At 71.0% G+C, this 115,009-nt stretch carries 99 protein-coding genes, 1 tRNA gene, 1 other RNA gene and 1 pseudogene; 46 read left to right on the top strand and 56 right to left on the bottom strand.

Features of this window, described 5'->3' with window-relative positions; all coding sequences use genetic code 11:
• Positions 1-179: 179 nt before the first annotated feature.
• The 3 genes from dcd to RUR49_RS05850 form a co-directional block, all read right to left on the bottom strand.
• On the bottom strand, positions 180-731 hold the full coding sequence (gene dcd, locus RUR49_RS05860) for a dCTP deaminase (RefSeq protein ID WP_409145436.1): 552 nt from the start codon (positions 729-731) through the stop codon (positions 180-182).
• Positions 732-873: 142 nt separating this feature from the next.
• A complete protein-coding gene (locus RUR49_RS05855) occupies positions 874-1,731 on the bottom strand; it encodes a Hint domain-containing protein (RefSeq protein ID WP_409145435.1) in 858 nt (285 codons plus the stop codon).
• 153 nt (positions 1,732-1,884) lie between these two features.
• Positions 1,885-2,142, bottom strand: a complete 258-nt coding sequence (locus tag RUR49_RS05850; protein ID WP_409145434.1) for a hypothetical protein — start codon at positions 2,140-2,142, stop codon at positions 1,885-1,887.
• Between the two features lie 132 nt (positions 2,143-2,274).
• On the opposite strand from RUR49_RS05850, the gene phnD reads away from it, so the two are divergent.
• The 4 genes from phnD to phnE (RUR49_RS05830) all read left to right on the top strand — a co-directional run bounded on the left by phnD (position 2,275) and on the right by phnE (RUR49_RS05830) (position 5,750).
• A complete protein-coding gene (gene phnD / locus RUR49_RS05845; RefSeq protein WP_409145433.1) occupies positions 2,275-3,228 on the top strand; it encodes a phosphate/phosphite/phosphonate ABC transporter substrate-binding protein in 954 nt (317 codons plus the stop codon).
• 64 nt (positions 3,229-3,292) lie between these two features.
• Positions 3,293-4,129: a phosphonate ABC transporter ATP-binding protein gene (gene phnC, locus RUR49_RS05840; protein WP_409145432.1), complete on the top strand. Its 837-nt coding sequence runs from the start codon at positions 3,293-3,295 to the stop codon at positions 4,127-4,129.
• On the top strand, positions 4,126-4,935 hold the full coding sequence (gene phnE / locus RUR49_RS05835; RefSeq protein ID WP_409145431.1) for a phosphonate ABC transporter, permease protein PhnE: 810 nt from the start codon (positions 4,126-4,128) through the stop codon (positions 4,933-4,935). The genes phnC and phnE (RUR49_RS05835) overlap by 4 nt, the downstream gene beginning before the upstream one ends.
• The gene (phnE, locus tag RUR49_RS05830) at positions 4,935-5,750 is read left to right on the top strand and encodes a phosphonate ABC transporter, permease protein PhnE (protein WP_409145430.1); all 816 of its coding nucleotides are present in this window, start codon (positions 4,935-4,937) and stop codon (positions 5,748-5,750) included. Before phnE (RUR49_RS05835) ends, phnE (RUR49_RS05830) begins: the two co-directional genes overlap by 1 nt.
• A 284-nt stretch (positions 5,751-6,034) precedes the next feature.
• Here phnE (RUR49_RS05830) and ppdK read toward each other — a convergent pair whose 3' ends face one another.
• The 6 genes from ppdK to RUR49_RS05800 all read right to left on the bottom strand — a co-directional run bounded on the left by ppdK (position 6,035) and on the right by RUR49_RS05800 (position 13,978).
• Positions 6,035-8,701: a pyruvate, phosphate dikinase gene (ppdK, locus tag RUR49_RS05825; protein WP_409145429.1), complete on the bottom strand. Its 2,667-nt coding sequence runs from the start codon at positions 8,699-8,701 to the stop codon at positions 6,035-6,037.
• A gap of 208 nt (positions 8,702-8,909) precedes the next feature.
• Complete coding sequence (locus tag RUR49_RS05820) at positions 8,910-10,154, bottom strand: diguanylate cyclase domain-containing protein (RefSeq protein WP_409145428.1); 1,245 nt, start codon at positions 10,152-10,154, stop codon at positions 8,910-8,912.
• Between the two features lie 135 nt (positions 10,155-10,289).
• The gene (locus tag RUR49_RS05815) at positions 10,290-11,117 is read right to left on the bottom strand and encodes an SH3 domain-containing protein (RefSeq protein ID WP_409145427.1); all 828 of its coding nucleotides are present in this window, start codon (positions 11,115-11,117) and stop codon (positions 10,290-10,292) included.
• 88 nt (positions 11,118-11,205) lie between these two features.
• Positions 11,206-11,862 (bottom strand): peptide chain release factor H, encoded by a 657-nt coding sequence (prfH, locus tag RUR49_RS05810; RefSeq protein ID WP_409145426.1) that lies wholly within the window; start codon positions 11,860-11,862, stop codon positions 11,206-11,208.
• Between the two features lie 11 nt (positions 11,863-11,873).
• Complete coding sequence (locus tag RUR49_RS05805; protein WP_409145425.1) at positions 11,874-12,980, bottom strand: RNA ligase RtcB family protein; 1,107 nt, start codon at positions 12,978-12,980, stop codon at positions 11,874-11,876.
• A gap of 257 nt (positions 12,981-13,237) precedes the next feature.
• On the bottom strand, positions 13,238-13,978 hold the full coding sequence (locus RUR49_RS05800; RefSeq protein WP_409145424.1) for an SDR family NAD(P)-dependent oxidoreductase: 741 nt from the start codon (positions 13,976-13,978) through the stop codon (positions 13,238-13,240).
• Positions 13,979-14,075: 97 nt separating this feature from the next.
• On the opposite strand from RUR49_RS05800, the gene RUR49_RS05795 reads away from it, so the two are divergent.
• Positions 14,076-14,708, top strand: coding sequence for a TetR/AcrR family transcriptional regulator (locus RUR49_RS05795; RefSeq protein WP_409145423.1), 633 nt, complete (start codon positions 14,076-14,078; stop codon positions 14,706-14,708).
• Here RUR49_RS05795 and scpB read toward each other — a convergent pair.
• Both scpB and RUR49_RS05785 read right to left on the bottom strand, forming a co-directional pair.
• A complete protein-coding gene (scpB, locus tag RUR49_RS05790; protein WP_409145422.1) occupies positions 14,695-15,519 on the bottom strand; it encodes a methylmalonyl-CoA decarboxylase in 825 nt (274 codons plus the stop codon). The two genes, RUR49_RS05795 and scpB, sit on opposite strands and share 14 nt — an antisense overlap.
• Positions 15,519-16,688: a CaiB/BaiF CoA transferase family protein gene (locus RUR49_RS05785; RefSeq protein WP_409145421.1), complete on the bottom strand. Its 1,170-nt coding sequence runs from the start codon at positions 16,686-16,688 to the stop codon at positions 15,519-15,521. The genes scpB and RUR49_RS05785 overlap by 1 nt, the downstream gene beginning before the upstream one ends.
• Before the next feature lie 171 nt (positions 16,689-16,859).
• On the opposite strand from RUR49_RS05785, the gene RUR49_RS05780 reads away from it, so the two are divergent.
• A complete protein-coding gene (locus RUR49_RS05780; protein ID WP_409145420.1) occupies positions 16,860-17,912 on the top strand; it encodes a YihY/virulence factor BrkB family protein in 1,053 nt (350 codons plus the stop codon).
• A 366-nt stretch (positions 17,913-18,278) separates the two neighbouring features.
• Positions 18,279-19,682, top strand: a complete 1,404-nt coding sequence (locus tag RUR49_RS05775; RefSeq protein ID WP_409145419.1) for a calcium-binding protein — start codon at positions 18,279-18,281, stop codon at positions 19,680-19,682.
• Positions 19,683-19,792: 110 nt separating this feature from the next.
• On the opposite strand, the gene RUR49_RS05770 is transcribed toward RUR49_RS05775, so the two are convergent.
• A complete protein-coding gene (locus tag RUR49_RS05770; RefSeq protein WP_409145418.1) occupies positions 19,793-20,113 on the bottom strand; it encodes a hypothetical protein in 321 nt (106 codons plus the stop codon).
• Positions 20,114-20,245: 132 nt separating this feature from the next.
• Complete coding sequence (locus RUR49_RS05765) at positions 20,246-21,082, bottom strand: helix-turn-helix transcriptional regulator (protein WP_409145417.1); 837 nt, start codon at positions 21,080-21,082, stop codon at positions 20,246-20,248.
• 78 nt (positions 21,083-21,160) lie between these two features.
• Here RUR49_RS05765 and RUR49_RS05760 point away from each other — a divergent pair, with 78 nt between their 5' ends.
• From RUR49_RS05760 to RUR49_RS05740, 5 genes are all read left to right on the top strand, one after another.
• Positions 21,161-22,069 (top strand): SDR family oxidoreductase, encoded by a 909-nt coding sequence (locus RUR49_RS05760; protein WP_409145416.1) that lies wholly within the window; start codon positions 21,161-21,163, stop codon positions 22,067-22,069.
• 274 nt (positions 22,070-22,343) lie between these two features.
• Positions 22,344-25,769 (top strand): acyl-[ACP]--phospholipid O-acyltransferase, encoded by a 3,426-nt coding sequence (locus RUR49_RS05755; RefSeq protein ID WP_409145415.1) that lies wholly within the window; start codon positions 22,344-22,346, stop codon positions 25,767-25,769.
• Entirely contained in the window at positions 25,766-26,425 is a 660-nt protein-coding gene (locus RUR49_RS05750; RefSeq protein ID WP_409145414.1) for a TetR/AcrR family transcriptional regulator, read from the top strand. Before RUR49_RS05755 ends, RUR49_RS05750 begins: the two co-directional genes overlap by 4 nt.
• Before the next feature lie 145 nt (positions 26,426-26,570).
• Positions 26,571-27,068, top strand: coding sequence for a hypothetical protein (locus RUR49_RS05745; protein WP_409145413.1), 498 nt, complete (start codon positions 26,571-26,573; stop codon positions 27,066-27,068).
• Positions 27,069-27,265: 197 nt separating this feature from the next.
• A complete protein-coding gene (locus RUR49_RS05740; RefSeq protein ID WP_409145412.1) occupies positions 27,266-27,697 on the top strand; it encodes a VOC family protein in 432 nt (143 codons plus the stop codon).
• A gap of 22 nt (positions 27,698-27,719) precedes the next feature.
• On the opposite strand, the gene RUR49_RS05735 is transcribed toward RUR49_RS05740, so the two are convergent.
• A complete protein-coding gene (locus tag RUR49_RS05735) occupies positions 27,720-28,964 on the bottom strand; it encodes a GGDEF domain-containing protein (protein WP_409145411.1) in 1,245 nt (414 codons plus the stop codon).
• 151 nt (positions 28,965-29,115) lie between these two features.
• Here RUR49_RS05735 and ade point away from each other — a divergent pair, with 151 nt between their 5' ends.
• A complete protein-coding gene (gene ade, locus RUR49_RS05730) occupies positions 29,116-30,846 on the top strand; it encodes an adenine deaminase (RefSeq protein ID WP_409145410.1) in 1,731 nt (576 codons plus the stop codon).
• Positions 30,847-30,978: 132 nt separating this feature from the next.
• Positions 30,979-31,365 (top strand): hypothetical protein, encoded by a 387-nt coding sequence (locus tag RUR49_RS05725; protein ID WP_409145409.1) that lies wholly within the window; start codon positions 30,979-30,981, stop codon positions 31,363-31,365.
• Between the two features lie 206 nt (positions 31,366-31,571).
• Here the strand turns inward: RUR49_RS05725 and RUR49_RS05720 are convergent, their stop codons facing one another.
• Positions 31,572-33,455: an ABC-F family ATP-binding cassette domain-containing protein gene (locus RUR49_RS05720; RefSeq protein ID WP_409145408.1), complete on the bottom strand. Its 1,884-nt coding sequence runs from the start codon at positions 33,453-33,455 to the stop codon at positions 31,572-31,574.
• Between the two features lie 276 nt (positions 33,456-33,731).
• Between RUR49_RS05720 and RUR49_RS05715 the strand changes: the two genes are divergently transcribed.
• The gene (locus tag RUR49_RS05715) at positions 33,732-34,274 is read left to right on the top strand and encodes a cysteine hydrolase family protein (protein WP_409145407.1); all 543 of its coding nucleotides are present in this window, start codon (positions 33,732-33,734) and stop codon (positions 34,272-34,274) included.
• 78 nt (positions 34,275-34,352) lie between these two features.
• On the opposite strand, the gene RUR49_RS05710 is transcribed toward RUR49_RS05715, so the two are convergent.
• The 5 genes from RUR49_RS05710 to nthA form a co-directional block, all read right to left on the bottom strand.
• Positions 34,353-35,135 carry a nucleoside deaminase gene (locus RUR49_RS05710; protein WP_409145406.1) on the bottom strand — a complete coding sequence of 261 codons (783 nt, stop codon included), beginning with the start codon at positions 35,133-35,135 and terminating at the stop codon, positions 34,353-34,355.
• Between the two features lie 91 nt (positions 35,136-35,226).
• The gene (locus RUR49_RS05705) at positions 35,227-36,552 is read right to left on the bottom strand and encodes a hypothetical protein (RefSeq protein ID WP_409145405.1); all 1,326 of its coding nucleotides are present in this window, start codon (positions 36,550-36,552) and stop codon (positions 35,227-35,229) included.
• Positions 36,553-36,758: 206 nt separating this feature from the next.
• Positions 36,759-38,393, bottom strand: coding sequence for a nitrile hydratase accessory protein (locus tag RUR49_RS05700; protein ID WP_409146337.1), 1,635 nt, complete (start codon positions 38,391-38,393; stop codon positions 36,759-36,761).
• Positions 38,332-38,991 carry a nitrile hydratase subunit beta gene (gene nthB / locus RUR49_RS05695; RefSeq protein WP_409145404.1) on the bottom strand — a complete coding sequence of 220 codons (660 nt, stop codon included), beginning with the start codon at positions 38,989-38,991 and terminating at the stop codon, positions 38,332-38,334. Before nthB ends, RUR49_RS05700 begins: the two co-directional genes overlap by 62 nt.
• The gene (gene nthA / locus RUR49_RS05690; protein WP_409146336.1) at positions 38,988-39,677 is read right to left on the bottom strand and encodes a nitrile hydratase subunit alpha; all 690 of its coding nucleotides are present in this window, start codon (positions 39,675-39,677) and stop codon (positions 38,988-38,990) included. Before nthA ends, nthB begins: the two co-directional genes overlap by 4 nt.
• A 265-nt stretch (positions 39,678-39,942) precedes the next feature.
• Between nthA and RUR49_RS05685 the strand changes: the two genes are divergently transcribed.
• Positions 39,943-40,587, top strand: coding sequence for an FkbM family methyltransferase (locus tag RUR49_RS05685; RefSeq protein WP_409145403.1), 645 nt, complete (start codon positions 39,943-39,945; stop codon positions 40,585-40,587).
• A gap of 47 nt (positions 40,588-40,634) precedes the next feature.
• Here RUR49_RS05685 and RUR49_RS05680 read toward each other — a convergent pair whose 3' ends face one another.
• Positions 40,635-41,237: a hypothetical protein gene (locus RUR49_RS05680; protein WP_409145402.1), complete on the bottom strand. Its 603-nt coding sequence runs from the start codon at positions 41,235-41,237 to the stop codon at positions 40,635-40,637.
• Positions 41,238-41,293: 56 nt separating this feature from the next.
• Positions 41,294-41,368, bottom strand: a tRNA-Gln gene (locus RUR49_RS05675).
• Positions 41,369-41,850: 482 nt separating this feature from the next.
• Between RUR49_RS05675 and RUR49_RS05670 the strand changes: the two genes are divergently transcribed.
• From RUR49_RS05670 to RUR49_RS05640, 7 genes are all read left to right on the top strand, one after another.
• A complete protein-coding gene (locus tag RUR49_RS05670) occupies positions 41,851-41,970 on the top strand; it encodes an aa3-type cytochrome c oxidase subunit IV (RefSeq protein WP_409145401.1) in 120 nt (39 codons plus the stop codon).
• 125 nt (positions 41,971-42,095) lie between these two features.
• Positions 42,096-43,226, top strand: coding sequence for a Re/Si-specific NAD(P)(+) transhydrogenase subunit alpha (locus RUR49_RS05665; RefSeq protein ID WP_409145400.1), 1,131 nt, complete (start codon positions 42,096-42,098; stop codon positions 43,224-43,226).
• Between the two features lie 10 nt (positions 43,227-43,236).
• Entirely contained in the window at positions 43,237-43,710 is a 474-nt protein-coding gene (locus RUR49_RS05660; protein WP_409145399.1) for an NAD(P) transhydrogenase subunit alpha, read from the top strand.
• Between the two features lie 4 nt (positions 43,711-43,714).
• Positions 43,715-45,109 (top strand): NAD(P)(+) transhydrogenase (Re/Si-specific) subunit beta, encoded by a 1,395-nt coding sequence (locus RUR49_RS05655; RefSeq protein WP_409145398.1) that lies wholly within the window; start codon positions 43,715-43,717, stop codon positions 45,107-45,109.
• Between the two features lie 114 nt (positions 45,110-45,223).
• A complete protein-coding gene (locus tag RUR49_RS05650) occupies positions 45,224-45,520 on the top strand; it encodes a HigA family addiction module antitoxin (RefSeq protein ID WP_409145397.1) in 297 nt (98 codons plus the stop codon).
• 148 nt (positions 45,521-45,668) lie between these two features.
• The gene (locus RUR49_RS05645) at positions 45,669-45,899 is read left to right on the top strand and encodes an AbrB/MazE/SpoVT family DNA-binding domain-containing protein (protein ID WP_409145396.1); all 231 of its coding nucleotides are present in this window, start codon (positions 45,669-45,671) and stop codon (positions 45,897-45,899) included.
• Complete coding sequence (locus RUR49_RS05640; protein WP_409145395.1) at positions 45,889-46,290, top strand: PIN domain-containing protein; 402 nt, start codon at positions 45,889-45,891, stop codon at positions 46,288-46,290. The genes RUR49_RS05645 and RUR49_RS05640 overlap by 11 nt, the downstream gene beginning before the upstream one ends.
• 18 nt (positions 46,291-46,308) lie before the next feature.
• On the opposite strand, the gene RUR49_RS05635 is transcribed toward RUR49_RS05640, so the two are convergent.
• Positions 46,309-46,935, bottom strand: coding sequence for a glutathione S-transferase family protein (locus tag RUR49_RS05635; protein ID WP_409146335.1), 627 nt, complete (start codon positions 46,933-46,935; stop codon positions 46,309-46,311).
• A 359-nt stretch (positions 46,936-47,294) separates the two neighbouring features.
• Here RUR49_RS05635 and RUR49_RS05630 point away from each other — a divergent pair, with 359 nt between their 5' ends.
• From RUR49_RS05630 to RUR49_RS05585, 10 genes are all read left to right on the top strand, one after another.
• Positions 47,295-47,552, top strand: coding sequence for a hypothetical protein (locus tag RUR49_RS05630; RefSeq protein ID WP_409145394.1), 258 nt, complete (start codon positions 47,295-47,297; stop codon positions 47,550-47,552).
• A gap of 19 nt (positions 47,553-47,571) precedes the next feature.
• Positions 47,572-48,993, top strand: coding sequence for a mannose-1-phosphate guanylyltransferase/mannose-6-phosphate isomerase (locus RUR49_RS05625; protein WP_409145393.1), 1,422 nt, complete (start codon positions 47,572-47,574; stop codon positions 48,991-48,993).
• Positions 48,994-49,026: 33 nt separating this feature from the next.
• Entirely contained in the window at positions 49,027-49,953 is a 927-nt protein-coding gene (locus RUR49_RS05620) for a histone deacetylase family protein (protein WP_409145392.1), read from the top strand.
• A gap of 150 nt (positions 49,954-50,103) precedes the next feature.
• Positions 50,104-50,364, top strand: coding sequence for an exodeoxyribonuclease VII small subunit (locus RUR49_RS05615; RefSeq protein ID WP_409145391.1), 261 nt, complete (start codon positions 50,104-50,106; stop codon positions 50,362-50,364).
• Positions 50,365-50,472: 108 nt separating this feature from the next.
• Positions 50,473-51,408: a pirin family protein gene (locus tag RUR49_RS05610; RefSeq protein ID WP_409145390.1), complete on the top strand. Its 936-nt coding sequence runs from the start codon at positions 50,473-50,475 to the stop codon at positions 51,406-51,408.
• A gap of 88 nt (positions 51,409-51,496) precedes the next feature.
• On the top strand, positions 51,497-53,434 hold the full coding sequence (gene dxs, locus RUR49_RS05605) for a 1-deoxy-D-xylulose-5-phosphate synthase (RefSeq protein ID WP_409145389.1): 1,938 nt from the start codon (positions 51,497-51,499) through the stop codon (positions 53,432-53,434).
• Positions 53,435-53,692: 258 nt separating this feature from the next.
• A complete protein-coding gene (locus RUR49_RS05600; RefSeq protein WP_409145388.1) occupies positions 53,693-54,979 on the top strand; it encodes an MFS transporter in 1,287 nt (428 codons plus the stop codon).
• A gap of 79 nt (positions 54,980-55,058) precedes the next feature.
• Positions 55,059-55,661 carry an SCO family protein gene (locus RUR49_RS05595; RefSeq protein ID WP_409145387.1) on the top strand — a complete coding sequence of 201 codons (603 nt, stop codon included), beginning with the start codon at positions 55,059-55,061 and terminating at the stop codon, positions 55,659-55,661.
• 253 nt (positions 55,662-55,914) lie between these two features.
• Positions 55,915-56,313: a hypothetical protein gene (locus RUR49_RS05590; protein ID WP_409145386.1), complete on the top strand. Its 399-nt coding sequence runs from the start codon at positions 55,915-55,917 to the stop codon at positions 56,311-56,313.
• Between the two features lie 57 nt (positions 56,314-56,370).
• Positions 56,371-56,775 carry a hypothetical protein gene (locus tag RUR49_RS05585; protein WP_409145385.1) on the top strand — a complete coding sequence of 135 codons (405 nt, stop codon included), beginning with the start codon at positions 56,371-56,373 and terminating at the stop codon, positions 56,773-56,775.
• Positions 56,776-56,823: 48 nt separating this feature from the next.
• Here RUR49_RS05585 and aroC read toward each other — a convergent pair whose 3' ends face one another.
• Complete coding sequence (gene aroC, locus RUR49_RS05580; RefSeq protein ID WP_409145384.1) at positions 56,824-57,936, bottom strand: chorismate synthase; 1,113 nt, start codon at positions 57,934-57,936, stop codon at positions 56,824-56,826.
• Between the two features lie 196 nt (positions 57,937-58,132).
• Here aroC and RUR49_RS05575 point away from each other — a divergent pair, with 196 nt between their 5' ends.
• The 3 genes from RUR49_RS05575 (at position 58,133) to RUR49_RS05565 (ending at position 61,247) form a co-directional block, all read left to right on the top strand.
• Entirely contained in the window at positions 58,133-58,960 is an 828-nt protein-coding gene (locus RUR49_RS05575) for a dienelactone hydrolase family protein (RefSeq protein ID WP_409145383.1), read from the top strand.
• Positions 58,961-59,053: 93 nt separating this feature from the next.
• The gene (locus tag RUR49_RS05570; protein ID WP_409145382.1) at positions 59,054-59,281 is read left to right on the top strand and encodes a hypothetical protein; all 228 of its coding nucleotides are present in this window, start codon (positions 59,054-59,056) and stop codon (positions 59,279-59,281) included.
• Positions 59,282-59,564: 283 nt separating this feature from the next.
• Positions 59,565-61,247 carry a methyl-accepting chemotaxis protein gene (locus tag RUR49_RS05565; protein WP_409145381.1) on the top strand — a complete coding sequence of 561 codons (1,683 nt, stop codon included), beginning with the start codon at positions 59,565-59,567 and terminating at the stop codon, positions 61,245-61,247.
• Between the two features lie 37 nt (positions 61,248-61,284).
• Here the strand turns inward: RUR49_RS05565 and RUR49_RS05560 are convergent, their stop codons facing one another.
• From RUR49_RS05560 to RUR49_RS05550, 3 genes are all read right to left on the bottom strand, one after another.
• Positions 61,285-62,037: an alpha/beta fold hydrolase gene (locus RUR49_RS05560; protein WP_409145380.1), complete on the bottom strand. Its 753-nt coding sequence runs from the start codon at positions 62,035-62,037 to the stop codon at positions 61,285-61,287.
• 125 nt (positions 62,038-62,162) lie between these two features.
• Positions 62,163-63,068, bottom strand: coding sequence for a Hint domain-containing protein (locus RUR49_RS05555; RefSeq protein WP_409145379.1), 906 nt, complete (start codon positions 63,066-63,068; stop codon positions 62,163-62,165).
• 100 nt (positions 63,069-63,168) lie between these two features.
• Positions 63,169-64,041 (bottom strand): Hint domain-containing protein, encoded by an 873-nt coding sequence (locus tag RUR49_RS05550; protein WP_409145378.1) that lies wholly within the window; start codon positions 64,039-64,041, stop codon positions 63,169-63,171.
• Between the two features lie 295 nt (positions 64,042-64,336).
• Here RUR49_RS05550 and RUR49_RS05545 point away from each other — a divergent pair, with 295 nt between their 5' ends.
• The 8 genes from RUR49_RS05545 (at position 64,337) to RUR49_RS05510 (ending at position 77,356) form a co-directional block, all read left to right on the top strand.
• Positions 64,337-64,582 (top strand): zinc-finger domain-containing protein, encoded by a 246-nt coding sequence (locus tag RUR49_RS05545; protein ID WP_409145377.1) that lies wholly within the window; start codon positions 64,337-64,339, stop codon positions 64,580-64,582.
• A 25-nt stretch (positions 64,583-64,607) separates the two neighbouring features.
• On the top strand, positions 64,608-65,834 hold the full coding sequence (locus tag RUR49_RS05540) for an FAD-dependent monooxygenase (protein WP_409145376.1): 1,227 nt from the start codon (positions 64,608-64,610) through the stop codon (positions 65,832-65,834).
• A gap of 121 nt (positions 65,835-65,955) precedes the next feature.
• A complete protein-coding gene (locus RUR49_RS05535; RefSeq protein ID WP_409145375.1) occupies positions 65,956-71,454 on the top strand; it encodes an alpha-2-macroglobulin family protein in 5,499 nt (1,832 codons plus the stop codon).
• A 22-nt stretch (positions 71,455-71,476) separates the two neighbouring features.
• Positions 71,477-73,642: a penicillin-binding protein 1C gene (pbpC, locus tag RUR49_RS05530; RefSeq protein WP_409145374.1), complete on the top strand. Its 2,166-nt coding sequence runs from the start codon at positions 71,477-71,479 to the stop codon at positions 73,640-73,642.
• Positions 73,643-73,780: 138 nt separating this feature from the next.
• Positions 73,781-74,554 carry an SDR family NAD(P)-dependent oxidoreductase gene (locus RUR49_RS05525; protein WP_409145373.1) on the top strand — a complete coding sequence of 258 codons (774 nt, stop codon included), beginning with the start codon at positions 73,781-73,783 and terminating at the stop codon, positions 74,552-74,554.
• Between the two features lie 257 nt (positions 74,555-74,811).
• Positions 74,812-75,834, top strand: a complete 1,023-nt coding sequence (locus RUR49_RS05520; RefSeq protein ID WP_409145372.1) for an asparaginase — start codon at positions 74,812-74,814, stop codon at positions 75,832-75,834.
• A gap of 97 nt (positions 75,835-75,931) precedes the next feature.
• On the top strand, positions 75,932-76,345 hold the full coding sequence (locus RUR49_RS05515; protein ID WP_409145371.1) for a hypothetical protein: 414 nt from the start codon (positions 75,932-75,934) through the stop codon (positions 76,343-76,345).
• A gap of 540 nt (positions 76,346-76,885) precedes the next feature.
• Positions 76,886-77,356 (top strand): cupin domain-containing protein, encoded by a 471-nt coding sequence (locus tag RUR49_RS05510; RefSeq protein ID WP_409145370.1) that lies wholly within the window; start codon positions 76,886-76,888, stop codon positions 77,354-77,356.
• 245 nt (positions 77,357-77,601) lie between these two features.
• On the opposite strand, the gene recN is transcribed toward RUR49_RS05510, so the two are convergent.
• The 23 genes from recN to RUR49_RS05395 all read right to left on the bottom strand — a co-directional run bounded on the left by recN (position 77,602) and on the right by RUR49_RS05395 (position 104,879).
• Entirely contained in the window at positions 77,602-79,269 is a 1,668-nt protein-coding gene (gene recN, locus RUR49_RS05505; RefSeq protein WP_409145369.1) for a DNA repair protein RecN, read from the bottom strand.
• Between the two features lie 37 nt (positions 79,270-79,306).
• Complete coding sequence (locus RUR49_RS05500; protein ID WP_409145368.1) at positions 79,307-80,194, bottom strand: outer membrane protein assembly factor BamD; 888 nt, start codon at positions 80,192-80,194, stop codon at positions 79,307-79,309.
• A 239-nt stretch (positions 80,195-80,433) separates the two neighbouring features.
• Positions 80,434-81,396 (bottom strand): UDP-3-O-acyl-N-acetylglucosamine deacetylase, encoded by a 963-nt coding sequence (lpxC, locus tag RUR49_RS05495; RefSeq protein WP_409145367.1) that lies wholly within the window; start codon positions 81,394-81,396, stop codon positions 80,434-80,436.
• Positions 81,397-81,692: 296 nt separating this feature from the next.
• Complete coding sequence (gene ftsZ / locus RUR49_RS05490) at positions 81,693-83,369, bottom strand: cell division protein FtsZ (RefSeq protein ID WP_409145366.1); 1,677 nt, start codon at positions 83,367-83,369, stop codon at positions 81,693-81,695.
• Between the two features lie 106 nt (positions 83,370-83,475).
• Positions 83,476-84,798: a cell division protein FtsA gene (gene ftsA, locus RUR49_RS05485; RefSeq protein WP_409145365.1), complete on the bottom strand. Its 1,323-nt coding sequence runs from the start codon at positions 84,796-84,798 to the stop codon at positions 83,476-83,478.
• The gene (locus tag RUR49_RS05480) at positions 84,798-85,700 is read right to left on the bottom strand and encodes a cell division protein FtsQ/DivIB (protein WP_409145364.1); all 903 of its coding nucleotides are present in this window, start codon (positions 85,698-85,700) and stop codon (positions 84,798-84,800) included. Before RUR49_RS05480 ends, ftsA begins: the two co-directional genes overlap by 1 nt.
• Positions 85,688-86,608, bottom strand: a complete 921-nt coding sequence (locus RUR49_RS05475; protein ID WP_409145363.1) for a D-alanine--D-alanine ligase — start codon at positions 86,606-86,608, stop codon at positions 85,688-85,690. Before RUR49_RS05475 ends, RUR49_RS05480 begins: the two co-directional genes overlap by 13 nt.
• The gene (gene murB, locus RUR49_RS05470) at positions 86,608-87,561 is read right to left on the bottom strand and encodes a UDP-N-acetylmuramate dehydrogenase (RefSeq protein WP_409145362.1); all 954 of its coding nucleotides are present in this window, start codon (positions 87,559-87,561) and stop codon (positions 86,608-86,610) included. Before murB ends, RUR49_RS05475 begins: the two co-directional genes overlap by 1 nt.
• A gap of 202 nt (positions 87,562-87,763) precedes the next feature.
• The gene (gene murC / locus RUR49_RS05465; protein ID WP_409145361.1) at positions 87,764-89,179 is read right to left on the bottom strand and encodes a UDP-N-acetylmuramate--L-alanine ligase; all 1,416 of its coding nucleotides are present in this window, start codon (positions 89,177-89,179) and stop codon (positions 87,764-87,766) included.
• Between the two features lie 4 nt (positions 89,180-89,183).
• Entirely contained in the window at positions 89,184-90,308 is a 1,125-nt protein-coding gene (gene murG, locus RUR49_RS05460; RefSeq protein WP_409145360.1) for an undecaprenyldiphospho-muramoylpentapeptide beta-N-acetylglucosaminyltransferase, read from the bottom strand.
• Positions 90,305-91,459 carry an FtsW/RodA/SpoVE family cell cycle protein gene (locus tag RUR49_RS05455; RefSeq protein ID WP_409145359.1) on the bottom strand — a complete coding sequence of 385 codons (1,155 nt, stop codon included), beginning with the start codon at positions 91,457-91,459 and terminating at the stop codon, positions 90,305-90,307. The genes murG and RUR49_RS05455 overlap by 4 nt, the downstream gene beginning before the upstream one ends.
• Positions 91,459-92,874 (bottom strand): UDP-N-acetylmuramoyl-L-alanine--D-glutamate ligase, encoded by a 1,416-nt coding sequence (murD, locus tag RUR49_RS05450; protein ID WP_409145358.1) that lies wholly within the window; start codon positions 92,872-92,874, stop codon positions 91,459-91,461. The genes RUR49_RS05455 and murD overlap by 1 nt, the downstream gene beginning before the upstream one ends.
• A 7-nt stretch (positions 92,875-92,881) precedes the next feature.
• Positions 92,882-93,967: a phospho-N-acetylmuramoyl-pentapeptide-transferase gene (gene mraY / locus RUR49_RS05445; protein WP_409145357.1), complete on the bottom strand. Its 1,086-nt coding sequence runs from the start codon at positions 93,965-93,967 to the stop codon at positions 92,882-92,884.
• Between the two features lie 7 nt (positions 93,968-93,974).
• Complete coding sequence (locus RUR49_RS05440; protein WP_409145356.1) at positions 93,975-95,408, bottom strand: UDP-N-acetylmuramoylalanyl-D-glutamyl-2,6-diaminopimelate--D-alanyl-D-alanine ligase; 1,434 nt, start codon at positions 95,406-95,408, stop codon at positions 93,975-93,977.
• Complete coding sequence (locus tag RUR49_RS05435) at positions 95,405-96,853, bottom strand: UDP-N-acetylmuramoyl-L-alanyl-D-glutamate--2,6-diaminopimelate ligase (protein ID WP_409145355.1); 1,449 nt, start codon at positions 96,851-96,853, stop codon at positions 95,405-95,407. The genes RUR49_RS05440 and RUR49_RS05435 overlap by 4 nt, the downstream gene beginning before the upstream one ends.
• Before the next feature lie 79 nt (positions 96,854-96,932).
• Positions 96,933-98,624 carry a peptidoglycan D,D-transpeptidase FtsI family protein gene (locus tag RUR49_RS05430; RefSeq protein WP_409145354.1) on the bottom strand — a complete coding sequence of 564 codons (1,692 nt, stop codon included), beginning with the start codon at positions 98,622-98,624 and terminating at the stop codon, positions 96,933-96,935.
• On the bottom strand, positions 98,621-99,166 hold the full coding sequence (locus tag RUR49_RS05425) for a hypothetical protein (RefSeq protein WP_409145353.1): 546 nt from the start codon (positions 99,164-99,166) through the stop codon (positions 98,621-98,623). The genes RUR49_RS05430 and RUR49_RS05425 overlap by 4 nt, the downstream gene beginning before the upstream one ends.
• Before the next feature lie 4 nt (positions 99,167-99,170).
• Positions 99,171-100,205, bottom strand: a complete 1,035-nt coding sequence (gene rsmH / locus RUR49_RS05420; protein ID WP_409145352.1) for a 16S rRNA (cytosine(1402)-N(4))-methyltransferase RsmH — start codon at positions 100,203-100,205, stop codon at positions 99,171-99,173.
• Complete coding sequence (locus tag RUR49_RS05415; RefSeq protein WP_409145351.1) at positions 100,202-100,669, bottom strand: division/cell wall cluster transcriptional repressor MraZ; 468 nt, start codon at positions 100,667-100,669, stop codon at positions 100,202-100,204. The genes rsmH and RUR49_RS05415 overlap by 4 nt, the downstream gene beginning before the upstream one ends.
• Before the next feature lie 421 nt (positions 100,670-101,090).
• Positions 101,091-101,486, bottom strand: an RNA gene (gene rnpB / locus RUR49_RS05410) — RNase P RNA component class A.
• Positions 101,487-101,568: 82 nt separating this feature from the next.
• Positions 101,569-102,018, bottom strand: a complete 450-nt coding sequence (gene mscL, locus RUR49_RS05405; RefSeq protein WP_409145350.1) for a large conductance mechanosensitive channel protein MscL — start codon at positions 102,016-102,018, stop codon at positions 101,569-101,571.
• A 61-nt stretch (positions 102,019-102,079) separates the two neighbouring features.
• Positions 102,080-104,206: a DUF294 nucleotidyltransferase-like domain-containing protein gene (locus RUR49_RS05400; protein WP_409145349.1), complete on the bottom strand. Its 2,127-nt coding sequence runs from the start codon at positions 104,204-104,206 to the stop codon at positions 102,080-102,082.
• A gap of 13 nt (positions 104,207-104,219) precedes the next feature.
• Entirely contained in the window at positions 104,220-104,879 is a 660-nt protein-coding gene (locus RUR49_RS05395; RefSeq protein ID WP_409145348.1) for a hypothetical protein, read from the bottom strand.
• A gap of 171 nt (positions 104,880-105,050) precedes the next feature.
• Here RUR49_RS05395 and RUR49_RS05390 point away from each other — a divergent pair, with 171 nt between their 5' ends.
• Positions 105,051-108,533: a NahK/ErcS family hybrid sensor histidine kinase/response regulator gene (locus RUR49_RS05390; protein WP_409145347.1), complete on the top strand. Its 3,483-nt coding sequence runs from the start codon at positions 105,051-105,053 to the stop codon at positions 108,531-108,533.
• Between the two features lie 34 nt (positions 108,534-108,567).
• Here the strand turns inward: RUR49_RS05390 and RUR49_RS05385 are convergent, their stop codons facing one another.
• The 5 genes from RUR49_RS05385 to petA all read right to left on the bottom strand — a co-directional run bounded on the left by RUR49_RS05385 (position 108,568) and on the right by petA (position 113,185).
• The gene (locus tag RUR49_RS05385; protein WP_409145346.1) at positions 108,568-109,227 is read right to left on the bottom strand and encodes a response regulator transcription factor; all 660 of its coding nucleotides are present in this window, start codon (positions 109,225-109,227) and stop codon (positions 108,568-108,570) included.
• Between the two features lie 169 nt (positions 109,228-109,396).
• Positions 109,397-110,317, bottom strand: coding sequence for a methyltransferase (locus RUR49_RS05380; protein ID WP_409145345.1), 921 nt, complete (start codon positions 110,315-110,317; stop codon positions 109,397-109,399).
• 106 nt (positions 110,318-110,423) lie between these two features.
• Positions 110,424-111,296 (bottom strand): cytochrome c1, encoded by an 873-nt coding sequence (locus tag RUR49_RS05375; protein WP_409145344.1) that lies wholly within the window; start codon positions 111,294-111,296, stop codon positions 110,424-110,426.
• 37 nt (positions 111,297-111,333) lie between these two features.
• The gene (locus RUR49_RS05370; protein ID WP_409145343.1) at positions 111,334-112,608 is read right to left on the bottom strand and encodes a cytochrome b; all 1,275 of its coding nucleotides are present in this window, start codon (positions 112,606-112,608) and stop codon (positions 111,334-111,336) included.
• A 25-nt stretch (positions 112,609-112,633) separates the two neighbouring features.
• On the bottom strand, positions 112,634-113,185 hold the full coding sequence (gene petA / locus RUR49_RS05365) for a ubiquinol-cytochrome c reductase iron-sulfur subunit (RefSeq protein ID WP_409145342.1): 552 nt from the start codon (positions 113,183-113,185) through the stop codon (positions 112,634-112,636).
• 276 nt (positions 113,186-113,461) lie between these two features.
• Between petA and RUR49_RS05360 the strand changes: the two are divergent.
• Positions 113,462-113,881: pseudogene (locus RUR49_RS05360) on the top strand (tRNA (cytidine(34)-2'-O)-methyltransferase); the annotation flags it as partial.
• Between the two features lie 26 nt (positions 113,882-113,907).
• Here the strand turns inward: RUR49_RS05360 and gcvA are convergent.
• The gene (gcvA, locus tag RUR49_RS05355) at positions 113,908-114,954 is read right to left on the bottom strand and encodes a transcriptional regulator GcvA (protein ID WP_409145341.1); all 1,047 of its coding nucleotides are present in this window, start codon (positions 114,952-114,954) and stop codon (positions 113,908-113,910) included.
• Positions 114,955-115,009 lie beyond the last annotated feature (55 nt).

The raw sequence follows: 115,009 nt of genomic DNA, 5'->3' as shown, positions 1-115,009 counted from the left end.
CTCGGGGTGCGGGCTTGGCCGAGGCGGGCAGGATACGACAAAAGCGGCGGGGCGGCCAAACGGCGGTTGCCAAGGACAGACGGGCAATCGGCGCCGGGCGGCAGTGGCAGGCGATGCCGGCCGACGGCGCCGCCGGTCGGCGCCCGCCGGTGACGTCACACCGACTGCGCTCCCTCCCCTCACGCCCGCTGGCCGCGGAATTGCCCCCCGTAGCCCTTCTCGGGGACGCCCAGCGTCTGCTCGAACATGATCTGGCAGACGCGCATGCCGGCGCGCATCAGGATCGGCCGCGGGCCGTGATTGACGATCTCGAGCTGGATCTGGCCGGAGGAGCCGGCGTGGATGGTCGGCGCGGTGACGTGCACGGCCATCCCGAGGCGGGCCAGCGCGCTCTTGCCCTCGAGGCGGCCGACGACGCGGCCGCTCGGCAGGATCAGCACGCGCTCGCGCGTCCAGGCGAGCACCAGTTGCTGCGGCGCCAGCACGAAGCCCTGGTCGCCGATCTCGACGTCCTCCGCGATCTTCTCGACCACTTCGGCAAAGACGTAGCCGGGGCCGGCGGGGTCGAGAGGCGCATCGTCGTCGGGGGCGGCGGGGCGGAACACCTTGAGGCGGCCGTGCAGCGTCAGGTCCACCGTCGTCGGCGCGAAGGCCTCGTCACCCGGCATCGGCGAGATCGAGATCGAGCCGGTGTCGATCGAGTGGCGGATCTCGCGGTCGGTGAGGATCATGCAGGGGCTCGCGGTGGCTGGACCAACCGCAACAGGGGCACGGCGGACGGCGGCACCGCAAGCCCCGTCGCGCGCGGCGCCGCGGGACGGGTCGACGCGGCCGGCCGTTCCGAAGCGCCGTCGCGGGCGTCGCGTGCTCCCGTCACGCGGCCTCACCCGCCACCGCGTGCCGAAGGCGGGCGCGGAGCGACCGTGGCAACTGCCGGGCGGACTTGATGCGCGGCAGCGCCATCTCCTCGATGACCACGCGGCTGTCCCCGCAGAGCGCAATGGCCTCGGCATGGTTGTCGAAGCGCTGGCGCGCGACATTGTCGACGAAGGTCTCGGCGGCCACTCCCTCGGCGAGGATCAGCTCATGGGCGGCCGTCTCGACGTGGAAGACCTCGAAGCGGGGGCCGAGCTCGCCCGCGCTCATGCGGCGGACGGCGGCGCCATTCACCAGCGCACCGGCCTGCACGAGGAGGCCGTCGAGGAAGAGGGCGTGGTCGGGCGTCAGGCGGAGATCGCGGGTGGGCAGGCCGTCGCCGAGGGCGCCGGCGGCGATGCACACCGGGCGCCGGGGCTCCGGGACGAACGGCGTCGCGAGGGCCCGTCGGCCGATCCAGCGCACCGGCACGGATCGCCCGTCGGCGGTGAGCACGAGGTCGCCCGGCCGCAGGGTCTCCACCGCCACTTCGCCGCCCGGGACGGCGATGCGGGTGCCGGCGAGGAAACAGGGGACGTAGGTCGTCTGATTGAAGCCGTCCGGGTAGTCGCCGACCTGGTAGACGGTGTTCGACAGGAGAAAGAGCGGTGCGTTCTCAAGGGTGTCCGTCAGGTAAGGCTCGCCGAGGTTGCTCTGGCCGGCATAGATCCAGGGGTTGTCGACGAAGAGCACCGGGTCGCCGACGGCGAGATCAGAGCTGTCGAAGTCTAGGACGCCACTACCGCGAACTTCCGTGATCTGGCCGCTGCCGGTGTAGTCGATGACGTAGTGATACGCGAAGGCTACCGTCGTCATTGCGCTGGAACTCCCCCGATCCGCGCCCCCGTGCGCCGAAGCGGGTCCGTCCGGCAGACCAGCAGCGGCGCACCGGCAGTCTGGCATGGGACCAGGGTGCGGAACAGCACCGGAATTCCGCCTATCGCAGTGGCGCCGAGGGTGGGCGGCCGCCTACCGCCGCGTGAGCAGGCGCACGATCGCGATCGCCACCAGCGCGTAGCGGGCGTTGGAGCCGGCGACGTGGATCAGCGCGGCGGCCGCCAGCGTGCCGGCGAGCATCACGCCAGCGAGCAGCAGCGCGAGGCGCGGCTCCGCTCCCTGCACGGCTGCCAGCCCATAGGCGAGCGCGAAGGCGAACGGCGAAACGAACAGCAACGTTCGCACGGCGCGGCGCCTCACTTCCGGTGTATCGAGCGGTGATGGCGCCATGCGCAGCGATCCCGAAAGATTTTCCTGTTGGCGGCCGAGCATGACAGTAAAATGTCGTCTTGGCGCGTGTCACACGACTGTGATCTGGGCCGACTAGGCAGGCCTTCACGCTCTCAACCGACGAGGTGGCCGATGAAGACGCTCGTGGCAGCTTTGCTGATGTCCAGCCTGATCGCCGGACCGGCGTTCGCCGAATTCGCACTCGACAGCCGCTACCAGGACGCCGACGGCGACCTGATCGCCGACGTGCCGACCGATCCGTCGCAGCTTGTCGATCCCGACACGCTGATCTTCGCCTACACCCCCGTCGAGGACCCGGCGGTCTATGCCGACGTGTGGGCGGGCTTCCTCGATCACCTGAAGACGGTGACCGGCAAGGAGGTGCAGTTCTTCCCGGTGCAGTCGAATGCCGCGCAGATCGAGGCGATGCGGGCCGGCCGCCTGCACATCGCCGGCTTCAACACCGGCTCGAACCCGCTCGCGGTCGCCTGCGCCGGCTTCCGGCCGTTCGCCATGATGGCCTCGAAGGACGGCCTCTACGGCTACGAGATGGAGATCATCACCTACCCGGGCTCCGGCATCGAGAAGGTCGAGGACATCAAGGGCAAGCAGCTCGCCTTCACCTCCGAGACGTCCAATTCCGGCTTCAAGGCGCCGTCGGCGATCCTGAAGGCGGAGTTCCAGATGGAAGCCGGCAAGGACTTCGAGCCGGTGTTCTCCGGCAAGCACGACAACTCCATCCTCGGCGTCGCCAACAAGGACTATCCGGCCGCCTCGATCGCCAACTCGGTGAAGGCGCGGATGATCGCCCGCGACGTCGTCAAGGACGACCAGCTTGTGGTGATCTACAAGTCCGAGACCTTCCCCACCACCGGCTACGGCCTCGCCTACAACCTGACGCCCGAGCTGCAGGAGAAGATCAAGGAGGCGTTCTTCTCGTTCGATTGGGAAGGCTCGAAGCTTCTCGCCGAGTTCGAGACCTCCGAGCCGCCGCAGGAGAAGTTCATCCCGATCACCTTCAAGGACAACTGGGCGGTGATCCGGCAGATCGACGCGGCCACCGGCGTTTCCTACAACTGCCAGTGAGCTCTGTCTGACCGACGAGCGGCTCCGCCTCGCGGCGGGGCCGCGTTCGATTTTGTGAGGGCCGATGCTGCGGGTCGAAGCACTCGACAAACGCTACAAGACCGGCGACCACGCGCTGAAGGGGGTGTCCTTCACGGTCGACGCCGGCCAGGTGGTCGGGCTGATCGGCCCGTCGGGGGCCGGCAAGTCGACGCTGATCCGGTGCGTCAACCGGCTGGTCGAGCCGACCGGCGGCAAGGTCTACCTCAACGACACCGAGATCGGCGCCGGTGCCGGTGACCTCCGGCGTGTCCGCCGGCGCATCGGCATGATCTTCCAGGAGTATGCGCTCGTCGAGCGGCTGACGGTAATGGAGAACGTGCTGTCCGGGCGGCTCGGCTACGTGCCGTTCTGGCGCTCGTTCCTGCGCCGCTTCCCGCAAGCCGACGTCGACCAGGCCTTCGCGCTGCTCGACCGCGTCGGGCTCAGCGAGCACGCCGACAAGCGCGCCGACGCGCTCTCCGGCGGCCAGCGCCAGCGCGTCGGCATCGCCCGGGCGCTGGAGCAGAACCCCGAACTGCTGCTGATCGACGAGCCGACCGCCTCGCTCGACCCGAAGACGTCGCGCCAGATCATGCGGCTCATCGTCGAGATCTGCCGCGAGCGCGACCTGCCAGCCGTCATCAACATCCACGACGTGGCGCTGGCGCAGCTGTTCGTCGACCGCATCATCGGCCTGCGTGCCGGCGTCGTGGTCTTCGACGCGCCACCCGACAGGCTCGACCACGCGGCGCTGACGTCGATCTACGGCGAGGAGGACTGGGCGGCGATGCACCGGGCCGCCGAGGACGACGCGGCCGAGGAGGACGAGGCGGAGCAGGCCCTGCAGGCGCGCCGCGAGCGGCTGGCGGGGCTCGCGTGAGCACCGCTGCCCCGGCGCCGCGCCGCTGGCGCCGACCGCCGCTGTTCATTGCCAGCGCCGGGCTGCGGTGGGCGGTCTATGGCGGCATCCTCGTCTATCTCGTGCTGGCGATCTCCACCGTCGAGGTGAACTGGACACGCATTGCGGAGGGCCTCGAGCGCGGGCTGCGCTTCGTCCAGGGCTTCCTCGTGCCCGACTTCACCACCCGCGGCCGCGATATCCAGCAGGGGATGATCGAGAGCCTGACGATGACGGTGACCTCGACGGTGGCCGGCGTGCTGATCTCGGTGCCGATCGGCATCGGCGCCGCCCGCAACATCGCGCCGCTGCCGATCTATGCCGTCTGCCGGGCGATCATCGCGGTGTCGCGCTCGTTCCAGGAGATCATCATCGCCATCCTGTTCGTGGCGATGTTCGGCTTCGGTCCGCTGGCGGGCTTCCTGACGCTCTCGTTCGCCACCATCGGCTTCCTGTCGAAGCTGCTCGCGGAGGACATCGAGGAGATCGACGCCGCCCAGGTGGAGGCGATCCGCTCCACCGGCGCCGGCTGGTGGCAGGTGTTCAACTACGCCGTCCAGCCGCAGGTGATGCCGCGGCTGCTCGGGCTGTCGCTCTACCGGCTCGACATCAACTTCCGCGAGAGCGCCGTCATCGGCATCGTCGGCGCTGGCGGCATCGGCGCGACGCTGAACACCGCGATGGACCGCTACGACTACGACACGGCGGGCGCCATCCTGATCATGATCATCCTGATCGTCATGCTGGCCGAGTACGCCTCGAGCCAGCTGCGCAAGAGGCTGCAGTGATGCCGGTGGCGATGGCCGACGGACGGCGCGTCTGGCAGCGGCGCACTCAAGGCCAGCAGTGGGCGGTGTTCGCCGGCTGGTTCGCGCTCGTGGCGATCACCGTCTTCTGCTGGCAGGTGATGAACCGCGGCACGATCTGGGCCTTCGTCGAGGACGCGCCCAGGCAGGCCGGCGACCTGTTGTCCCGCGCGTGGCCGCCCGCCTGGGGCTATCTCGACCGGCTGTGGTGGCCGCTGTGGGACACGCTCAACATCGCCACGCTGGGGACGCTGCTCGGCGTCGTCATGGCGGTGCCGGTGGCGTTTCTGGCGGCCTCCAACACGACGCCGAGCCGGGCGGTGCTGCGGCCGCTGGCGCTCTTCATCATCGTCGCCTCGCGCTCGATCAACTCGCTGATCTGGGCGCTCCTGCTCGTCGCCATCATCGGGCCGGGGCTGCTCGCCGGCATCCTCGCCATCGCGCTGCGCTCGATCGGCTTCATCGGCAAGCTGCTCTACGAGGCGATCGAGGAGATCGACGAGAGCCAGGTGGAAGCGGTCAGCGCCACCGGCGCCTCGCGGATGCAGGTGATGGACTACGCCATCGTCCCGCAGGTGCTGCCGGCGTTTGCGGGCATCACGGTGTTCCGCTGGGATATCAACATCCGCGAGTCGACCATTCTCGGCCTCGTCGGCGCCGGCGGCATCGGCGTGCAGCTCGAATCCTCGCTCGCCCGCCTCGCCTGGGCGGAGGTGACGGTGATCTTCGCGGTGATCCTCGCGACCGTCGTGCTGTCGGAGTGGGTGTCGGCGAAGGTGCGCGGCGCGGTGCTGTGAGGCCGGCGGCCGCGTGACCCCTCCCCCCCCCTCGCGGGGGAGGTCGTCGCGCCGCAGGCGCGACGGGAGGGGGGGCGCCGCGGCAGCGGCGCGAAAGAACACTCAATGTGCGGCACGGGACGGGCTTGGCCACTGGCCCGGGTCACAAGTCCCCGTCGAGACCGCGGCTCCCCCCCTCCCTGCCCTCCCCCGCGAGGGGGGAGGGTTCGCGTCGAGGATGGAGCTGCCATCTGCCCGCTGTCGGCGCCGGCTCGGCGACCGCGAGGGGGAGGGTTCGCGTGGGGCTAGCCCTTCGCCTTCAGCGCGGCCTGGGCGGCCGAGAGGCGGGCGATGGGGACGCGGAAGGGCGAGCAGGAGACGTAGTCGAGGCCGACGGTCTCGCAGAAGGTGATCGAGGCCGGGTCGCCGCCGTGCTCGCCGCAGATGCCGAGCTTGATGTCGGGGCGCGTCGTGCGGCCGCGCTCGGCGGCGATCTTGACGAGCTCGCCGACGCCGTCGACGTCCAGCGTCACGAACGGGTCGCGCTCGATGATGCCTTTCGTCTGGTAGGCGCCGAGGAAGCTCGCCGCGTCGTCGCGGGAGATGCCGAAGGTGGTCTGCGTCAGGTCGTTGGTGCCGAAGGAGAAGAACTCCGCCGCCTCGGCGATCTCGGCGGCACGGAGGGCCGCGCGCGGAAGCTCGACCATCGTGCCGACGCTGTAGACCAGCGTCTTGCCGGTCTCCTTCTCGACGGCCTTGGCGGTGGCGTCGATCGTCGCCTTGACGAGGTCGAGCTCGGCCTTCAGGCCGACGAGCGGCACCATCACCTCGGGCTCGACCGGGGCGCCGGTCTTCTCGGCCGCCTCGATCGCCGCCTCGAAGATGGCGCGCGCCTGCATCTCGGCGATCTCCGGATAGGAGATCGCGAGCCGGCAGCCGCGGTGGCCGAGCATCGGGTTGAACTCGTGCAGCGCCTCGGCGCGCTCCTTCATGCGGTCGGCCGGCACGCCCATCGCCGCGGCGACCTCGGCGATCTCCTCGTCGCCGTGCGGGATGAACTCGTGCAGCGGCGGATCGAGCAGGCGGATCGTCACCGGCAGGCCGGCCATGATCTCGAACAGCGCGACGAAGTCGGAGCGCTGCATCGGCAGGAGCTTGGCCAGCGCGGCGCGGCGGCCCTGCTCGTTGTCGGCGAGGATCATCTCGCGCACGGCGACGATGCGGCCCTCGTCGAAGAACATGTGCTCGGTGCGGCAGAGGCCGATGCCCTCGGCGCCGAATTCGCGGGCGACGCGGGCGTCGGCCGGCGTCTCGGCGTTGGCGCGGACCTTCATGCGGCGGACGTCGTCGGCCCAGGCGATGAGGTTGGAGAAGTCGCCCGACAGGTCCGGCTTCACCATCGGGAGGGCGCCGAGGAAGACCTGGCCGGAGGCGCCGTCGATGGTGATCTGGTCGCCGGCCTTCAGCGTGCGGCCGGCCGCCGTCAGCGTCGCCTTGGCGTAGTCGACGCGGATGCCGCCGGCGCCCGAGACGCAGGGCTTGCCCATGCCGCGGGCGACCACCGCCGCGTGGCTGGTCATGCCGCCGCGGGTGGTGAGGATGCCCTCGGCGGCGTGCATGCCGTGGATGTCTTCCGGGCTCGTCTCGACGCGGACGAGGACGACCTTCTTGCCGAGGCCCTTCAGCCGCTCTGCCTCGTCGGAGGAGAAGACGATCTCGCCCGTCGCCGCGCCCGGCGAGGCCGGCAGGCCGGAGGCGAGCACGGTGCGCTCGGCCGAGGGGTCGATGGTCGGGTGGAGGAGCTGGTCGAGGGAGGCCGGGTCGATGCGGGCGATCGCCTGCTCGCGGGTGATCAGGCCCTCGTTCGCCATGTCGACGGCAGACCGCAGCGCCGCCTTGGCGGTGCGCTTGCCCGAGCGCGTCTGCAGCATCCACAGCTTGCCGCGCTCGATGGTGAACTCGACGTCCTGCATGTCCTTGTAGTGGCGCTCGAGCACGTCGCAGATCGCCACGAACTCGGTGAACGCCGCCGGCATGACGGTTTCCATCGACGGCTTGTCGGAGCCGCCCTCGATGCGGGCCTTCTCGGTGATCGACTGCGGCGTGCGGATGCCGGCGACGACATCCTCGCCCTGGGCGTTGACCAGGAACTCGCCGTAGAGGGCGTTCTCGCCGGTCGACGGGTTGCGGGTGAAGGCGACGCCGGTGGCCGACGTGTCGCCCATGTTGCCGAACACCATCGCCTGCACGTTGACCGCCGTCCCCCAGGTCTCGGGGATGGTGTGCAGGCGGCGATAGGTGATGGCGCGCTGGTTCATCCACGAGCCGAAGACGGCGCCGACGGCGCCCCACAGCTGCGCGTGCGGGTCCTGCGGGAAGGGCTTGCCGATCGAGGCCTCGACGACGGCCTTGTAGCGCTCGATGATCCCCTGCCAGTCGGCGGCGGTGAGATCGGTGTCGAGGACGTAGCCCTTCGTCTCCTTCTCGTGCTCGAGGATCTCCTCGAAGGCGTGGTGCTCCACGCCCAGCACGACGTCGCCGTACATCTGGATGAAGCGGCGGTAGCTGTCATAGGCGAAGCGGGCATCGCCGGAGGACTTCGCCAGCGCCTGCACGGTCGCATCGTTGAGGCCGAGATTGAGGACGGTGTCCATCATCCCCGGCATCGAGACGCGGGCGCCGGAGCGCACGGAGACGAGCAGCGGGTTCTCCTGGTCGCCGAAGCGGCGGCCGGTCAGCGCCGAGATGCGGTCGAGCGCCGTCTCGACCTGCGCGGTCAGGCCGTCGGGATAGGTGTCGCCGTTCTGGGTGTAGTAGGTGCAGACCTCGGTGGTGATGGTGAAGCCGGGCGGGACCGGCAGCCCGAGGCTCGACATCTCGGCGAGGTTGGACCCCTTGCCGCCGAGCAGGTTGCGCATGCCGGAGGTTCCCTCGGCCGTGCCGTCGCCGAAGGCGTACACCCACTTCGTCATTCAGACCGCCCTTTCCTGCCCTCGCCCGCGCCCGCGTACCGGGGAGACCCTGAACCAAGACCCGTGGCTGAGCGCAAATGCAACGTCGCACGCGCAAAGGCAAGCCCGCGCATGAGGCGATGGCCTCAAAGCAGCGGCACCGGCGCGACGAAGGAGGAGCGGCTGCGGAACGCGCCGCCGCCGACACGAAGCCCATGCGGCGACGGCGTCACGGCCGCAGCTTCAGCTTGCCGAAATGCGGGGCGGCGGCCGGCTCGCTGTCGTCCGGCGCCGGCCGGTCCGCCCCCTCCGGCCGCGCCATGGTGGTGACGCGGTCGCGGCCGGCCTGCTTCGACAGATAGAGCGCACCGTCGGCGCGGGCGGCGAGCTCGGAGGCGTCGCGGCCGATGTCGGGCGTCCACTCCGCTGCGCCGGCGCTGCAGGTGATGGCGAGGGCCGTGTTCCGCCAGGTGATCGGCGCGGTCCGTACCGCCGCCAGGATGTCCTCGGCGATCCGGTGCGCCTCCTCGGCGGTGGTGTCGGGCAGGAGGATGGCGAACTCGTCGCCGCCGAGGCGCGCCAGCACGTCCGGCTCGCGCAGGCGGGCGGCCGCGAGCGCCGCGAAGCGCTGCAGGCAGTGGTCGCCGGCGGCATGGCCGTGGCCGTCGTTGATCGGTTTGAAATCGTCGACGTCGAGGCAGATCAGAGCCAGGGGCGCGCCCGAGCGCATCGACCGGGCGCATTCCTGGCGGGCCCGCTCGAAGAACTGGCGGCGATTGGCGATGCCGGTGAGGTCGTCGCGCACCGCGAGGTCGGCGACCTCGGCGCGCAGCCGGTCGATCGCCATCATCAGGAAGCCGGCGTTCCAGATCTGTGCCCCGAAGACCGTGAAGAGCAGGAGCAGCGCCTGGACGTTGTTGAAGGTGGCGAAGTCGATGGCGCCGCCGATCTCGAACACAGTCGCGATGATGCGCAGCGCGTGGGCGGCGCCATAGGCGAGGGTCGCCACCGCCGTCAGCCGCGTGCCGGGCGTGGGCGCGCCGTAGCGGCGGTCGAGGAGCTCGACGCCGGCGGGGCCGACGATGGCGATGCTCGCCACCGAGAAGACGACGACGCGGACGGTAATGCTGTCGTGGACGACGAGGAAGACGGCGAGCAGCGCCATCGCCAACCCGACGATCGCCGCAATGGCGACCCACGGCGCCGGCCTCCCCTGGAAGCGGCGGATGCCCGCCCAGCAGAGTCCGACCGCAAACAGCATCATGCCGTTGGCGAGCACCACGGGGATGAGCGGATCGACCTGGCCGCGCAGGACGCCGATGGCGGTGCCGATGGCGCCGATGATCATCGCCGCGCCCCAGTAGCGGGCCGAGACGAGGCTGCGGTAGGCGAAGGCGGCGACGAGCCACGCGATGCCGGTCGCCAGCAGCGACACGCCCACGAACAGGAACAGCGTCGGCACCGTGAACAGCATCGGGTCGCGTCCGCTTCGGCAGGGCGGCGGCAGAAACCGCGGGTCGCATCGGTGAAGGTCGAGGCGCAGCGGTTCTACGACGTGTGTTGGCGGAGCGGAAGCGGGAATGGTGGGGGAACGGACCTCATTGAAGCACTAGCAAGCGATCCACCGTCGCACTTTCCAGGAAACCCAACCCACCACTCCGTCCGGCAGACGGACACGGTGCCACTCGTGGCTCTGTTCCCCCAGCATTTCAAATGATTGCCCTGGCAAGAGCCGCCGGAGCTGGCGACCCTTTCGCTCGCTTGGTTCGGAGCGTAGAGCCAGGAATGCATCCGGCGGCCGTACGTCCGCCACTTGGCAGTTTTCCTTTGCGGCCGCCCTTGATGGCTGTTGATCCACCGCGGTTGGCGCTGCCAGTATTTTCAGCTGAATCCCAAATTTCTCAGCATCATCTATTGCCAGCCATTGCATTTCCGCGGGAGACGATCGAGTTATATAATAAACCGCCTCGCTGCTCATCCCTAATTGATTGAGATAAGCACCCACAAGGGCATTCCCGGAGCCAGTCTCAATTGCCAGACCATTGTCGTCGATAAAGTATGCAGCGTGAAATCCGACTTGCGCCGAAGGGTCCAGCAATCGTCTTGATCCGCCCAACCAAGCCAGCCCGCAAGCAGAGGCACAAGTTTGCCCGGCTTCGACAACGGTGGTCACACCCTGAAGGCGTAGAGCACGCCCCATACTCAGGCCGACCATGAGGCTCCCGCCAGCGCTGTTGAGCGACACAACCGCATCTTCAGTTTCCAGAAGCGCTCGTATCAGCCTTTTGTCATCTCCAGCCTCAAACCGCCCATTGACATAGAGGATGCTTCCAGCAGGCGTGCGGCGAAGCTCGATATCAGCGCCCATAGCTGAAACGGGGGAGAAAGTGATAATAGTTCCGACTACAGCCACTGCTATGAAACTGCGACCGAACATGCAATGCCCCGTTGATCTTCGATGACATTATAGCCGCATGACCGCGAAGGAGCGACGCTAGAAGCGGCCCATTTTGGTGCCGCAACCCTTATCTCTCCCGGAACGTGCGCTTCGGGTTGCCCCGCTCGACGGCGATGCGGTCGAGCCAGGCGGCGCGCTCGGCGCGGGCGGCGTCCTGATCGGCGACCGCGGCGTGGAGCGCGGCGAGCCGGTCGAGCGCCAGCTTGCGGTTCTGGTGCTGGGAGCGTCCGTCGCGGGCGGTGGCGGCGAGCCCGGTCGGGACGTGGACGGCGCGCACGGCGCTGTCGGTGGTGTTCTGGTGCTGGCCCCCCGGCCCGCCCGCCCGCATCGTCTCGAAGCGGATATGGGCGGGGTCGAGGGCGACGGGTGGGGACCGTGACGGGTCGAGCCGGTGCACCGCGACGTACCAGTTGCGCCGGCCCTTGCCCGAGCGCAGCGCCCCGTCGATCCACAGCACCGTGCCGGTCCAGCCGGCGGCGAAGGTGGCGACGCCCGCGCCGCCGAGGGAGACGAGCACCGACGGCGCCGCGGTGCGGCCCTCGGGGAGGTCGAGCCCGACGGACAGCCCCGCGGCGCCGGCCTCCTCGGCGAGGCGGCGGGCGACGCGCGCGACGACGACATGGCACTCGGCCGGGCCGCGGCCGGCCGTCACCATCAGCGTGATGGTCTCCTCCGCGGTGGTGTTGCCGCCCGCGCCGTCGCCGGCGCGTTCAGCCCTGTTCACGCTGCCCATCCTCATGCCCTCGCCGTCTTGAAGGTGACGACCGGCTTCAGCACCGCGACGGTGTGGGCGAGGCCGTGGGCCTCGAGGTCGGCGACGACGTCGGCGATCGGCTTGTAGGCCTCCGGCGCCTCCTCCTCGGCGAGCCGGCGGTCCGCGCAGATGACGCGGTTGCCGACCGGGTTCGGCCGCTCGCGCTTCTCGTCGCGGCGGCCCCGCATCGAGGCGCGGTCGCGCTTGCGCCCCGCCCCGTGGGCGAGCGAGGCGAGCGCGCCGGCGATCGTCGGGTCCGGCCGCACGAGGTAGGTCATCGCCCCGCGCGAGCCTGGCACCGGCACGAGGCCGAGATCGGCTTGGGCGGCGCCCTTGCGGTGCAGGATGCGATCGCCGTCCATCGTGACGTGATTGTGCGGCACGTCCAGCCACGGTGCGCCGTCGAGGCCGAGCAGCGCCGCCGCCCGCTCGGCCAGCACGGCGCGGTTGAGGGACGCGAAGGCCACCGCCGCGTCGTGATCGGCGAGGTAGGCGCGGCCGCCGGCATCGAGGGCGAGCCCCTCGCCGTGGGCGTAGGGGTGGCGGGCCAGCACCTCGGGCCCGAGGCCGCGCGAGCCGGAGTGGACGAGCAGCGTCAGGTCGCCGACGGCCAGCCCCGCCGCCGCGCGGGCCGCCTCGTCGACGAGACTGTGCACCGCTTGCAGCTCGACGAAGTGGTTGCCGCCACCGACGGTGCCGAGCGCGTCGGCGTGGGCGGCCGCCGCTGCCGGCGTGATGCCCCGCGCAACGGCCTCGTCGGGATCGAGCCCGCCGCGGTCGCCGAGTCTCGCGAGCGCCCGCTCGGCCTTGTCGAGGCGGAGCCGGCGGAGTTCGCCGCCGAGCCGCCACGCCGTCATGCCGCAGCCGATGTCGGTGCCGACGATGTCGGGATGGACGATGCCCTCTGTCAGCACCGCGCAGCCGACGGGGCCCTTGTGGCCGGGGTGGAGGTCCGGCATGCCGGCGACGGCGATCACGCCGCGCCGCGCCAGCAGTTGCTCGAGCTGGCGCACGGCGGCGCCCTCGATCCACGAGGACGCGGAGGCGAACACGCGCAGGCGCGCGTCGCCGCTCATCGAATTGAACATGGGGAAATAGTCTCGAACTCGCGCCGCCCTCGGGCGGGCGCGCGTCACAAGGTCATCGGGCCGAAGAGGCCGATGGGCTTAAGAGCTCTGGCCCTTGCGGGCGAAACGAGCGGACATGGCCGTCTCCTTCTGCCTCGAGGCTCCGGGAATGGAGCAGACGGCGGGGAATTGCCCCAGGTGGCGCGGCGCGTCTAGTGCAGGCGGGCCACAGTGATGGTTGCAACCGGCGGACGCGCCTTTCCCGGGGACGCCCCGCCTCAGGCCGTGGCCCCGCCGTCGACGGCGATGACGGCGCCGTTGACGTAGCTTGCGGCGGGACTGGCGAGGAAGGCGACGACTTCGGCGATCTCCGCGGGGCGGGCGTAGCGGCCGAGCGGGATGAGGGCGCGCTCGGCGTCGGCCTGCGGGCCGTCGGCCGGGTTCATGGCGGTGTCGACGGAACCGGGGTTGACGAGATTGACCGTGATGCCGCGCGGGCCGAGTTCGCGGGCGAGCGACTTCGTCAGCCCGACGAGTGCCGCCTTGCTCGTCGCATAGAGGCTGACGCCCGGCGCCGGCGTGGCGACGGCGAGCGACGAGCCGATCGAGACGATGCGGCCGCCCTCCGGGAGCGCCGGCAGGGCGGCGCGGATCGTCCGGTAGGGTGCGGCGGCGTGGAGCGCGAGGGTCCGCTCGATGTCCACGTCGGCCATCTCCCCGATCGGGCCGTAGGGGAAGACGCCGGCGTTGTTGACGAGGATGTCGAGGCGGCCGAAGCGGGCGAGCGACGCTGCGACGGCGGCCTCGGCGCTCTGCGGGTCGGCGTGGTCGGCCTGGATCGCCACCGCGTTCACCCCCTGCCCCCGCAGGTCGGCGACCACCGCGTCGGCCGCGGCCTCATCGGATCGGTAGGTGATCGCCACCAACGCCCCGCGCGCCGCGAGCGTGCACGCCACCGCGGCGCCGATGCCGCGGCTGCCGCCCGTCACCAGCGCCGCACTGCCCTCGAGATCCCGCATCGCATCCTCCGTTCTGTACCGAATGGTAAGAAACTGAGGCCATTGCGGGCGCGGGTCAATCGGTTATTTATCGATCGGTACAGAAGAGGAGAGGCCCGTGCCCGCCCCCGGCCGTCCGCGCGGCTTCGACCGCGACGCCGCGCTTGCCGCGGCGCTGCGCGTGTTCTGGACGCACGGCTACGAGGGCGCGTCGCTCGCCGACCTGACGGCCGCGATGCACATCAACCGCCCGAGCCTCTATGCCGCCTTCGGCAACAAGGAAGCGCTGTTTGCCGAGGCGCTCGCCCTCTACGAGCGGCAGGAGGGGGCGCCGCTCGACAGGCTGCTCGAAGAGGCGCCGACGGCGCGCGAGGCGATCGCCGCCACGCTGCGCCACAACGCCCGCGTCTACGCCCGAGAGGGTTTTCCGCGCGGGTGCCTGATCGTGCTGTCGCAGGTGGTGGGCACGCCCGAGAGCGCGGCGGTGCGCACGGTGCTGGCCGAGCGCCGCCGCGCCGGCACCGACGCCCTCGCCGCCCGCATCGCCCGCGGCCAGCGCGAGGGCGATGTGGCCCCCGACGTCGACCCCGCCCGCCTCGCCGCCTTCTACACGGCCGTGCTGCAGGGGATGTCGGTGCACGCCCGCGACGGCGCGAGCGAGGCGGAGCTCATGGCCATCGCGGAGACCGCGATGGCGGGCTGGCCGGCGCGCCCGGCCGGAGGTGAATGCGGAGGGACTACTCCCCCTTGAACACCGGCTTGCGCTTCGCGAAGAAGGCGTTGATGCCCTCTTCGTAGTCTTTGCTCTCGTAGACGACGCGGCGCATGTCCTGGATGCGCTCGAAGGTCTGGGCGGCGATCGGGCGGTCGTCGGAGATGATGCGCAGCTGTTCCTTGATCACCGCCAGCGCCAGCGGCGCCTTCTTGGTGATGCCGTCTGCGAGCGCCAGCGTGAACGTCTCGAGGTCGGCGGAGGGCACGAGGTGGTTGACGATGCCCCAGCGCGCCGCGTCCTCGGCCTTCACCGGCGCGGCGGTGAAGAACATCTCGCGGACGAGGTTCATCGGCAGCCGGTCGACGAAGTGCAGGAGGCCGGTGGTGTTGTAGGGCAGGCCGAGGTTCACCGGCGTGATGGCGAAGCCCGAGGTCTCGTCGGCGATGATCATGTCGCAGGAGGCGACGAGATCGAAGGCGCCGCCCCACACCGTGCCGTGCACCATGGCGATGACGGCGCCGGGATAGTGGCGGATGGCGCGCAGCACCCGCTCGAGCGGGTCGGAATAGCCGAGCGGGTCGGCGTCGCCGCGCGGCAGCTCCTTGATGTCGTGGCCGGCCGACCAGACAGACATACCGGGGGCGGCGCGCAGCACCACCGCCATCAGCTTCTGCTTCTCGAAGCCGGCGATGGCGTCGATCAGGCCGTTCACCAGCGCCGCGCTCAGCGCGTTGCGGTGGGCGACGTGGTTGAGCGTGACGATGCCGACGCGGCCGCGCACCTCGGAGGTGACGATCGGCGGAGCGGGAGCGGCCGCGGCGGCGGGGGTGGCGGGGGCGTCGGTCATTACTTCACCGCCGCGAAGGCGAGGATTTCCGCCCGGTCGCCATCGAGCTCGGGCGGCGGGCGGAACGTCGGTGCGTCGGCGTGGCCGACGACCTTGATCGGGTTGCCGGCGACCTTGATCTCGCCCGCCACAGGATCGGCGACGGTGACGATCATGTTGCGTGCCGCCACCTGCGGCTCGGCCATCATGTGCGGCACGTCGTTGATCGGCGCGCACGGGACGCCCTTGCCGTTCAGTGCGTCGAGCCAGGTCGTCACCGGGCCGGTCTTCAGGGTCTTCTCGATCTCGGCCTGCAGCGCGTCGACGTTCTCGTGGCGGAGCTCGTTCGAGGCGAAGCGGGCGTCGGTGGCGAGGTCGGGCCGGGCGAGCGCCTGCGCCATCAGGCCGAACAGGTGGTCGTTGCCGGCGGCGATGATGACGTGGCCGTCCTTCGCCTCGAAGGCCTGGAAGGGCGCGATCGAGGGATGGCGGGTGCCGAGCGGCCCGGGGATCTCGCCGGTCTTGGCGTAGACGGTGACGGAATCCTCCAGGATCGCCACCTGGCAGTCGAGCATGGCGATGTCGATCTTGTCGCCGACGCCGGTGACGGAGCGGCGATAGAGGGCGGCGTTGAGCCCGATCGTCAGGTAGAGGCCGGCGGTGATGTCGCCGATCGAGATGCCGACGCGGGCGGCCGGCTGGCCGGGATAGCCGGTCATGCTCATGATGCCGCCCATGCCCTGGACGACCATGTCGTAGGCGGCGCGCTTGGAGATCGGGCCGCTGTCGCCGAAGCCGGAAGCCGCACCGTAGATCAGGTGCGGGAAGCGGGCGTGCAGCGTCTCCCAGCCGTAGCCGAGCTTCTCCATCGTGCCGGGCCGATAGTTCTCGACCAGCACGTCGGCCTTGGCGAGCAGCTGCTCGAAGATCGCCCGGTCCTCGGGTGCCTTCAGGTTGAGCGCGATGCTCTCCTTGTTGCAGTTGATCGAGGAGAAATAGAGCGACTTGCCATTGGCGAACGGCCCGAAGGCGCGGCTGTCGTCGCCCGTTCCCGGGATCTCGACCTTGATGACGCGGGCGCCGAGATTGGCGAGCGTCATGGTGCAGAACGGCCCGGCGAGCACGCGCGAAAGATCGACGACCGTCACGCCGGACAAGAGCCCGGCGCCGGCTGCAGCAGCATCCGACATTGTGAAATTCCCCATAATCACCCCGGCGACACTCAAGCCGTTGCACCGGGGCGCGTCAATGCGCAATCACCGGCAGCGGCACGGCGAGACGGGAACGAACCGGCGGGACGGCCGTTGACGCACGATCGCGGATGAACGGAAGTGGGGCCGAGCGTGCGGCGGGGAGCGACGATGGCCGAGGGGGAGAAGCACGCCGGGACGGCCGCGTCCATCCAGGCGCCGCCGCCGTGCATCGAGGGCAAGGACACCGCGCCCCTGTCGGCGGCCGACGAGCCGGCGCGCGGTCGCGGCGCCGCCACGCCCCATCACATTCCCTTTCGCGGCTGGCTCGACGTGGCATGGCGCACCGTCGAGGCGGTGATCAACGACCGGCTGCTGTCGGTGGCCGCCGGCGTCGCCTTCTTCACGCTGCTCGCGACCTTCCCGGCGATTGCCGCGCTGGTGTCGCTCTACGGACTGTTCGCCGACACCGCGACGATCTCGCAGCACCTTGAGACGCTCTCCTTCTTCCTGCCGCCGGCCGGCGTCGAGATCGTCGGCGACCAGGCGGCCCGCGTCGCCGCCAAGAGCGGCTCGACCCTCGGGCTCACCTTCATCGTCAGCCTTCTGGTGGCGCTGTGGAGCGCCAACGCCGCGATGAAGGCGATGTTCGAGGCGCTGGGCGTCGTCTATGGCGAACGCGAGAAGCGCTCGATCGTCGCCTTCAACCTGCAGACGCTGATGTTCACGCTCGGCGCCATCGTCCTGACGGCGCTGGCGGTCGGCTCGCTCGTCGTGCTGCCGCTGGTGCTCGGCACGTTCGGTGTCGCCACCACCGCCGAGCGGACGCTGCAGATCGTCCGCTGGCCGGTGCTGCTCGTCATCCTGCTCGCGGCGCTGAGCCTGCTCTATCGCTACGGACCGAGCCGCCGCGAGGCGCGCTGGCGCTGGATCACCATCGGCAGTGTCGTGGCGGCGCTGGGATGGGTGGCGACCTCGGCGGCGTTCTCCTGGTATCTGTCGTCGCTCGCCAACTTCACCGAGACCTATGGCTCGCTCGCCACCGTCATCGCCTTCATGATCTGGCTGTGGCTGTCGGTGTTCGTCGTGCTCTTCGGCGGCGAGGTCAACGCCGAGGCGGAGCGGCAGACGGCCCGCGACACCACCACCGGTCCGGAGAAGCCGCTCGGCCGCCGTGGCGCCGTCGTTGCCGACACGATCGGTCCGGCGAAGTTCGGGCGGTAGCGGCCCCCTTCTGCCGCGTCCGCGTCCGGTCGCGCCGGCCCTTGCATCCTGGTCCCCCCGTCTGGTCCATCCGCGTCGTCCCCGTCCGGTCGAACCGGCCGGACGACGCGCGCAGCCTGTCTGCGCCTCCGAAATTATTCCGCCAATTCGTCGCAGACGTGGTTCGTGTCTTGTAATTACCGTCGCACCGACGGTAGTCGATTTTCATGTTATTCATGTATTTATGGAACAAAAACTAGCGTCGATATGTTAGTATGTCGGGTGCCGATCCGCGAACACTAAAGCGTGCGGAAATCCCGGCAAATGCACCTTCGCCGGTCATCTGACCTCCGAGCATAAAAATTACAAGAACGACTGGAGCCTGTTATGGCCGTACGCACTGTCGGACCGAATTCCGACTTCCCCTCGATCGCCGCTGCCATGCAGTCGGCCGGACCCGGTGACACGATCGAACTGGAGGCCGGCTACAGCAACGAGACGGCGACCGTCTCGTTCAGCGGCATGACGATCACCGGCGGCGCCGGCTCGACCGGCATCGTCCTCAATCTCGGCATCGGCATCGCCACCGTGACGCTTTCGGGCACGGCACCGATCGACGTGCTGGACGCCAGCGACGGCAACGGCATCGTCGGCAACGACGGCGACAACCGCATCACCGTCACCGATGGCATCGACGCCGTCGATGGTGGTGCCGGCGAGGACCGCCTGATCGTCGACTACCGCGGCGCCACCAACGCCGTCACCGGTGACAGCACCTCCAACTTCACGGAGGCCGGCGGCGCCGGACGGTCGGTGACGATCACCGACGGCACCTTCGAGAGCTTCAAGATCATGACCGGCGACGGTGCCGACACCATCACCACCGGTGACGGCGACGACATCATCAAGACCGGCTCCGGCGCTTCCACCGTGACGGCGGGCCAGGGCGCCAACAAGATCATCGGCGGCGCCAATGCCGATACGATCACCGCGCTCGATGGCGGCAACATCGTCAAGGCGGGCGACGGCACCAACACGGTGACGACCGGCGGCGGCGTCGACTTCATCCATGCCGGCGTGGGGGCCGACACGATCGTCTCCGGCGGCGGCGCGGATCGCATCTTTCTCTCTGGCGGGGCCGACACCGTCGATGCGGGCGAAGGCAACGACCGCCTGGTCGTCGACTATTCGGCGATGACGACCGCCGTGACCGGCGGTGTCACCGGCGGCAACGGCACGACGGGTTATGTCGGAAACATCGCTGATCTGGTCGGCAGTTCCGTCGGGTTCGAGGGCGTGGAAGAGTTCCGCATCACCACCGGCAGCGGCGACGATACGGTGAAGACCGGCACCGGCGACGATCATCTGCGCGGCGGCGTCGGCGACGACAAGCTCGTCGGCGGTGGTGGTGAGGACCGCCTGTTCGGCGGTGACGGCGATGACGTCCTCCGCGGCGCCCGGGGTCCGGACGTTCTCACGGGCGGAGAAGGAAACGACCTGTTCGTGTTCCGCAACATCGCGGAGGCCAGCACCAGCGCCGGCTACGACCTGATCCGCGACTTCGAGACAGGGATCGACGAAATCGACCTCAGCAGGATCGATGCGAACATCAACACCGTCGACAACGACGCCTTCGACTTCATCGGCTCGGCGAAGTTCTCCTCGGAAGCCGGCGAGCTTCGCTATTTCGAGGGTCTGGTCCGCGGCGATGTCGACGGCGACGGCAAGGCGGATTTTGTCATCGAGATCGGCAACGACGCCGACCTGACGCGGCTCGACTTCATGCTCTGAGGCCATCGGGGCCGCCAGCCGGCTTCGTCACGGATGCGTCCACGAGCGCCGATCCACGCTGCGCAGGCAGCCTGGGTCGGCGTTTCTGCGTTCGGTGGCTCAGACGGCTGCTAGCGGAAGTGCCGGATGCCGGATGCACCTGCCGCCTCGACGACCCGGCCGTAGACGGTGCGCGTCCAGCCGTTCTCGTGGCCGCGGTTGTTGGCGATGAGATAGCGCCCGTCCGCTCCGACCTTGACGATCTTGTGAGCGTCGATGAAGCGGCCGTTCACCTTGCAGAAGACGATGTCGCCGACGGCATAGGCGTCCTGACGCTCATAGGTGCAGGTCGACGGATTTTCCAGAATGGGCAGCATCGAGCTGCCGTGACACTTCATCGTCCCTGCACCGGTCGTCGCGAGGTCTTCGATCAGTCTGAGGTGTCTCTCCATTGCCGCGATGCTGTCGCGGACGCGCCGGCGCCCGTCAAGAGCGCATGGCTATCCGGTCGGCCGGTTTTGCAGGCGGATCGGCGCCGCGGACAAGGCAGCAATCCTCCGGCCGGCCCTGTCGCGGGGACGCTGTCAGGAGCCGCCACACAGCCGGCGCATCTTCTCCGCGTCCACCGCCTCGGCGGGATTGTAGACCATCAGCTTGAGGTCCGGCCGGCCGTCGATGGCGAAGGAGGAGAACTCGAAGGTGATCTCGCCGACCTTGGCGTGCCGGATCGTCTTCGCCCCCTCCCCCGTCGTGCGGACGTCGTTGTCCGTCCACAGGCGGGCGAACTCGGCGCTCCTCGCGTTGAGTTCGGCGAGGAGCGCCGCCGACCGCTCGGTCTCGCCCGCGCGCGCCGTTTCCGCCCGGAAGGTCGCGACCAGGAAGCGGGCGACGCTCTCCCAGTCGCTCTGCGCCGCACGTGTCGCCGGGTCGAGGAACATCCGACGGAGGATGTTCCGCTCGCCGGGCGGCAGCGCCTCGTAGTCGGTGAGCGTGAGCGTCGCCGCGCGGTTCCAGGCGACGATGTCCCAGGCGGACGTCGCCACCGTCGCCGGGATCATCGTCATGGCGTCGAGTAGCCGCTGCAACCGCGGCGAGATGCCCTCGCGCCCCGGTGCATGGGCCTTCGGCGGGCGCCCGATGGCGACCAGGAACAGATGCTCCCGCTCCGCCTCGGTCATCATCAGCGCTTCGGCGAGGCTGTCGAGCACGCGCGGCGACGGGGCGCCGCCGCGGCCCTGCTCGAGCCAAGTGTACCAGGTCGTGCTGATGTGGGCGCGCTGCGCGACTTCCTCGCGCCGAAGACCCGGAGTCCGCCGGCGGCCGCCAAATCCGAGGGCGGCCGCATCCAGCCGCTGACGGCGGTCGCGCAGGAACGCGCCGAAGCGGTTGCCGTCGTCGAGAGGGTCCGGCCTGTCAGTCATTATACCAGGATAAACTCACTAATTTAACTGGATAGAGCTTCGCCGATATCCTCCTTCCGAGCAAGAAGGAGACTGGTCATGAAGGTGTTTGTCACGGGTGCCACCGGCTTTGTCGGCACGGCCGTCGTCGCAGAACTGCTGGCGCACGGGCACGAGGTGCTGGGGTTGGCCCGGTCCGACGGAAGCGCGGCGACGCTCGCAAAGGCGGGTGCAGCCGTCCTCCGGGGCGACCTCGAGGCACCCGAGACCCTCCGTGACGGCGCGGAGACGTCAGATGCGATCATTCACGCCGGGTTCGTGCATGATTTCTCGCGCTTTCCCGCAGCCTGCGCGATCGACCGCGCCGCCATCGAGACGCTCGGCGCGGCGATCGAGGGGACGCGCAAGCCGCTGATCGTCACCGCGGGCGTCGCCTTCCTGGATGCGCAGGGCACGGTCGCCGTCGAAGCCGATCGCGGCTTCCCGCCCTCGGACGCCTATCCCCGGGCGTCCGAGGCGGCCGCGGAAGCGCTGTCCGGCCGCGGTATCCCGACCAGCGTCATGCGGCTGCCGCCCTCGGTACACGGGTCCGGCGACCACGGCTTCGTGCCCATGCTCATCGACATCGCCCGGCGGACGGGCCGTTCGGCCTATATCGGCGAGGGCGGCAACGCCTGGCCGGCGGTGGCCGTGCGAGATGCCGCACGCGCCTTCCGGCTCGCCATCGAGCGCGGCCCGGGCAGCGGCACCTATCACGCCGTCGCCGAACAGGGCGTGCCGTTCCGGCGGATCGCCGAGGCGATCGCGGGCGGCATCGCGGTGCCGTGCGTGTCGCTGTCGGACGAGGAAGCGCGCGATCACTTCGGCTGGTTCCATGGCTTCGCGTCCATCGACCAGCCGACGTCCAGTGACCGTACCCGGTCCGAACTCGGCTGGAGCCCCACCGGCCCGGACCTGCTGACCGACATCCGGGACGCCGGCTACTTCTCCGAGCCTCGGGCCGCCTGACGAGGTCGCAGCCCGAAGCGCTTCGATCGGGCCGACGGGCGAGCGATCCCCCGTCCGCCGGCGCGTACCAGAGGAGCAGCGGTGTCGCCTCGGTCGGCGCAGAGGGCGGGCGCAGGGGAGTCGCCCGTCCGCCCCGCCCCCCACGGCCTGACTCTTCCCTGCACACATTCACGCCGCTCCCCTCCCCAATCTCCGTTGACGCCGTCCCCTCGCTCATTTATGTGAGTGAACGTTCACGCCAACACTCGTGCTGGGCGTGCGGGAGGAGAGACGGATGTTCGGCCGGCTGATGACGACGCGGCGGTTCGTGCCGCTGTTCTGGTGCCAGTTCTTCAGTGCGTTCAACGACAATTTCGTCAAGAACGCGCTCGCCCTGCTGATCCTCTACACGCTGGCGCTGGAGAACGGCCCGGTGCTGGTGACGCTCGCCGGCGGCCTGTTCATGCTGCCGTTCTTCCTGCTCTCGAGCCTCGGCGGCGAGATGGCCGACCGCTTCGACAAGGGGGTGGTGGCGCGGCGGCTGAAGTTCGCCGAGATCTTCGTGGTGGCGATCGCCGGCGTCGGCTTCCTGCTGCACGACGTCAACATCCTGCTCGCCGCGCTGACGGGCATGGGCGTCCTCGGCGCGCTGTTCGGGCCGATCAAGTACGGCATCCTGCCCGACCACCTCTCCCGCGACGAGCTCGTCGCCGGCAACGCCCTGGTCGAGACCGCCACCTTCCTCGCCATCCTCGGCGGCACCGTCGGCGGTGGCCTCGCCATCCACCATCTGAACCACGAACTGATCGCCGTCATCACGATCGGGTTCGGGGTGATCAGCTGGATCTCGGCGGCCTTCATCCCGCACACCGGCAGCCGCGCGCCTGACCTCAAGATCGACCCCAACATCGCCCGCAGCACCTTGCGGGTCCTGAAGCAGCTCTACGCGCAGCCGAAGCTCTTCCGCGGCGCGCTGGTGGTCAGCTGGTTCTGGGCCGTCGGCATCATCGTCCTGTCGCTGCTGCCGACGCTGGTGAAGGAGAACGTCGGCGGCGACGAGAGCGTCACGACGCTGTTCCTCGCCTGCTTCGTCGTCGGCATCGCCTTCGGCTCGCTGCTCGCCGCCCGCGTCTCGCGCGGCCGCATCATCCTGTCGCTGGCACCGATCGGCTCGGTCCTGATGGGCGTCTTCGGGCTCGATCTCGGGCTGATGCTGTTGGGTGCCGCTCCGCCCCCGAACAGCGTCACCTGGGACACCTTCTTCCAGGCCCCGGGCGGCCTGCGCGCCGCCTTCGACCTCGTCGGCCTCGCCACCGCCGGCGGCCTCCTGATCGTGCCGGTGTTCGCCTGGATCCAGGCGACCTCAGGCGAGGACGAGCGCGCCCGCGTCATCGCCGGCAACAACGTGCTGAACGCCGCCTTCATGGTCGCCGCGACGGTGATCATCGTCGCTCTGCAGGCCGCCGGCCTCGGCGCCGCGACGCTGTTCGTGCTCACCGGCGCCGCCTGCCTCGTCGCCACCGTCGTGATCGCGAAGATCCTGCCGGGCAGCTTCCTGCGCGACATCGTGCTTTTGATCTTCCGCTTCGCCTTCCGCCTCGAGGTGCACGGCGAGGAGCACCTGCGCAACGCCGGTCCGAACGCCGTCGTCGCCGTCAACCACGTGAGCTTCCTCGACGCGCCGCTCGTCATGGCGCTGCTCGACACCGACCCGGTCTTCGCCATCGACAAGACGATCGCCACCCGCTGGTGGGTGAAGCCGTTCCTGAAGCTCGCCCGCACCTACGCCCTCGATCCGACCAAGCCGATGGCGACGCGCGCCCTCATCAACCAAGTGAAGGCCGGCGACAGCCTGGTGATCTTCCCGGAAGGCCGCATCACGGTCACCGGCTCCCTGATGAAGATCTACGACGGTGCCGCCCTCATCGCCGACAAGGCAGAGGCGCCGGTGGTGCCGGTGCGCATCGACGGGCTGGAGCGCACGCCGTTCTCCCACCTCAGCACCAAGCAGGCGAACAAGGCCTGGTTCCCGAAGGTGACGGTGACCATCCTCCCCTCCCGCCGGCTCGAGGTCGACCAGACGCTGATCGGCCGCCGTCGCCGTCACGCCGCCGGCTCGGCGCTGACCGACGAGATGGCGGACGCGATCTTCCGCACCACCCCGATCGACCGCACCCTGCCGGAGGCGGTCGCCGCCGCCGCGACCAAGTACGGCACGGGCCGCATCGCCGTGCAGGACCCGATGGGGGCCGAGCTTTCCTATTCGAAGCTCCTGCTCGGCACCTCGGTGCTCGCCCAGAAGTTCGCCACGGAGACGGTGGCCGGCGAAAAGGTCGGCGTCCTCCTGCCGAATTCGGCCGGCGTCGCCGTGGTGCTGCTCGCGCTGCAGCGCATCGGCCGCGTGCCGGCGATGCTGAACTTCACCGCCGGGCCGGCGAACCTCGTCGCCGCCTGCAAGGCGGCGGAGGTGCGCACCGTCTACTCGTCGCGCGCCTTCGTCGAGAAGGCGCGGCTCGAGAAGGAGATCGCCGCCCTCGGCCAGGCGGTGCGGGTCGTCATGCTGGAGGACCTGCGCGCCGGGATCGGCACCATGCAGAAGCTGCGCGGCTTCCTGGGCGCCCGGTCGATCCCGCGCGGCGACCCGGATGCGCCGGCCGTGGTGCTGTTCACCTCCGGCTCGGAGGGCACGCCGAAGGGCGTCGTGCTCTCCCACCGCAACATCCTGGCGAACTGCGCACAGGTCGCCGCCCGCATCGACTTCGGCCCGGCCGACATCATCTTCAACGTTTTGCCGGTGTTCCACTCGTTCGGGCTGACCGGCGGGCTGATGCTGCCGCTCGTCTCGGGCGTGAAGACCTATCTCTACCCCTCGCCGCTGCACTACCGGATCATCCCGGAGCTCGTCTACGCGACCAACGCCACGGCGCTGTTCGGGACGGACACCTTCCTCACCGGCTATGCCCGCTCGGCCAACGCCTACGACTTCCGCTCGCTGCGCTTCGTCGTCGCCGGTGCCGAGCCGGTGAAGCCGGAGACGCGCAAGGTGTGGTCGGAGCGCTTCGGGCTGCGCATCCTCGAGGGCTACGGCATCACCGAGGCCTCGCCGGTGGTGGCGGTGAACACGCCGATGTTCAACAAGGCCGGCACCGTCGGGCGGCTCTTGCCGGCGCTCGAGCATCGTCTCGACGCGGTCGACGGCGTCGATGTCGGCGGCCGGCTGATGCTGCGCGGGCCGAACGTCATGCTGGGCTACCTGCGCGTCGAGTCGCCGGGCGTCCTCGAGGCGCCGCCGGAGGGCTGGCACGACACCGGCGACATCGTCGCGATCGACGAGGAGGGCTTCGTCGCCATCAAGGGCCGGCTGAAGCGCTTCGCCAAGGTGGCGGGCGAGATGGTGTCGCTTTCGGCGGTGGAGCGCTTCGTGCAGGCGGCCTTCCCGGAGCACAAGCACGCCGCCGTGGCGCTGCCCGACCCGCGCAAGGGCGAGCGCATCGTGCTGGTGACGACCGAGCCCGGCCTCACCCGCGCGGCGGTGCTGGAGGCGGGCCGCGCCGCCCACGCCGCCGAACTGATGTTCCCGGCCGAGGTGATCGTCGTCGAGCACCTGCCGCTGCTCGGCTCCGGCAAGACCGACTATGTGTCGATCACCCGGCTCGCCGCAGAGCGGCAGGAGCAGGCGGCGGGCGCGGGCGCGACGGCGGCGGCGGGGGCGGCCGAATGACGCCGAACTACTACCTGCCGCCGAAGCGCGGCCGCGACGGGCGGCCGACGCGCGAGCGCATCTCCTCGGCGGCGCTGCAGCTGTTCGCCGAGAAGGGCTTCGACGGCACCTCGGTGCGCGACATCGCGCGCGCCGCCGGCATCGCCGAGGGGGCGCTCTACCGCCACTTCCCCTCGAAGGAGGCGCTCGCCCGCAGCCTCTTCCTCGACGGCTACGCGCGGCTCGCCGCCGACATCGGAACCCTCTGCGCCACGATCCCGGACTTTCCCGGCCGCGTCTCAGCCCTCGTCGGCCACTTCTGCCGGCTGTTCGACGAGGAGCCGACGCTGTTCGGCTTCCTGCTGCTCAACCAGCACGACCACCTGCGCTTCGTCGACCGCCAGGACGACGCCGGCAACGTCGTGTCGGCGCTGGAGCGGGTGTTCGTCGATGCGGTCGCGTCCGGCGAGATCCCGCCGCAGGACCCCGTGCTCGCCACCGCGCTGGCGCTGGGCACCGTCGCGCAGCCGGCCGTCTTCCACCTCTACGGCCGGCTGGAGGGAAGGCTTGCGGAGCGGACCGGGACGATCACGGCGGCCGTGCTGCGGGTGGTCGGCGCGGGCGGCGCGGGTGCATCCGCGAGCCTGGAGGCGGCTCCGGCCCGCGCCGCCGGCTGAGACGTTATCGACCGGCTGCGATCACACCCCCCGCACCAATACTTGATCGATGTTGAATTGACATCACCCCTTCCCCGCATTCGTCTTGCATCGCAACGTCACGCATCGACGAATAGCTCGCATGCACAGCCGGGGAAAACTATCAATGACCCAGTTTCTTGCTACGACTCTCATCTCCATGACGCTCGCGGCCAGCGCTCCCATGGTCGCATCGGCTGCTGAAACCGGATTTCCTTTCAGAAGCGGTGAGATGACGACGCCGGCGGCTTTGCCGAAAGGCACCTCCTTCCTGTCGATCGCGGAAGACATGGATTGCAGCGAACTGACCAACTGCGTCGGCACGGTCAGAGGCAAGAGGAACCGCCAGGTGGTCCTCACCCACATGAGCTGCCTGGTGGAGGCGGACGGCACGGCAACCGCCTTCGGCGCCATCCTGGACCAGAGCCAGGATGACGAAACCGCCCTCGCGATCCTGCCGGTGCTGTCGCGGACTGCTGTCGGCGGGGGCGAGTTCGCTGTCGTCGGCGGGCCCGTTCAGGTGGTCGTGAGGGAAGGCGAGCTTCTCGTCCTGTTCCTCCGCTTCGCCGAGGCTGGAGACGTCGAGGCTGTCTGCACGCTGACGGGGACGGTGGAGAAACTGTAGTCGCCACGCCCCCGTTACGGCACGCGTCGCGAGCAGAGGCCGCAGACACAACCCTTGCCGTCGGCCGCAGATTCGAGTGCACTGACGGGTTCCGGGTCCCTGTCGCAGAGGCCACGGCATCCGGCTCGAGCGACCGGGGCTCGCGAAAGCGGCCCCGACGCATCCCCGCGCGAAAAAAATGGCCCCGGGAGTGCTGTATGAGTTCCGATCTCGCCCCTGCCCCGCCCTTCGCGCTCACCGGGCTCGACCATGTCGTCTTCCGCGTCGTCGACGTCGAGCGGATGCTCGGCTTCTGGTGCGGCGTGCTCGGCTGTCCTGTGGAGCGCGAGCAGCCGGAACTCGGCCTCGTGCAGATCCGCGCCGGCACCGCGCTGATCGACCTCGTCACCGTCGACGGCGTGCTCGGCCGACGCGGCGGACCGGCGCCGGGGCCGGACGGGCACAATGTCGAGCATGTCTGCGTCGGCGTGCGGCCCTACGACGAGGCGGCGCTGACCGCCCACCTCGCCCGCCACGGCGTCGCGGTGGTGGAATCCGGCCCGCGCTACGGGGCGGAGGGCGAGGGTCCCTCGCTCTATGTCCGCGATCCGGAGGGCAACGTCATCGAGCTGAAGGGGCCGCCGGACTGACGCTCCGCCGGACGCGGCGGGGTCAGACCTCGGCGACGCGGACGCGGCCGCGGCCGTCCTGCTTGGCCTCGTAGAGGGCGCGGTCGGCATGCTCCATCATGCCGTCGAGCGTATGCTCGCGCGGATCGCCGACGAAGACGCCGATGCTCGCCGTCACCGCCACCGCGAGGGGGCCGACGCCGATCGCCTCGCCGGTCACCGCGGTGAGGAGGGCACCGGCCACCTCGATGCCACAGCGCCCGTCGGACGGCGCCAGCAGCAGCACGAACTCGTCGCCCCCGAGCCGCGCGACGAGCCCCCCCTCGCCCACCACCGCCCGGCAGCGCGTCACCACTTCCCGCAGCACGGTGTCGCCACCGCCGTGACCGTGCCGGTCGTTCACCGACTTGAAGTGATCGACGTCGAGGACGAGCAGCGTCACCGGGACCCCGTCGGCGCGGGCCTCGGCCAGCAGCTTCTCCGCCTCGGCGCGGAAGTGGACGCGGGTGGAGGCGCCGGTCAGCTCGTCGAAGAAGGCGAGGCGGATGAGGTCGGCGTCGGCGCGGTAGCGCTCCGTCATGTCGAGGGTGATCTGCAGGCTGTAGCGGCCGAAGGGCTGCAGGATAAAGCGCAGGCGGCGCGTCTGGCCGTCCTCACAGCGCACCCACCACTCGCCCTGGTCGACCAAAGGCTCGCCGGCGCGGACGGCCGCGACGGCGGCGTTCCAGGTCGCCTCCGCCTCGGCGCGGTAGAGGGGATCGGGATAGGCGTAGGCGAACCAGTCGTTGAAGTCGGAGGCGGTGTTGGCCGCCCAGTAGCCGAGCGTCTTCAGGACGTAGTCGTTGCAGAAGACGGCGCGGAAATCGCGGTCGAAGAGGTCGATGCCGAGCGGGATGGCGTCGACGACGCGGCGGAAGACGCCGTCCTCGATCTCGACGCCGGTCGCGCGGTCGTGGGCCTCGAGGGTGGCGAGCCAGAGCGAGCCGAGCGGCCGGCAGGCAACGGCGATGGGCGTGGGCGGCCCGCCGACCGTGCGCAGGAGCGGCAGGAACTGGCCGTGCGCTTCGGCCGGGCCGGCGACATGGGCGGCGACGGCGGCGGCCGCCTCCGGGCCCAGCACGCGGGCGAGCGGCGCCGGCGGCGACGTCCGGCAGGGGGCATCGGGTCCGCCGAGCAGGACGCCGGCCGCGGCGTTGCAGGCGAGCACGGTGGCACCGTCGGGCGACAGGAGCAGCAGCGCCGCCGCCACCGCATCGAACCAGACGTCCGGGGGAAGGTCTTCAACCACGTCGTCCAGCCACCCGCTCGCTCCCTTCAGGACCTCCCCCCGCTCATTAGCGGGTGGCGCGGGGTGCGCCGCAAGTCCCTTGACGGGGCACCGTCTGCGGCCGCTGGACGTCGCCGCCGCCACGGGGCACCCTCGCCCGACGGAGGACCCCATGACGACCCGAGCCGCGACGACCCGCACCGACATCCCCTTCCTGGAGGCCTGCATCGACCAGGCCCTCGGGCGCGAGCCGGCCGACCTCGTCGTCAAGGGCGTGCGGCTCCTCAACGTCGTCACCGGCGAGATCACCGAGACCGACATCGCCATCACCGGCGACCGCATCGTCGGCACCTACGCGACCTACGAGGGCCGGCAGGTGGTGGACGGGCGCGGGCTTTTCGCCGTGCCGGGCTTCATCGACACCCACGTCCACGTCGAATCGACGCTCGTCACGCCCTTCGAGTTCGACCGCTGCGTCCTGCCGGCTGGCACCACGACGGCGGTCTGCGACCCGCACGAAATCGCCAACGTCCTCGGCCGCGAGGGGCTCGACTATGTCATCGCCTCAGCCGAGCGGACGGTGATGGACCTGCGCGTGCAGCTCTCCTCCTGCGTGCCCTCCACAGCACTCGAGACCTCCGGGGCGCGTCTCGAGGCGGAGGACCTCGTTCCCTACCGCGATCACCCGAAGGTGATCGGCCTCGCCGAGTTCATGAACGTGCCGGGGGTGCTCAACAAGGACCCCGGCTGCCTCGCCAAGCTCGCCGCCTTCCAGGACCGCCACATCGACGGCCACGCCCCCCTCGTCACCGGCCGCGACCTCAACGCCTATCTTTCGACCGGCGTGCGCACCTGCCACGAGACGACGCGGCTCGACGAGGCGCGCGAGAAGCTGTCGAAGGGCATGCAGCTCCTCATCCGCGACGGCACCGCCTCCAAGGACGCCGCCCGCCTCGCGCCCGCGATCACGGTCGAGAGCTCGTGCCTGTGCAGCCTCTGCACCGACGACCGCAACCCCCTCGACATCCACGAGGAGGGCCACATCGACCACGTCATCCGCACGGTGATCGCGAACGGCGCGCCGATGCTGCACGCCTACCGCGCCGCCACCTGGTCGGCGGCGCAGGCGTTCGGCCTGCGCGACCGCGGCCTGATCGCGCCGGGGCGGCGGGCGGACATCGTGCTGGTCGAGAACCTCGAAGAGTGCCGCGTGCGGCAGGTGATCTCGGCCGGGCGGATCGTGACGCCGGAGCTGTTCGCGGCGCGCGGCGCAGCCCCGGCGCCGGTCGGGCTGTCGTCGATGAAGCTGAAGCCCGTGACGGCCGAGGCCTTCCGGGTGCCGGCGTCCGGTGGCGGCGGACCGGTGATCGGCGTGCGGCCGGGCTCGATCATCACCGACCACCTGTCGATGGACCTGCCCTTCCATCATAGCGAGCGCCATCCGGCGCCGGACGAGGATGTGCTGAAGGTGGCGGTGCTCGCCCGCCACGGCATCAACGACAACATCGGCCGCGGCTTCGTCCGCGGCTTCGGCTTCAAGCGCGGCGCGCTCGCCTCCTCCGTCGGCCACGATAGCCACAATGTCTGCGTCGTCGGCGCGTCGGACGCCGACATGGCGGCGGCGGTGAACCGCATCATCGACCTCCACGGCGGCTTCGTCGCGGTGGTGGACGGGAAGGTGGTCGGCGAACTGGCGCTGCCGATGGCGGGGCTGGTGTCGCTCGAGGACTACGAGACGGTGCGCGAGCGGCTCGAAGCCCTGCGCACGGCGGTGCGCGCCATGGGCTGCCCGCTCGCCGAACCGTTCCTGGCGCTCGCCTTCCTGCCGCTGCCGGTGATCCCGCATCTGAAGATCACCGACATGGGGGTGGTGGATGTGGATCGGTTCGAGTTGATCGGCTGAGGCGCGGCGGACGTACCAGCCTGGCAGCAGGCCGCCGTGGGCGCCGTTCGCCGCGTATGAGCAACACGAAGCGGCGAGCGTGATCCGGATCCGCCGCCACCCCGCAGTGACATCAACCGCCTGGAGTATGCGTTGCGCGATCCCTTCGCCCCGAGAGACCGTTTCGACCCGATGGCCGAGGGGCCGCCGCTGCGCGCCATCCTGATCACGCTGGCGACGGCAGTCGTCGCCTTCCTCGTCTACATGTGGTTCTGGCCGACGATGGTGTTCGTCATCTCGCAGCCGACGCCGGGCGGGGTGGTGAAGGTCGGCAGCGGCAACGTGATCGAGGTGCCGGCGAGCTTCGGCTTCCGGGCGCTGTCGGCGAATGTCGGCGGTGCCGCGGAGATCGTCTTCGAGTGCGCCGACGGCTCGCCGCCGGTGAAGGTGGGCACGATCGACGGCACGGGGCGGGAGATCGTGTTCATCGGGATCGCCGGGTGCGGGGTGAGCAACTACCGGAATTTCAGGCTGTTTTGAGCGGGGCGGTGGCGGATGCGGCGCGTCCCTCCCCTGCCAGGGGGAGGGACAGGCCGCGAAGCGGCCAGGGTGGGGCGCGTCAATCCGGAATGAGACAGCCGGCGTCGCGCACCTGATTGACAGGCCCCCACCTGCCGGCTTCGCCGGCTGTCCTCCCCCCTGGCAGGGGGAGGACGCGTCGCGCCCGTGGGGGCCATTCTTGCCCCCTACCCCGCCAGCTCTTCCTTCAGCATCTCAAGCGCCAGCCACTGGTCTTCCGCCTCGGCGAGCGCCGTCTCGGCGGTGGTTAGGGCGGCGGTCACCTTGTCGAAGCGGGCGCGGTCGCGGGTGTAGAGGTTGGCGTCCTCCAGCACCTTGCGATGGGCGGCGATCTCCTTCTCGAGCTTGGCGATCGTCTGCGGCAGCGTCTTCAGGGCGTGCTGCTCGTTGAAGGTGAGGCGGCGCTTGGCCGATCTGGCGCCCCCCGCCGCCCCGGAGGCTGCGGACGCGGCGGCGCCGGGGTCCGATGCCGCGGCAGCTGAGGTGCCGTCGCCGAGGTCGGTGCCGCCGTCGCGCCCACCGCCCCGCCCCGCCTTGCCAACCTTCCGCCGCGTCAGGTCGCCGCCACGCTGGGCGAGCATGTCGGAATAGCCGCCAGCGTATTCGGTCCAGCGGCCGTCGCCCTCCGGCGCGATCACCGAGCCGACGACGCGGTCGAGGAAGTCGCGGTCGTGGCTGACGAGGAACACCGTGCCCGCATAGCCGCCGAGGATGTCCTCCAGCACATCGAGCGTCTCGAGGTCGAGGTCATTGGTCGGCTCGTCCAGCACCAAGAGGTTGGAGGGTCGCGCCAGGGCCCGCGCGAGCGTCAGGCGGCCGCGCTCGCCGCCGGACAGCGCCGAGACGGGCGTGCGCGCCTGCTCGGGGGCGAACAGGAAGTCGGTCATGTAGGAGACGACGTGGCGCGGCGCGCCGTTCACCATGACGCTGTCGCTGCGCCCGCCGGTGAGCGTCTCGGCCAGCGACTTGTCCGGGTCGAGGCTGTCGCGGCCCTGTTCCAGCGTCGCGATCTCGAGGTTGGTACCGATCTTGATGCGGCCGTCGTCAGGCACGAGCTGGCCGGTGAGCAACTTGATCAGCGTCGTCTTGCCGGCACCGTTCGGGCCGACGAAGCCGAGCCGGTCGCCGCGGCGGATGCGGATCGCGAGATCGCGGACGATCGGCCGGCCCTCGTAGGCCTTCGACAGCCCCTCGGCCTCCACCACCATCGCGCCGGACGACGACGCCTCGGAGGCCGTCGCCTCGACCTTGCCGGTCGGGCCGCGCATAGCCTTGCGGGATTCGCGCAGCGCGTAGAGGTCGCCGAGGCGGCGGACGTTGCGCTTGCGCCGGGCGGTGACGCCGTAGCGCAGCCAGTCGGCCTCGGCGGCGAGCTTGCGGTCGATCTTGTGCTTCTGCGTCTCCTCCTCGGCATAGGCCTCGTCGCGCCAGGCCTCGAAGGCGGAGAAGCCGCGCTCGATGCGCCGGGTGCGGCCGCGGTCGAGCCAGACGGTGGCGCGCGACAGGTTCGACAGGAAGCGCCGGTCGTGGCTGATGGTGACGATCGCCGCCTTCATCTGACCGAGCGTCGTCTCCAGCCACTCGATGGCCGCGATGTCGAGATGGTTGGTCGGCTCGTCGATGAGCAGGATGTCGGGATCCGGCGCCAGCGTGCGGGCGATCGCCGCGCGGCGCGCCTCGCCGCCGGAGAGGCGCTTCGGGTCCTCCTCCCCGGTGAGGCCGAGGTCTTCGAGCAGCGTGCGGGCGCGGTGGGCGTCGTCGCCCGGCGCGAGGCCGGCGGCGACGTAGGCCTCGACGGTCGAGAAGCCCGAGAAGTCCGGCTCCTGCGGAAGGTAGCGCAGCGTCGCGCCGGGCTGCACGAAGCGGCTGCCGCCGTCCATCTCGATCAGGCCGGCGGCGATCTTGAGCAGCGTCGACTTGCCCGAGCCGTTGCGGCCGACGAGGCAGATGCGATCCCCGGCCGAGGCAGACAGTTCGGCCGAGACGATCAGCGGCGTGCCGCCGAAGGTCAGCGCGATGTCCTTGAGGATGAGGATCGGGGGCTTCGACAACGGGACACTCGCGGCGCAGGCGGGAAAGGGTGCGCCGCAACACGGCGGCACGCCGGCGGGTCATGCCCGCTCGGAGCCACGGTGGCAAGGCGGAGCGTGGCCGCAGCGGCGGTACCAGGCGGCGGCGGGGCCGCAATTCCGCGCCCAGAGCCCGGCCGCATGCCCTCGCTTGGCCGATCCCGGCGCCGTGATCACGCCGCCGGACGGGGGCTCTGGCCCGGCGCACGACGGCGGGCCATAAGGCCGTCGTCGGAGCAATCCTCGAAAGGCCTCGCCATGACCCGCCGCGCCCTCCTCGTCGTCGACCTGCAGAACGAGTACTTCCCCGGCGGCAAGCTGCTGCTGGTGGGCATCGAGGCCGCCGCCAACAATGCGGCGCGCGTCGTCGCGGCGGCGCGGGCGCAGGGCGATCTCGTCGTCCACATCCGTCACGAAATGCCGGGCGAAGCGGTGTTCACGCCGGGCTCGCACGGGGCGGAGATCAATGCCGTCGTCGCGCCGGCGGCGGGCGAGCCGGTGATCACCAAGAACTTCCCGAGCTCCTTCCGCGCCACGGAACTCGAGGCCCTGCTCGACGGCCACGGCGTCGAGGACGTCGTGGTGGTCGGCGCCATGAGCCACATGTGCATCGACGCCACCGTGCGGGCCGCCAATGACCTCGGCTACGGCACGACGACGGTGCACGATGCCTGCGCGACGATGGCGCTCGAGTTCGGCGGCGCGAGCGTGCCGGCGGGCCAGGTGCACGCCGCCATCATGGCGGCGCTCTCCGATGCTTACGGCGCGGTGGTGGACACCGAGGCCGCCCTCGCCCGCTGAGGCGGATGGACGATACGGCGGCGGGCCGAGCCCGGGGCCCGCCCGTCGCCCAGGCGCCCCGCCGGCCGCCGTCCGGTCTCAGGTGCGGACCGGGCAGCGGTCCGCCATCGCCTCGCCGAAGGTCTCGGGTCCCACCTTCCGCAGGAACGCCAGCGTTCGCGTGCGGATTTCCTCGTTCTCCGGATGTCGGAGGCTGAGGCCATCGATCTTGCCCGACGCCGACGCGTAGATCTGCCGGGCCTCGTCGGTCAAAAGATAGTCGGTGATCGCCGAGCCGGGATGGGCGGTGCGATAGGCCACCCAGCCCTTCTCGAGCCGCCGCTTCTCACCGAGCGTCTTGACCGTCGACTGCTTGAAGAGCCTCGGGAAGTGGACGTGCTTCAGCCCTTCCAGGGCGTGTCCGAACTCCGGGTCCGCCTGAACGAAGACCGCGCGGTCGACCTTCGTCATCGCGATCATGCCGGTGCACATCGCGCACGGTTCGAGCGTCGTGTAGATCGTGTAGCCGGACATGTACTTGTCGACGCCGGGACAGTCGAGAAAGGCCTGGATGAGCCTCACCTCGCCATGCTGGGTGGCGTTGTCGGTGACCGTGACCGAGTTGCGGGCCCAGAAGACCGGACGGTGGTCCTTGTCGACCAGGATCGATCCGATGTTGTGGCCGCGGCCACCGGGGCGCGACTGCCAGTCGCGATAGACCATGTCGAGCACGGCGAGGCTGAAGATCGTGTCGCGCTCGGTCGCCTTCGGGTCGCGCCGGGTCGCCGCCTCCACAGGCTGGCAGTGGAACCCCATAGCGGCGGGCGTGAGGAGCATCATGCCCATCAGCCCGCTGAAGGTCCGGCGATCGATGTTGGTCAAGACTCTTACCTCCTCTGTGCGGCCGCACGCGTCGCCGACTGGCGTCGACGGGCGCGTGCGGCGCGGCCCCGGCAGGGAGCGCGAGCAGACTTCAGCGGCTGAACTTCAGCAGCAGGTAGCCGCGCGTCCAGCTGACCATCGTGCGCTTCTTGCCGTTCTCGACGATCTCGCCGGCCGCCGCCTTGACGAGCCGGCGCGGGTCGGCGTGGAACAGGCCGGACGGTCCGTAGAGCAGCGCCTTCTGGTAGGTGGCGCTGGCACAGAGCTGCACGTCGTAGCGGTTGGCGAGGTCGAAGTTTTCCACCGCGCCCGGGGGGGCGCACTTCTCCCGGATCGCCGTGTTGAGCGCCTTCTGCGTCGGCGCATCCGGCGGCACGCCGATCCCCTCGAGCGTGAAGCGCACGGCCGAGACGCCGTAGAATACCCCGGTCGAACGCGCCACCCGAGGGTTGCCGTCGCGGGCGAAGATCCCGTCGAGGATGCCGGCGTAGGTGTTGGCGCAGGCGGCCATATTGAACTTCGCGGTCGTCGTGATCTTGACGAGCTCACCGTCGACGAAGTCGCCGACGTCTTCTTCAGGCGTCAGGCCCGTCGGGAAGCACGAGGCGCCGCCGTTCGCCGGCGGGTTGGCGACCCGCATCTCGCGGCGGGTGTCGTCCTGGCCGAGGCCGAGGAAGGTGCGGCTGAAGACGTTGAAGGTCTTGCCGTTGAGGGTGATGGCATAGACGTTCTTCGCCGCGTCCACCGGCTTCGTCGTCGGATAGCTCACCTGCATCGACGAGCCACCGACCTCGACGATGCCGACCGGCGTCGTCTTCGTCGTGAACGACTGGCGATAGTTGTCGTTGAGGTCGACCCAGGTCCAGACGCCCTCCTCGGCGCTGCCGTCGGTGGTGCGCGCCGCCCCGGCGACGAAGCCGCGGCCGGCGATGTAGGTGCGGATGCCGTCGTAGAAGGCGGTGACTTCCTTGGCCGTGTGGGTGCCGATCGGCTTCTGGACGCGGCGCATGCCGGCGGTGGCGAGCACGTCGACCGCCACATCGGCGGGCTTCACGCCGTGCTTGGCGAGCTCGGCCTTGGCGGAGGCGAGCAGCGGCTTGAACACCGTCTCGCCGACCTCGTTCGGGCCGAGGCAGCGGCACTGGCCGCCGACGCCGTTGATGAAGTCGTCGATGCCGTCCTCGGCATCGTCGTTCTCGAAGGAGGCTATCTCCTTCACGGCCGGATAGGGGCCGGGCTTCACCTTGTAGAGGCGCAGCCGCGTGCCGCTCGAGCCGGCGTCGACGACCGCCGTGTAGACGACCTTCTCGGCCGCCGCGACGCTCGTCGCCGGCGCGAGGCCGAAGGACAGGAACAGGCCGAGCACGAGGCCCCGGTGCAGGCGTGTGCCCGCCACCGCTGAAATGCGTCCGATCACGATAGTCCCCCGCTTTGGAGCGATGCCCCACGCCCATCCGCCGACGAGCCGCCGGCGCCCGGCCCTTCTCGGCCGTTCACAAGACGGCAGAGTGTCGGGCGGCGGCAGGGAAAGCGATCGGAAGCGGTTCCGTTTCGCGAGCGACCCGCGGATTTAGGCACCAGAAATGGAGTGATTGGTGGCCGGCAGGCGCCGCCCGAGCCGCGTCAGTAGATCGGATGCGCCCGGCAGAGCGCCTGCACCTCGGCACGAACGGCGGCGATCGTCGCCGCGTCAGTCGGGTCGGCGAGCACGCGGGCGATGAAGCCGCCGATCGCCGTGAAGTCGTCTGCATCGAAGCCGCGGGCCGTGCCGGCGTTGCTCGACAGCCGCAGGCCCGAGGGGGCCTCCGGCGGGCGCGGGTCGAAAGGCAGGAGGTTCTTGTTGACCGCCAGCCCGGCCTTCTCGAGCGCCTTCGCGGCCACGTCGCCGGTGACGCCGCGCACGGCGGTGTCCGCCAGCATCAGGCCGGTATCGGTGCCGCCGGAGACGAGGCGGAAGCCGGCATCCTGCAGAGAGGCCGCCAGCGCCTGGGCGTTTTCGAGGACGGCGCGGTTGTAGGCGACGAACTCGGGCCGGAGCGCCTCGCCGAGGCAGGCGGCCTTGCCGGCGACCGCGTGCATCATCACCGAGCCCTGCACGCCGGGGAAGATGCCGTAGTTGATGCGGTCGGACAGCGCCTCGTCGTTCCACAGCACCATGCCGCCGCGGGCGCCGCGCAGCGACTTGTAGGTCGTCGTGGTGACGACGTCGGCGTGGGGGAAGGGGTCCGGGTGCAGCTTCGTCGCCACGAGGCCGGCGAAGTGGGCCATGTCGACCATGAACAGGGCGCCGACTTCGGCGGCGATCGCCTTCAGCCCGGCAAAGTCGATGATCCGCGGATAGGCCGAGCCGCCGGCGACGATCAGCTTCGGGCGGTGCTCGCGGGCGAGGTCGCGCACCTCGTCGAGGTCGATGCGCTCGCTGTCGCGGGCGACGCCGTAGGAGACGATGCGGTAGTCGCGCCCGGTGAGCGTCGCCGGGTGGCCGTGGCTGATGTGGCCGCCGGCGGCGGTGTTCATCGAGAGAATGGTGTCGCCGAGCTTCAGAAGCCCGAGGAAGACGCCGGCATTGGCGTTCGAGCCCGAGTGCGGCTGGACGTTGGCGAAGCGGCTGCCGAACAGTGCGCAGGCGCGCTCGATCGCCAGCGCCTCGATGACGTCGGCGAACTCGGCGCCGCCGTAGTAGCGGTGATAGGCAAAGCCCTCGACGGTCTTGTTGGTGAGCACCGAGCCCTGCGCGGCGAGCACCGCCTTCGAGACGATGTTCTCCGATGCGATCAGCTCGATGCCGTCGCGCTGGCGGGCGAGTTCGCCCTCGATCGCCGCGGCGAGCACCGGATCGGCCTCGAGGCCGCGGGAAAAATAGCCCTCGTGCAGCGTCGTCATGTGGGCGTGTCCATGATGGTGGGCGTGGTGGTGCTCGGCGCCGAGCACGATCGGCTCGCCATGCGGCGTGGCGCGGGCGGCGCGGTCCCAGGCGTCGCGGCGGCGGGCGAGTTCGTCAGCGCCGACGAGCGCCTTGCCGGCCGACAGCGTTTCCAGCGTCGACAGCCAAGACTGCCAGTAGCCCTCGTCCGGCGCCGCGGCGAGGCGGGCGCCGAGGGTAGCGGCCCACTCGCCCCAGGTGAAGGCGCCGCGGTCGGCGAGCGTCACCGCCATCGCGAAGGCCTGCGCCTGCCAGGGCTCGTCGAAGGGCGCCTCAGCGGGGCCTGAGATAGGGCTCGAAGAGGTCGGCGACGATCGCGGTGGCAGGCTCGGCATCGGCACCCCAGAGGTCTTCGGCGGCAAAGCGCACCGCATAGAGCCACGCCGGCGCCTCGCCGGCGCCGTGAGCGTTGGTGTCGGGATAGACGTGGACGCCCTGCACCCGCTCGATGACGCCCGGGCGGCCGCGCAGATAGCGCGGCAACCGCGTGTGGCCGTGCGGGTTGGCGAGGCGGGTGACGACGGCGTCGCCGACGGAAAAGCGCGCCGGCTTGGTCGCCGGCCGCTCGGTCGGGCCGCCGCGGGCGAGAACGGCCGGCACGTCGGCGGCGGCGAGCACGCGCTTCACGGGCTTGGCCGGCGCGAGCACCCGGCCCGCCGCAATCTCCTCGGCCGTGGCGAGGCCCTGTTCGACGAGCAGGCGCTCCAGCCCGGCGATCCAGATCTCGTAGTAGCTCGACGAGAGATAGTCGGCCGGCGGCATCCGCTCGCGGGCATGGCGGGACGTGTCGATCGACCACGAGCCGGTGGCACCCATGGCGAGCGTCAGCGCCAGCGCCCGCTTCTCCCACGCCGCGTGGAACAGCGGCTCGTCCACCTCGGGCGCGATCGCGCCGAATCCATGCTGGCCGCCGAGGTCCTGGGCGCCGTTCACGGCTGGTCCGCCGACTGGCCCGCCGGACTCTTGGCGAGGCCGGTGCCGATCATGCTGTCGCGGGTGACGAGGTCGGCGAGCGCCTCCTCGCTCCAGCCCTCGGTGCCGGCGGGGCGCATCGGCACGACGAGGTACCGCATCTCGGCGGTCGAATCCCAGACGCGGACGGCGGTGCCCGCGGGAAGCTCAACGCCGAACTCGGCAAGCACGGCGCGCGGCTCGGCGACGGCGCGCGAGCGGTAGGGCGGCGCCTTGTACCAGACCGGCGGCAGCCCCAGCACCGACCACGGGTAGCAGGAGCAGAGCGTGCAGACGACGAGGTTGTGGACGGCGGGCGTGTTCTCCACCGCCACCATGTGCTCGCCCTGGCGCCCGGTGATGCCGAGCTCGGCGATCGCCGCGGTGGCGTCGGTGGCCAGGCGGTCGCGGTAGGCCGGGTCGCTCCAGGCGCGGGCGACGACGCGGGCGCCGTTGCGGGGCCCGACCTTCGTCTCGTAGGTGTCGATCAGCACGTCGAGCGCTGCCGGATCGACGTAGCCCTTCTCGACCAGCAGGCTCTCGAGCGCCCGCACGCGCAGTTCGATCGGCGAGAGCTCGGAGCCTTCGCCGTGCGGATGGTCGTGGGCGTGGGCGTGGCCTGGGTGCCCGTGGTGCGGGTGGCCGTGATGGGGGTGTTCGCCGCTCATGGCGGTCACGCTAGCGGATCGTGGCGAGGCCGTCATCCGGTGGGGGTGGAGCGGCTGGCGCGAAGGCCGTCGCGCGGGAGACCGCGCTCCTCGCGATCGCCGTCTGGACGCGCTGCCGCGACCCACATTTTTCGAGGACCGCGGCGCCGCGGGGTCTGGACGGCCGGCGCGCGAGATTTTATCCTTAAAGTTGAAAGTTGGAACAAGTCTCAACAGCTTTCGCGGTTTCCTCCCACCGCGGCCTGCTCAGCCGACGGAGACGCGTGTGTCGAAAGCGATCCGAGAGATCGCGAAGGTCGTTCCGGCCTTCGCGCCCCGTATTCTCGTCGACGTCGGGGCCAATGTCGGCCGCTCGACGCGCGAGCTCGTCGAGGCGGCCGGCGCGGAGGCGACGGTGTTCGCCTTCGAGCCGGTCACCAAGAGTTTTCAGCAGCTTCAGGATGCCGTGACGGAGCTCGGGGGCGGCGTCGTCGCCGAACAGGCGTGCCTCGGCAGCATCGACGGCAACGTGCTGATGACGGCCCGCGGCACCGCCAACGGCAACCGAATCGTCGCCGAGGGCGAGGTGCGTGGCAACACCGAGGTGGTGCCGATGCTGCGCGGCGACGCCTATTTCCGCGCCCGCGGCGTCGAGATGATCGATCTCTGGAAGTCGAGCACCAACGGCTGGGACCTCGACGTGCTCGTCGGCATGATCGATTACCTGGCATCGCAGCGCATCCGCGCCATCCAGGTGGTGACGGCGCTCGCCCCCGGCGAAACCCGCGCCTGCCCCTTCGAGAAGATGACGGCGTTCCTCGAGCCCTTCGGCTACGGCGTGCTGGGTTTCGTCTCGCCGGTCCGCACCGACGAGGCCGGCAACCCCCGCGCCTCGATCGCGCTGGTCGATGCGATCTATATTGCGGAGTGAGGGTTCGACTTCATCAACGACAGCCGTCTGTATAGATGTTGCTTCGGTTAGAATTTCTTTGCGTTGTCGAACTCGTAAATTGTTATTCTGAACGGCTCGACGATCCATGATTTTTGGGGTTGAAGCGCGTTTTCTGACCCGTCGAATTCGAAGCGGCTATCGATCAACTTGATGCAGTGGGTAGCCTGTCGCACTCCACCCGCGAGCCAGACAAAGTCGGCCTCGAAATATCGGTCGAACCCGGCGCCGAGACGAGTTTTCATCTGGAACTCGAAGGCTCTCATGCTGTCGCCGCAGTCAGCAAAGGTCGGTCTGCCGCTGGGCACATATTCCCGTGTGCAGACCTCGATCAGTTTTCCGCTTTCGATCTCGAAAATCCTAAGCGTTTGATCTGCATGGGTGACCGACGCTCGGCAGGACGCCTTTGAACACTTGAATGAGAGATCGACGAACATGGCCGGCAGGACAGCCGACCGAAAGACCGTCTCGCCGTCCGCCGCGCGGACCTCTCTGCAGGCAGCGGCCTCCTCCGCGCGTGGAGGGACAGGGCCAATGGCGCCGAGGAACGCGCCCGACAAGGCTACGGACCAGAGCAGCAGCCGCCCGGTGAGCGCCGAGATGGCCCGCCTCCACCGCAACTTGAACGACACCGGATGGTTTCGGGACATGTCCGTTCACTCAGGTGCCCTGATGCCGGAAGCCGGCTTGGCTGGGGCGCCAGGATTCGAACCTGGGAATGGCGGAATCAAAATCCGCTGCCTTACCACTTGGCTACGCCCCATCACCGCGACGGCCCGCAGAGCGGGCCTCGGCGGCGCTGTTCTAGCGGCATCGCCCGCCGCTCTCAATCGCCTCCGCTCGGAGGTCGCCACGACCCTTCGTCGCGACCCGTGGGCGCACCGTCGTGGGCAGGCCCCTCAATGGTCTCCTCATGCCGCTGACCGTCGCAACCGGCCCTAGGCGCGGCGACCCGGAAGAGCCGTCCGCCCTCGGTGGGCGCGCGGCGGTCCCCGCTCTCCGGGCGCCCCGGCCGACGGCCCTCACGGAAACGGCTTTACGGCTTCCGAGTATGACGGTAGTACGCTTGCGACACGGGCAGGCGGTCACTAAAGAGAACGCGCGGGCCGTGCAGGCGCGCGGATGCCGGGCCGGCGGGGGCACTGCCGGTCGATCCGCTCGCCGCGTACCGCGTAGATGGGACATTGCCGATTGCCGCCGGGAGGCACCATGGCCGACACGCACGAGCTGATGACGCACGATAACATGTCCAAGATGGACTACGCCGAGCACGAGCGGACCTACAGCGGGTTCCTGACGCTCGCGAAGTGGACCACCGTGGCGCTGGTGATCCTGCTCGCGCTCATGGGCTTCTTCCTCACCTGACATCGCACGCGGCCGGGGTTCGACCCGGACGTCCGCCCGCTCTCCGGTGCCCGCCGGAGGGGGCCAAACTTTGCCGCGCCGGGGCCTCGTGACGGGGCACCGCGGCAGCACCCAGGGAGCAGGGCATGAAGGTTGCAGTGCCGCGCGAGACGGCAGGCGGGGAAGCACGCGTCGCCGCGACCCCGGATACGGTGAAGCGCCTCGTCGGTCTCGGCGCGACAATCGCGGTCGAGGCCGGAGCGGGCGTCGCTTCGCGCATCCTCGACGAGGATTATGTCGCCGCCGGGGCGACCATCGCGCCTGACGCCGGCAGCGCGCTGGCGGATGCCGACGTGGTGCTGACGGTGCGCCGGCCGACGCCGGAGCTCGCCGCCCACATCAAGCGCGGCGCCCTCGTCGTCGGCATCATGGACCCCTACGGCAACCGTGACGCGCTGCAGCAGCTGGCGGACGCCGGCCTCGTCGCGGTGGCGATGGAACTGATGCCGCGCATCACCCGCGCCCAGGTGATGGACGTGCTGTCCTCCCAGGCGAACCTCGCCGGCTACCAGGCCGTCCTCGACGCGGCCTATGTCTACGATCGCGCCATGCCGATGATGATGACCGCCGCCGGCACCGTGCCGGCCGCCCGCGTCTTCGTCATGGGCGCCGGCGTCGCCGGCCTGCAGGCGATCGCCACCGCCCGCCGTCTCGGCGCGGTGGTCTCGGCGACCGACGTGCGCCCGGCCTCGAAGGAGCAGGTCGAAAGCCTCGGCGGCAAGTTCGTCGCCGTCGAGGACGAGGAGTTCAAGCAGGCGGAGACCGCCGCCGGCTACGCCAAGCCGATGTCGCCGGAATACCAGGCGAAGCAGGCGGCCCTCGTCGCCGAGCACATCAAGAAGCAGGACATCGTCATCACCACGGCGCTGATCCCCGGCCGCCCGGCGCCGCGCCTCGTCACCGCGGCGATGATCGCGACGATGAAGCCCGGCTCGGTGCTGGTTGATCTCGCGGTCGAGCGCGGTGGCAACGTCGAGGGCGCGGTGCCCGGCGAGGTGGTCGACATCGGCCACGTCAAGGTGGTCGGCCACCTCAACGTCGCCGGCCGCATCGCCGCCTCCGCCTCGCAGCTCTACGCCAAGAACCTCTACGCCTTCGTCGAGACGCTGATCGACAAGGAGAAGAAGGCGCTCGCCGTGAACTACGAGGACGAACTCGTCAGGGCGACCGTGCTGACGCGCGACGGCGCCATCGTCCACCCGTCCTTCCAGAGCTGAGGGGGCCACGATGACCGATACTCCCGCCGAGGCGCTGACGCGCGCGCAGGAAGCCGCCGATGCGGCCCGCGCCGCCGCCGAGACCGCCAAGCACGCCGCCGACGCGGCGCAGAACTACGTCGACGCCGCCCTGCACGGCGGCGGCGACATGCTCGCCGCCGCCGCCCACGCGGCGACCGGGGGCGCCATCGACCCCTTCGTCTTCCGCCTGTCGATCTTCGTGCTGGCGATCTTCGTCGGCTACTTCGTCGTCTGGTCGGTGACGCCGGCGCTGCACACGCCGCTGATGGCGGTGACCAACGCGATCTCCTCGGTGATCGTCGTCGGCGCGCTGCTCGCCGTCGGCGTCGATCTCGCCGCCGGCGAGGGCGCCGTCTGGGCCCGCGGCTTCGGCTTCATCGCGCTCGTCATGGCCGCCGTGAACATCTTCGGCGGCTTCCTCGTCACGAGCCGCATGCTCGCCATGTACAAGAAGAAGGGCTGAGGCGATGAACGCCAATCTCGCCGCCGTCCTCTATCTCGTCTCCGCCGTCCTGTTCGTCCTGGCGCTGCGTGGGCTCTCCAGCCCCGCGACGTCGCGGCGGGGCAACTACATGGGCATGGCCGGCATGGCCATCGCCATCCTGACGACGCTCGCCGTCGCCCGGCCGTCGCCCGGCGCGCTGGCGCTGATCGTGCTCGGCCTGGTCGTCGGCGGCGCGGTCGGCGCGGTGATCGCTCGGCGCATCGCCATGACGGCGATGCCACAGCTCGTCGCCGCCTTCCACTCGCTGGTCGGCCTCGCCGCGGTGTTCGTCGCCGCCGGCGCGCTCTATGCGCCGGAGGCCTTCGGCATCGGGGCGCGCGGCGCGGTGCACGCCCAGGCGCTGATCGAGATGTCGATCGGCGTCGCGATCGGCGCCATCACCTTCACCGGCTCGGTGATCGCCTTCCTGAAGCTCAACGGCAACATGTCGGGCCGCCCGATCATGCTGCCCGGGCGCCACGTGGTGAACGCCGGCCTCGCGATCCTGCTCGTCGTGCTCGTCGTCGCCCTGGTGATGACCGAGAGCCACACGATCTTCTGGCTCATCGTCATCGTCTCGCTGGTGCTCGGCGGCCTGATCATCGTGCCGATCGGCGGCGCCGACATGCCGGTCGTCGTGTCGATGCTCAACTCCTACTCGGGGTGGGCTGCGGCCGGCATCGGCTTCACGCTGGGCAATTCGGCGCTGATCATCACCGGTGCGCTCGTCGGCTCGTCCGGTGCGATCCTCTCCTACATCATGTGCAAGGGGATGAACCGCTCGTTCATCTCGGTCATCCTCGGCGGCTTCGGCGGCGAGACGGCGGGCCCCGCCGGCGGCGCGGTCGAGGCGCGGCCGGTGAAGAAGGGCTCGGCCGAGGACGCCGCCTTCATCATGAAGAACGCCTCGAAGGTGATCATCGTGCCGGGCTACGGCATGGCGGTCGCCCAGGCCCAGCACGCGCTGCGCGAGATGGCCGACCAGCTGAAGAAGGAGGGCGTCGAGGTGAAGTACGCCATCCACCCGGTGGCGGGCCGCATGCCCGGCCACATGAACGTGCTGCTCGCCGAGGCGAACGTGCCCTATGACGAGGTCTTCGAGCTCGAGGACATCAACTCCGAGTTCGCCCAGGCCGACGTCGCCTACGTCATCGGCGCCAACGACGTCACCAACCCGGCCGCCAAGACCGACAAGTCCTCGCCGATCTACGGCATGCCGATCCTCGACGTCGAGAAGGCGAAGACGGTCCTGTTCATCAAGCGCGGCATGGGCTCGGGCTACGCCGGCGTCGAGAACGAGCTGTTCTTCCGAGACAACACGATGATGCTGTTCGGCGACGCCAAGAAGGTCACCGAGGAGATCGTCAAGGGGATGTGAGCGCGAGGGCGGGTCCGCCCGCCCCTTCGCCTTCCGCCGACGAGCGGGCCCGGTCCTCCGGGCCCGTTTTCTTTTGGGGTCGTGCGGGACTGGCCGCTATGATTGCGTTCAGCCATGCCGAGACCCGCCATCCATCCCGGCGAGATCCTCGCCGACGAACTCGCCGAGATCGGCATCACGCCGACCGAGTTCGCGCGACAGATCCGCGTGCCGGCCAACCGGATCAGCCAGATCGTCAACGGCAAGCGCGCGATCACCGGCGACACCGCGCTGCGGCTCGGCCACTGGTTCGGCAACGAGCCGCAGTTCTGGCTCAACCTGCAGAGCACCTACGATCTGCGCCTCGCCGAGGAAGGGCTGGGGCCGGAGCTTGCAGCTCTCCCGACCCGCGCGACCGGCGAGGCGGCGTAGCCCCCGCCCTTACGCCTGCAGGATTGGGGGCTATCTGATCCGCTGGAAGGACCGGCGTCGTCTCGAGGCAGGGGCGTCTGCGGCGTTTGACGCCCGCGTGCCCGCGGGTGATATACATCGCCTCATCGTATAGCATCGAGGTCACGCCATGCAGGTCGCGAAGTGGGGGAACAGCCTCGCCGTCCGGCTGCCGAGTGCCGTCGTCGAGGCCCTCGACCTCAAGCCCGGCGACAGCATCGAGATCCAGGTGGCCGGCGAGCGCGCCCTCGAGGTGAGCCGGGCGCCATCGCGCACCGACCTCCTCGCCAGGCTGCGGAAATACCGCGGCCGGCTGCCGCCCGGCTTCCGGTTCGACCGGCTCGAAGCGCATGAGCGCTGAGGTCTTCTTCGACACCAACGTCCTGCTCTATCTCCTGTCCGGCGACCCGGCGAAGGCCGGAAGGGCCGAGGCGCTCCTGGCCGAGGGGGGCACCATCAGCGTCCAGGTGCTCAACGAGTTCGCCTCCGTCTGCCGGCGCAAGCTCGGGCTGGATCTGGCGGACGTCAGCGCGTTCGTCGACACGTTCCAGGCGGTCTGCGAGGTGGTGCCGGTCGATCTGCCGCTGCACGAGAACGGCGTCGCCATCGCCTATCGGCACCAGATCTCCGTCTACGACGGCCTCATCGTCGCGGCGGCCCTGCGCGCGGGTTGCCGGACGCTGTTCACCGAAGACCTCAACCACGGCCAGCGCGTCGATGGCCTCGTCATCGTCAACCCGTTCACGCCCTGAGGCGCTTCACCCCCGCCCTCACGCCGGCGGGATGAACGGCTGGCTGATCGCCCGGAACTCATCCATCGCCTCGAGGCGGGCGGCGTCGGCGGCGAGCGCCGGATAGCCGGCGAGCGGGGCGAGACCGGGATGGGCCTCTCCGAGGAAGCGCAGCGTCGCCGCCACGGCGATGTCGGCATGGCCGATGCGGTCGCCGAACCAGACCGCACCGGGGCGGACGGCACGGTCCTGCTCCAGCAGCGCCAGCGTCCCGAGGATCTGGCTGCGGCAGCGCTCGACCCAGACGTCGGAGACCTGCTCGTGCAGGCGCTTTTCGTAGAACAGGCTCACCGCCTTGTCGGCGATGCCGGTCGCGAGCGTGATCGTCTTCAGGGCCCGCCGCCGGTCGGGCTGGCCCGCCGGCAGCAGCACGGCGTCCGGCGGAGCCAGGCTGTCGAGCCAGTCGAGGATGGCGTGGGTCTCGATCACGACCTCGCCGTCGTCGAGGACCAGGGTCGGCACCCGAACGAGCGGGTTGAGGGGACGGATCTTGTCTGCGTCGCCAAACACCGACCACGGCCGGTGCTCGAATGGCATCCGGTAGAGCGTCAGGGCGATGCCGACGCGGCGGACGAAGGGCGAATCGTACTGGCCGATCAGGATCATCTCAGGCACCTCGTGTTCACGGGCGGGCGACCCGCCGCCGCGCCATTCTTCCCCAGCCGCCACGACTTGCCCCGGCGCCTGCGGACCTTGCGTCGTCGCATCCCGCACCGGCTCACCCTACGCCAGATGTGGCGACCCTCGAAGCCCGCCGACCGCCCCGGCCGGAGCCGCCACGGCGGGGCCTCGCGCGGCGGCGTCCGCGGCGCTAAGGTCCTCCGGGCTCGCGTTGCGGGGCGGTCGGGGCATGGTCTCCGACCCCTCCCGCGGCGGGGGGCGGCCGGGGTGGCCGCGACGAGCCGCAGGCAAACGGGGAAAACAGGCGCGGCCCGAACGGGCCGGCCTTGCAGGGGAAGGCTCAGATGGCGCTGATGGAGGCGAAGTCACTCGTCCGCTTGTCGCGGATGCGCGTGCTGTATGGCATCGATCCGGAGACGAACGAGCACTGCTACGAAGTCGGCCTGTTCGGCGAGGATGGCACCAAGGGCCTGAAGAAGCTGATCATCGACCTGCCCAACATGCACGTCCTGGCGGCCGAGCTCGAGGCCTGCGCGGCGGTGCTGAAGGCGCACATCGTCTTTTCGGAACAGGCCGGACACGCCACAGACGCCCCAGAGTGACACGCCCCCGGGAGCAGACATGAGCAGACCGATCACCCCCGTCGTTCTCGCCGGCGGAGCCGGCACGCGGTTGTGGCCGGTTTCGCGCGACAGCCTGCCGAAGCAGTTCCAGCGGCTCGTCGGGCCGCTGTCGACCTACCAGCAGACCCTGAAGCGCGTCGCCGACCCGGCGCGCTTCGGGCAGCCGGTGGTGATGACGAACGCCGAGCTGCGCTTCTTCGCCGAGAACCAGGCGAAGGACGTCGGCGCCGAAGTCACCGTGCTGCTCGAGCCGGAGCGGCGGAACTCCGCCCCTGCGCTCGCCGCCGCCGCCGCCTTCGTCGCCAGGACGGATCCAGCGGCGCTGGTGCTGGCGCTCGCCGCCGACCACGTCATCCTCGACGATGCGGCGTTCCTCGCAGCCGTCGACGCGGCCGCCGTCGTCGCCGCGGCCGGCGACATCGTCACCTTCGGCATGGCGCCGACCTATCCGGCCACCGGCTACGGCTACATCCGCCCGGGTGACGCGATCGGCGACACCGGCGCGCGCCGCGTCGCCGCCTTCGCCGAGAAGCCGGATATGGCCACCGCGGCGCGCTACCTCGCCGAAGGCTGCCTGTGGAACAGCGGCAACTTCCTGTTCCGCGCCGACGTGCTCCTCGCCGAACTCGACCGCTACGCCCCCGCCGTGGCCGAGGCGGCGCGGGCAGCGGCGGCCGGCGCCGAGACGGATTCGGCGCTCGGCTTCGTGCGCCTCGATGCGAAGAGCTTCCGCGCCGCCCCGGTGATCTCGATCGACTATGCCGTGATGGAGAAGACCGACCGCATCGCCGTGGTGCCGGCCTCCTTCGGCTGGTCGGATGTCGGCAGCTGGGAGGCGATCTACGATCTCGGCGGCACCGATGCGGCCGGCAACGTCCTCGACGGCCCGGTCGAGGCGGTCGACACCGCCGGCAGCCTGATCCGCTCGGACGGGCCGGTGGTCGGCGTCATCGGGCTGGACGACGTCGTCGTCGTCGCCTCGCCGGACGCGGTGCTGGTGACGCGGCGGTCGCTGTCCGGCGAGGTGAAGACGCTGGTCGACCGCCTGCGCGCCCGCAACCACCACCAGGTCAGTTCGCACGCCCGCTGCTACCGTCCGTGGGGCTCCTACGAATCGATCGACCGCGGCGACCGCTTCCAGGTGAAGCGCATCGTCGTCGAGCCGGGGGCGCGGCTGTCGCTGCAGAAGCACATGCACCGGGCCGAGCACTGGGTGGTGGTGCGCGGCACGGCGGAGGTGACGATCGACGACGATGTACGGGTCCTCTCGGAGAACCAGTCGGTCTACGTGCCGCTCGGCGCCGTCCACCGCTTGGCCAACCCCGGCAAGATCCCGCTCGAGCTGATCGAGGTGCAGACCGGCAGCTATCTCGAGGAGGACGACATCGTCCGCCTCGAGGACGTCTATGCGAGGGCTTGAACCCTCGGCAGGCAACCGACATCCGGAGGAAGCGTGTCGACCCTCTATCTCTCCCACCCGGCCTTCCTCGAGCACCAGACGCCGCTCGGCCATCCCGAGCGACCGGACCGGCTGCGCGCCATCGAGCGCGTCATGGAGGCGGAGCGCTTCCAGACGCTGGAGCGCGACCAGACGCCGCTCGGCCGGCTCGAGGACGCGCGCCTCGCGCACCGCGCCGCCTATGTTGACGTGATCACCCGGGCAGCACCCACCGAGGGGCTGGTGCGGCTCGATGCCGACACGACGATGTCGCCCGGCAGCCTCGAGGCGGCGCTGCGCGGCGTCGGCGGCGCCATGATGGCGGTGGACGAGGTGATGACGGGGCGCGTCGCCAACGCCTTCGTCGCCTCGCGCCCGCCCGGCCACCACGCCGAGCACGACCGCGCCATGGGCTTCTGCCTGTTCAACAACGCCGCCGTCGCCGCCCGCCACGCCCAGCGCACCCACGGCGCCGAGCGCGTCGCCATCATCGATTTCGACGTCCACCACGGCAACGGCACCCAGGACATCTTCTGGTCGGACGCGAGCGTCTTCTATGGCTCGACGCACCAGATGCCGCTCTATCCGGGCACCGGCGAGCGCTCGGAGACCGGCGTCGGCAACATCGTCAACGCGCCGCTCCGGGCCGGCGACGACGGCGAGGTCTTCCGCGCCGCGATGGACGAGGTGGTGCTGCCGGCCCTCGACGCCTTCGGGCCGGACCTCGTCATCATCTCGGCCGGCTTCGACGCCCATGTGCGCGATCCGCTCGCCGAGATCCGGCTGATCGAGTCCGATTTCGCCTGGATCACCCGGCGCCTGCTCGAGATCGCCGCCCGCCGCTGCGGCGGCCGCGTCGTGTCGCTGCTCGAGGGCGGCTACGATCTCGAGGGGCTGTCGCGCTCGGTCGCGGTCCACGTCGGCACGCTGATGGAGGCGTGAGGCCGGATGCGAACGGGCCGCTGCTCCTGTAGGGTGGCGGCATCAACGCGTTCCCGATCATGGACGTCCCGCGCAACCGCACGGCCGCTGTGAGGGTCCCCATCTTCGGGAACGCCTGACCATCCACAACGACGAGGCAGGGAAAGCCGCGTGGCTGATTCACCGAAGGACGTGCCGAAGGATGTCGCCGCTCTCAGTTTCGAGGCGGCGATGGGCGAGCTCGAGACGATCGTCGACGAACTGGAGCGCGGCCAGGTCGCGCTCGAGGCGTCGATCGCCAAGTACGAGCGCGGCAAGCTCCTGCAAAAGCACTGCGACGCGCTCCTGAAGCGGGCGGAGATGCGGGTCGAGAAGATCCAGCTCGGCCCCGGCGGAGCGCCCACGGGCACGGAGCCGCTGGACGCGGCGTGACGGCGCCCCATTTGACGGCAAGGTTCTCGGCTGCGGTCGGCACTCTCCTCGCACGCCGCCCCTGAGCCGGAGGCGGTCGTCGCCCGGCCGGACTGGAGACCGTCGACGATGAGCCTGCCTCGCGCCGAAGACCCTGCCCTCGCCGAAGCCCCCGCGCTGTCAGAGCCGGCCCTGGCGCCGGCGGTCGAGACCGTCATCGTGCCGCGCACACGCGACCTTGGCGGCTTTCTGGTGCGGCGCGCCCTGCCGGTCGCCGGCCGGCGCACGGTCGGGCCGTTCGTCTTCCTCGACGAGATGGGGCCGGCCTCCTTCGGCATCGGCGAGGGCATCGACGTCGCGCCCCACCCGCACATCGGGCTCGCCACCCTCACCTACCTCTTCGATGGGGCCATCGTGCACCGCGACAGCCTCGGCTCGCTGCAGACGATCGCGCCGGGCGCCGTCAACTGGATGAGCGCCGGCCGCGGCATCGCCCACTCGGAGCGCTCGGGCGCCGACCAGCGCCGCGGCGACGGCCGGCTGCACGGGCTGCAGCTCTGGGTCGCCCTGCCCCGCGCCCACGAGGAGGACGAGCCGTTCTTCGCCAGCCACGGCGCCGCCGCCCTGCCAGTCGTCGAGGACGGCGGCCTGTCGGCCCGCATCGTCGTCGGCAGCGCCTTCGGCGCCACCTCGCCGGTCGCGACCCACGCCGACACCCTCTATGTCGACGCCCGCATGGCGGCCGGTGCGCGCTTGCCGGTGGACGCCGCCACCGAGGAGCGTGCCCTCTACCTGGTGGACGGCGCCGTCGAGATCGCCGGCGACCGCTTCGAGGCGGGCCGCTTGCTCGTGCTGCGGCCCGGCGACGCGATCACGGTGACGGCGCTGACGGAGGCCCGCGTCGTCCTCCTCGGCGGCGCGACCCTCGACGAGCCGCGTCACCTCTGGTGGAACTTCGTTTCCTCCTCGCGCGACCGCATCGAGCAGGCGAAGGCCGACTGGAAGGCCGGGCGCTTCCCCGCCGTGCCGGGGGAGCACGAGTTCATCCCCCTGCCGGAACGGTGACGACCGTGCCGCGTTGCAACATGGATCGCCTGCCGCTAGTGGTCTGCCCTTTCGCGCGGCCCAACCCCCGTCGCGAGGGAGACCCGCGGTGACATCCGCTTCGAAGACGCCCCTGCTCGATCTCGTCGCCACGCCGGCGGACCTGCGGCGCCTGCCGGAATCGAGCCTGCCGCAGCTCGCCGACGAGCTGCGCGTCGAGACGATCGACGCCGTCTCCGTCACCGGCGGCCATCTCGGCGCCGGCCTCGGCGTCGTCGAGCTGACCGTGGCGCTGCACTACGTCTTCGATACGCCGACCGACCGGCTGATCTGGGACGTCGGCCACCAGACCTATCCCCACAAGATCCTCACCGGCCGCCGCGACCGCATCCGCACGCTGCGCCAGGGCGGCGGGCTGTCGGGTTTCACCCGCCGCGCCGAGAGCGAGTACGACCCGTTCGGCGCCGCCCACTCCTCGACCTCGATCTCCGCCGGCCTCGGCATGGCGGTGGCGCGCGACCTCAAGGGTGAGCGCCACAACGTCGTCTGCGTCATCGGCGATGGCGCGATGTCGGCGGGCATGGCCTACGAGGCGATGAACAACGCCGGCGCCCAGCACGCCCGCATGGTCGTCGTGCTGAACGACAACGACATGTCGATCGCCCCGCCGGTCGGCGCGATGAGCGGCTACCTCGCCCGCCTCGTCTCGGGGCGCACCTACGTGACGCTGCGCGAGGCGGTGAAGGGACTGACCCGCCACCTGCCGAAGTTCGTCGAGCGCGGCGCGGCGCGGGCCGAGGAGTTCGCCCGCGGCCTCGCCATGGGCGGCACGCTGTTCGAGGAGCTCGGCTTCTACTACATCGGCCCGATCGACGGTCACGCCCTCGACCAGTTGCTGCCGATCCTGAAGAACGTCCGCGATACCGCGCCCGGCCCGGTGCTCGTCCACGTCGTCACCCGCAAGGGCAAGGGCTATCCGCCGGCCGAGGCCTCGGCGGACAAGTACCACGGCGTCAACCGCTTCGACGTCGTCACCGGCGAGCAGGCGAAGGCGAAGGCGAACGCGCCGGCCTACACGCGCGTCTTCGCCACCAGCCTGATCGAGGAGGCGCGCCGCGACGAGCGCATCGTCGCCGTCACCGCCGCGATGCCGTCCGGCACCGGCCTCGATTTGTTCGGCGCCGAGTTCCCACAGCGCACCTTCGACGTCGGCATCGCCGAGCAGCACGCCGTCACCTTCGCGGCGGGGCTCGCCGCCGACGGCCTGAAGCCGTTCTGCGCCATCTATTCCACCTTCCTGCAGCGCGCCTACGACCAGGTGGTGCACGACGTCGCCATCCAGGGGCTGCCGGTGCGCTTCCCGATCGACCGCGCGGGCCTCGTCGGCGCCGACGGGCCGACCCACGCCGGTGCCTTCGACCTCGCCTTCCTCGGCTGCCTGCCCGGCATGGTGGTGATGGCGGCCGGCGACGAGGTCGAACTCGCCCGCATGGTGGCGACAGCGGCCGCTTTTGAGGATGGCCCGATCGCCTTCCGCTACCCGCGCGGCGAGGGCGTCGGGCTCGACATCCCCTCGCCCGCCCCGCCGCTCGAGATCGGCGTCGGCCGCGTCGTCGAGGAGGGCACGTCGGTGGCACTCCTGTCCCTCGGCGGCCGGCTGCAGGAGTGCCAGCGCGCCGCGGCCGAGTTGCGCGCCGCCGGCCTGTCGACGACGGTGGCCGACGCCCGCTTCCTGAAGCCGCTCGACCGCGACCTGCTGCGCCGGCTCGCCCGCGAGCACGCCGTGCTGGTGACGGTCGAGGAGGGCTCGATCGGCGGCTTCGGCAGCCACGTGCTTGCCGCACTCGCCGAGGAAGGCCTGCTCGACGGCGGCCTCAAGGTGCGCACGCTGGTGCTGCCGGACACCTACCTCGCCCACGACAAGCCCGAGGTGATGTACGCGCTGGCCGGCCTCGATGCCGCCGGCATCGTCGCCACCGTGCGCGGCGCCCTCGGCCTGGAAATCGCCCCCGTGCAGCGGCTCGCCGGGGCTCCGAAGCGCAGCTAGCCCGGCGAAAGCCACCGACACGGTTTCGCCACGACCGTCTCCTAGAGCGGCGTGCGCGCGCGTCTCCAGGATGCGGGCGCCGTTATTGCTCAAGTCCTTTGCCTTGGTGCACCTTCCAGCCGACGGGCGACGCCTCCCGATCGGCGGACGCACCGGATTTTTCGCCTTATCCGGACGGATCGAAGCACGGGGCGGCCCGCGCAGCGAGGCGGTGCCGGACGGACCATCCGCTCTCGCCGCCCGCCTCCGCCCCCACCGATGTTCAAGACCCTCCGTCCCGTCTTCTCGCTGCTCCTCGGCATCGGCTTCCTGCTGATCGGCCACGGCCTGCAGTTCACGCTGTTGCCGCTGTCGGGCGAGGCGTCCGGCTTCGACACCGTCATGCTCGGCTTCCTCGGCTCGAGCTACTATGTCGGCTTCGTCGCCGGCTGCCTGCTCGGCCCCTACGTCATCCTGCGCGCCGGCCACATCCGCACCTTCGCGGCGATGGTTTCGGCCGCCGCCGTGATGGTGCTCTGCCACGCGCTGATGCGCGATCCGCTGGTCTGGAACGGGCTCAGGGCGATGACCGGCTTCAGCCTGGCCACCCTCTATCTCGTCATCGAGAGCTGGCTCAACGACCGCGCCAGCAACACGACGCGCGGAACGGTGATGTCGGCCTACATCGTCGTCAACTTCGCCGCCTTCACCGTCGGCCAGATGATGGTGTCGATCTACCCGGTGACGGCGATTGCGCCGTTCGTGCTGGCCGCCATCCTGATCTCGCTCGCGACCCTGCCGGTGGCGCTGACGAGCTCGGCGCAGCCGGCACCGATCTCGCTCGTCCGCTTCCGCCCCCGCCGGCTTTTCGCCACCGCCCCCGTCGCCTTCGTCGGCGCCTTCCTGATCGGCGTCTCGAACGGCGCCTTCTGGGCGCTCGGCGCCGTCTTCGCCACCAGCATCGGGCTTTCCGTCGAGCAGGCGGCGCTGTTCGTCAGCGCCACCGTCGCCGGCGGCGCGCTCGGCCAGTGGCCGGTCGGGCGGCTGTCGGACCGCATCGACCGCCGCATCGTGCTGGCGACGATGCTCGTCGGCTCCGCGCTGGCGGGCCTGGCGCTCGGGCTGCTGACGGTCAATACCCCGACGCTTTTGGCGATGGGCTTCGTCTTCGGCGTGCTGACGCTGCCGGGCTACTCGCTGGCGGCGGCGCACGCCTACGACAAGACGGCGCCCGGCGAGTATGTCGAGACGGCGGCCGGCGTGCTGCTCCTCAACGGCCTCGGCTCGGTCTGCGGGCCGCTGATCTCCGCCTTCGCCATGGCCCGCGGCGGGCCGCACGCGCTGTTCGTGATGACGGCCGCCGTGCAGACGCTGCTGTTCCTCTTCATCATCGTGCGCATCCGGGTGCGCAGCGGCACCGCGAGCGCGGACAAGACGGGCTTCGCCGCCGCCTCGACGGCGCCGATGGGCACCGTCATCCCGCCCGGCACCGACGAGCGTCCGGCCTTCGCCGGCCATGCCGCCGCCGCGTCAGCGCCGAAACCCGGACGGCCGTCCGCCGGCTGACGGGACTGCGGCGACGACACCGGTTGCGCCGAGCCCCCGGCGCGGGCAGGTTCCCGCCCGAACCGACGAGGAGTGAGCGATGCGAGCGCTGTTCTGGACCCGCGTGATCGCCTGGTCGATCGCGGTGATCGCCTCGGTGGTGGTGGTCGTGCTCGCCACCGGCGTGCTCGAGCGCGAGACCGGCGGAACCGGCACGACCGCCTCCGTCGGCGGGCCGTTCGCCCTCATCGGCACCGACGGCCAGACGGTGACGGAGGCGGACTTCGCCGGCCGGCCACGCGCCATGTTCTTCGGCTTCACGCACTGCCCGGACGTTTGCCCGACGACGCTCGCCGAGGCCGAAGGCTGGCTGAAGGCGCTCGGCCCGGCGGGCGATGATCTCTCGATCGTCTTCGTCAGCGTCGATCCCGAGCGCGACACGCCGGAGCTGATGAAGAGCTACCTCTCCGCCTTCGACCCGCGCATCGTCGGCCTCACCGGCACGCCCGAGCAGATCGCCGCGGTGACCAAGGCCTACCGGGTCTATGCGCGCAAGGTCGAGCTCGAGGGCGGCGACTACACCATGGACCACTCGGCCGCGGTGCTGCTGTTCGACAAGAACGGCGATTTCTCCGGCACCGTCGACTACCGCGATCCGCAGGAGAAGGCGGTGGAGAAGTTGAAGACCATCGTCGGAAGCTGAGGTACAGATACTTCCAACGGCGACTCCTTTTTTGGAATAGCAAAGACAGTCTGCTGCTGCAAAGCGTTGAATGCGTGGGCATTCGCTGCGGCAGTGTCGCGACGAGCTTGCCTGCTCCAATTGGTCAAGTTGACGGGAGCTACTACGGGGCTGTGGTCTCTAGGCAGCATTCCCGCCGCCGCCGAATAGACGGATTTTCAGTAGTTTCCCTTGTCGTTGTCTTGCAGTGTGTTAATCTGACCGGAAAAGCTGTGTGGGCGAGGGGAACGCCATGCGAGCCTGGGGTAGTGCTGTCGTTGCGCTCGTGGCGTTTGCGTGGGTCGCTTTCGCGGCGTCTTCCCCGCTCAAAGCTGCAGAATTCAAAGCAAAAAGCGATGATTTTGTCGGAACGTGGGTTGGGACATGGTCAGACGGCAAAGATTATAGCAAATTAATTGTCTGGTATGTGAGGCCGAATGGATCGGCAAAGACAATATACGCATGGAAAGGCGGGCAGTCTTATAAATTTGCGACAGTCGACGGGAATTCATTGACGCAGGAGCGATGGGGCGACGGATCGTTGATGGTTTATACCCTTGTTAGTAAAACAAAGATGGTATTTCGCTTGAACCGCAAGGGCAAATTTTACGATGGCGTTCTGCTAAAACAATGAATAAGAATCTAGGAATGTGTTTTTATCTTACCAAATTCATTACAAAGGGCGAAAACTTTGATTAAATATCTTCCCTTGCTACTCCTGATCACCGGCGCCGCGCCTGAGACTGCAACCGCACAGTCTGCGCGGCATTACAATATGGAAGTAGAGCCTGGTGGAACACTGAATATCGGCATCCATAGAAGCTGGGATAGGGACTGCACGACCGGTGAAGTGAAAGTGGAATTGGTAAAAGCCCCGAAGTACGGAAAAGTTGTTATCAAAATTGTTCCCTCAAAAATTCCGGCCCGCGCCGGTCACGGACGTGATCCTGATCCGAAATGCGTCGGCCTCCCCGCGCCCGGAACACAAGTAATTTATCGGGCAGATCGAAAATACAAAGGGGAGGTGGATTTGGCTTACATTTCATATTTCGGAAATAGACGACAGAAATACAGCTACAAGATTATGGTCAGGTAGCCCGGCCATAGAAGGTAGAATGGCGGCGAGATAGTACGGGTCGATTGGTCAGAACGCCCGCCAGGCCGGTCGCTCGCCGACCTGGGCGCGGTCGCGCAGGAGGTGATCGGCGAGCACGATCGCCATCATCGCCTCGCCCACCGGCACCGCGCGAATGCCGACGCAGGGGTCGTGCCGCCCCTTGGTGACGACGTCGATCTCCTGGCCGGTCGAATCGATCGAGCGCTTCGGGATCAGGATCGACGAGGTCGGCTTCACCGCGAAGCGCGCCACCACCGGCTGGCCGGTGGAGATGCCGCCGAGAATGCCGCCGGCGTTGTTGGTGAGGAACAGCGGCCGGCCGTCGTTACCCATGCGTATCTCGTCGGCGTTCTCCTCGCCCGACAGCGCCGCCGAGGCAAAGCCCGCGCCGATCTCGACGCCCTTCACGGCATTGATCGACATCATCGCGCTCGCGAGATCAGCGTCGAGCTTGCCGTAGATCGGCGCGCCGAGGCCGGCCGGCACGTTCTCGGCCACCACCTCGACCACCGCGCCGATCGACGAACCGCGCTTGCGCACGCCGTCGAGCAGCGCCGTCCAGCGCTCGACGGTGCCGGGGTCGGGACAGAAGAACGGGTTGTCGCCGACGGTGTCCCAGTCCCAGCGCGAGCGGTCGACGGCGATGTCACCGATCTGCACCAGCGCCCCGCGCACGACGACGCCGCCCAGCACCTTGCGGGCGATCGCACCGGCAGCGACCCGCATGGCGGTTTCCCGCGCGGACGAGCGGCCGCCGCCGCGCGGATCGCGCAGGCCATACTTCTCATCGTAGGTGAAGTCGGCATGGCCCGGCCGGTAGCGGTCGGTGATCTCCGAGTAGTCCTTCGAGCGCTGGTCGACGTTCTCGATCTGCAGCGAAATCGGCGTGCCGGTGGTGACGAAACCCTCGCCGTCGCGGGCCGGCACGACGCCCGAGAGGATGCGCACCGCATCGGGCTCGCGGCGCTGCGTCGTGTAGCGCGACTGGCCCGGCCGGCGGCGGTCGAGATCGAGCTGAATCTCGGCTTCGCTGATCGCGATCCCCGGCGGGCAGCCGTCGACGACGCAGCCGATCGCCGGCCCGTGGCTCTCGCCCCAGGTGGTGACGCGGAAGAGATGGCCGAAGGTGTTGTGAGACATGCCCGTCCGCCGCCCGTCCGCTTGCCTTGCCCGATGCGCGCCGGTTTTAGGCGGCAGCCCCGGTGCGGTCAAACGCGGCCCGCGGCGTCTGCCGCGACGAAGACGGCTTGTCGCAAAGGCCGGGTACGATAGTTTGGCGGCACGCGCCGCCGGGGGACCCGGGCGGCGGACCGACACGAGCCGAGGAGACCGACCGATGTGCACGCTCGACGGATGTGGCAGCCACGCGGACATGCCGCCGATCTTCGTTTCGGCAACCGACCGCCGCGCCTTCCTCGCCGGCCTCGGGGCGCTGCCGCTCGCCGCCGTGCTGGCCGATCCCGTCCTCGCCCAGGCCGCCGCCGCCAAGGTGACGCCGGTGTCGATCACCACCGTGATGGGCAAGCCGGCGAAGGGCTTCATCGCCAAGCCGGCGCAGCTGCCGGCGCCGGCGATCGTGCTGATCCACGAGTGGTGGGGCCTCAACGACCAGATCAAGGCGGTCGCCGCCGACCTCGCCGACAAGGGCTACATCGCCATCGCCATCGACCTGTTCGGCAAGGACGAGCCGGCGACGACGGCGGACGAGGCGAAGGCGCAGATGGCCGCTCTCAACACCGAGGACGCCACCGACGCCGTCTCCTCCTGGGTCTACTATGCCCGTGACCTGCAGGACGCCACCGACAAGGTCGGCACCGTCGGCTGGTGCTTCGGCGGCGCCTGGTCGCTGAACGCCTCGATCGCCGCGCCGGTCGACGCCACCGTCATCTACTACGGCAACGTCACCCGCACGGTGTCGCAGCTGGAAAACCTCAAGGGCCCGGTGCTCGGTCACTTCGGTACGCTCGACCAGTCGATCAACAAGGAGATGGTCGAGGGCTTCGAGAAGAACATGGCGGCGGCCGGCAAGGCGGACAGCCTGACGGTCTACTGGTACGACGCCGACCACGCCTTCGCGAACCCGACCGGCTCGCGCTACGACGCCGCCGACGCCGCCACCGCCTGGCAGCGCACGCTCGACTTCTACACCGCCAACCTGACCTGACCGACCCTGCCGCCGGCGCTTCCGCGCGCCGGCGGCGGAACCTTTGGCGCGCGCAGGACCTTCCTACGGTAGAGACCGAGGAAGGACCCCCCGATGCCCACGAGACTGCAGATCGCCGCCCTGCTGGCCCTGATGATCAGCTCCGTGCTCTTCGGCATCGGCGCGATCACGGTGCTGTCGGTGCCTTCACTGAACGCGGACGCGGCTTTCTACCTGCCCGTCGTCATCATTCTCAGCTTCGTCCTGACGCCGCCCATCGCCTGGATGATGGCGCCCCGCATGCGGGCCCGCTTCTGGCGCGAGCGCGAGACCGTCGACTAGGCACGGCCCCGGTCCTGAGGCGGCAGCCCCCGCAGACCGACCGCCGGCGCGCCAGCATCCGGCCGAGCGTCCGCCCGCGGGCCTCGGCCGCGCAAGATTGACGACGTTTCCAGTCTCCATCGTGGCCACGCCCGTCGCGGGGCCGCCAACGCAACCCACGAGCAAGCTCACGCCGGTAGTCGGAAGGTCGGTCGCGTCCGCCGCGGCCCTCATCCGTCGAAGGTGGAGAGCGATGGGGTTCCTGACATCGAATGGCCGACGCGCAGCGTCGGCCGAGAGTGTCGTGACGGCGCAGCCCGAGGTCGCCCCGGCAACGCCGGCGACCCTCAATGCCGCATCGACGGCGGAACTGATCGCCAACCTCGAATCCGATGTCCGGCGTGTCCGCACACGGCTGACGGGGGCCGCCCGCGAGGTCGAGGCGGTCGCCGCCGCCGGCATCGCACAGATCGGCGTCATCCGGGCCGACAGCGAACACCTTGCCGCCGAGACGGTGCAGGCGCACGACGGGGCCAATCGCCTCGCCGCCGCCCTCGACGAGGTCGCCGAGGCCAACCTCGAGATCGGCCGCAAGGCGCAATCCTCCGACCGGCTCGTCAGTGCGGCCGAGGGTGCCGCGGCCGAGGCAACCGGCGCCATCGGCGAGTTGCGCACCGCCATCGGCGAGATCGAGACCACCATCGCCCTCATCGCCGGCATCGCCCGCCAGACCAATCTCCTCGCCCTCAACGCCTCGATCGAGGCAGCGCGGGCGGGCAACGCCGGAAGCGGCTTCGCCGTCGTCGCCTCCGAGGTGAAGGCGCTCGCCGCACGCACCCAGTCAGCCACCACGGCGATCGCCGGGCGCATCGAGCGCCTGCACGCGGTCACTGGCGACAGCACCGGTGCCGTCGAGCGCGTCATCGGCATCATCGGCGAAATCCGTCCCGTCGCCTCCGCCGTCGCCGCGGCGGTTGGTTCGCAGGTCGATACCATCGCCGACCTCCGCCGAACGGCCGGCGAGGCGGAACGCTTCGCCGACGACGTCGCCGGCCGCGCCGGCTCGATCCGCGATGCCGCCGGCCGCGCCTCCGAGACCTGCGCCGCCATCGCGCAGACCACAGCGGCGATGAGTGACGGCCTCGACGACATGACGCGGCGCCTCGTCACCGTGCTGCGCCAGACGCCGATGGGCGACCGCCGCCGCCACGACCGCTGGCCGGTGGAGATCTTCGGCCGGCTCCTCATCGGCAGTGTCGCGAAGCCGACGAAGACGATCGACCTGTCGCTCGGCGGGGCCCTCGTCGCACCCGTCGAGGGCGCCACCGAGGGGTTGTACGCGCAACTCGAGCTCTCCGGCCTCGGCTCCTTCCGCTGCCGCATCGTCGGTATCAGCCCGCTCGGCTGCCACCTCGCCTTCGAACACGAGAACGCACCGCCGGTCGCCTCCAAGGTCGCCGAAGTGGCGGAGGCGAACCGGCCGCTGCTCGAGCGCGCGACACGGGTCGCCGGGCGGGTGGAGGAGGCGCTCGAGGGGGCGGTCGCGTCCGGGCGTGTCGCGATCGCCGACCTCTTCGACACCGAATACCGGGCGATCGCCGGAACGGACCCGCAGCAGTACGAAACCCGGGCCCTCTCCATCCTCGACGCCGTCCTGCCGGCCCTGCAGGAGCCGGTTCTCACCGAGGACCCCAAGCTCTCCTTCGCCTGCGCGGTCGACATCAACGGCTATCTGCCGGTCCACAACGCCCGCTACTCGCAGCCGCAGCGCCCGGGCGACCGCACCTGGAACATCGCCAACTGCCGCAACCGCCGCATCTTCGACGATCGCGCCGGGCTGCTGGCCGCCCGCAACACGCGTCCGCACCTCGTCCAGGCCTATGCCCGCGACCTCGGCGACCGGGTGGTGATGATGCGGGAGGTCGACGTGCCGATCCACGTCGCCGGCCGCCACTGGGGCGGCTTCCGGACGGCCTACATGATGTGAGGACGGCTGCCCGTTCTTCCTGCGCTCCTGCCGGCGCTCACGGCCGCGCGGCGAGGAACTCCAGCACGCCCGCCTTGTAGACCTTGTCGCCGACGGCGAGCATGTGGTCACGGTTCGGGATGACGAGCGCCCTGCCCTGCGGCAGCAGCGCCGCAAGTTCCTCCGCCGAGCCGGCGATGGCGTCGCGGCTGCCGACGGCGACCAGCGCCGGCACGTCGATGCGGCCGACCTCCTCCGGCGACAGCGTCTGGCGCGACGAGCGCATGCAGGCCGCAAGCGCCTCGAGATCACCACCGGTCTGCTCGGCGAAGCGGCGGAACATCCGGCCCGTCTGGTGCTGGATTCCTTCCAGCGACGGCGCCTCCAGCGCCGCGACGATCGGCTCCCACGGCCCGGTGCCGTCGACGAGCCCGAGACCGAGCCCGCCGAAGATCACGCTGCGCACCCGCCCCGGGTGGGCGAGCGCCAGGAACGCGGTGATCCGGGCGCCCATCGAGTAGCCCATGACGTCGGCCCGCTCGAGGCCGAGATGGTCGAGCAGCCGGCCCGCGTCTTCCGCCATGACGGGGGCGAAATAGGCCGCCGGATCGCGCGGCTTGCCGCTCTCGCCGTGGCCGCGATTGTCGAGTGCGATGACGCGCCGGCCGGCCTGCGTCAGCGTCTCCACCCAGCCGGGCCCGACCCAGTTCACCTCCCGGTTGGAGGCGAAGCCGTGGATGAGCAGGATCGGCTCGCCCTCCCCTTCGTCGAGGAAGGCGATCGGCACGCCGGCGGAATCGAATTCTGGCATGGGCACTCGGCTGGCAGCGAGAAGGTCGCCGGCACCATAGCCGCCGCCTCCCCGCGATCAAGCCGAGCACCCTGCATTCCAGCCCGACCGCGGGCGACGCGCCGGCCCGCCGGCTCCAGTATCCGCTAGGCCGCGGATGCCGCGCCGCCCTCGACCAGCGCCGATTGCGCGGCGAACCGCGCGCTCAGCGCCTTCGGCAGTTGGCGGGCGGATTTCACGCGGGGCGCGTCCATCTCGATGAGGGGCGCGGCCGTCTCCCCGTAGAGAGCCGCGTACTCCGCAAAATTGTCGAATCGCCGCCGCGTGACGTTGTCGACGAAGGTCTCCGCCGGCACTCCCTCGGCGAGGATCAGCGCATGGTCGTCGAGCTCGACGTGGTAGTAGGTGAAGCGCTCGGGCATCGCCGTCTCGCGACGGATCGAGGCGCCGTTGACGAGCGCGCCCGCCTGCACCAGCACGCCATCGAGCATCAGCGCATGATCCTGCGAGACGAGCAGATCGCGCACCGGCAGGCCCTCCCCCAGCGCCCCGGCCGTGATGCGGACCGGGAAGGTGCGCAGCGGGTCGGCGAACATCCTCACGACGCTTTGCCTCCCTACCCACCGCACCGGTGCCGCCCGGCCGTCCGCCGTCAGCACGAGGTCGCCGATCGCCAGCGTCTCGACCGGACACGCGCCCGCCGGTGTTGCAACGCTGGTCCCGGCGAGAAAGCAGACGGTGAAGGCAGTCTCGAAGTACGGGGCGAGATCGCCTTCGTTGAGTGTTCCGTTGTTTGTCCACAGCACGGCCGTGAATGGCGAGCCACCGTCACCTTCGATGACGGTAATGGGGCCATACACCGTGTATGCAATAAACCGATACAGACTGTCGGAATCGACAAGAAGGGATTCATTGATCTCGAAGGAATGACTGCTGCCGTCAGAGTCGTCCAGGATGTACGTAATCTCGCCGCCGAAGCGCGCGAAGTCGATTTGCATGATCCCGTCACTGACGATGACCTCGTAGGCATACAACGCTTCATAAACTGCCATCGGTCGACCCTCCCTTGTCGTTCGGGAACGGTGCCCTTGCGATCGAATCCGACTGCCGGAGAGAGCGTCGGCTCGCGGCGCCGTGCGCCGATCGACCATCTCACGCGGCGACGCCCCTTCGCCTGGCCACCAGCCGGTCCCGCAGCGCCGCGGGCAGCTGACGGGCGGACTTCACACGCGGCACGTCCATCTCGGTGATCGTCGCGTCCGCCTTCCCGTAGAAGGCCTCGTACTGCGCGAAGTTGTCGAAGCGCCGCCGCGTGACGTTGTCGACGAAGGTCTCCGCCGGCACGCCCTCGGCCAGGATCAACGCATGATCTTCGAGCTCGACATGGTAGTAGGTGAAGCGCTCCGGCACGTTCGTCATGCGGGAAATCGTCGTGTCGTCGACGAGCGCGCCGGCCTGCACCAACACGCCGTCGAGCATCAGCGCGTGGTCGGGCGAGATGAACAGGTCGCGGGCCGGCAGCCCGTCGCCGAGCGCACCGGCCATGATGCGGACGGGGACCGTGCGCAACCGGTCGGCGAACACCGTCACCACCGACTGCACACCGATCCAGCGCACCGGCGCGGTGCGGCCGTCGGACGTGACGACCAGATCGCCGATGGTCAGGTCCTCGATCGCGCTCTCCCCGCCCGGGGTGGCGATGCGGGTCCCGGCGAGGAAGCAGACGGTAAAGGGGTCCGTGCTGACGACGAAGGCGTCGTTCGTCTGAAGCGTCGAGGTGTTGAACAGGAAGGTGTACTTGCCGACCGCGTCCAACACGACGATGCCACCGTCGAAACTCCCCACGAACGTCTGCGTCGTCGTCGTCGAATCGATGATGACGCTCACGGGATCGTTGAATGCGAAGGAGTCCGAGGATCCCCCGCTGACCGACCCGCTCAGGGCAAAGGGGCCGAACCCGACACTGTAGGTGTCCGGGCCCTTCAGGAAGATTTCGAAGCGGAACGTCGCAGTGTAAATTGCCATCGGCTGCACCTCGTGCTGGAAAGACACTTGCACGCAACGCACATCGAGCACGGCACTTCGAACAGTATTCGGAAGATGTTCAGATCATCTCATCGGTCAGAAACGGCCGGACGGCTCTGCGACCCGCACCGCAAGCGGACGGCTCGTCGGCCGCGGCCGGCCGAACAACCGATCAGGCGTCCGGCAGCCGGTGCGCCCGCCAACGCGACAGCGTGGCGCCGGCCCCGTCTCTGGCCTCGCCCCGCGCGCCCCGCTATGGTCCTCCGCAATCATCAGCAGTCCCGGGACCCGCCCCATGTCAGACACCGTCGTTCCCCACTTCCAGAACGACATCGGCGCCGAGGTGATCCGCGTCGGCTCGAAGCGCTTCCTGTGCATCGGCGCGACGCCGCCGTTCGACCACCCGCACGAGTTCCTCGACATGGGCGACGAGGACGAGAAGGTCTGTCCGTACTGCTCGACGCTCTACCGCTACGACCCCTCGCTCGGCGCGCGCCGCTCGGAGCCGGCCGGCTGCCTGTGGGAGCCGCTCGCCGCGTGACACGGGCCGCGCCGCGGACGCTGCCGTGAGCGGGACGGCGCCGGTCGTCGTCGCCGGCGCCGGCATCGCCGGGCTCGCGACCGCGATCGCGCTGGCGCGCCGCGGCATCGCCGTCGAGGTCATCGAGCGGGCCGCCCGGCTGGCCGAGATCGGCGCCGGCCTGCAGCTTTCCCCCAACGCCGTCCACGCCCTCGACCGCCTCGGGCTGCGCGAGGCCGTCTCGGCCGTCGCGGTAGCACCGGAGGCGGTGCGCATCGCCTCGGTCGCCCGCGGCCAGCCGATCGCCCGCGTGCCGCTCGGCGACGGCGCCGCACGGCGCCATGGCGCGCCCTACTGGCTGGTCGCCCGGGCCGACCTGCAGGCCGTGCTGCTCGCCGCCGCCGCGGCCGATCCCAACATCCGCCTCACCCTCTCCTGCCCCGTCACCGCCCTCGATGAAGAGCCCGGCGGCGTGCGCGTGGCGACGCCCGCGGGCGAGATCGTCGCCCGCGCCCTCGTCGGCGCCGATGGTGTCGGCTCGGCGGTGCGGGCGGCGATCGGCGGCACGTCGGCGGTGCCGACCGGCAAGGTCGCCTTCCGCGCCACGGCACCCGTCGAGGCGGCCGCGGCGATCGGTGGCGTGCGGCTGTCGGAGGACGCCTGGATCTGGCTGTCGCCGCGCGCCCACCTCGTCCACTACCCGATGCACGGCGGCGCCCGCCTCAACCTCGTCGCCGTCGCCGAGGCGACCGCCGACGAGGGTCCGAACGGCAACGGGACGAACGGCAACGGCGGCGAGTGGAACCACGCCGCCGCCGCGGAAGCGGTGCTCGCCCGTTTCGCGGGCTTTCCACCGGCGGTGCGGGCGCTGCTCGCCGCCGGCGAGGACTGGCGGCGCTGGCCGCTCTCCACCGTCGATCCCGCCGGCCTCTGGTGGCACGGCCGGACGGTGCTGATCGGCGACGCCGCCCACGCCATGGTGCCGTTCCTGGCACAGGGGGCCGCGATGGCGATCGAGGACGCCGTGGTGCTCGCCGACCATCTGGCCGACGCGCGCGCCGACGAGACCGAGGCGGCGCTCGCGGCCTACGGGCGGGCACGGCGCGAGCGGGTGCGGCAGGTTTGGGCGGGGGCGGCCCGCAACGGCGACATCTACCACCTCTCGGGCGTCGCCGCCGCGGCGCGCGACACGGCCCTGTCGCTCGCCCCGCCGGGGCTGCTGCTCGCCGGCTTCGACTGGCTCTACGGCTGGCGGCCCGCGGCGGCACGGTGACCGCATCGCGGCCTTTCGGTGGCGGCCAAACATCGGAACGTGAAGCGATTTCGGTCGGCCCGCCCTCCCGGTGAGGGGGCGATCGGTGCTATCCTCGCCGCCATTGCGTGGGGAGTCCGACATGCCGTTCGCCGATCGTTTCCGCTCCGTGGCCGCCCTTCGCGCGGCGCCCGTCCTGCGGGCCGCGCCGTTCCTGCGCGCCGCGATGCTGGGCCTTGCCGGCCTCGCCGCCGTGGTGGTGGCCGCTCCGCCGGCGGCGGCGCAGCAGGCCGGAGGATCACGCTCGATCGAGCGGCTCGACGCCACCGATCTCCCCGGCTTCGACTACGACATCCTCCGCGGCGTCAGCCTCGACGACTGCGCCAACGCCTGCATCGCCGACGGCGTCTGCCGCGCCTACACCTACAACCTGAAGGCCGGCTGGTGCTTCCTGAAGTCGGACGTCGGCGCCCCGAAGACGTTCTCGGGTGCCGCCTCCGGCCGCATCCGCGTCGCCGCCGCCGCGCGTCCCGCGGCGACGCCGCTGCCGCTGCCGGACCTCTCCTTCCTGCCCTCCGACGTCATCACCGAGGCCTCGCGCTTCCGCGCCCGCGTCGCCGCCGCCGCGCGGCTGAACCGCACCCTCGACCCGCTCAACTACGCCGAGACCGCGGGCCTTGCCGGCGGTGGGGCGACGGAATGGCTGGCGACGGCCTATCGCCTCGTCTCCCGCACCGACAACGACTGGAGCACCAACTACGCCATCGAACAGGCGGCGCTGTCGGCCTCCTACCTCGCCCTGACGCTCGCCTCGACACCGGGAGAGCAGGCGGAATCCCTGGCCCTGCTCGGCCGGTCGCTCGAACGCCGGGAGACCTGGCGGCCGGCGATCGAGAGCCTGAAGGCGAGCCTCGCGATCGTCGACGATCCGGAAGTGCGCTCCCTCTACGAGCAGGCGCGCGCCGAGCACGGCTTCCGCATCCTCGACTACTCGGTCGATTCCGACGCCGCCGCGCCGCGCCTATGCGTGCAGTTCTCCGAGCCGCTCGCCAAGGACCGTACCGACTTCTCCAAGTACGTGACGGTGCTCGGCCAGCGTTCGCCGGTGGTCACCGCCAACGGCAACGAACTCTGCGTCGACGGCCTGACGCACGGCGAGCGCTACGAGGTCACCGTGCGCGCCGGCGTGCCGTCGACGGTCGAGGAGCGGCTGGAAAACCCGGCGAGCTACACGGTCTATGTCCGCGACCGCAAGCCGTCCGTCCGCTTCCCGTCAGCCGCCTACGTGCTGCCGCGCACCGGTGCCACCGGCGTGCCGGTGGTCAGCGTCAACACTGCCGACGTGGTCCTCGACCTTTTGCGCGTCGGCGACCGGGCGCTCGCCCGCTCGGTGGCCGACGGCAGCTTCCGCCGCCAGCTGCAGCCCTACGAGGTCGACCAGCTCGCGAGCTCGAACGGCGCTCTCGTCTGGTCCGGCACGATGCCGGTCGAGCGGGTGCTGAACCAGGAGGTCACCACCGCCTTCCCCGTCGACGAGGCCGTGAAGACGCTGGAGCCCGGCGTCTACGTGCTCGCAGCCCGGCCGGAGGAGGAGCCGAGCTGGTCCGGCAACACCCGCGCGACGCAGTGGTTCATCGTCTCCGATCTCGGCCTCGCGAGCTTCTCCGGCACCGATGGCGTCCACGCCTTCGTCCGCTCCCTCGCGACCGCCAAGCCCGTCGCGGGAGCCGAGGTGCGCCTCGTCGCCCGCAACGACGAAATCCTCGGCACCGCCACGACCGACGCGGCCGGCCACGTTGTCTTCCCCGCCGGCCTCGCCGCCGGGCGTGGCGGCATGACGCCGACCATCCTCACCGCCGCGATGGGCGACGGCGACTACGCCTTCCTCGACCTCACCGCCGCGAGCTTCGACCTCGCCGATCGCGGCGTCGACGGCCGCACCGCGCCGGGCCCGCTCGACGCCTTCGTTTACACCGAGCGCGGCGTCTACCGGGCCGGCGAGACCGTTTACGCCACCGCGCTGCTGCGCAACGCCCGTGCCGATGCCGTCGCCTCGCTGCCGCTGACGCTGGTGGTGTCGCGCCCGGACGGCGTCGAGTATGCCCGCGCCACCACCGCCGACGGCGGTCTCGGTGGCCGCACGCTGCCGGTCGATCTCGTCTCCTCGGCGATGTCCGGCACCTGGCGCCTCGACGCCTATGCCGACCCGAAGGCGGCGCCGATCGGCGGCACCACCTTCCTCGTCGAGGACTTCGTGCCCGAGCGCATCGAGCTCGCCTTCTCGACCGACGCGCCAGCGATCGGACCGAACGATCCGGCCGTGCTCGCCGTCGATGCTCAGTTCCTCTACGGCGCCCCGGCCGCCGACCTCGCGCTCGAGGGCGACATCGTCATCAGCCCGACCGCCGAGGTCGAGGGCTATGCCGGCTACCGCTTCGGCCTCTTCGACGACCCGGCGACGCCGCTGCGCCGGCCGCTGCTGGAGCTGCCGCGCACCGGTGCCGACGGCAAGGCCGAGGTGACGGTGCGCCTGCCCGAGCTCGAGCCGACGACGAAGCCGCTGTCGGCCCAGATCCTCCTGCGGGTCCGCGAGGCCGGCGGCCGCGCCGTCGAGCGCTCGCTGACGCTGCCGGTGACGCCCACGGGCACCCGCATCGGCGTCAAGCCGCTGTTCGCCGACGACCGTGTCGGCCAGGGCGAGACCGCCACCTTCGAGATCGTCGCGATCGATCCCGCCGGCGCCCGCACGTCGCTCAATGGCGTCAAGTGGGAGCTCCTCAAGGTCGAGCGGCGCTACCAGTGGTACAACCGCGACGGCCGCTGGTCGTTCGAGACGATCGCCTCGACGAGTCGCGTCGGCGGGGGCACGCTGGAGCTTTCCCCCGGCGAGGCCGCCCGCGTGTCCGCACCGGCCGACTGGGGCAGCTACCGCCTCGAGGTGATCGCCGAGGCCGAGCCGCAGGCCGCCACCAGCGTCGACTTCGCCGCCGGCTGGTCGACCGTCGGCGCCACCGCCGAGACGCCGGACCTCCTGGAGCTCTCGCTCGACAAGCCCGGCTACGCCCCCGGCGACACCGCCAACCTGCGCCTCACCCCGCAGTTCCCCGGCATCGCGCTGATCGCGGTGGTCGGCGACGGCCTCGTCGAGATGAAGTCCGTCGAGGTGCCCGCCGAAGGCCTCACCGTGCCGCTCACCGTCGGCGACGACTGGTCGCCCGGCGCCTACGTCACGGCCACTCTTTACCGGCCGATGGACGTCGCCGCCGGCCGCATGCCGACCCGCGCCCTCGGCCTTTCCTGGCTCGGCGTCGGTCGCGAGGAGCGCACGCTCACCGTCACCCTCGACGCCCCGACGGAAGTGCGCCCGCGCGGTCCGCTGACCGTGCCGCTGACGCTCGCCGGCCTCGCCCCCGGCGACGAGGCGTTCGTCACCGTGGCGGCGGTCGACGTCGGCATCCTCAACCTCACCGGCTACGAGCCGCCGGATGCGGCCGAGCACTATCTCGGCCAGCGCCGGCTCTCGGCGGAGATCCGCGACCTCTACGGCTCCCTGATCGACAGCCTGTCGGCGACGCGCGGCCAGTTGCGCACCGGCGGCGACGGCGGCGGCGGCATGGGCGAATCCGCCCCGCCGGCGCAGGAGATCGTCGCGAAGTTCTCCGGGATCCTGAAGGTCGGCCCGGACGGCAAGGCCGAGGCGACGTTCGAGATCCCCGCCTTCAACGGCACCGTCAAGGTGATGGCGGTGGCGTGGGCGGCCGGCAAGGTCGGCAATGCCTCGGCGGACGTCATCGTCCGCGACCCGGTGGTGGTCACCGCCACCGCGCCGCGCTTCCTCGCGCCGGGCGACCAGAGCCGGCTCTATCTCGACTTCGCCAACGTCTCGGGGGCCGCCGGCGACTACAAGCTCGCGGTGTCGAGCGAGGGCTTCGTCGGCGTCGGCGACGCCGATGACACCGTGCCCCTGCCGGCCGGCGGCAACGCTGCGCTGGAGGTGCCGCTGACCGCCAACGACGTCGGCTCCGACACGCTGGAGATCGCGCTCACCGCTCCCGACGGCGAGACGTTCGCCCAGACGCTGCGCCTCGGCGTGCGGCCGGCGGCGGCGCCGATGAGCGTCCGCAGCCTCGATCCCCTGACGGCGGGCGCCGACATCTCGATCGGCCCGGAGGTGCTCGACGGCTTCGACACCCGCACCGCGAAGGTCTCGGTGACGGTCGCCGACACCGCCGGAATCGACGTGCCCGGCCTCGTCGGCATGCTGTCGCGCTACCCCTATGGCTGCGCCGAGCAGACGACGTCGAAGGCGCTGCCGCTGCTCTATCTCGAGACGGTGGCGGCTTCCGTCGGCCTCGGCTCGGACGCCGAGGTGAAGGAGCGCGTGCAGGGCGCCATCGACAGGCTCCTGCAGTTCCAGTCCTCCAGCGGCTCGTTCGGCCTCTGGGGGCCGGAGGGCGGCGACCTCTGGCTCACCGCCTACGTCACCGACTTCCTGACGCGGGCGAAGGCGCAGGGCTACCCGGTGCCAGACCAGGTGCTCACCCAGGCCCTCGACCGCATGCAGAACGACCTCTCCTACGCCTCGAACTTCCAGGCCGGCGAGGGTCTCGACGTCGCCTATGCGCTCTATGTGCTGGCGCGCAACGGCCGCGCCTCGATCGCGGACCTGCGCTACTTCGCCGACGACCGCATCGGCGACTTCGGCTCCGGCTTCGCCCAGGCGCAGATCGCCGCCGGCCTCGCCTTCTACGGCGACCAGGCGCGCGCCGCGGCGACGTTTGCCGTCGCGACGCGCTCGCTCGGCGGCGAGGACGGCATCGCGATGTCGCGCACCGACTTCGGCACCGGCCTGCGCGACGCCGCCGCCACCGCGGCGCTGATCGCCGAATCCGGCCTCGACCGGCAGGCGATCCCGGCCGTCCTCAACATCATCGAGAACGACATCTCCGGCGACACCGGCCCCTCCACCCAGGAGGCGGCGTGGATGGTGGTGGCGGCCAACGCGCTCACCGACCAGCGCTCCTCCGGCCTCGCGTTGGAGGTCGACGGCCTGCCGCACGCCGGCGCGCTCTACCGGGCGATGACCGGCGCGACGCTCGAACAGGCGCCGCTCGAGGTGGTGAACCGCGGCGACGCCACGACGCTGGTGGCGATCACCACCGAGGGCACGCCGCTGACGCCGCAGCCGGAAGGCTCGAATGGGCTGACGCTGCAGCGCCAGTATTTCGGCCTCGACGGCGAGGAGGTGGATGTCGCCCAGGTGGGTCAGAACGACCGCTTCGTCGTCGTCCTGACGCTGACGGCACTGGAGCAGAGCCAGGCGCGGCTCCTCGTCGTCGACATGCTGCCGGCGGGCTTCGAGATCGAGAACCCGGCGCTGATGACGAGCGGCGACCTGGTGGCGTTCCCCTGGCTGTCGCAGGACAACCAGCCGGCCCACACCGAGTTCCGCGACGACCGCTTCGTCGCGGCCTACGAGCCCGGCACCGACGCCACCGTCGGCCTGACGGTCGCCTACATGGTGCGGGCGGTGTCGCCGGGCTCCTTCGCCCATCCGGGCGCCAGCGCCGAGGACATGTACCGCCCCGGCATCTACGCCCGCACGGCGCCGGGCACGCTCACCGTGTCGCCGTCGCAGTAGGCGGCACGAGACGGAGACGACCGTGATCCGTGATCACGACGGCGGCGACGACGCGGTCGCGGCCCCCGAAGCGACGGCGACCGTGATCAGGGATCACGGCAGCCGCCGCAGGCGGCTCGGCCGCCTCCTTGCCTGGACGGGGGCGGCCGTGGTGTCGCTGGCGCTCGTCGCCGGCGGCGGCGCGGTGGCACTCCTCGCCCTCGACCGCGCCTACCCGCCGCGCACGGTGCCCGCCGCGCCGGCCTCGACCATCGTCGTCGACCACGCCGGCCGGCTCCTCACCGCCTACACCACCGCCGACGGCCGCTGGCGGCTGCCGGCCGACGTCGCCTCGGTCGATCCGCGCTACCTCAGGATGCTGGTCGCCTACGAGGACCGGCGCTTCCACGAGCACGCCGGCGTCGACCCGCTCGCCACCGGCCGCGCCGCCCTGCAGGCGGTGGCCTACGGCCGCATCGTCTCCGGCGCCTCGACCCTGACGATGCAGACCGCCCGCCTCGTCGAGGGCCGGCCGGAGCGCACGCTGTCCCGCAAGCTGATGGAGAGTGCCCGCGCCCTGCAGCTCGAGCGGCGGCTGTCGAAGGACGAGATCCTCTCGCTCTATCTCGCGCTCGCCCCCTATGGCGGCAATCTCGAGGGCGTGCGCGCCGCCTCGCTCGCCTATTTCGGCCGCGAGCCGGACCGGCTGACGATCGGCCAGGCGGCCCTGCTCGTGGCGCTGCCGCAGTCGCCCGAGTGGCGGCGACCGGACCGCCACCCGGAAGCCGCCCGCAAGGCGCGCGACCGCGTGCTCGACCGCATGGTCGGACTTGGTGTGCTGACCGAGGACGAGGCCGCCGCCGGCAAGCGCGAGGGCGTGCCGACCGCCCGCCTCGCCTTCCCGCGGCTGGCCGCCCACGCGTCGCGCTCGGCGGCGGAGGCGCGGCCCGACGAGCGCATCCTCCGCCTCACCATCGACCGCGACCTGCAGGCCTCGCTCGAGGCGCTCGCCCGCGAGCGCACGGCGGCGCTCGGCCAGAAGCTGTCGGCGGCGATCGTCGTCATGGACGCGGAGACCGGCGCGATCGCCGCCCGCGTCGGCTCGCCGGAGCTCCTCGACGACGCCCGCAACGGCCACGTCGACATGAGCCTGGCGGTGCGCTCGCCCGGCTCGACGCTGAAGCCGTTCATCTACGCGCTCGCCTTCGAGGCCGGCATCGCCCACCCGGAGACGCTGATCGAGGACCGCCCCAGCGCCTTCGGCGCCTATGCGCCGAAGAACTTCGACCAGAGCTTCATGGGCACGGTGACCGCGCGGGAAGCGCTGCGCCAGTCCCTCAACGTGCCGGCGGTGAAGCTGCTCGAGGCCGTCGGGCCGACGCGGCTCGCGGTGCGCCTCGCCGATGTCGGGGTCGAGCTCGCCCTGCCGCGGCCGGAGGCGCCGACGCTGGCGATCGGCCTCGGCGGCGTCGGCATCCGCCTCGTCGACCTCACCGCGCTCTATGCCGCCTTCGTCGGCGGCGGCGTCGCGCCGGTGCCGTTCGAGGTGGCGGATGCGCCGAAGGAGCCGGCGCGGCGGCTGATCGACCCGGTCGCCGCCTGGTATGTCGCGGACATCCTCGCTGGCACGCCGCCACCGGCCAACGCCGCCCGCCACCGCATCGCCTTCAAGACCGGCACCTCCTACGGCTACCGCGACGCCTGGGCGATCGGCTTCGACGGCCGCCACGTCGTCGGCGTCTGGGTCGGCCGGCCGGACGGCGCCGCCGTGCCGGGGCTCGTGGCCCGCACCGCCGCCGCCCCGCTGCTGTTCGACGCCTTCGCCCGCGTCTCGCCCCGCCGCGCGCCGCTGCCGCGGGCCCCGGGCGGGGCGCTGATCGCCACCACCGGCACGCTGCCGCCTACCCTCGTCCGCCTCGGCGGCGACGGCGCGGCGGGCGAGGCCAACACCGGCGCCTCGCGCCTGCGCTTCGCCTACCCGCCCGACGGCGCCCGCGTCTCGCTGGATTCCGGCGGCACCCGCCAACCGCTCGCCTGGCGGATCGAGGGGGCGGGCGCGGCCGTCAGCCTGCTCGTCGACGGCAAGCCGGTGCCGATCCCCGCCCACCGCCGCGCCGGATCGCTCGCCGTGCCGCAGCGCGGCTTCGTGAGGCTGACGGTGATCGACCCGACCGGGGCGGCGGACAGCGTGACGGTGTTCGTGGAGTAGGCACCCCGCCCGCCCCACTGCCCACTGCCCACTGCCCACTGCCCACTGCCGACTGCCGACTGCCGACTGCCTACTGCCGATCCTCCCTTGCCCTTCCCGTCCGATTCACCGACCGTCGCCCCGACGGAGGATTGACCCATGGACCATGGCCGCAATGGCCGCGTGGCGATCGTCGCCGGCGGGGCGACGGGGATCGGGCTCGCCACGGTGCGGCGCCTGCTCGACGACGGCTGGCGGGTCGCCGTGCTCGACGCCGACGAGGACGCCGTCGACGCGGCGGTCGACGCGATGGCGGCGGATGCCGGCGAGCGGCTGATGGGCGAGCCGGCAGACCTGACCGACGACGTCGTCGTCGAGCGGGCGATCGACCGGGTGGTGGCCGAATGGGGCGCGCCGGCGGGGCTCGTCAACGCGGTGGCCGCCGGACCCGAACTCGCCTTCGAGGCGACCGACGTGTCGATGCTGCGCAAGGCCTTGGAGGACGGGCTCGTCGCCGCCTTCGTGGTGGCGCAGGCGGCGGCGGGGCGCATGGCGGAGGGCGGCGCGATCGTCAACGTCGTGCCGGCGGCGGCGCTGCGCGGGCTGCCGGGCGGCGCCGTGCTGTCGGCTGCCGGCGGCGGGCTTGCGGCGCTCACCCGCACGCTCGCCGTCGAACTCGCGCCGATGGCGATCCGGGTGAACGCCGTGGCGCTCGCCGCCGTCGAGACGCCGCAGATCCAGCGCCGTCACGATGCCGCCACCCGCACCCGCTGGCTCGCCGCCGTGCCGCAGCGCCGCTACGGCCTGCCGGAGGAGGCGGCCGCGGTGATCGCCTTCCTGCTCTCGGAAGAGGCCGGATTCGTCACCGGCACGATCCTGCCGGTCGACGGCGGGCTGACGGCGGCGGTGCTGTCGACCGGGCCGCTGCGGTGAGGGGGGCGGGCGGGCGGGCATGGGCGCTTCTGCTCACGCGGAGTGTCGCTCCCTCGACCCGCCACCGCTCTGCGCACTGCCTCTCAGGAGTCTTTCCCGGCCTTGTGCCGGGAACCCATGCAGCCGAGGTGCGTGGCGCGAAGATGGGTTCCCGGCACAAGGCCGGGAATGACTCAGTGGGTGGGGATAGCATCGCGAGCGGGCCGCCGCCTCAGGGGTCGGCTATAAGGGTCGCCGGACAGAACACGGGGAACAGCATGTCGATGAGGGAAGCCGTCGTCGAGGTGACGCGCGGGCCGGTGGTGGAGAGCCGCCACCGCGGCATTCTCGCGGTCGTCGATGCCGACGGGGCGGCGGTGGTGGCGATGGGCGACGTCGAGCGGCCGGTGTTCGCGCGCTCGGCGGTGAAGCTGATGCAGGCGCTGCCGCTCATCGAATCCGGGGCGGCCGATGCGCTCGGGCTGACGGTGTCGGAACTCTCGATCGCCGGCGCCTCGCACAATGGCGAGCCGGCCCACGTCGACACCGCCCGCGCCATGCTGACGAAGGCCGGGCTCTCGCCCGACGCGCTCGAGTGCGGCACCCAGTGGCCGGACCGCATGGACGACATGGCGACGCTCATCCGCGCCAACGCCCGCCCGACGGCGCTCCACAACAACTGTTCCGGCAAGCACGCCGGCTTCCTCTGCCTCGCCTGCACGATGGGCGTCGACCCCGCCGGCTACGTCGAGCCCGACCACCCGGTGCAGCGCGAGATCACCGCGGCCCTGTCGGCGATGACGGAGACGCCGCTCGACGCGTCGGTGCGCGGCATCGACGGCTGCTCGATCCCGACCTACGCCATCCCGCTTTCCCGCGTCGCCCGCGGCTTCGCCCGCATGGGCACCGGCACGGGGCTCGCGCCGGCGCGCGCCACGGCGGCGTGGCGGCTCCGGCAGGCGGCGGCGGCCGAGCCGTTCATGGTGGCCGGCACCGGGCGCTTCTGCACCGAGGTGATGGGGCGGTTCGGCGAGCGCGCCTACGTGAAGACAGGGGCGGAAGGCGTCTTCTGCGCCATCCTCCCCGAGCGCGGCCTCGGCGTGGCGCTGAAGGTCGACGACGGCGGCACGCGCGCGTCGGAAGCCCTGATGGCCGCCGTGCTGCAGCGCTTCGTGGCAAAGGACGACGAGGAGCGGACCTTCCTCGACACGTGGGCGAAGCGGGCGATCCGGACGCGGCGGGAGAAGCAGGCCGGCGAGGTGCGCGTGGCGGCGGAGACGCTGGCGGGGTTGGGGGTGTAGGCAATACCGTCGAGCAGCGCCCGGTCACGCCCTTTCTGGTTGCACTCCCCACAAGCCGGCGTGTAAGGACCGGCGATCCGTATGGCAGGGATGAGCGATGACTTTCGCCCGCAAGATCCCGTTTCTCGTCTTCCTCGTCGCGCTCGTCCTCTGCTTCATCTTTCTCTTCAGGCTGAAGATGTTCGGCGAGCTCGGCCCTGTCGTCTGCGTCGTCGGCCTCGGCATCCTGTTCGTCTGGGGCGAAGTGGGAGCGTACCCATTCCAAGGTCGGTGGCAGGTCAGGAGCCAGATTTCATTCTTTGCCGCCTTGGTGATTCTTTCCGGATTCGGAAACGGAAGCTTGAACAACCCGCCACCGCCAGCCTGGTATCCAACGCCCGACACGGAGTGGATCGTCGTACCTTGGCTCGTCTTCGGGCTCGCTATGGTTGCAAGGGGCTGTCGCGTGTTCCCCAGACCGGTGAAATCAAGGACGGAGAGTTCAGAAAACTCGGAGCGGCCCCGCACGTGAAGGTCGGTCGGGAATGATATGGGGGTTGCTCGGGCCGCGTCCGGCCTGAGACGCCGCACCGCCGCGCTTGCGCGCGGCGGCCCCCTCCGGCCGGCTTCGCCGGCCACCTCCCCCACGGGTGGGGAGGGGGTGGAGGCGGCCGCCGTTGTGCCCGTCGATCGTGATGAGCTGAGAACAGTACTGCGCTTCGAGCGGCTTCCAGCGCGCCTCGAACACGCGACGCCGAAGTCGTGCGCCCACCCTCCCCTCGTGGGAGGGTCGGGCCGCGGAGCGGACCGGGGAGGGCCGCCGGCGGCGCCAGCCGGCGGCGGCGCAGCGGCTCGGCAGTCTCCGACGCCGCACCGCCGCGCTTGCGCGCGGCGGCCCCCTCCGGCCGGCTTCGCCGGCCACCTCCCCCACGGGTGGGGAGGGGGTGGATGCGGCGGCGGCGTGCACCCACCCTCCCCCTGTGGGAGGGTCGGGCCGCGGAGCGGACCGGGGGAGGGCCGCCGGCGGCGGCAACCGACGGCGGTGCGGCGCCGGAGATCGACGAGAGGAGAGATGCACATGCCCGCCATCACGCCCGAGCGACGAATCGTCGAGGAGGTGCCGGCGGGTGGGCCGTGCGGGCCGATGCGGGAGGAGTGGATCAGCGAGGCCGGCGGGCTGACGCAGTTCGGGGCGATGATCCAGAGCGTGCCGCCTGGCTCGAAGACGTCGATCAAGCACTGGCACAGCGGCGAGGACGAGATGGTGTTCGTGCTGGAGGGCACGATCACGCTGGTCGAGGGCGATGCCGAGACGCTGCTGTCGGCCGGCGATGCGGCGACGTTCAGGGCGGGCGTGGCGGTCGGGCACTGCCTCGACAACCGCGGCGCCGCGCCGGCGCGGCTGCTCGTGGTCGGCACGCGGTCGGCGGTCGACGTCATCACCTACCCCGACCACGACCGCGTCTGCCACCGCGACCGGTCACTGCCGGACGACATCTGGACGGACGGCGCGGGGAGGCCGGCGGAAAGCCCCTACGGGTAGGTGCGGACCGCTCCCCAATCCTCGGCGTCACCCCGGACCAGCGAGGCGGAGCCGAGCGCCTGATCCGGGGGTCAGGAGAGCCTGGTCGCGCGGGACGCGCGACGCTCGCGCCCCGCCTGCAGCGCGAGGTCTGACGCTCACGTCCCTGATCGGCGGTCGGCCGCGCTCCCTTGTCCGGGATGACGATGGTGGGGTTCTGGCCTGATTCTCGCCGGGCGGCCCACCCTTCCCTCGCGGGGATCGCCCTACCCCACTCCCGCCATCAGCCGGTCCGCCGCCGCCCGCGCTTCGTCGGTGATGACGGCACCGGCCAGCATGCGGGCGATCTCCTCGCGGCGGTCGCCGCCGGCGAGCGGGTCGACGCGGGTCGCGACCGCATCGGCGCCGACGGCCTGCTTGGCGATGAGGAGATGACCTGCCGCCCGCGCCGCCACCTGCGGGGCGTGCGTCACGGCGAGCACCTGCACGCGCTCCGACAGCCGGGCGAGCCGCAAGCCGATCGCCTCGGCGACGGCACCGCCGACGCCGGTGTCGATCTCGTCGAAGATCAGGGTCGGCGCCGAGCCGCGGTCGGCGAGCGCCACCTTCAGCGCCAAGAGGAAGCGCGACAGCTCGCCGCCCGAGGCGATCTTCGCCAGCGGACCGGCGCGGGTGCCCGGATTGGTCTGGACGTGGAACTCGACGGCGTCGATGCCGGAAGGCCCAGGCTGGCCCGGATCGGTCGTCACCACCGCCTCGAAGCGGGCGCGCTCGAGCTTGAGGGCCGGCAATTCCCTCTCCACCGCCTCGGCAAGCGCCGCGGCGGCCTTCCGGCGGGCCGTGGTGAGCGTTTCGGCTGCCGCCGCGTAGGTGGAGCGGGCCGCCTCGACGGCGCGCTCCAGGGCCGCCGTGCGCTCCTCGCCGGCATCGATGTCGGCGAGGTCGGCGGTCATGCGGGCGCGCAGGGCCGCGAGTTCGTCCACCGGCACGTGGTGCTTGCGGGCGGCGGCGCGCAGCGCGAACAGCCGCTCCTCGGTGCGCTCCAGCACCTTCGGGTCGAAGGCGGTGGCGGCGAGCGCCTGCTCGAGGCCGAAGCGCGCCTCTTCGAGGGCGTCGAGGGCACGGCCGAGGGCGTCGACTGGCGCCGTGACGAGTTCCGGTGCCTCGGCGCGCTTGCGCTCGAGCCGACGCATCAGGCTCGCCACGCCGGGCACCGGCGAGCCGGAGCCGTTCAGCTCCTCGAAGGCGTCGCCGAGATCGCCGGCGACCTTCTCCACCCGCATCATCGCCGCGCGCGTCTCGGCGAGCGATGCCTCCTCGCCCACTTCGGGCGCGAGGGCGTCGAGCTCCTCGAGGCTGGCGCGCAGGAAATCGCCCTCGCGGGCGGCGGCGGCGACGCGGGCGACGTGGCGCTCGAGCGCCGTCTCCGCCTCGCGCCGCGCCTTCCACGCCTCCGCGACGGCGGCGACGGCGGGACGGTGGCCGCCGAAGGCATCGAGCAAAGCGCGGTGGACGCCGGGATCGACGAGGGCGCGGGCGTCGTGCTGGCCGTGGATCTCGACCAGCAGCGCACCGAGCTTCTGCATCAGCCCGGCGCTCGCCGGTTCGTCGTTGACGAAGCCGCGGGTGCGGCCGTCGGCGCTCTGGACGCGGCGCAGGATGAGCTCGCCGCCGGCGTCCGCGCCGGTCTCGGCGATGAGGGCGCGGGCGGGATGGTCGGGCGCGGGATCGAAGACGGCCGAGACCTGGCCCTGGGCGGCGCCGTGGCGGACGAGGCCGGCGTCGCCGCGGCCGCCGAGAGCAAGGGAGAGGGCGTCGAGCAGGATCGACTTGCCGGCGCCGGTCTCGCCGGTCAGCACGGTGAGGCCCGCCCCGAAGCCGACCTCCAGGCGGTCGATCAGCACGATGTCGCGGATCGCCAGCTCGACCAGCATCAACCGACCCCGCGTCTCGCGGACCGCGCCCCCGGCGTCAGATCAGCCGGATGTTGGCGAAGGCCTTGCTGATCCAGCTGCCGCTGTCGTTCTCCGGGCCATAGCCGCCGGTCTGCAGGAGCGTGTAGGTGCTCTTGTACCAGGGGCTGTCCGGGAAGTTGTGGCCGAGCACGGCGGCGGCGGTCTGCGCCTCCTTGACGACGCCCATGGCGTAATAGGCCTCGGCGACGCGCGCCAAGGCCTCCTCCACGTGCCGCGTCGTCTGGTAGTCGACGATGACGATGCGGAAGCGGCTGATCGCGGCGATGTAGTCCTTCTTGTAGAGATAGAAGCGGCCGACCTCCATCTCCTTCCCGGCGAGCTGGTCCTTCATGGCGAGGACCTGCTTGCGCGACTCGTCGGCGTACTCGGAGTCCGGATAGCGCCGGACGACCTCCTCGTAGGCGCCCATCGCCTTGGCGGCCATCTCCTGGTCGCGCGTCACGTCCGGGACCTGATGATAGTAGGACTGGCCGATGATGAAGAGCGCGTAGGCGGCGTCGGGGCTGCCCGGGAACAGCGTCAGGAAGCGGCGGGAGGAGTTGATCGCCTCGGTGTAGTTGCCGCGCGAGTACTCGACATAGGCGGTCATCACCATCGCCTTGCGGGAGTACTCGGAATAGGGGTGCAGCTGGTCGAGCTTCTCGAAGGTGCGCGTCGCCTCGCGGAGGTCGCCGCGCTGCATGTAGGCGAGGCCCTCGTTGTAGAGCTGGTCGGCCGGCGTATCGTCGAGGAACAGGTCGTCTTCCTTGTCGGCGCAGGCGGCGAGCGCGAGCCCGCAGGCGACGACGGCGGCAAGCACGCCGGAGCGGCGCCAGACGGTCCGCCTCGAGTTGGCGACCCGCGTGGAGAACGCGGTCCGCTTCGAGAAAATGGGCTCCGGCAAGCGTCCCTCCAGGCTCGACTAACGCAGCGGCAGACCGGGGCGTGGTGCGGCTGCGCGACGTTCCGCATACACCGAATCAGCGAACAGACGCCACGGATGTGGAGCGAGGCTGTCGACGGTCGCTGTGATGCGCGGGAGTTTGGAGCGAAACTATGGCGCGGCCGCGGCCGACGTCCCGGAAGCGACGGCGAATTCGTCGCGCTGGGGGGCGGTCGGCGGGAGCGTCGTCGCTCCGGCGCTCAGGAGCGCTCGGGGCCGTAGGCGGCGGCGGCGACCGCCGCTCCGAGCTCGGCGTGACCAACCTCGCGCACCGTCTCGCGGCGGGTGTCGAGCTCGACGATCTCGTAGGCCGAGGGGTCGGCGAACAGCGCCTTCAGCACCGCGACGTTGATGCGGTGGCCGCCCTTGTAGGAGCGGTAGAGGCCCTGGATCGGATAGCCGGCGAGCGCGATGTCGCCGACGGCGTCGAGCGCCTTGTGGCGGACGAACTCGTCTTCCCAGCGGGTGCCGTCGGGATTGAGGACGCGGTCACCGGCGATGGCGATGGAGTTGTCGAGCGAGGAGCCCTTGGCGAAGCCCATCGCCCACAGCCGCTCGACGTCGCTGATGCGGCCGAAGGTGCGGGCCCGCGACAGCTCGCGGCGGAACAGGCCGGGGGAGAGCTCGAACTCGATCGACTGCGTGCCGATGAGGTCGGTGTCGAAGGCGATCGTCACTTCGAAGCGGGCGGTCGGCCAGGGCTCGAGCTCGCCGAAGGCATCGCCCGAGTCGACCCGCACCGGCTTCAGCACGCGCAGGACACGGCGGCCGGACGACTGCGTCACGGTGCCGACCTGCTCGAACGCCTCGACGAAGGCGGCGGCGCTGCCGTCCATGATCGGCATTTCGGGGCCGTCGACCTCGATCACGGCGTTGTCGATGCCGTAGGCCGCGAGCGCCGCCATCAGGTGCTCGACGGTGGAGACCGAGGCGCCGGAGCGGTCCGCGACGACGGTGCAGAGCTCGGTGGCGGTGACGGCGCGGAAGGTGGCGGAGATGCCGGCGTGACCGTCTTCCAGATCGGACCGGATGAAGACGATGCCGGTGTTAGGCTCGGCGGGGTAGAGGACGACGGTGGCGGGCTCGCCGCTGTGGACGCCGATGCCCGAAAGGCAGACGCTGTCGGCGAGAGTCTTCTGAAGAGCGTGCCCAGCCCGCGCCATCGTCCGTCCCTTCCGGTCGCCGCCGAAGTGCGACCCGCCCTTACGCCACTCGGTCGAAATACGCTCGACCCCGGATCGCCTCGGTTCGGCACCCGCCCCTCGCAGGGGGCGCGGCGATCTCGTAGGCGGAACCTAGCCAGAGCGGCCGACCCAGCAAAATCACGCTTCCTTACCGTTTGTAACAACAACCACCCTTTTGAATCCCTTAACGAACACGGCGCCCGGCCGATGGATCGGCGGGCGCCGTGAAGGAGGTGCCGCACGCCCCCGCGGGGGCGCCGGCGGCCGGTTCCGTGTCAGTTCGCCTGGCGGCGCAGGAAGGCCGGGATCTCCAGCTGGTCATCGTCGTGATGTCCGCGCGGAGCCTGGCGCTGCGGCTCCTGCTCCGGGGCGCGGGCGCGCTGGTAGGGATCGGCCTGCGGGGCGCGCGGGGGGGCCCGACGGACCGGCTCGACCGGGGCGGCTTCCGCGACCGGAGCCCGGCGCGGGGCCGCCGGCGGGGCGACGGGAGCGCGGACCGGCGGCTCGTCATCGTGATCGGCGTGGCGCGACAGGCCGCTCGCGATGCGCCGAAGAAGGCTCATCGGACGCTTGTCCTCCTCGTGCGCCTCCTCGCGCTCGGCGCCGCGAATCGCTCCCTGCGTGTGGGCCGGGAAATCCTCGAGGCGCGGCATGCGCGGCGACACGCCGGCCGGACGCTCCGCCACCGGCGGCACATAGGGCTCGACCTCCGGCTCTTCGTCCTCGTAGTGGACTTCCTCGCCGTGGGCGTCGATCGCCGCGTCGAGGTGCGCCGGCGCGTGGTGATAGTCGCCCATCATCGGCTCGACCGCCGCGATGGCGACGGGCGCAAGATCGGCCTCCAGCGCAGCGGCGGCACGGGCCTCCACCGTCGCGACCCGCGCGGCGGCGACCGCCGGGGCGTTCGCCTTGCCGCCGGTGACGGTGCGCAGGCGGTTGGTGAGCTCGGCGAGCCGCGCCTCGGTCGGCGTGACGTCCTCGCGCATCTCCTTGTCGATGCCGGTGGCGACGACGGAGACGCGGATGATGCCCTCGAGGCCGTCGTCGAAGGTGGCACCGAGGATGATGTTGGCGTCCGGGTCGACCTCCTCGCGGATGCGGGTGGCCGCCTCGTCGAGCTCGAACAGCGTCAGGTCCTTGCCGCCGGTGATCGAGATGAGAAGGCCGCGGGCGCCCTTCATCGAGGTCTCGTCGAGCAGCGGGTTGGAGATCGCCGCTTCCGCCGCCTGGCTGGCGCGCTTGTCGCCGGAGGCCTCGCCGGTGCCCATCATCGCCTTGCCCATGCCGCGCATGATCGAGCGGACGTCGGCGAAGTCGAGGTTGATCAGGCCTTCCTTGACCATCAGGTCGGTGATGCAGGCGACGCCCGAGTAGAGCACCTGGTCGGCCATCGCGAAGGCATCGGCGAAGGTCGTCTTCTCGTTCGCCACCCGGAACAGGTTCTGGTTCGGGATGACGATGAGCGTGTCGACGCTCTTCTGAAGGTCCTCTATTCCGGCCTCGGCGATCCTCATGCGGCGCTGGCCCTCGAACTGGAAGGGCTTCGTCACCACGCCGACAGTCAGTATACCCATCTCACGGGCCGCCCGTGCGATGACCGGGGCAGCACCCGTGCCGGTGCCACCGCCCATGCCGGCGGTGATGAACACCATGTGCGAGCCGGCGAGGTGGTCGTTGATCTCGTCGATCACCTCCTCGGCGGCGGCGCGGCCGACCTCGGGCTGGGAACCGGCGCCGAGACCCTCGGTGACGGCGATGCCCATCTGGATGATGCGCTCGGCCTTGGCGAGGCTCAGCGCCTGCGCGTCGGTGTTGGCGCAGACGAAGTCGCAGCCCTGCAACCCCGCCTGGATCATGTTGTTGACGGCGTTACCGCCGGCACCGCCGACACCGAAGACGGTGATGCGGGGCTTGAGCTCGGTGATGTCGGGCATCTTCAGGTTGATCGTCATGGTTGCCTCGTCGCGTGATGGCGTGCCCGCTCTTGACCGCGGCCGTCCGTCCCTCTGCCTGCCGCCCTCGGGCCCGCGCCCTCGGACAACGATTCTCCGCACCGCCTCATGATGCGCTCCCGAACCACCGCCCGACCCGGGCGAGGTAGCCGTCCGTTCCCGTGAGGCGCAGGCGGGACTGACGAATGGGGAACTGCTCGAACTGCACCACCTGCGGGTAGACCAGCAGGCCGACCACGGCGGCGAAGGCCGGGCCCTTGGCCGCTTCCGGCAGCCCGGCGACGCCGAGCGGCCGGCCGAGGCGGATGGAGCGGCTGAGGATGCGGCGCGCCACTTCCGGCAGGCCGGTGAGCTGGCTCGCGCCGCCGGTGAGCACGATGCGGCGTCCGATCTTGCCGGCGAAGCCGGAGGCGACCAGGCGGTCGCGGACGATCTCGAGCGTCTCCTCGACGCGCGGCCGGATGATCCGGTTGAGCTCGGCGCGCGGCACCTGGGTGGCGGAGGACGCGTCGTCCTCGCCGATCGGGTGGACGGTGAGGATGTCGCGCTCGTCGGCCGAGCCCGGCAGCGCGCTGCCGTGCAGCGTCTTCAGCCGCTCGGCGTCCTGCACCTTGATCGACAGGCCGTTGGCGATGTCGAGGGTGACGTGGGCGCCGCCGACCGCGATGGCGTCGGCGTGAACGAGATGGCGATCGGAGAACACCGCGAGCGAGGTGGTGCCGCCGCCGATGTCGACGCAGGCGACGCCGAGCTCGGATTCGTCCTCGACCAGGGTGGAGAGGCCGCTCGCATAGGGCGTCGCCACCATCGCCTCGACCTCGAGGTGGCCGCGGCCGACGGTCAGCAGCAGGTTGCGCAGCGGCGCCGTGTCGGCGGTGACGACGGTGCAGTCGATGCCGAGCCGGCGGCCGAGCATGTTGCGCGGGTCGCGGATGCCGCGGCTGCCGTCGAGCGTGTAGCCGATCGGAAGGGTGTGCACCACGGTCCGCCCCTCGCTGACGGAGTGGGCGCCGGCGGCGGAGAGAACACGGGTGATGTCGCCGTCGTTGACGGTCTCGCCGACGAGATCGACGGTCGTCCCGAAGCTCTCGCTGCCGAGGCGGCCACAGGTCACCGTGACGATAAGTGATTCGACCGTGACGCCGGCCATCCGTTCGGCCGAATCGACCGCGAGCCGCACCGCCTGCTCGGCGGCGTCGAGGTCGACGACGACGCCGGACTTTACGCCCCGCGCCCGCTGGTAGCCGTAGCCGAGGATCTCGATCGCGTGGGTGCGGCCGGCCAGCACGTCGGCGGAATCCCGCGGGCGCAGCCGGGCGATCAGGCAGGCGACCTTCGTCGAGCCGACGTCGAGGACGGTGACGATCGCCGAGCGCCGCTGCGACAGCGGCTTCAGGCGGCTCATCGGGTCGGGCTGGCCGAAACGCATTACGTTGCCGCCCCTTTTCGCTTCGCCTGCTTGGCGAGATCGGTACGCCGCTTTTCCGCCGCTTCGGGCGTCAGGCGGATGGTGATGCGGTCGGGAATGCGCAGGTCGACGATGGCGACGTCGCGCTGCAGAAGCTTCGCCTGCGCCTCGAGCCGCACGACTTCCTGCAGCGCCGCCTCCTGGCCCACTTCCGGCAGGCGGATCGTCGGCCCGTCGGTCAGGAGCACGTCCCAGCGGCGGTCGCCGATGCGCACCAGCGCCGCGACCCGATCGGCGAGCGCCTCGTGGGCCGAAACCATCGCCATCGCCGCCTCGGCGAGCTCCGGCGCGCCCCGCCCGGCCACCATCGGCAGCGTGTCGTAGGAGACGTCGAACTCGTCGGTGATCAGCACGCCGTTGCGGTCGATCAGGAAGACGCGGTTGCCGTCGTGCCAGCGGGCGAAGGCCTGCTTCTCGGTGACTTCCACCGACAGCGCGTCGGGATAGAGCTTGCGGATCGTCGCCGAGGCGATCCACGGCAGCGTCTGCAGCCGGTCGCGGGCGTCGGCGACGTCGAAGGCGAGCAGCGAACCGCCCGGCTCGATCGACAGCGCCGCGAGCAGCGCCGAATCGGAGGTCTCGATCTGGCCGGTGAGGCGGACCGCGGAGATCTGGAAGCCGGAGCGGGCGGTGACGAAGTCGACGAGCGCGGGCCCGTGGCCGCCGAGCACGACGCCGTAGCCGACGAAGGCGGCGAGAAGGGCGGCGGCCGAGATCGAGCCGGCGTGGCGCGGCACCCGCTCCACGACCTCGCCCAGCCGCTTCATCCAGCGGCGCGAGGAGGAGCGGCCGATCGGCAGCGGCTCGCCGGGAAGCGCCGCCGTCCGTCTTGCTCCAGTCGCCGCTTGCCCTACCGACCGCAACTCGCGTCCTCCACCATCCACTCGACCAACTCGCCGAAGGACATCCCGTCGTGCGCCGCGAGATCGGGCACCAGGGATGTGGGCGTCATGCCGGGCTGGGTGTTGACTTCGAGGAGGACCAGTTCCTCGCGAGACGGGTCGAAGCGGAAGTCCGCCCTCGATACGCCCCTGCACCCCAGCGCGCGATGCGCTTCGAGGGTCACCTTCCGGCAGGTTTGGTTAACGTTCGGTGAAAGACGGGCGGGCACTTCGTGCCGTGAACCGCCGGGAACATATTTCGAGTCATAGTCGTAGAAGGCGTGGCCGACGGGCACGATCTCCAGCACCTCGGTCGCCCGGTCGGCGATTACCGCGCAGGTCAGTTCGTGGCCCGGCACGTAGCGCTCCGCGAGCAGGAATTCGCCATAGCGCCAGTCCTCGCGGAAGAGCTCCTGGGGCGGGTGCTCGGCGTCCTCGCGGACGATCAGCACGCCGTAGCTCGACCCCTCGGCGATCGGCTTCAGGACGTAGGGCGGCGCCATGACGTGCTCGCGCGCGGCGTCGAGGCGGTTAACGATCTGGTGCTCGACCAGCGGCAGCCCGGCGGCCGCGAAGACGAGCTTCGCCTTCTCCTTGTTCATGGCGAGCGCCGAGGCGAGCACGCCGGAGTGCGTGTAGGGAACGCCGAGGAACTCGAGCACGCCCTGGATGGTGCCGTCCTCGCCGAACGGCCCGTGCAGGGCGTTGAAGGCGACGTCCGGCTTCAGCTCGAACAGCTCGCGGCCGACATTGCGGGTAACGTCGATGCGGGTGACCCGGTAGCCGCGCTCCTCGAGCGCCTTGGCGCACTCGCGCCCGGACGACAGGGACACCTCGCGCTCGCTCGAGAACCCGCCCATCAGGACGGCGACGTGCTTCGTCGCGGCCATCAGCCTCTCCCCAGAAATGGTTGCACGTCGCCGCCGGCACGGAATTCGCCGAGGCGCTTGATCTCCCACTCGAGCCGGACGCCGGAGGTCTCGAGCACGCGGGCGCGCACCGTCTCGCCGAGCCGCTCGATGTCCTCGGCGGTGGCGCCGCCGGTGTTGATCAGGAAGTTGCAGTGCATCTCCGACACCTGCGCGCCGCCAACCGCGAGACCACGGCAGCCGGCCGCGTCGATCAGCTGCCAGGCGCGCGCACCGGTCGGGTTCTTGAAGGTCGAGCCGCCGGTCTTTTCGCGGATCGGCTGCGCCGCCTCGCGGTGCGCCTGCACGGCGTCCATCGCCGCCCGGATCGCCGCCTCGTCCTCCGCCGGCCCCTCGAACAGCGCCTGCGTGAAGATCAGCTCGGACGGCGCCGCCGCGTGGCGGTAGCCGTAGCCCATCTCGGCGTTGGTCAGGGTGTGCAGCGTGCCGGCGCTGTCGAGGGCGCGCACCGCCACCACCCGCTCGCGCGTCTCGGTGCCGTTCGCGCCCGCGTTCATCCTGAGCGCGCCGCCGAGGCCGCCGGGGATGCCGTGATAGAAGGCGAAGCCCCCGATGCGGTGCTCGAGCGCGAAGGCGGCGAGCCGCTTGTCCGGCAGCGCCGTGCCGGCACGGATGCGCGTGCCGTCTTCCACCGACAGCGCCCCGAAGCCGCGCATCGACAGCCGCACCACGGCGCCCGGAATGCCGCCGTCGCGGACGATGAGGTTGGAGCCGAGGCCGATCACGGTGACGGGCACGTCCGCCGGAAGCGCCTGAAGGAAGGCCGCGAGGTCCTCCTCGTCCGCCGGCTGGAACAACAGCTGTGCGGGACCGCCGGCGCGGAACCAGACGAGGTCGGCCAGCGGCGCGTTCGCCGCGAGCGAGCCGCGGATCTGAACCTTGTCGAGAAGGGGACGGAGGTCGGGGAAGGTCATAGCGGCCGCCCCGGGTGGAACGACGTCCCTCCCCTGCCAGGGGGAGGGACAGCCGGCGCAGCCGGCAGGGTGGGGCCTGTCAATCCGAACGCAGGCTCGCGTTGGGATTGACGGGCCCCCACCTGCCGCGCCTGACGGCGCGGCTGTCCTCCCCCCTGGCAGGGGGAGGACAGAGCCGCCGCAACTGTTCGCGCAAGTTCCCTCACCCCTTGCCCCCGTCCAGCGCGGCGAGGTCCTTCGGGAGCGCATACGCCCACTGGGTGATCGAGCCGGCGCCGAGGCAGACGACGATGTCGCCGGGGCGCACCAGGCCGCGGACGAGGTGGGCGAGGTCGCCCGGGCCCGGCAGGGCGATGACGCTGCGGTGGCCGCTGGTGCGCAGGCCCTGGACGAGGCCGTCGCGGTCGGCGCCGGCGATCGGCGCCTCGCCGGCGGAGTAGACGTCCGCCACCACCACCGTGTCGGCGTCGTTGAAGCAGGTGCAGAAGTCCTGGAACAGGCTCGACAGCCGCGAGTAGCGGTGCGGCTGCATCACCGCCACCACCTTGCCCTTGGTCGCCTCGCGCGCCGCCGCCAGCACGGCGGAGATCTCCACCGGATGGTGGCCGTAGTCGTCGAAGACCGCGACGCCGTTCCAGTCGCCGGTGTGGGTGAAGCGCCGCTTGACGCCCGAGAAGCCGGCGAGCCCGGCACGGATCGCATCCGCGCCGATGCCGAGGCGGTGGGCGACGGCGATGGCGGCGGTCGCGTTCGAGACGTTGTGGCGGCCGAGCAGCGGCAGCGCGAGGTCCTCGATCGCCGTCTCCGTGCCGGCGGCGCGGTCGCGCACCAGCACCGAGAAGCGCGACATCCTCGGCTCCATCGAAAGGTCGAGGAAGCGCACGTCGGCCTGCGGGTTGGCGCCGTAGGTGATGATGCGGCGGTCGTCGATGCGGCCGACGAGGGCCTGCACCTCCGGGTGGTCGAGGCACATCACCGCGAAGCCGTAGAACGGCACGTTCTCGACGAATTGCTCGAAGGCGTCGCGCACCTTGTCGAAGGAGCCGTAGTGGTCGAGGTGCTCGGGATCGATGTTGGTGACGATGGCGATGTCGGCCGGCAGCTTGACGAAGGTGCCGTCGGACTCGTCCGCCTCCACCACCATCCAGTCGCCGGCGCCGAGGCGGGCGTTGGTGCCGTAGGCGTTGATGATGCCGCCGTTGATGACGGTCGGGTCCATGCCGCCGGCGTCGAGCAGCGCCGCCACCAGCGAGGTGGTGGTCGTCTTGCCGTGGGTGCCGCCGATGGCGATGGCGTGCTTGAAGCGCATCAGCTCGGCGAGCATCTCGGCCCGCCGCACGATCGGCAGGAAGCGCGCCCGCGCCGCCACGAGCTCGGGATTGTCGTGCTTCACCGCCGAGGAGACGACGATCACCTCGGCCTGGCCGATGTTCTCGGCCGCGTGGCCGATCGCGACCGGAATGCCGTTCTCGCGCAGGCGGGTGACATTGGCGCCCTCGGCGACGTCGGAGCCCTGCACGCGGTAGCCGAGATTGTGCAGCACCTCGGCGATGCCGCTCATGCCGATGCCGCCGATGCCGACGAAGTGCACCGGTCCGATATCCTGGGGCATCTTCATGGGATCAGTGTCCTTGGCTGTGGATCGGTCGGCGGGCGGCGACGGCCTCGACGAGATCGGCGAGGCGCTCGACCGCATCGGGGCGCCCCACCGTCCGGGCGGCGCTGGCTGCGGCCGACAGTCGTGCGGGATCGGCGAGGAGAGTGGTCAGTTCGGCGGCGAGCCGCTCGGGCGTCAGCTCGGCTTGCGGAAAACTCCAGGCGCCGCCGGCCTTGGCGATGACGGCGGCATTTGCCGCCTGGTCCTGGTCGCGGGCGTGCGGCAGCGGCACCAGGATCGACGGCCGGCCGATCGCCGCGAGCTCCGCCACCGTCGAGGCGCCGGAGCGGGCGACGACGAGGTGGGCGTGCGCCATCCGCGCCGGCAGGTCGGTGAAGAACGGCGCGAGCTCGGCGGCGACACCGATCTCCGCATAGGCGGCCCGGGTGCGCGCCAGATCCTCGTCGCGCGTCTGCTGGACGATCGACAGCCGCGCCCGCAGCGCCGGGTCGAGGGCGGCGATCGCCGGCGGCACGAGGTCGGCGAAGACGCGCGCGCCCTGGCTGCCGCCGAAGACGAGAAGACGGAGCGTTCCGCCCGGCTGCGGCGGGTCGTAGGGGATCGCGGCTGCCGCCACCACCGGCGGACGCACCGGGTTGCCGGTGTGGACGGCGATGCCCGCGTGCGCGCCGAGGCCACCGGGGTTCGGGAAGCCGGTGGCGATCGCGGTTGCGAAGCGGGCGAGCAGGCGGTTGCCGAGCCCCATCACGGCGTTCTGCTCGTGCAGCAGGATCGGCACGCCGCAGAGCCGCGCCGCCACCAGCGGCGGCACGGTCGGATAGCCGCCGAAGCCGATCGCGGCCGCGGGCTTCAGCCGGCGGACGATCGGCAGCGCCTGCAGCGTGCCGCGGCCGAGCGTCAGCGCCGTGCCGGCGAGCGCCACCGGGGAGCGGCCGTTGACGGTGGCGGCGGCGATCAGGTGCACCTTGCGCGCCGGAAAGTCGTGGCCGTAGCGGTCGGCGCGCTCGTCGGTGGCGAGCTCGACGACATGACCGCGCGCCTTGAGCGCGTGCGCCAGCGCTTCCGCCGGGAACAGGTGCCCGCCGGTTCCGCCCGCCGCGATCAGGATGGCGCCCGGCGCCGTCGTCATGCCGTGCGTTCCCGCATCACCAGCGGCCGCTTCGGCAGCACCGCGTCGATGCGCGGCCGCCGCCGGGTCAGCGCCAGCACGAAGCCCATGCCCAGCGCCACCGCGATCAGCGACGAGCCGCCGTAGGAGATGAACGGCAGCGTCATGCCCTTCGCGGGCATCAGGTGGAGGTTCACCGCCATGTTGATACAGGCCTGCACGCCGAACAGCACCAGCAGCCCGGAGGTGGCGAGCCGCACGAACATGTCGTGCTCGCGTTCGGCGTGGCGCAGGCCCCGGATGACGACGAAGGCGAAGGCGAGCACGATCAGCCCGCAGGCGAGGATGCCGAACTCCTCGGCCGTGACGGCGAAGACGAAATCGGTGTGGCTGTCCGGCAGGATCAGCTTCACCGTCCCCTCGCCCGGCCCGCGTCCGAGCCAGCCGCCAGAGACGAACGACTCGATCGCCGTCTCCACCTGGAAGTTGTCGTGGGCGTCGGGGTTGAGGAAGCGGTTGATGCGGCCGGCGACGTGGGGCAGCAGGAAGTAGGCGCCGATCAGGCCGGCCGCGCCGAGGCCGGCGAGGAAGACGGTGAGGAACCACGACAGCCCGGCGAGGAAGAACAGCGCCCCCCAGACGATCGCCACCAGCATCGCCTGGCCGAAGTCGGGCTGGGCGACGAGCGGTGCCAGCACCATGGCGAGCAGCAGCGCGGCGAGCGGCTTGCCCGGCACCTCCGGCCGCTTCGCCCCCTCTGCAAACAGCGCCGCCACCAGGATGACGAAGGCGGGTTTGAGGAACTCGGACGGCTGCAGCGAGATGCCGAGGAAGGAGATCCAGCGTGTCGAGCCCTTCACCTCGGCGCCGAAGAACAGCGTCGCGACGGTGAGCAGGAAGGCGAACAGGAAGACGCCGACGGCGGTGAGCCGCACCTGTGCGGGCGACAACAGCGAGATGCCGAGCAGCACCAGCACCGCCGGCACCGCGAAGAACGCCTGCCGCTGCACGAAGTGGTAGCTGTCGATGTTGAGCCGCTCGGCCACCGGCGGGCTCGCCGCGAAGGAGAGCACGATGCCGCCGGCCATCAGCACGAGCACGGCGAGGAGCAGGTAGCGGTCGACGGTCCACCACCACTCGGCGAACAGTCCGCGATCGGCGCGTGTCACCATCAGGCGTGTCCTCCGAAGCGGGTGCCGGGGAGAGAGCGGACGAGGGCGCGGAAGGCGTCGCCGCGGGCCTCGAAGTTGGCGAACTGGTCGTAGGAGGCGCAGGCTGGCGACAGCAGCACCACCGGCTCCTCCGCACCGTCGGCGGCCGCCGCGGCGGCGGCGTGCGCCACGGCGGTCTCCAGCGTGCCGGCGATCTCGTGCGGGACGTCGGTGCCGAGCGTCTCGGCGAACTCCGCCGCCGCCTCGCCGATCAGGTAGGCGCGGGCGACGCGGCCGAACAGCGGCCGCAGCGGCTCGATGCCGCCCGCCTTCGCCTTGCCGCCGGCGATCCAGTGGACGCGCGGGAAGCTCGCCAGCGCCTTTTCGGTGGAGTCGGCGTTGGTGGCCTTGCTGTCGTTGACGAAGACGACACGGCCCTGCCGGCCGACTTCCTCCAGCCGGTGCGGCAGCCCGCCGAACGACGGGAGCGCCGCGGCGATCGTCGCCGCATCGACGCCGAGCGACCGCACGGCGGCGATCGCCGCGGCAGCGTTCTGGGCGTTGTGGGCGCCGCGCAGCGTGCCGATGCCGGCGAGCGACCAGCGGGCTAGCTCCGCCCCGTCCTGCCACTCGACGACCGCCGCACCATCGGCGGCGAACGAGCGGCCGCGCCCGCCGAGCGGACGCTCAGCCGAGATCGCGATGGTCGCGGTGCCCGGGTCGCGGCCGGCGCGCAGGAGGTTCGCGAGGAAGCGCCCCTCCGGCTCGTCGACGCCGACGATCGACACCGTCGGCCGCCCCACCTCGAACATCCGCCGCTTGGCCGCGAAGTAGCCGCCGTGGCCGCCGTGGCGGTCGTGGTGATCGGGCGTCAGGTTGAGGAAGATGCCGACATCGGGCGAAAGCCGCCGCGCCTGGTCGATCTGGAAGGACGACAGCTCCAGCACGACGACATCGCCCGGGCCGGGCGGGTCGAGGTCGAACACCGGGCGGCCGATGTTGCCGCCCATCTGCACCGCGCGGCCGGCCTTCTCGAGGAGGTGCCGCGTCAGCGCCGTCGTCGTCGACTTGCCGTTGGTGCCGGTGATGGCGACCACCGCCGCACCCGAGTGGGCGATCGTCTCGAAGAACAGGCCGATCTCGTTGTCGACCGGCACGCCCTCGCCCCAGGCCCGGCGGATCACCGCATGCGGCTCGGGGTAGAGGTGCGCGACGCCGGGGCTCGCCACCAGGAGATCGACCGCCGGCCAAGCGCCGCCGGCGAGGTCCGCCGCCTCGACGCCGGGGCGGAGTTCCCGTTCAACGGCGGCCGAGCTGTCGTCGGTCACCACCGCCGTCGCCCCGCCCGCCACCAGCGCGGCGACGACGGCGCGCCCGGCCTTGCCGAGGCCGAGCACGGCGACACGTCGACCGGCATAGCGGGGGAGCGGGATCATCGGCGGCTCACCGGAGCTTCAGGGTGCTGAGCCCGATCAGGGCGAGCACGACGGCGATGATCCAGAAGCGGATGACGACCTGCGGCTCGGTCCAGCCGAGCTTCTCGAAGTGGTGGTGGATCGGCGCCATCCTGAAGACGCGCTTGCCGGTGAGCTTGAACGAGGCGACCTGGATGATCACCGACACCGCCTCGAGCACGAACAGGCCGCCGATGATGGCGAGCACGATCTCGTGCTTCGTCGCCACCGCCACCGTGCCGAGCATGCCGCCGAGCGCCAGCGAGCCGGTGTCGCCCATGAAGATCGCCGCCGGCGGCGCGTTGAACCACAGGAAGCCGATGCCGGCGCCGATGACGGCGCCGCAGAGCACCGCGAGCTCGCCAGCGCCGACGACGTTGTGGATCTGCAGGTAGTCGGCGAACACCGCGTTGCCGGCGAGGTAGGCGATGACGCCGAAGGAGCCCGCCGCGATCATCACCGGCACGATCGCCAGGCCGTCGAGGCCGTCGGTGAGGTTCACCGCATTGCCGGCGCCGACGATCACGAACAGCGCGAAGGCGACGTAGAACCAGCCGAGGTTCAGCACCAGTTCCTTGACGAACGGGAAGGTCAGCGTGGTGGCGAACGGCGCCACGCCCACCGAGGCGATGGCGAAGGCGGCCGAGCCCGCGATGGCGATCTCGATCAGGAGCCGCACCCGCCCGGAGAAGCCCTTGTGGGTCTGCTTCGTCACCTTCAGGTAGTCGTCGTAGAAGCCGACGAGGCCGAAGCCGATGGTGACGAGCAGCACGATCCAGACGTAGGGGCTGGTGAGATCCGCCCACAGCAGCGCCGAGACGATGAGGGCGGCGAGGATCATCAGCCCGCCCATCGTCGGCGTGCCACGCTTGGTCAGGAGGTGGCTCTCCGGCCCGTCGGCGCGGATCGGCTGGCCCTTGCCCTGGCGCATCCGGAGCGCATTGATCGCCCACGGTCCGGTGATGAAGACGAACAGGAGCGCCGTCATCATCGCCCCGCCGGTGCGGAAGGTGATGTAGCGGAAGACGTTCAGCCAGGAGACCTGGCCCGAGAATTCCGCGAGATAGGTGAGCATCCGCCGACTACCCCCGCTTCGCCGCGTCGGCCGCCGATGCGAACCGCGCCTTGAGGCCGGCCACGATCGGCGCCATGCGGCTGCCGTTGGAGCCCTTCACCATGATCGCGTCGCCCGGCCGGACGCCGGACAGGATCGCTGATTCGAGCCCCGAAGAGGCGTCCGCATAGACGCCGCGGCGGGCCTCCGGCAACGCCTCGAACAGCGACCGCATCAGAGGGCCGCAGCAGTGCACGACGTCGATGCCCTCGGCGGTGAGATCCTCGGCGAGGCCGGCGTGCAGGTCGGCCGCGGCGTCGCCGAGTTCCAGCATGTCGCCGAGCACCGCGATGCGCCGCCCCTCCCCCGACACCGGCGCGAGGCGCAGCACGGCGAAGGCGGCGCGCATCGAGGTCGGATTGGCGTTGTAGCTTTCGTCGATGAGGAGCGCCGTGCCGTTGCCCACCGTCAGCGTGTGCAGGGCGCCGCGGCCGGCGGGCGCGCCGAAGCCGGCGAGCGCCGCCGCCGCAGCCGGCACGTCGGCGCCGAGTTCAGCCGCCGCCGCCAGCACGGCGAGGCTGTTCATCACCAAGTGTCGCCCCGCCGCGCCGATCCGGTAGGTGATCGGCTTCGCCAGCATCTCCGCCGTCACCGTCGAGCCGTCGGCACGCAGGTCGGCGTGGACGAGGCGGATGTCGGCGCCCGGCAGTTCGCCGAAGCCGAGGATGCGGTGGACGCCGGCGTCGCGCGCCGCGTTGGCGAGCCGCGCATAGAAGCGGTTGTCGCGGTTGAGGATCGCCGCGCCGCCCGGCTCCAGTCCCAGCAGGATCTCGGCCTTGGCGTCGGCGATCGCCTCCTCGGAGGAGAAGTAGGCCGAGTGCACCGCCGCGATGGTGGTGATGATGGCGGCGTGCGGGCGCACGAGCTTCGTCAGCGGCGTGATCTCGCCGGCCGCACTCATGCCGATCTCGAAGACGCCGAAGGCGGTGTCGGCCGGCATGCGCGCCAGCGACAGCGGCACGCCCCAGTGGTTGTTGAAGGAGGCGACGGAGGCGTGCACCGGGCCGCTCGGGGCGAGCGCCACCCTAAGCATCTCCTTGGTGCCGGTCTTGCCGACGCTGCCGGTGACGGCGACGATGCGCGCCGCACTGCGCGCCCTTGCCGCCGCCGCGAGCCGTCCGAGCGCCGCCAGCACGTCGTCGACGACGACATAACGGCCGTCCTCTGGCAGCGACGCGAGCCGCTCCTCGGCCACCACCGCGCAGGCCGCGCCGCGCGACAGCGCCGCGCCGACATAGTCGTGGCCGTCGACGCGCTCGCCGAGGATGGCGAAGAACGCCTCACCCGCCGTGATCGTCCGGCTGTCGATGGAGATCCCGCCGATCTCCGTCAGCACCGGGCCGACGATCCGGCCCTCGGTCGCCTCCGCCAGCGCATCGGTCGTCCACAGCGGCGTGCTCATTGGGCGGTCTCCCCGAGCGCTTCGCGCACGACGGCGTGGTCGGAGAAGGGCAGCGTCACGTCGCCGACGATCTGGCCGGGCTCGTGGCCCTTGCCGGCGACCACCAGCACGTCGCCCGCCTTCAGCATGCCCACCGCCTCGAAGATCGCCGCGCGGCGGTCGGCGATCTCGAGCGCCCCGGGGGCAGACGCGAGGATCGCGGCACGGATCGCCACCGGCGGCTCGCTGCGCGGGTTGTCGTCGGTGACGATCGCCACATCGGCGAGGCGCGAGGCGACGGCGCCCATCAGCGGCCGCTTGCCGCGGTCGCGGTCGCCGCCGGCGCCGAACACGACGATCAGCCGGCCGTCGGTGAGGGGGCGCAGCGTCTCGAGCACCGCCTCCAGCGCATCGGGCTTGTGGGCGTAGTCGACGAACACCGGCGCGCCCTCGGCGGTGCGGCCGACGAGGTCGAGCCGGCCCGGCGCACCCTCGAGGTCGGCGAGCGCCGCCAGCGCCTCTGCCGCCGGCACACCGGCCGCGACGGCCAGCCCCGCCGAGACGAGGGCGTTGGAGACCTGGAAATCGCCGAGCAGCGGGAGCCGGACGATGTGCCGTCCGCCTTCGGCCTCGACCACGAGGCGTTGTCCGACGGCGTCCGGCAACACGTCGACGAGCTTCAGCGTGGTGCCGAGCGAGCCGACGGTGATCAGCGGCAGGCCACGCCGGCGGGCGGCGGCGACAACGGCGGCAGCCTTCGGTGCCGAGGGGTCGACCACCACCGGCGCACTGTCCGGCAGCAGCGTCTCGAACAGCCGGAGCTTCGCCGCGAGGTAGCTCTCCACCGTCGGGTGGTAGTCCATGTGGTCGCGGCCGAGATTGGTGAAGGCGGCGGCGGCGAAGCGCACGCCGTCGAGCCGGCGCTGGTCGAGGCCGTGGCTGGAAGCCTCCAGGACGGCATGCTGGATGCCGTCGCGGGCCAGCGCGGCGAGGTCGCGATGCAGGACCACCGGGTCGGGCGTCGTCAGATTGCCGTAACGGGTGCCCGCGGCGGTGACGATGCCGAGCGTCCCGAGGCTCGCCGCCGGCCGGCCGGCCGCCTCGAGGATCTGCCGGGTGAAGGCCGCGACCGAGGTCTTGCCGGCCGTGCCGGTGACGGCGAGCACCGTCTCGGGCTGCGGGGCGTAGAGGGCGGCGGCCATCAGGGCGAGCCGCCGGCGCGGGTCGGCGTCGCGCAGCACGGGCACGCCGAGCCCCTCCGGCACCTCGGCGACCCGGTCGAGCAGCACCGCCACCGCACCCGCCGCCACCGCGTCGGCGACGAAACGCGCGCCGTCGGCTTTCGAGCCCGCGAGGCCGGCGAAGACGAAGCCCGGCTTCACGGCGCGGCTGTCGGCGGTCAGGCCGGCGACGGCGATGGCCGCATCGGTGGCCGTCACCAGATCGGGTGCGAGGTCGGAGAGCATCGGCGGCATCGGATCGCGACGTTCGAGGAAATGGATACGCAGGCGAAATACAGGTCGGCGAGCGGCGGCGACGCCGCAATCAGTAGGAAACGAGCAGCGGACCGGCGTTCGGGTCACGGAAGCGCGGTTCGACGCCGAGCAGCGGGCCGGCGCGACGGATGATCGCCGAAACGGTCGGGGCGGCGTTCAGGCCGGCGGTGCGGCCGCCGCCGGTCTTCGGATCGGGCTTCGGCTCGTCGACGACGACGAGGACGAGGTAGCGCGGATTGTCCATCGGGAAGGCGGCGAGGAAGGAGTTGAGGTTCTTCTCCTTCGAGTAGCGCCCGCCGACCACCTTCTCGGCGGTGCCGGTCTTGCCGCCGACGCGGTAGCCCTTCACCTCGGCGCGCCGGCCAGAGCCCTTCTCGACGTTCATGCGGAACATCGTCCGCATGGCGGCGCTGGTCTCCTCTGAAACGACGCGCGTCGTCACCTGGTCGGCCTCGGCGCGGGTGCGGGCGAAGAATGTCGGCGGGATGTAGCGCCCGCCGTTGACCAGCGCCGCGCCCGCCACTGCCGTCTGCATCGGGCTGACCGACAGGCCGTGGCCGAAGGAGGTCGTCACCGCGACAATCTCCTTCCAGTTGCCCGGCACGATCGGCGCGCCGACCTCGGGAATGTCGGTCTTCAGCTTCCCGAGGAAGCCGAACTCGCGGAAGAACTGCTGCTGGCGGGTCGGGCCAAGCTGCAAGGCGAGGCGCCCGGTGCCGATGTTGGAGGAGTAGATGAACACCTCCGGGATGTTCAGCACCCGGCCCTTGCCGTGGAAGTCACGGATGGTGTGGCGGCCGATCGAGATCGGTCGCGAGGCGTCGACGGTCGAGTCCATCGACGCGACGCCGGCCTCGAGCGCACTCGCGATGGTGAACATCTTGAACACCGAGCCCATCTCGAACACGCCGGCGGTGGCGCGGTTGAGGCGGTCCTTCTCCAGCGCCTGGCTCGGGATGTTCGGATCGACTTCCGGCAGCGAGTGCATCGCCACCACCTCGCCGGTGTCGACATCGAGGATGATGCCGACGGCGGCGATGGCGCGGTAGCGCTCCATGGCGCGGGCGAGTTCGTCGCGCACGACGTGCTGGACGCGCAGGTCGATCGACAGCCGCACCGGCTCGAGGTTGCGCGTCTGCGCGAAGCCGAGCGCATGCAGGTCCGACAGGCCACGCCCGTCGATCGTCCGCTCGACGCCGGCGATGCCCTGGTTGTCGATGTTGACGAGGCCCATGATGTGGCCGGCCACCGCGCCACCCGGATAGAAGCGCTGCTTCTCGACGAGGAAGCCGACGCCCGGCAGGCCGAGGTCGTGGATCGGCCGCTCGAGGCTCGGCGAGAGTTCGCGCTTCAGCCAGACGAAGCCCGCCTTGGAGGCGAGCTTGTGGCGGGTGTCGGCGTTGCCGAGGTCCGGCAGGATGGTGGAGAGGAGCTCCACCGCCTCGTCGGCGTCGACCACCTTGCGCGGCTCGGCGAACAGCGACACCGAGCGGATGTCGGTGGCGAGGATCTCGCCGTTGCGGTCGAGGATGTCGGGGCGCGTCGCCGCCACCGCGTCCTGGGCGGAGCGCCACGCGGCCGAGGGCGGCAGCTCGGACAGGCCGAGATAGACGAGCCGTCCGCCGATCACCATGAACAGCGCGGTGAAGCATACCATGGCGAGGCGGACGCGGCCGCCGCCACCCTCGTCACGGCGCACCGCGGGGACGCGGCGCCGGCGCAGACGCGACCACAGGCTCATCGGTCCACCTCCGGGCTGAACGTCGTCTCGTCGACCTCGTCTCCCACCGGCTCGACCGACGGCACGGCCGTGTCGCCGAGCGGCATCGGCGCGTCGATCGCGGCAGCGGGTGCCGCGGCGGGCTGCGAAGCAATGGCGGGTGCAGCGCTGGCGGGTGCGGTGGCGACCGGCACGGACGGCGCAGCCTCGGCGTCGTGCTCGCCCTCCTTCGGGGCGGGCGGCGGCGGCGGCCACGGCACGTCGTCGATGGTGCCGATCTGCTCGGTCTTCATGACATCGAGGGTCAGCACGTCGGGATGCAGCTCGACGATCTTCTGCAGCCGCGCCGGCTGGTCGAGCATGCTCCACTCGGCGTTGAGCTCGGAGATCTTCTCGCGCTCGGCGTCGATCTTGCGCTTCAGCTTGGCGACGTCGCGGGCCTCCTTCGAGGCCTGGCGCTTCTCTTCAAAGACGACGCCGGCCGCGCCGATCGCGGCGAGCGCCAGCAGGATCGACAGCGAGCGGCTGAGCGACAGGCGGCGGGGTTTCCTGGCTGTCGTCACCACGTCAGCCTCCCAGGCTCGAGATGGACACCGACGGCACGCCGAGGGCGTGCACGTCGATCGGCCGGGCCGGCGCCGCGGTGCGCTCGCCGGTCCTCAGGTGCGCCGAGCGGGCGCGCGGATTGCGGGCGACCTCGGCGTCGCCCGGCGACAGCGCCGCCCGGTACGGCAGGCGGAAGGTCGGCGGCTCGATCGCCTCTTCCGGCAGGTGGCGCGAGCCACCGGCGCGCTCGCGCGAGCGGTCGGCGAAGAAGCGCTTGACGATGCGGTCCTCGAGGCTGTGGAAGGCGACGACGACGAGCCGGCCCCCTTCGACGAGCAGCCGCTCGGCGGCGGCGAGCGCATCAGCCAGCTCGTCGAGCTCGCGGTTGACGGCGATGCGCAGCGCCTGGAACGTCCGCGTCGCCGGGTGGATGGCGTCGCCGGCGCGGCGGACCACCTTCTCGACGACGGCGGCGAGGTCGAGCGTCCGCTCGAACGGCCGCTCCTCGCGGCGCGCGACGATCGCGCGCGAGATCGCCGAGGCCCGCCGCTCGTCGCCATAGAGGCCGATCAGGCGGGTGAGCTGCTTGCCCTCGAGGCCGTTGACGAGATCGGCCGCCGTCGGCCCATGCTGTCCCATGCGCATGTCGAGCGGCCCATCGAAGCGGAAGGAGAAGCCGCGTTCGGCCTCGTCGAGCTGCATCGAGGAGACGCCGACGTCGAGCACGACGCCATCGACGTGGGGGTGTCCCGCCGCCTGGGCGAGGGTGTCGAGATCGGCGAAGCGGCCGTGCACGAGGGTGAGGCGGCCCTCGGAGGCGGCTTCGAGCGCGCGGCCGGCGGCGATCGCAGTGGGGTCGCGGTCGATCGCCACCACGGTGGCGCCCGCGGCGAGGAGGGCGCGCGTGTAGCCGCCCGCCCCGAAGGTGCCGTCGACGATGACCGCCCCCGGCCGGGGGCCGAGCGCCTCGACGACCTCGTCGAGCATCACCGGCAGATGGCGCGGGTCCGCGGCGAGGGCGGGATCGGACGAAAGGGGTGTGTCGGTGGCGCTCACGACGCGGCCCCTCCGGCGGGACCGGCGGTACGGCCCTCCAGCACGGCGAGCGCGCGGCGGTGGGACTCGACGCGGTGAGCGGCGAAGCGGGTGGGCTCCCAGATCTGGAACTTCAGGCCGTGGCCGACGAAGACGACGGTATCGACGATGCCGGCGTGGGCCTTGATCGTCTCCGTCATCGTCACGCGCCCCTCCCCGTCGATCTTCAGAACCTCGCTGGAGCCGAACAGTGCCGTCGCCAGATAGTCGTGCTCGGAGGTGAGCGTCCGCAGGCCCTCGAGGCGCTTCTCGATCTCGCCGAGGAGCCAGTTGCCGCCGGCATCCACCGCCTCGAGATGCGGCGAGGGATAGCAGTACAGGCCCTCGAACCCGTCACGGCTCAGCACGGCGCGGAACGGCGCGGGGATGGAGACCCGCCCCTTCGCGTCGAGCCGCATCGTGAAGTTCGACACGAAGCCGTGCATCGCCCACCCCGTTCGACGGCCACTGGCGCCCCCTCGGGGGTCGCCGGACGCCGTCGGCCGAAAAAACGAAGGCGACGAAACTCCGGTGCCACGCACAGGACGCGCCGCGCCTGCGGTGCCGAAAAATGCGGTCCGGAACCGCTCTCAGCCTGAGCATGGAAGGGCCGGAACCCGTCTCGCTCCGGGATGATTTGGGATATCATGGGCGCCCATGGGCGTCAATGGAATCGAAAGCATGTGGACCGCTTTCGGCGACCCTCACCCTGCCCCTGGAATGGTTGAGGAAGCGTTGCCGAGGGCCGGGTGGCGCGCTCGGTCGGACGGGTCGAATCACCAGCGTGCGCGCACACTTCGGCGCTCCCGTGGCGCAGTCCGCCGCGGGCCAAAGCACGTTCAAAACTGCGTGCGTGGAGGGAAGTGAGGTGCCAGTCGGCCTGTAAGCCGGGTTCTGTAAGGCGGACCGGTGTTACCCGGCCCGCGTGACGGCCATTCCTCTGGGACGTCCGTCGCCGGACGCCTCGCGCGACCTACCCGGACGGCTCGGCCTGGAAGCGGGCCTGGGCAAGCCCGCGCCGTCCCTATTCGGTCTTGCTCCCGGTGGGGTTTGCCGTGCCGTCCCCGTTGCCGGGTCCGCGGTGGGCTCTTACCCCACCCTTTCACCCTTACCGACGGCGAACCGTCGGCGGTTTGCTTTCTGTGGCACTTTCCCTGGGGTCACCCCCGCCGGGCGTTACCCGGCACCGTGCTTCCATGGAGCCCGGACTTTCCTCCCCGGCGGCCTTTCGACCCTTGCCGGAGCGGCCGTCCGGCCGGCTGGCACCTCGCGCTGACGTAGGCGCCGGCGACCGGAATGTCGAGGGCCGTCTCGCCCCCGGGCCGATATCGCCCGAGCGGGCGACCTAGCTGCGCTTCGCGAGCAGGTCGCGGATCTCCTCGAGCAGCACGACGTCGCGCGGCGGCACGGCGGGGGCGGCGGCCTCCTGCTTTTTCTCTTTCTCCGCCAGCCGGCGGATGTTGTTCACGGCCTTCACCACCATGAACAGCGCGAAGGCGACGATCGTGAACTTCACCATGGCGTTGATGAAGTTGCCGACGTTCCACGTCACCGCGCCGGCGTCGCGCGCCGCCTGCAGCGTCGCATAGGGCCCGGGCGGGGTGCCGTCACGCAGCTTGACGAAGAGGTCCGAGAAGTCGACGCCGCCGAGGACGAGACCGATCGGCGGCATGATGATGTCGTCCACCATCGACGAGACGATCGCCGTGAACGCCGCGCCGATGACGATGCCGACGGCCATGTCGAGCATATTGCCCTTGACCGCGAAGTCCCGGAATTCCTTCAGAAAGTTCATCGCCAACTCCTGTCGCGGATGCGGCTCGCGTCCCGCGCGCGCCCGAATCCGCCCGTCGCCGTCACGAGAAGAGCAGATCGCGCACCGTATCGTCGACATGCGCCACGTTGGCGAGCCCTTCCTTCAGCTCCGCCAGCCGGTCCGAGGCGAGCCGCTTCGGGTCGATCATGGCGTCGAGAGGCCGGCCGGCGACGACGTCGGCGAGTTGCTGGTCGAGCACGAACGACAGCATCAGGCCGTGGGCGGCCGCCCAGCGCGCGAGGTCCGCGTCGGCGCCGATGCCGCGCTCGCGCAGCGCCGCGATGCGCTCGGCCGTGCTGCGCGCGTCGAGTTGGTGGCGCACCGCCAGCACGCGGGCAGCGGCCGTCACCGGCATCAGCGCGAACTTCTTGAGGTCGAGCCGGCCGCCGTCGGTCTTCAGCCGGCCGAACATGCCGAGCGGCGAACCGCTGCCGCCACCGCCCGCCTCGGCGAGCAGCTTGAGAAAGTCGGGCCGGCCGGCGGCGGTACCGCGCGCGGCCGCCAGCACGTCGCGGGCGAGCGCCGCCTCGCCGCGCACGCAGCGCAGGTCGAAGAAGATGTCGACCGACATCAGGTCCTCGGGGCGCGAGCGCGTCATCCAGCCGTCGGTGCGGGCGAGCCAGGTGGCGACGCTGCCGCGCCAGGCGGCGTTCTTGGCCATCACCCCGCCCTTGCAGTAGGGGAGCCCCGCGCCGTCGAGGATGTCGGCGACGTGGCCGCCGAAGCGGGCGAACCAGCCGTCCTCCGGCCCGTCCGGGTCACCGTGGGCGAAAACGAGCGCGTTGTCCTGGTCGGCGGCGAGCAGGCTCTCGCCGCGCCCGCCTGACCCCAGCACCAGGAGCGCATAGGGCACCGGCGGCGGCCCCTCCCCCGCCGCTGCCATGCGCGCCTCGGCGAGCGCGCCGGCACGTCCCGTCAGGGCGCCGATCTCGCGGCTGACGACGCCGGCGATCTGCACGGCGGCGACGCCCTCGGCGAGCAGGCTCGCGGCGAGGCCCGGCAGCCGCCGCCACGCGCTGGCGAGCGCCGGCACGTCGTCGGCGGCGCCGATGGCGTCGCCCATCACCGCCGCCTCGTTGGCCCTGAGCCGCAACAGGTCGCGCGCCGTCAGTGCGCCGACGAGCCGCCCCTCCTCGTCGGTGACGGCGAGGTGGCGGATGCGCCGGCCGTTCATGCGGCCGATGGCGCGGTAGAGGAAGGCCTCGGCCGGCACGCTGACGACGGGGCCCACCATGCGCGCCGACACCGGCCCCGCGAGCGCCGCGGCGCCGTCGGCAGCGATCGCCCTCAGCAGATCGCGCTCGGTGAGGATGGCGAGGTCGGCCACCGCCGGCGCCGCCGGGTCGGCGCCGGGCGCATGCAGATAGAGCGAGGACACCTTCCGCTCGGCCATGATCGCCACCGCCGCCGCAAGCGTGATGTCGCTCGAAGCCACGATCGGCGGCGACGACATCACCTCTCGCACGCGGTGCCGGTAGGGGTAGCTGTCGATGCGGGCGAGCGTCTCCTCGCGCTCGCCGGGCGCCGACACCGGCTCCACCCAGCCGGCGCGAACCTGCGCCTCCAGCGCCTCCGGCAGCCGCCGGCAGGCCGTCTCCGCCTCCGCCACCGTGCGGATGCCGATGGCGGCGAGCCGCGGCACCAGCGCCAGCATCACCTCGGCCGTCGTCGTGGCATCACCCAGCGCCGCGTGTCGGCCGGTGACCGCGACGCCGAAATAGCTCGCCACCGTTTCCAGGGAGAAGTCCGGCAGCCGCGGCTCGACGAGTTCAGTGAGGAGGCGCGTGTCGAGACTGCGCGGCGGCGTCCACACCCGGCCGGCGAAGACGTGCTCGCGGCGCAGCATGGCGAGGTCGAAGCCGATCGAGTGGCCGACGATCAGGTGGCCGTCGAGGAAGGCGTCGACCGCCGGCCAGATCTCCGCGAAGCGCGGCGCGCCGACCAGTGCCGCCGCGTCGATGCCGTGCACGGCGGTGGCCGAGGCCGGGATCGCCACCCCCGGGTCGATGCGGGCATGCAGCACCTCGCCCTCGGCGATCCGGCCGCGCGACAGCCTGATCGCGCCGATCTCGAGGATATGGGCCGTCTTGACGTCGAGCCCTGTCGTCTCGGTGTCCAGCACGATCGCGTCCAGCGCGATCAGCGGCATCGCACTCAAGGCGACCATTAAACGCCCCCCGTCAGGCGGCCCGCGCGCCCTCCGCCGCCAGCGCCGCCACCAGCGCCGGCCGGTCGAGCCGTTGCGAGAGGTCGTCGGAGATGCGGCAGAGATTGGCGCAGAGCGTGTTGCGGATCAGTTCGAAGTCGTTCTTGCGCAGCTCCGGATGGATCGGCAGGTTGTCGAAGAACTCGCGCGCATGGTCCTTCGGGATGTCCTTGACGAGCCGCGGCGGCGCCAGCGACGCGCGCTTCAGCCGGTCGGCCACCGCCACCCGCGCCTTCTCCCAGAAGTCGCGCTCGAAGCCCTCCGGCACCGGATAGCGCGCCGTGATCGCCTGCGCCGTGCGGATCAGCCCGGTCACCGCGTCCGGCCCCACCGCCGTGCCGTCGTCGCGCAGCGTCGACAGCACCGCCTCGGAGACGTCGACGAGCCCCATCGGGTAGCCGAGCCAGCGCGAGGCGTCGACGGCCGCGAGGAAGCCCTTCTCCTTGAAGAGCTTCTGCGACATCGTCCCGGAGCGCGCGCGGGAGTACTCGTAGACGCACTTCTGCACCGTGAAGGCTGCCCGCTCGTCGATGAAGTCGGCGAGCGCCGCCACGTCGGCGATCGGCGGCGGCTTGCGGAAGAGACCGGCGACGATCGAGGCCGCCGTCGCCTGCATGTCCTTCAGGATCGTCACATCGCCTCCCCGCGCGCGTTGTCCGGCTGCCGCGCCTGGCCGCACTATCCCACGGGATGCGGCAGGAGCGAAAGCCGGTGACGGCGAACTTGCCCCTTCATGGACAGCCCCGCCCGGTTGTGATGCGATGCCGGCGGAACGGAACCCGATCGGCGGGGCGGAAGGGCGCGGATGCTGCAGGGCTGGGTCGTCGTCGCCTGCGTGGTGGTCTACATCGGACTGCTGTTCGCGGTGGCGAGCTATGGCGACCGCGCCCGCCGCAAGCCGCGGCCGGGCGGGCGGCCGTGGATCTATTCGCTGACGCTCGCCGTCTACTGCACCTCGTGGACGTTCCTCGGCTCCGTCGGCCTCGCCACCCGCGGCGGCCTCGAGTTCCTGACCATCTACATCGGCCCGGCGCTGCTCTTCCTCGTCGGCTTCCCGCTCTTGCGCCGCGTCGTCCGCCTCGCCAAGGCGGAGAAGATCACCTCGATCGCCGACTTCATCGCCGCCCGCTACGGCAAGAGCCAGGCGGTGGCGGCCGTCGTCACCCTGATCGCCGTCGTCGGCGTCATCCCCTACATCGCCCTGCAGCTGAAGGCGGTCTCGATCTCCGTCGAGACGATGATCCAGCACCTCGCCATCGGCCCGCCGACGGGGGCAGCGACCGGCCTCGTCGGCGACGTCGCCCTGTTCGTCGCCTTCGCGATGGCGGTCTTCGCCATCCTGTTCGGCACCCGCCACGCCGACGCCACCGAACACCAGGAAGGCATGATGCTGGCGGTGGCGACGGAATCCGTCGTCAAGCTGATCGCCTTCCTCGTCGTCGGCACCTACGTCACCTTCTCGTTGTTCGGCGGCGCCGGTGCGCTGATCGAGGCGGTACAGGCGCACCCGGAGATCCGCGCCGTCTTCGAGGAGGCGCCGAACGGCGGCACCTGGCTGGTGCTGTCGATGCTGTCCTTCGTCGCCGCCCTGATGCTGCCCCGGCAGTTCCACGTCACGGTGACGGAGAACAACAGCGACGCCGAGCTGAAGCGCGCCATCTGGCTGTTCCCGCTCTACCTGCTCCTCATCAACATCTTCGTCGTGCCGATCGCCGCCGCCGGCATGCTCCGCTTCGGCAGCTCCGCCGACGCCGACACCTTCGTGCTGGCGCTGCCGATGCTCGCCGGCGCCGACGCGGTGACGCTCGCCGCCTTCGCCGGCGCGCTCTCGGCCGCGACCGCCATGGTGATCGTCGAGACCGTGGCGCTGTCGATCATGATCTCCAACGACATCGTCATCCCGCTCATCGTCAGCCGGCGCGGCGGCGACGTCGCCGACATGCGGCGGACACTCCTGACCGTGCGCCGCGCCACCATCGTCGGCCTCGTGCTGCTCGCCTATGCCTACTACCGGGCCGCCGGCGACAGCGCCGCGCTCGCTCAGATCGGGCTCCTGTCGTTCGCGGCGATCGCGCAGTTCGCGCCGGCCTTCTTCGGCGGACTGATCTGGCGGCGGGCGACGGCGCGCGGCGCGATCGCCGGCATGGTCACCGGCTTTGCCGTCTGGTGCTACACGCTCCTGTTGCCGAACTTCGTGGCGAACGGGCTGGTCCCCGCCTCCATCCTCGAGGACGGGCCGTTCGGGATCTGGCTGCTGCGGCCGCAGGCGCTGTTCACGCTCGCCTTCGACCCGTTCATCCACGGCGTCTTCTGGTCGATCGCCGCCAACATCGGCGCGTTCGTGTTCTTCTCGCTGACACGCGCGCCGGAGCCGCTCGAGCGCCTGCAGGCCTCGATCTTCGTGCCGAGCGACCTCGGACCGGCGCCGGCGCTGCGCTTCGGGCGCACCGCCCTCACCGTCGGCGACCTGCAGGCGACCGTCGCCCGCTATCTCGGCGACGAGCGTGCCGAGCGCGCCTTCGCCCGCCACGCGAGCGACCGCGGCGTCGCGCTTTCCCCGCCTCTGCCGGCCGATCCGGCGCTGCTGCGGTTCAGCGAGCAGTTGCTGGCGAGTGCCATCGGCGCCGCCTCCTCGCGCCTCGTGCTGTCGCTCCTCGTCAAGCGCCGCGATCCGGCGACGAAGAGCGCCCACCGCCTGCTCGACGACGCCACCGCCGCCATCCAGCACAACCGCGACCTGCTGCAGACCGCCCTCGACCAGGTCGACGAGGGCATCGCCGTCTTCGATCCCGAGCTGCGCCTGTCCTGCTGGAACCGCCGCTTCCGCTCGCTGCTGGCGCTGCCGGCCGATTTCGGCCTCGTCGGCACGCCACTGCGCACCATCCTCTCCCACGTCGCCGAGAGCGGTGGCCTCGGCCGCGGCGATCCGGACCGGCTGGTGGCCGAGCGCATCTCGCGCCTCTTGTCGTCTGACGGCGAGATCCAGGAGCGCATCGACGGCCGCGTCGTCGAGGCCCGGCCGAGCCCGATGCCGGACGGCGGCCTCGTGCTCACCGTCGCCGACATGACCGGCCGCGTCCGCGCCGCCGAGGCGCTCGAGCAGCGCGTGCGCGAGCGCACCGACGAGCTGTTGCGCCTCAACGAGGAGCTGATCCGCGCCAAGGCGGCCGCCGAGGACGCCAACCTCGGCAAGACCCGCTTCCTCGCCGCTGCCGGCCACGACATCCTGCAGCCGCTGAACGCCGCCCGCCTGTACGTCACCACCCTCGTCGACCGCACCGGCGACGGGCCGCTCCGGCCGATGGTCGAGAACGTCGGCGCCTCGCTCGAATCGGTCGAGGAGATCATCGGCGCCGTCCTCGACATCTCCCGCCTCGACGGCGGCGCGATGAAGCCGGAGCCCTCGGTGTTCTCCGTCGACGAGCTGCTGCAGGGCCTCGCCGTCGAGTTCGCGCCGATCGCCCGCGAGCGCGGCCTCGAGCTCACGGTGCTGCGCTGCAGCCTTGCCGTGCGCACCGACCGCCGGCTGCTGCGCCGGCTGTTGCAGAACCTCATCTCCAATGCGGTGAAATACACGCCCGCCGGCCGCGTGCTGGTCGGCTGCCGGCGCCGCCGCGGCGCCGTGTCGATCGAGGTGCTCGACACCGGCATCGGCATCCCGCTGTCGAAGCAGCGGGCGATCTTCACCGAGTTCCTGCGCCTCGAGCCGGGCATGAAGGCCGCCAAGGGCCTCGGCCTCGGGCTGTCGATCGTCGAGCGCATCGCCCGCGTGCTGGACCTGCCGGTGGTGGTGACCTCGCGGCTCGGCGCCGGCGCGCGCTTTTCCGTGACGCTGCCGATCTCGCGCGAGGCGCCCTCGGCGCGCGACACCGCGCTGCCCGGCGCGATGACGTCCGCCCCGCTCATCCCCCTCGTCGTGCTGTGCATCGACAATGAGCCGTCGATCCTCGACGGCATGGCGGCGCTGTTGTCGGGGTGGGGCTGCCGCGTCGTCACCGCCGGCTCGCTCGCCACCGCCGAGCGCTCCCTCGACGACGGGGCGCCCATCCCGGACGTCGCGATCGTCGACTACCACCTCGACGAGGGCGATGGCCTCGAAGCCGTCGCCGCCCTGCGCCGGCGCCTTGGCGCCGCGCTGCCGGCGATCCTCGTCACCGCCGACCGCACGCCGGCGATGCGCACGGCCGCCGCGGCCACGGGGGTGACGGTGCTGAACAAGCCGCTGAAGCCGGCGATGCTGCGCGCGCTGCTCGCCCGCCTCGGCGCCGATCGGGCGGCGGCCGAGTAGCACGCCCTTCGACGGCGCTCAGTCGGCGCGGGCCTCAGCTGGCGAAGGCGGTCTGGCCGTTGGTCAGGCGGGCTGCGGCGATCACCGCCTGGGTGCGGCTCTCCACCCCGAGCTTCTGCAGGATCGCCGAGACGTGCGCCTTGACGGTCGCTTCCGAGACGGTGAGCTCGTAGGCGATCTGCTTGTTGAGCAGCCCCTCGCTCAGCATCATCAGCACGCGCACCTGCTGCGGCGTCAGCGTGGCGAGCCGTCGCGCCACCGCGGCCGCCTCGTCATCCGCGATGGCGTCGAGCCGCGCGTCGGGCGGCGTCCAGACGTCACCGGCGAGCACCGTCGTCACCGCCGTGCGGATCGCCTCGACGCCCAGCGACTTCGGAATGAAGCCGGACGCGCCGAACTCGATGGTACGCCGCATCGCCGACGGGTCCTCGGTGGCGGACACCACCACCACCGGCACCGTCGGGAACTGCGCCCGCAGGAGCAGCAGACCCGAGAAGCCGCGGACGCCGGGCATCGCGAGGTCGAGCAGTACGAGGTCGACGTCGTCGAGGCGCGTCAAGAGCGCCGTCACCTCGTCGAGCGTCCCCGCCTCGTCGATGACGACGGCCGGGAACGAGCCCTCGAGCACCTGCCGGAGGGCGCCGCGGAACAGCGGGTGGTCGTCCACGATCAGGAAGCGATGGCGGGTCGTCACGGCAGCCTGTGGTTCATGCGCGTCGAGAGCCCATCCGCGATGCGACCGCACCGGCGCAACCGCTGCGCCAGTATCGGGCGATGGGGCGCACCCTGCAAGTCGCGAGCCTCATTGAAATCCGGGGAGTCCTGGCCGGCAGCTCCGGGCCGGACCGATCGTGGGCCGCTCATCAGCCGGCCCGCCGCTTCATCAGCAGCGCCGCGCCCTCGACGGGCGTGCCGCCGTCGAGCCGCAGTGCCACCGCGACGCTGCGCAGCCGGTCGAACCCGGCCCGGCGCGCCGCCTCGACGACCCCCGACGGACGATGCGCGTAGCGCAGCGACGGCCGCAGCAACCAGTCTTCGCCCGCATCCTCCGCGAGCGTCTCGATGGTGAAGGCGAACAGGCCCCCCGGCGCGAGGCTCCTGGCGACCGCACCGAGCACCGGCGCGAGGTCGCCGAGATAGCACAGGACGTCGGCGGCGAGCGCCAGCTCGTAGCGCCCCGGCCGGGCGGCGAGCACCGTCCCGACGTCGCCGACCGTGAGATCGTCATAGAGACCCTTTGCGGCCGCCTGCTCCAGCATCGCCGCCGACAGGTCGATACCGTCGAGCCGGCCGACCGAGGTGCGCACTGCCGCCCCCATCAGCCCGGTGCCGCAGCCGAGGTCGACGGCATCCGCGAAGGTCCGGCCCGTCTCCGCCACCAGCGCAGCGAGCGCCGGCGGCGCCGCATAGCCGAGCCGATCGACCAGCGCCGCCTCGAAATCCGGCGCGTACTGGTCGAACAGCGCCGCCACATAGGCCGGCGGCGGCACGGCTGGTACTTCGGCGGCGCCGAGCAGTCCGAGATGCAGCCGCGCGCCGAGCACGTCGGCGGGCTCGAGCGCGAGCACGCGCCGCCAGGCGGAGGCTGCCCCGTCGGTGTCGCTGGCGGCGGCCCGGGCGCGCGCCAGCCCGGCGTGGCCGTCCGGCCAGTCGGGGGCGATCTCCAGCGCCTGCTCGAACAGCTCGGCCGCGACCACCGCATCGCCATCGGCGAGGAGGCCCTCGCCATAGAGGAAGCGGCGGTCGGCGATCAGGTCGCCGGAGGAGCGCTGCACCGCCGTCACCGCGCGCCTCCCGCCGCCGACTGCGCGCGATCAGGGCCCCGGACGTGCGAAGGGCGCCGCATCGCTGCGGCGCCCTTCGGATCGGGCCTCGCTGGGACCGGGTCGCTCAGTGTGCGACCCCGTCCCACAGCTTGCGCTTGGTGAAGTAGAGAGCGCCGGCGAACACCACCATGAACAGCATCGCCTTGAAACCGAGCTGCTTGCGCTCGTCGAGCTTCGGCTCCGCCGTCCACATCATGAAGGCGGCGACGTCGCGCGAGTACTGGTCGACCGTCTGCGGCGCGCCGTCGTTGTACTCGACCTGGTCGTCCGACAGCGGGTTCGGCATCGCCAGCAGGTTTCCGGCGATGAAGTGCGTGTTGTAGTACATCCCCGGCGGCACCTCGACGCCCTCCGGCGGCTCTTCCTGGTAGCCCATCAGCAGCGCGTAGATGTAGTCCGGGCCGGCTTCCTGGTACTGCGTGAAGATGTCGAACACGAACCACGGGAAGCCGCGATGGACGGCGCGGGCCTTCGCCATCAGCGACAGGTCCGGCGGATAGGCGCCGCCCTGGGCGGCGCGCGCCGCCTCCTCGTTCGGATAGGGCGAGGGGAAGCGGTCGGACAGCCGGGCCGGCCGCTCGAACATCTCGCCGTCGGCGTTCGGGCCGTCGATCACCGTGTACTCGCTGGCGATCTGGCGGGCTGCCGCCTCGGAGAACAGCGGTCCACCGGGCTCGTAGAGATTGCGGAAGGCGACGAGGTTGATGCCGTGGCAGGCCGAGCAGACCTCCCGGTAGACCTTGAAGCCGCGCTGCAGCTGGGCCGGATCGTAGCTGCCGAACGGGCCGGCGAAGCTCCAGGACTGCTTGGTGATGTGCGGGGCCTCGCCGGCGGCCATCGCGGCGCCGGCGCCGGTCGCCAGCATCGCGGCGGCGACGATCGCCGTGCGGATGCCGGCGACGAGGCCGCGCTTCGTCTCGGTCGTGCGCTTCGTCATGACGTCTCGTCCTCGCGCGAACTGCTCGACCACGGCCTCAACCCCTGTGCTCGGGCGCAGCGGCCGCCGCTGCCGGACGGCCGGCACCCCCGCTCTTCTTCAACACTGCCTCGGAGATCGAAGCCGGCAGCGGCTTCGGCGTCTCGATCATGCCGAGCACCGGCAGGATCACCAGGAAGTGCAGGAAGTAGTAGGCGGTGAAGATGCGCGACAGGATCACGTAGATGCCCTCGGCCGGCATCGCCCCGAGCCAGCCGAGCATCACGCAGACGAAGCCGAACACCCAGAAGAACTGCTTGTAGAGCGGCCGGAAGGTGGCCGAGCGGACCTTCGACGTGTCGAGCCAGGGCAGGATGAAGAGCACCGCGATGGCACCGAACATCGCCAGCACGCCGCCGAGCTTGGACGGGATGGCGCGCAGGATGGCGTAGAAGGGCAGGAAGTACCACTCGGGCACGATGTGCGCCGGCGTCACCATCGGGTTCGCCTGGATGTAGTTATCCGGGTGGCCCAGATAGTTCGGCGCCCAGAACAGGAACCAGCCGAAGAAGATGAAGAAGCAGACCAGCGCGAAGGCATCCTTCATCGTGTAGTACGGATGGAAGGACAGCGTATCCTGCTTCGTCTTGACGGAGATGCCGGTCGGGTTGTTGTTGCCGGCGACGTGCAGCGCCCAGATGTGCAGGAACACCACGCCGGCGATCATGAACGGCAGGAGGTAGTGCAGGGCGAAGAAGCGGTTCAGCGTGGCGTTGTCGACGGAGAAGCCGCCCCACAGCCAGGTCACGATCGGCTCGCCGACGAACGGGAAGGCCGAGAACAGGTTGGTGATGACGGTGGCGCCCCAGAACGACATCTGGCCCCACGGCAGCACGTAGCCCATGAAGGCCGTGGCCATCATCAGCAGGAAGATGATGACGCCGAGGATCCACAGCACCTCGCGCGGCTCCTTGTAGGAGCCGTAATACATGCCGCGGAAGATGTGGATGTACACGGCGATGAAGAACATCGACGCGCCGTTCGAGTGCATGTAGCGCAGCAGCCAGCCATAGTTCACGTCGCGCATGATGTGCTCGACGGAGGCGAAGGCCAGCGAAGCGTGCGGGGTGTAGTGCATCACCAGCACGACGCCGGTGATGATCTGCACCACCAGCATGACGGTGAGAATGCCGCCGAACGTCCAGAAATAGTTGAGATTCTTCGGCGATGGGAAATCCACCGCCTGGGCGTGCACCATGCTGATGATGGGCAGGCGCGCCTCGAGCCACTTCTCGAAGCGGGAATTCGGCTGATAGCTCGAAGGACCGGACATGTGTGCGCTTCCCTGAACTGTTTTCTCAGCCGACCCGGATGACGGTGTCGGAGGTGAACGCGTACGGCGGAATGTGCAGGTTCTCCGGCGCCGGGCCGCGGCGGATGCGGCCGGCGGTGTCGTAGTGCGAACCGTGGCAGGGGCAGAACCAGCCGCCGAAATCGCCCGCCTGGCCGAGCGGCACGCAGCCGAGGTGGGTGCAGACGCCGATCATCACCAGCCAGGGCTCCTTGCCCTCGGCGGCGCGGTTCGGGTCGGTCGCCGGGGCCTCGGCCTCGAGGTTGGCGTTGCGGGCGAGCGGGTCGGGCAGGTCGCCCATGGCGACGGCCTCGGCCTCCTCGATCTCCTTGGCCGTGCGATGGCGCACGAACACCGGCTTGCCGCGCCACTTCACCGTGATCGACTGGCCTTCCTCGACGGCCGAGATGTCGACCTCGGTGGAGGCGAGCGCGAGCGCGGTGGCGTCGGGGTTCATCTGGTCGATGAACGGCCAGATCACCGAGCCGGCGCCGACGGCGGCGAGCGCCGCTGTCGCGATGTAGAGAAAGTCCCGCCGGGTCGGTTCGGGGTGTTCCATGGTCGCCAAAGCCGGCTCCTGTCGATACCGCGAAAGCGGACTGTGCGCGAGCGACGGGCGACGCCCCGATCGGCTGGCCGGCGGTCGTGCGCGGCGGATCAGGCCACGCTGAAGACACCGGCGGTCGCCGGCTCTGCACGGCTTCCCTCGTTGCGCGTTTAGTTGCATCGCCGCTGGAACTTGTCCAGCCTCGCGGCCGCGCGCCGGACCGAATGTCGCAAGTCCCTGTCGTCGCTGGCGCAAGGCCCGGAAGACGGCATCCCGCCGGTATCGGAGATGAGCGTGCGGATCGCCCTCTATCAACCCGACATCCCGCAGAACACCGGAACGATCCTGCGCCTCGCGGCCTGCTTCGGCGTCGCGGTCGACGTCATCGGGCCGACCGGCTTCGACCTCTCCGACCGGGCGCTCCGGCGCGCCGGCCTCGACTATGCCGAGCACGCCGCCCTCGCCCGCCACGTTTCGTGGGAGGCATTCCTCGCCGGGCGCGGCGGAGCGGCGGGCGGCGGCCGCCTCGTGCTGTTCACCACGGCGGCCGAGACGCGCCACTGCGACTTCGCCTTCGCCGCCGACGACGTGCTGCTGTTCGGCCGCGAATCGGCCGGCGCCCCGCCGGCCGTGCATGCGGCGGCGGACGCGCGCGTGCGCATTCCGCTGCGCCCCGGCCGAAGGTCCCTCAACCTCGCCGTCGCCTGCGGCATCGCCGTCGCAGAGGCGCTGCGTCAGACCGGCGGCTTCGAGGCCGGCGGATCCGCGGCAGACGGATCCGAGGACGGCCGATCGGGAGCCGCTGCATCCGAGGACAGCGCGGCCGCAGGCGACCAGTCGGGAGGCGCCCCGACCACCGCCTGAACCGCTGGCGTCTCGGCAGCCTCGCGCAGCACCCACTCGCGGAACGCCGCCACCCGCGGCGCCCGCCGGCGCGCCGGCGGATAGACGAGGTAGTAGGCGCTGCCGGGCGCATGGAGGAGCGGGAAGGGCTGCACCAGCGCGCCGCGGGCGAGCTCGTCGGCGAAGAACTCCGGCGACAGGATCGCCACCCCCTGGTCCGACAGCGCCGCCCGCGCGGCGAGCGTCTGCGATTCGACCCAGAGGCCCCGGCGCGCCGCCAGCGCCGGGGCCTCGACCCCCGCCGCCGCGAACCACTGCCCCCACCAGGGATCGACGGGATCGATCAGCGGCAGGTCCAGCAGGTCCGCCGGCGTGCGCAGCGGCCGGCTCGCCGCGAGGAGCTCCGCCGACAGGATCGGCGTGAAGGCGACATCCATGATGCGGTGACGCGCGAGCCCGGGCCAGTCGCCCTGCCCCATGCGGATCGCCACGTCGACGTCGCGCCGGGCGAAGTCGACGAGCTCGGGCGACACCTCAAGCCGCACCGCGATCTCCGGGTGGGCGCGCCCGAAGCCCCCGAGCCTCGGCAGCAGCCAGTGGGCGGCGAAGCTGTTGACGACGGAGAGCGTCAGGGTACCGCCGCGCTCGCCGCCGATCGCCGCGAACGCTTCGCGCAGGTCGGCGAAGGCGCTCGTCACCGCCGGCTCGAGCCGCCGCCCCGCCTCCGACAGGCTCACCCCGCGCGGGCCGCGCAGGAACAACGGCACGCCGAGCCGCTCCTCCAGCACCTTGATCTGGTAGCTCACCGCGGCCTGCGTCATCGCGAGCTCGTCGGCCGCCCGCGTGAACGACAGATGGCGCGCCGCCGCCTCGAAGCAGCGCACGGCGGCGAGTGGCGGCAGCGGTGGCAGCGCCGTCGGCAGAGGGCCTTTAGCCATAAGCTGACCTTGTATGCCCTGATCGAGCTTTCGTTGGTTTGCCGCCGCAGACGCC

This window comes from Pseudoxanthobacter sp. M-2 (assembly GCF_046156265.1).
In the GTDB taxonomy this organism is placed as follows: Bacteria; Pseudomonadota; Alphaproteobacteria; order Rhizobiales; family Segnochrobactraceae; genus CAMDHY01.
The sequence above is the reverse complement of the archived record's forward strand: the minus strand, read 5'-3'. Positions and strand labels throughout refer to the sequence as shown.

Bases quoted from the DNA above. Each gene is read 5' to 3' on its own strand.
- RUR49_RS05375 (WP_409145344.1), bottom strand. From the start codon at position 111,296: ATGACGAAGCGCACGACCGAGACGAAGCGCGGCCTCGTCGCCGGCATC.
- RUR49_RS05545 (WP_409145377.1), top strand. From the start codon at position 64,337: ATGTCAGACACCGTCGTTCCCCACTTCCAGAACGACATCGGCGCCGAG.
- RUR49_RS05855 (WP_409145435.1), bottom strand. From the start codon at position 1,731: ATGACGACGGTAGCCTTCGCGTATCACTACGTCATCGACTACACCGGC.
- phnD (WP_409145433.1), top strand. From the start codon at position 2,275: ATGAAGACGCTCGTGGCAGCTTTGCTGATGTCCAGCCTGATCGCCGGA.
- phnE (WP_409145430.1), top strand. From the start codon at position 4,935: ATGCCGGTGGCGATGGCCGACGGACGGCGCGTCTGGCAGCGGCGCACT.
- ftsZ (WP_409145366.1), bottom strand. From the start codon at position 83,369: ATGACGATCAACCTGAAGATGCCCGACATCACCGAGCTCAAGCCCCGC.
- RUR49_RS05765 (WP_409145417.1), bottom strand. From the start codon at position 21,082: ATGACTGACAGGCCGGACCCTCTCGACGACGGCAACCGCTTCGGCGCG.
- dcd (WP_409145436.1), bottom strand. From the start codon at position 731: ATGATCCTCACCGACCGCGAGATCCGCCACTCGATCGACACCGGCTCG.
- nthA (WP_409146336.1), bottom strand. From the start codon at position 39,677: ATGAGCGGCGAACACCCCCATCACGGCCACCCGCACCACGGGCACCCA.
- RUR49_RS05815 (WP_409145427.1), bottom strand. From the start codon at position 11,117: ATGTTCGGTCGCAGTTTCATAGCAGTGGCTGTAGTCGGAACTATTATC.
- RUR49_RS05780 (WP_409145420.1), top strand. From the start codon at position 16,860: ATGGCCGAGGGGGAGAAGCACGCCGGGACGGCCGCGTCCATCCAGGCG.
- RUR49_RS05670 (WP_409145401.1), top strand. From the start codon at position 41,851: ATGTCCAAGATGGACTACGCCGAGCACGAGCGGACCTACAGCGGGTTC.
- ade (WP_409145410.1), top strand. From the start codon at position 29,116: ATGACGACCCGAGCCGCGACGACCCGCACCGACATCCCCTTCCTGGAG.
- petA (WP_409145342.1), bottom strand. From the start codon at position 113,185: ATGGAACACCCCGAACCGACCCGGCGGGACTTTCTCTACATCGCGACA.
- murB (WP_409145362.1), bottom strand. From the start codon at position 87,561: ATGACCTTCCCCGACCTCCGTCCCCTTCTCGACAAGGTTCAGATCCGC.
- RUR49_RS05700 (WP_409146337.1), bottom strand. From the start codon at position 38,393: ATGCCGAGCCTGCCACCGCGATCGTCGCCGACCTCTTCGAGCCCTATC.
- RUR49_RS05805 (WP_409145425.1), bottom strand. From the start codon at position 12,980: ATGTTCAATTCGATGAGCGGCGACGCGCGCCTGCGCGTGTTCGCCTCC.
- RUR49_RS05745 (WP_409145413.1), top strand. From the start codon at position 26,571: ATGACCCAGTTTCTTGCTACGACTCTCATCTCCATGACGCTCGCGGCC.
- RUR49_RS05610 (WP_409145390.1), top strand. From the start codon at position 50,473: ATGAGCCTGCCTCGCGCCGAAGACCCTGCCCTCGCCGAAGCCCCCGCG.
- RUR49_RS05595 (WP_409145387.1), top strand. From the start codon at position 55,059: ATGCGAGCGCTGTTCTGGACCCGCGTGATCGCCTGGTCGATCGCGGTG.
- RUR49_RS05625 (WP_409145393.1), top strand. From the start codon at position 47,572: ATGAGCAGACCGATCACCCCCGTCGTTCTCGCCGGCGGAGCCGGCACG.
- RUR49_RS05635 (WP_409146335.1), bottom strand. From the start codon at position 46,935: ATGATCCTGATCGGCCAGTACGATTCGCCCTTCGTCCGCCGCGTCGGC.
- RUR49_RS05430 (WP_409145354.1), bottom strand. From the start codon at position 98,624: ATGAGCCTGTGGTCGCGTCTGCGCCGGCGCCGCGTCCCCGCGGTGCGC.
- RUR49_RS05630 (WP_409145394.1), top strand. From the start codon at position 47,295: ATGGCGCTGATGGAGGCGAAGTCACTCGTCCGCTTGTCGCGGATGCGC.
- gcvA (WP_409145341.1), bottom strand. From the start codon at position 114,954: ATGGCTAAAGGCCCTCTGCCGACGGCGCTGCCACCGCTGCCGCCACTC.
- aroC (WP_409145384.1), bottom strand. From the start codon at position 57,936: ATGTCTCACAACACCTTCGGCCATCTCTTCCGCGTCACCACCTGGGGC.
- RUR49_RS05665 (WP_409145400.1), top strand. From the start codon at position 42,096: ATGAAGGTTGCAGTGCCGCGCGAGACGGCAGGCGGGGAAGCACGCGTC.
- RUR49_RS05520 (WP_409145372.1), top strand. From the start codon at position 74,812: ATGTCGATGAGGGAAGCCGTCGTCGAGGTGACGCGCGGGCCGGTGGTG.
- RUR49_RS05560 (WP_409145380.1), bottom strand. From the start codon at position 62,037: ATGCCAGAATTCGATTCCGCCGGCGTGCCGATCGCCTTCCTCGACGAA.
- lpxC (WP_409145367.1), bottom strand. From the start codon at position 81,396: ATGGCGCGGGCTGGGCACGCTCTTCAGAAGACTCTCGCCGACAGCGTC.
- RUR49_RS05650 (WP_409145397.1), top strand. From the start codon at position 45,224: ATGCCGAGACCCGCCATCCATCCCGGCGAGATCCTCGCCGACGAACTC.
- RUR49_RS05525 (WP_409145373.1), top strand. From the start codon at position 73,781: ATGGACCATGGCCGCAATGGCCGCGTGGCGATCGTCGCCGGCGGGGCG.
- ftsA (WP_409145365.1), bottom strand. From the start codon at position 84,798: ATGCGTTTCGGCCAGCCCGACCCGATGAGCCGCCTGAAGCCGCTGTCG.
- RUR49_RS05390 (WP_409145347.1), top strand. From the start codon at position 105,051: ATGCTGCAGGGCTGGGTCGTCGTCGCCTGCGTGGTGGTCTACATCGGA.
- RUR49_RS05785 (WP_409145421.1), bottom strand. From the start codon at position 16,688: ATGTCGGATGCTGCTGCAGCCGGCGCCGGGCTCTTGTCCGGCGTGACG.
- RUR49_RS05775 (WP_409145419.1), top strand. From the start codon at position 18,279: ATGGCCGTACGCACTGTCGGACCGAATTCCGACTTCCCCTCGATCGCC.
- RUR49_RS05755 (WP_409145415.1), top strand. From the start codon at position 22,344: ATGTTCGGCCGGCTGATGACGACGCGGCGGTTCGTGCCGCTGTTCTGG.
- RUR49_RS05600 (WP_409145388.1), top strand. From the start codon at position 53,693: ATGTTCAAGACCCTCCGTCCCGTCTTCTCGCTGCTCCTCGGCATCGGC.
- RUR49_RS05455 (WP_409145359.1), bottom strand. From the start codon at position 91,459: ATGGTGACACGCGCCGATCGCGGACTGTTCGCCGAGTGGTGGTGGACC.
- RUR49_RS05660 (WP_409145399.1), top strand. From the start codon at position 43,237: ATGACCGATACTCCCGCCGAGGCGCTGACGCGCGCGCAGGAAGCCGCC.
- RUR49_RS05515 (WP_409145371.1), top strand. From the start codon at position 75,932: ATGACTTTCGCCCGCAAGATCCCGTTTCTCGTCTTCCTCGTCGCGCTC.
- RUR49_RS05535 (WP_409145375.1), top strand. From the start codon at position 65,956: ATGCCGTTCGCCGATCGTTTCCGCTCCGTGGCCGCCCTTCGCGCGGCG.
- RUR49_RS05640 (WP_409145395.1), top strand. From the start codon at position 45,889: ATGAGCGCTGAGGTCTTCTTCGACACCAACGTCCTGCTCTATCTCCTG.
- recN (WP_409145369.1), bottom strand. From the start codon at position 79,269: ATGCTGGTCGAGCTGGCGATCCGCGACATCGTGCTGATCGACCGCCTG.
- phnC (WP_409145432.1), top strand. From the start codon at position 3,293: ATGCTGCGGGTCGAAGCACTCGACAAACGCTACAAGACCGGCGACCAC.
- RUR49_RS05760 (WP_409145416.1), top strand. From the start codon at position 21,161: ATGAAGGTGTTTGTCACGGGTGCCACCGGCTTTGTCGGCACGGCCGTC.
- RUR49_RS05850 (WP_409145434.1), bottom strand. From the start codon at position 2,142: ATGGCGCCATCACCGCTCGATACACCGGAAGTGAGGCGCCGCGCCGTG.
- RUR49_RS05415 (WP_409145351.1), bottom strand. From the start codon at position 100,669: ATGCACGGCTTCGTGTCGAACTTCACGATGCGGCTCGACGCGAAGGGG.
- mscL (WP_409145350.1), bottom strand. From the start codon at position 102,018: ATGAACTTTCTGAAGGAATTCCGGGACTTCGCGGTCAAGGGCAATATG.
- RUR49_RS05440 (WP_409145356.1), bottom strand. From the start codon at position 95,408: ATGAGCACGCCGCTGTGGACGACCGATGCGCTGGCGGAGGCGACCGAG.
- RUR49_RS05715 (WP_409145407.1), top strand. From the start codon at position 33,732: ATGACCCGCCGCGCCCTCCTCGTCGTCGACCTGCAGAACGAGTACTTC.
- RUR49_RS05550 (WP_409145378.1), bottom strand. From the start codon at position 64,041: ATGGCAATTTACACTGCGACGTTCCGCTTCGAAATCTTCCTGAAGGGC.
- murG (WP_409145360.1), bottom strand. From the start codon at position 90,308: ATGACGACGGCGCCGGGCGCCATCCTGATCGCGGCGGGCGGAACCGGC.
- mraY (WP_409145357.1), bottom strand. From the start codon at position 93,967: ATGCTCACCTATCTCGCGGAATTCTCGGGCCAGGTCTCCTGGCTGAAC.
- RUR49_RS05770 (WP_409145418.1), bottom strand. From the start codon at position 20,113: ATGGAGAGACACCTCAGACTGATCGAAGACCTCGCGACGACCGGTGCA.
- RUR49_RS05475 (WP_409145363.1), bottom strand. From the start codon at position 86,608: ATGGCCGCGACGAAGCACGTCGCCGTCCTGATGGGCGGGTTCTCGAGC.
- RUR49_RS05555 (WP_409145379.1), bottom strand. From the start codon at position 63,068: ATGGCAGTTTATGAAGCGTTGTATGCCTACGAGGTCATCGTCAGTGAC.
- scpB (WP_409145422.1), bottom strand. From the start codon at position 15,519: ATGACCGACGCCCCCGCCACCCCCGCCGCCGCGGCCGCTCCCGCTCCG.
- RUR49_RS05800 (WP_409145424.1), bottom strand. From the start codon at position 13,978: ATGCGGGATCTCGAGGGCAGTGCGGCGCTGGTGACGGGCGGCAGCCGC.
- RUR49_RS05740 (WP_409145412.1), top strand. From the start codon at position 27,266: ATGAGTTCCGATCTCGCCCCTGCCCCGCCCTTCGCGCTCACCGGGCTC.
- RUR49_RS05570 (WP_409145382.1), top strand. From the start codon at position 59,054: ATGCCCACGAGACTGCAGATCGCCGCCCTGCTGGCCCTGATGATCAGC.
- RUR49_RS05510 (WP_409145370.1), top strand. From the start codon at position 76,886: ATGCACATGCCCGCCATCACGCCCGAGCGACGAATCGTCGAGGAGGTG.
- RUR49_RS05820 (WP_409145428.1), bottom strand. From the start codon at position 10,154: ATGCTGTTCACGGTGCCGACGCTGTTCCTGTTCGTGGGCGTGTCGCTG.
- ppdK (WP_409145429.1), bottom strand. From the start codon at position 8,701: ATGACGAAGTGGGTGTACGCCTTCGGCGACGGCACGGCCGAGGGAACC.
- RUR49_RS05655 (WP_409145398.1), top strand. From the start codon at position 43,715: ATGAACGCCAATCTCGCCGCCGTCCTCTATCTCGTCTCCGCCGTCCTG.
- RUR49_RS05370 (WP_409145343.1), bottom strand. From the start codon at position 112,608: ATGTCCGGTCCTTCGAGCTATCAGCCGAATTCCCGCTTCGAGAAGTGG.
- RUR49_RS05400 (WP_409145349.1), bottom strand. From the start codon at position 104,206: ATGGTCGCCTTGAGTGCGATGCCGCTGATCGCGCTGGACGCGATCGTG.
- RUR49_RS05645 (WP_409145396.1), top strand. From the start codon at position 45,669: ATGCAGGTCGCGAAGTGGGGGAACAGCCTCGCCGTCCGGCTGCCGAGT.
- RUR49_RS05435 (WP_409145355.1), bottom strand. From the start codon at position 96,853: ATGCTCTCCGACCTCGCACCCGATCTGGTGACGGCCACCGATGCGGCC.
- murC (WP_409145361.1), bottom strand. From the start codon at position 89,179: ATGAAGATGCCCCAGGATATCGGACCGGTGCACTTCGTCGGCATCGGC.
- murD (WP_409145358.1), bottom strand. From the start codon at position 92,874: ATGATCCCGCTCCCCCGCTATGCCGGTCGACGTGTCGCCGTGCTCGGC.
- RUR49_RS05750 (WP_409145414.1), top strand. From the start codon at position 25,766: ATGACGCCGAACTACTACCTGCCGCCGAAGCGCGGCCGCGACGGGCGG.
- RUR49_RS05575 (WP_409145383.1), top strand. From the start codon at position 58,133: ATGTGCACGCTCGACGGATGTGGCAGCCACGCGGACATGCCGCCGATC.